This window comes from Methyloversatilis sp. NSM2, assembly GCF_038066675.1.
Lineage (GTDB): Bacteria > Pseudomonadota > Gammaproteobacteria > Burkholderiales > Rhodocyclaceae > Methyloversatilis > Methyloversatilis discipulorum_A.
This window is the reverse complement of record NZ_JBBUKV010000004.1, coordinates 558446-658128: the sequence shown is the minus strand read 5'-3', so window position 1 is coordinate 658128 and position 99683 is coordinate 558446. Positions and strand designations below refer to the sequence as shown.

The 99683-nt window shown below is 67.2% G+C and carries 94 protein-coding genes, 2 tRNA genes and 1 other RNA gene (1 of these 97 cut by a window edge); 38 read left to right on the top strand and 59 right to left on the bottom strand.

The annotated features are described in order from the left end of the window. Window positions 1-552: 552 nt before the first annotated feature. Window positions 553-1131, top strand: a complete 579-nt coding sequence (locus WJU27_RS10760) for an NAD(P)H-dependent oxidoreductase (protein WP_341422111.1) — start codon at window positions 553-555, stop codon at window positions 1129-1131. 6 nt (window positions 1132-1137) lie between these two features. On the opposite strand, the gene WJU27_RS10755 is transcribed toward WJU27_RS10760, so the two are convergent. Together WJU27_RS10755 and apaG are read right to left on the bottom strand one after the other, a co-directional pair. Next, a complete protein-coding gene (locus WJU27_RS10755) occupies window positions 1138-1728 on the bottom strand; it encodes a class I SAM-dependent methyltransferase (RefSeq protein WP_341422110.1) in 591 nt (196 codons plus the stop codon). A gap of 11 nt (window positions 1729-1739) precedes the next feature. Then, window positions 1740-2123: a Co2+/Mg2+ efflux protein ApaG gene (apaG, locus tag WJU27_RS10750; protein ID WP_020163699.1), complete on the bottom strand. Its 384-nt coding sequence runs from the start codon at window positions 2121-2123 to the stop codon at window positions 1740-1742. 101 nt (window positions 2124-2224) lie between these two features. On the opposite strand from apaG, the gene rpe reads away from it, so the two are divergent. The 6 genes from rpe to WJU27_RS10720 all read left to right on the top strand — a co-directional run bounded on the left by rpe (window position 2225) and on the right by WJU27_RS10720 (window position 10706). Then, the gene (rpe, locus tag WJU27_RS10745) at window positions 2225-2932 is read left to right on the top strand and encodes a ribulose-phosphate 3-epimerase (RefSeq protein ID WP_341422109.1); all 708 of its coding nucleotides are present in this window, start codon (window positions 2225-2227) and stop codon (window positions 2930-2932) included. A 2-nt stretch (window positions 2933-2934) separates the two neighbouring features. Then, the gene (locus tag WJU27_RS10740) at window positions 2935-3615 is read left to right on the top strand and encodes a phosphoglycolate phosphatase (protein ID WP_341422108.1); all 681 of its coding nucleotides are present in this window, start codon (window positions 2935-2937) and stop codon (window positions 3613-3615) included. 153 nt (window positions 3616-3768) lie between these two features. Then, window positions 3769-5241 (top strand): anthranilate synthase component I, encoded by a 1473-nt coding sequence (gene trpE / locus WJU27_RS10735; RefSeq protein WP_341422107.1) that lies wholly within the window; start codon window positions 3769-3771, stop codon window positions 5239-5241. 286 nt (window positions 5242-5527) lie between these two features. Then, window positions 5528-5905, top strand: coding sequence for a fluoride efflux transporter CrcB (crcB, locus tag WJU27_RS10730; RefSeq protein ID WP_020163703.1), 378 nt, complete (start codon window positions 5528-5530; stop codon window positions 5903-5905). A gap of 73 nt (window positions 5906-5978) precedes the next feature. Further along, window positions 5979-10109 carry an ATP-dependent RNA helicase HrpA gene (gene hrpA / locus WJU27_RS10725; protein WP_341422106.1) on the top strand — a complete coding sequence of 1377 codons (4131 nt, stop codon included), beginning with the start codon at window positions 5979-5981 and terminating at the stop codon, window positions 10107-10109. Window positions 10110-10280: 171 nt separating this feature from the next. Continuing rightward, window positions 10281-10706 carry a nuclear transport factor 2 family protein gene (locus WJU27_RS10720; protein ID WP_341422105.1) on the top strand — a complete coding sequence of 142 codons (426 nt, stop codon included), beginning with the start codon at window positions 10281-10283 and terminating at the stop codon, window positions 10704-10706. 12 nt (window positions 10707-10718) lie between these two features. Here the strand turns inward: WJU27_RS10720 and WJU27_RS10715 are convergent, their stop codons facing one another. From WJU27_RS10715 to WJU27_RS10700, 4 genes are all read right to left on the bottom strand, one after another. Then, entirely contained in the window at window positions 10719-11372 is a 654-nt protein-coding gene (locus WJU27_RS10715) for a BON domain-containing protein (RefSeq protein ID WP_341422114.1), read from the bottom strand. Further along, window positions 11372-11962, bottom strand: coding sequence for a phosphoheptose isomerase (locus tag WJU27_RS10710; RefSeq protein WP_020163706.1), 591 nt, complete (start codon window positions 11960-11962; stop codon window positions 11372-11374). The genes WJU27_RS10715 and WJU27_RS10710 overlap by 1 nt, the downstream gene beginning before the upstream one ends. A gap of 120 nt (window positions 11963-12082) precedes the next feature. Beyond that, window positions 12083-12454 carry an HIRAN domain-containing protein gene (locus WJU27_RS10705; protein ID WP_341422104.1) on the bottom strand — a complete coding sequence of 124 codons (372 nt, stop codon included), beginning with the start codon at window positions 12452-12454 and terminating at the stop codon, window positions 12083-12085. Continuing rightward, window positions 12438-12800 carry a YraN family protein gene (locus tag WJU27_RS10700; protein WP_341422103.1) on the bottom strand — a complete coding sequence of 121 codons (363 nt, stop codon included), beginning with the start codon at window positions 12798-12800 and terminating at the stop codon, window positions 12438-12440. The genes WJU27_RS10705 and WJU27_RS10700 overlap by 17 nt, the downstream gene beginning before the upstream one ends. Before the next feature lie 128 nt (window positions 12801-12928). Here WJU27_RS10700 and rsmI point away from each other — a divergent pair, with 128 nt between their 5' ends. From rsmI to WJU27_RS10680, 4 genes are all read left to right on the top strand, one after another. Continuing rightward, window positions 12929-13774: a 16S rRNA (cytidine(1402)-2'-O)-methyltransferase gene (gene rsmI / locus WJU27_RS10695; protein WP_341422102.1), complete on the top strand. Its 846-nt coding sequence runs from the start codon at window positions 12929-12931 to the stop codon at window positions 13772-13774. Between the two features lie 134 nt (window positions 13775-13908). Next, entirely contained in the window at window positions 13909-14952 is a 1044-nt protein-coding gene (gene pyrC, locus WJU27_RS10690; protein ID WP_341422101.1) for a dihydroorotase, read from the top strand. Between the two features lie 8 nt (window positions 14953-14960). Beyond that, complete coding sequence (locus WJU27_RS10685; protein WP_341422100.1) at window positions 14961-15392, top strand: hypothetical protein; 432 nt, start codon at window positions 14961-14963, stop codon at window positions 15390-15392. A 107-nt stretch (window positions 15393-15499) separates the two neighbouring features. Beyond that, window positions 15500-16168 carry a DUF3025 domain-containing protein gene (locus WJU27_RS10680; protein ID WP_341422099.1) on the top strand — a complete coding sequence of 223 codons (669 nt, stop codon included), beginning with the start codon at window positions 15500-15502 and terminating at the stop codon, window positions 16166-16168. 456 nt (window positions 16169-16624) lie between these two features. Here the strand turns inward: WJU27_RS10680 and WJU27_RS10675 are convergent, their stop codons facing one another. The 3 genes from WJU27_RS10675 to WJU27_RS10665 all read right to left on the bottom strand — a co-directional run bounded on the left by WJU27_RS10675 (window position 16625) and on the right by WJU27_RS10665 (window position 21733). Further along, complete coding sequence (locus tag WJU27_RS10675) at window positions 16625-17803, bottom strand: aminotransferase class I/II-fold pyridoxal phosphate-dependent enzyme (protein ID WP_341422098.1); 1179 nt, start codon at window positions 17801-17803, stop codon at window positions 16625-16627. Between the two features lie 89 nt (window positions 17804-17892). After that, window positions 17893-20631 (bottom strand): preprotein translocase subunit SecA, encoded by a 2739-nt coding sequence (gene secA / locus WJU27_RS10670; RefSeq protein ID WP_341422097.1) that lies wholly within the window; start codon window positions 20629-20631, stop codon window positions 17893-17895. A gap of 133 nt (window positions 20632-20764) precedes the next feature. Further along, window positions 20765-21733: a M23 family metallopeptidase gene (locus tag WJU27_RS10665; RefSeq protein ID WP_020163715.1), complete on the bottom strand. Its 969-nt coding sequence runs from the start codon at window positions 21731-21733 to the stop codon at window positions 20765-20767. A 21-nt stretch (window positions 21734-21754) separates the two neighbouring features. On the opposite strand from WJU27_RS10665, the gene WJU27_RS10660 reads away from it, so the two are divergent. Further along, window positions 21755-22195, top strand: a complete 441-nt coding sequence (locus WJU27_RS10660; protein ID WP_341422096.1) for a DciA family protein — start codon at window positions 21755-21757, stop codon at window positions 22193-22195. Here the strand turns inward: WJU27_RS10660 and WJU27_RS10655 are convergent. From WJU27_RS10655 to WJU27_RS10565, 19 genes are all read right to left on the bottom strand, one after another. Then, on the bottom strand, window positions 22185-22367 hold the full coding sequence (locus WJU27_RS10655) for a hypothetical protein (RefSeq protein WP_019919302.1): 183 nt from the start codon (window positions 22365-22367) through the stop codon (window positions 22185-22187). The genes WJU27_RS10660 and WJU27_RS10655 overlap by 11 nt on opposite strands. Before the next feature lie 7 nt (window positions 22368-22374). Continuing rightward, window positions 22375-23319 (bottom strand): UDP-3-O-acyl-N-acetylglucosamine deacetylase, encoded by a 945-nt coding sequence (lpxC, locus tag WJU27_RS10650; protein WP_304010602.1) that lies wholly within the window; start codon window positions 23317-23319, stop codon window positions 22375-22377. A 115-nt stretch (window positions 23320-23434) separates the two neighbouring features. Further along, window positions 23435-24598 carry a cell division protein FtsZ gene (gene ftsZ, locus WJU27_RS10645; RefSeq protein ID WP_019919300.1) on the bottom strand — a complete coding sequence of 388 codons (1164 nt, stop codon included), beginning with the start codon at window positions 24596-24598 and terminating at the stop codon, window positions 23435-23437. A gap of 150 nt (window positions 24599-24748) precedes the next feature. Beyond that, on the bottom strand, window positions 24749-25978 hold the full coding sequence (gene ftsA / locus WJU27_RS10640; protein WP_341422095.1) for a cell division protein FtsA: 1230 nt from the start codon (window positions 25976-25978) through the stop codon (window positions 24749-24751). Continuing rightward, a complete protein-coding gene (locus WJU27_RS10635) occupies window positions 25975-26775 on the bottom strand; it encodes a cell division protein FtsQ/DivIB (protein ID WP_341422094.1) in 801 nt (266 codons plus the stop codon). Before WJU27_RS10635 ends, ftsA begins: the two co-directional genes overlap by 4 nt. Then, complete coding sequence (locus tag WJU27_RS10630; protein WP_019919297.1) at window positions 26768-27694, bottom strand: D-alanine--D-alanine ligase; 927 nt, start codon at window positions 27692-27694, stop codon at window positions 26768-26770. Before WJU27_RS10630 ends, WJU27_RS10635 begins: the two co-directional genes overlap by 8 nt. After that, the gene (gene murC / locus WJU27_RS10625; RefSeq protein WP_020163719.1) at window positions 27691-29088 is read right to left on the bottom strand and encodes a UDP-N-acetylmuramate--L-alanine ligase; all 1398 of its coding nucleotides are present in this window, start codon (window positions 29086-29088) and stop codon (window positions 27691-27693) included. Before murC ends, WJU27_RS10630 begins: the two co-directional genes overlap by 4 nt. Further along, entirely contained in the window at window positions 29085-30158 is a 1074-nt protein-coding gene (gene murG / locus WJU27_RS10620) for an undecaprenyldiphospho-muramoylpentapeptide beta-N-acetylglucosaminyltransferase (RefSeq protein ID WP_341422093.1), read from the bottom strand. Before murG ends, murC begins: the two co-directional genes overlap by 4 nt. Then, window positions 30155-31315: a putative lipid II flippase FtsW gene (gene ftsW, locus WJU27_RS10615; protein ID WP_020163721.1), complete on the bottom strand. Its 1161-nt coding sequence runs from the start codon at window positions 31313-31315 to the stop codon at window positions 30155-30157. Before ftsW ends, murG begins: the two co-directional genes overlap by 4 nt. Next, a complete protein-coding gene (gene murD / locus WJU27_RS10610) occupies window positions 31312-32700 on the bottom strand; it encodes a UDP-N-acetylmuramoyl-L-alanine--D-glutamate ligase (protein WP_341422092.1) in 1389 nt (462 codons plus the stop codon). Before murD ends, ftsW begins: the two co-directional genes overlap by 4 nt. A gap of 151 nt (window positions 32701-32851) precedes the next feature. Beyond that, complete coding sequence (gene mraY, locus WJU27_RS10605; protein WP_341422091.1) at window positions 32852-33940, bottom strand: phospho-N-acetylmuramoyl-pentapeptide-transferase; 1089 nt, start codon at window positions 33938-33940, stop codon at window positions 32852-32854. Then, window positions 33930-35327, bottom strand: a complete 1398-nt coding sequence (locus WJU27_RS10600) for a UDP-N-acetylmuramoyl-tripeptide--D-alanyl-D-alanine ligase (RefSeq protein WP_341422090.1) — start codon at window positions 35325-35327, stop codon at window positions 33930-33932. Before WJU27_RS10600 ends, mraY begins: the two co-directional genes overlap by 11 nt. Continuing rightward, window positions 35324-36817 (bottom strand): UDP-N-acetylmuramoyl-L-alanyl-D-glutamate--2,6-diaminopimelate ligase, encoded by a 1494-nt coding sequence (locus WJU27_RS10595; protein ID WP_341422089.1) that lies wholly within the window; start codon window positions 36815-36817, stop codon window positions 35324-35326. The genes WJU27_RS10600 and WJU27_RS10595 overlap by 4 nt, the downstream gene beginning before the upstream one ends. Further along, on the bottom strand, window positions 36814-38580 hold the full coding sequence (locus WJU27_RS10590) for a peptidoglycan D,D-transpeptidase FtsI family protein (RefSeq protein ID WP_020163727.1): 1767 nt from the start codon (window positions 38578-38580) through the stop codon (window positions 36814-36816). The genes WJU27_RS10595 and WJU27_RS10590 overlap by 4 nt, the downstream gene beginning before the upstream one ends. After that, on the bottom strand, window positions 38577-38852 hold the full coding sequence (gene ftsL / locus WJU27_RS10585; protein WP_024300597.1) for a cell division protein FtsL: 276 nt from the start codon (window positions 38850-38852) through the stop codon (window positions 38577-38579). Before ftsL ends, WJU27_RS10590 begins: the two co-directional genes overlap by 4 nt. A 1-nt stretch (window position 38853) precedes the next feature. Beyond that, the gene (rsmH, locus tag WJU27_RS10580) at window positions 38854-39768 is read right to left on the bottom strand and encodes a 16S rRNA (cytosine(1402)-N(4))-methyltransferase RsmH (protein WP_020163729.1); all 915 of its coding nucleotides are present in this window, start codon (window positions 39766-39768) and stop codon (window positions 38854-38856) included. A 162-nt stretch (window positions 39769-39930) separates the two neighbouring features. Continuing rightward, window positions 39931-40383 carry a division/cell wall cluster transcriptional repressor MraZ gene (mraZ, locus tag WJU27_RS10575; RefSeq protein WP_019919286.1) on the bottom strand — a complete coding sequence of 151 codons (453 nt, stop codon included), beginning with the start codon at window positions 40381-40383 and terminating at the stop codon, window positions 39931-39933. 344 nt (window positions 40384-40727) lie between these two features. Continuing rightward, window positions 40728-41130, bottom strand: an RNA gene (gene rnpB, locus WJU27_RS10570) — RNase P RNA component class A. A gap of 42 nt (window positions 41131-41172) precedes the next feature. Next, window positions 41173-43671 carry a putative bifunctional diguanylate cyclase/phosphodiesterase gene (locus WJU27_RS10565; RefSeq protein WP_341422088.1) on the bottom strand — a complete coding sequence of 833 codons (2499 nt, stop codon included), beginning with the start codon at window positions 43669-43671 and terminating at the stop codon, window positions 41173-41175. 193 nt (window positions 43672-43864) lie between these two features. Here WJU27_RS10565 and WJU27_RS10560 point away from each other — a divergent pair, with 193 nt between their 5' ends. Continuing rightward, window positions 43865-46216, top strand: coding sequence for a PAS domain-containing sensor histidine kinase (locus WJU27_RS10560; RefSeq protein WP_341422087.1), 2352 nt, complete (start codon window positions 43865-43867; stop codon window positions 46214-46216). Here WJU27_RS10560 and WJU27_RS10555 read toward each other — a convergent pair. After that, entirely contained in the window at window positions 46140-47720 is a 1581-nt protein-coding gene (locus tag WJU27_RS10555) for an NAD(P)-binding protein (RefSeq protein ID WP_341422086.1), read from the bottom strand. The genes WJU27_RS10560 and WJU27_RS10555 overlap by 77 nt on opposite strands. Beyond that, window positions 47717-49297: a polyamine aminopropyltransferase gene (locus WJU27_RS10550; protein ID WP_341422085.1), complete on the bottom strand. Its 1581-nt coding sequence runs from the start codon at window positions 49295-49297 to the stop codon at window positions 47717-47719. Before WJU27_RS10550 ends, WJU27_RS10555 begins: the two co-directional genes overlap by 4 nt. Window positions 49298-49355: 58 nt before the next feature. Here WJU27_RS10550 and WJU27_RS10545 point away from each other — a divergent pair, with 58 nt between their 5' ends. The 6 genes from WJU27_RS10545 (at window position 49356) to WJU27_RS10520 (ending at window position 54614) form a co-directional block, all read left to right on the top strand. Then, window positions 49356-49757 (top strand): DUF350 domain-containing protein, encoded by a 402-nt coding sequence (locus tag WJU27_RS10545; RefSeq protein ID WP_341422084.1) that lies wholly within the window; start codon window positions 49356-49358, stop codon window positions 49755-49757. A gap of 143 nt (window positions 49758-49900) precedes the next feature. Beyond that, window positions 49901-50911: an SPFH domain-containing protein gene (locus WJU27_RS10540; RefSeq protein WP_020163735.1), complete on the top strand. Its 1011-nt coding sequence runs from the start codon at window positions 49901-49903 to the stop codon at window positions 50909-50911. 8 nt (window positions 50912-50919) lie between these two features. After that, the gene (locus WJU27_RS10535) at window positions 50920-52413 is read left to right on the top strand and encodes a DUF4178 domain-containing protein (RefSeq protein WP_341422083.1); all 1494 of its coding nucleotides are present in this window, start codon (window positions 50920-50922) and stop codon (window positions 52411-52413) included. Between the two features lie 2 nt (window positions 52414-52415). Continuing rightward, on the top strand, window positions 52416-52559 hold the full coding sequence (locus tag WJU27_RS10530) for a hypothetical protein (protein ID WP_341422082.1): 144 nt from the start codon (window positions 52416-52418) through the stop codon (window positions 52557-52559). Next, window positions 52556-52927, top strand: coding sequence for an adenosylmethionine decarboxylase (gene speD / locus WJU27_RS10525; RefSeq protein WP_341422081.1), 372 nt, complete (start codon window positions 52556-52558; stop codon window positions 52925-52927). Before WJU27_RS10530 ends, speD begins: the two co-directional genes overlap by 4 nt. A gap of 73 nt (window positions 52928-53000) precedes the next feature. Continuing rightward, entirely contained in the window at window positions 53001-54614 is a 1614-nt protein-coding gene (locus WJU27_RS10520) for an NAD(P)/FAD-dependent oxidoreductase (RefSeq protein ID WP_341422080.1), read from the top strand. 34 nt (window positions 54615-54648) lie between these two features. On the opposite strand, the gene WJU27_RS10515 is transcribed toward WJU27_RS10520, so the two are convergent. The 4 genes from WJU27_RS10515 to WJU27_RS10500 all read right to left on the bottom strand — a co-directional run bounded on the left by WJU27_RS10515 (window position 54649) and on the right by WJU27_RS10500 (window position 57280). Beyond that, window positions 54649-55611 carry a hydrolase gene (locus tag WJU27_RS10515; RefSeq protein ID WP_341422079.1) on the bottom strand — a complete coding sequence of 321 codons (963 nt, stop codon included), beginning with the start codon at window positions 55609-55611 and terminating at the stop codon, window positions 54649-54651. Between the two features lie 13 nt (window positions 55612-55624). After that, window positions 55625-56056, bottom strand: a complete 432-nt coding sequence (locus tag WJU27_RS10510) for a YybH family protein (protein WP_019919274.1) — start codon at window positions 56054-56056, stop codon at window positions 55625-55627. An 11-nt stretch (window positions 56057-56067) separates the two neighbouring features. Continuing rightward, a complete protein-coding gene (locus WJU27_RS10505) occupies window positions 56068-56280 on the bottom strand; it encodes a zinc-finger domain-containing protein (RefSeq protein ID WP_018228380.1) in 213 nt (70 codons plus the stop codon). A 79-nt stretch (window positions 56281-56359) separates the two neighbouring features. Beyond that, entirely contained in the window at window positions 56360-57280 is a 921-nt protein-coding gene (locus WJU27_RS10500; RefSeq protein WP_296809679.1) for a branched-chain amino acid transaminase, read from the bottom strand. 96 nt (window positions 57281-57376) lie between these two features. Between WJU27_RS10500 and WJU27_RS10495 the strand changes: the two genes are divergently transcribed. The 3 genes from WJU27_RS10495 to mnmA are packed head-to-tail and all read left to right on the top strand — an operon-like array spanning window position 57377 to window position 59521. Continuing rightward, window positions 57377-57832: an NUDIX hydrolase gene (locus tag WJU27_RS10495; RefSeq protein WP_020163740.1), complete on the top strand. Its 456-nt coding sequence runs from the start codon at window positions 57377-57379 to the stop codon at window positions 57830-57832. After that, a complete protein-coding gene (locus WJU27_RS10490) occupies window positions 57832-58386 on the top strand; it encodes a hypothetical protein (RefSeq protein ID WP_341422078.1) in 555 nt (184 codons plus the stop codon). Before WJU27_RS10495 ends, WJU27_RS10490 begins: the two co-directional genes overlap by 1 nt. Then, the gene (gene mnmA / locus WJU27_RS10485; RefSeq protein WP_296809683.1) at window positions 58379-59521 is read left to right on the top strand and encodes a tRNA 2-thiouridine(34) synthase MnmA; all 1143 of its coding nucleotides are present in this window, start codon (window positions 58379-58381) and stop codon (window positions 59519-59521) included. The genes WJU27_RS10490 and mnmA overlap by 8 nt, the downstream gene beginning before the upstream one ends. Window positions 59522-59568: 47 nt before the next feature. On the opposite strand, the gene WJU27_RS10480 is transcribed toward mnmA, so the two are convergent. Beyond that, entirely contained in the window at window positions 59569-60177 is a 609-nt protein-coding gene (locus WJU27_RS10480; RefSeq protein WP_029143567.1) for a glutathione S-transferase, read from the bottom strand. 150 nt (window positions 60178-60327) lie between these two features. Between WJU27_RS10480 and purB the strand changes: the two genes are divergently transcribed. Continuing rightward, the gene (gene purB, locus WJU27_RS10475; protein ID WP_341422077.1) at window positions 60328-61695 is read left to right on the top strand and encodes an adenylosuccinate lyase; all 1368 of its coding nucleotides are present in this window, start codon (window positions 60328-60330) and stop codon (window positions 61693-61695) included. Between the two features lie 20 nt (window positions 61696-61715). Next, a complete protein-coding gene (locus tag WJU27_RS10470) occupies window positions 61716-62036 on the top strand; it encodes a DUF2322 family protein (RefSeq protein ID WP_020163745.1) in 321 nt (106 codons plus the stop codon). A 67-nt stretch (window positions 62037-62103) separates the two neighbouring features. Here WJU27_RS10470 and secF read toward each other — a convergent pair whose 3' ends face one another. From secF to queA, 5 genes are all read right to left on the bottom strand, one after another. After that, entirely contained in the window at window positions 62104-63042 is a 939-nt protein-coding gene (secF, locus tag WJU27_RS10465) for a protein translocase subunit SecF (RefSeq protein ID WP_019919266.1), read from the bottom strand. Between the two features lie 27 nt (window positions 63043-63069). Further along, window positions 63070-64920 (bottom strand): protein translocase subunit SecD, encoded by a 1851-nt coding sequence (secD, locus tag WJU27_RS10460; RefSeq protein ID WP_296809689.1) that lies wholly within the window; start codon window positions 64918-64920, stop codon window positions 63070-63072. Window positions 64921-64983: 63 nt separating this feature from the next. Continuing rightward, on the bottom strand, window positions 64984-65310 hold the full coding sequence (gene yajC / locus WJU27_RS10455) for a preprotein translocase subunit YajC (RefSeq protein WP_019919264.1): 327 nt from the start codon (window positions 65308-65310) through the stop codon (window positions 64984-64986). A 102-nt stretch (window positions 65311-65412) separates the two neighbouring features. Further along, window positions 65413-66522 (bottom strand): tRNA guanosine(34) transglycosylase Tgt, encoded by a 1110-nt coding sequence (gene tgt, locus WJU27_RS10450; RefSeq protein WP_341422076.1) that lies wholly within the window; start codon window positions 66520-66522, stop codon window positions 65413-65415. After that, on the bottom strand, window positions 66512-67603 hold the full coding sequence (gene queA, locus WJU27_RS10445) for a tRNA preQ1(34) S-adenosylmethionine ribosyltransferase-isomerase QueA (RefSeq protein WP_341422075.1): 1092 nt from the start codon (window positions 67601-67603) through the stop codon (window positions 66512-66514). Before queA ends, tgt begins: the two co-directional genes overlap by 11 nt. Window positions 67604-67664: 61 nt before the next feature. Here queA and WJU27_RS10440 point away from each other — a divergent pair. The 8 genes from WJU27_RS10440 to WJU27_RS10405 all read left to right on the top strand — a co-directional run bounded on the left by WJU27_RS10440 (window position 67665) and on the right by WJU27_RS10405 (window position 74056). After that, a tRNA-Leu gene (locus WJU27_RS10440) sits at window positions 67665-67749 on the top strand. A 49-nt stretch (window positions 67750-67798) separates the two neighbouring features. Further along, entirely contained in the window at window positions 67799-68740 is a 942-nt protein-coding gene (locus tag WJU27_RS10435) for a bifunctional riboflavin kinase/FAD synthetase (RefSeq protein WP_341422074.1), read from the top strand. A gap of 15 nt (window positions 68741-68755) precedes the next feature. After that, the gene (gene ileS, locus WJU27_RS10430; RefSeq protein WP_341422073.1) at window positions 68756-71569 is read left to right on the top strand and encodes an isoleucine--tRNA ligase; all 2814 of its coding nucleotides are present in this window, start codon (window positions 68756-68758) and stop codon (window positions 71567-71569) included. 10 nt (window positions 71570-71579) lie between these two features. Continuing rightward, window positions 71580-72074 carry a signal peptidase II gene (gene lspA, locus WJU27_RS10425; protein ID WP_020163804.1) on the top strand — a complete coding sequence of 165 codons (495 nt, stop codon included), beginning with the start codon at window positions 71580-71582 and terminating at the stop codon, window positions 72072-72074. Then, the gene (locus WJU27_RS10420; RefSeq protein ID WP_020163805.1) at window positions 72071-72505 is read left to right on the top strand and encodes an FKBP-type peptidyl-prolyl cis-trans isomerase; all 435 of its coding nucleotides are present in this window, start codon (window positions 72071-72073) and stop codon (window positions 72503-72505) included. The genes lspA and WJU27_RS10420 overlap by 4 nt, the downstream gene beginning before the upstream one ends. 10 nt (window positions 72506-72515) lie before the next feature. Beyond that, a complete protein-coding gene (gene ispH / locus WJU27_RS10415; protein ID WP_020163806.1) occupies window positions 72516-73442 on the top strand; it encodes a 4-hydroxy-3-methylbut-2-enyl diphosphate reductase in 927 nt (308 codons plus the stop codon). A 43-nt stretch (window positions 73443-73485) separates the two neighbouring features. After that, window positions 73486-73902: a Fur family transcriptional regulator gene (locus WJU27_RS10410; RefSeq protein WP_296809698.1), complete on the top strand. Its 417-nt coding sequence runs from the start codon at window positions 73486-73488 to the stop codon at window positions 73900-73902. Window positions 73903-73980: 78 nt separating this feature from the next. Then, window positions 73981-74056: transfer RNA gene (locus WJU27_RS10405), tRNA-Thr, on the top strand. A gap of 130 nt (window positions 74057-74186) precedes the next feature. Here the strand turns inward: WJU27_RS10405 and WJU27_RS10400 are convergent. Further along, a complete protein-coding gene (locus WJU27_RS10400) occupies window positions 74187-74774 on the bottom strand; it encodes a hypothetical protein (protein WP_341422072.1) in 588 nt (195 codons plus the stop codon). Between the two features lie 256 nt (window positions 74775-75030). On the opposite strand from WJU27_RS10400, the gene pepN reads away from it, so the two are divergent. Next, window positions 75031-77679: an aminopeptidase N gene (pepN, locus tag WJU27_RS10395; RefSeq protein ID WP_341422071.1), complete on the top strand. Its 2649-nt coding sequence runs from the start codon at window positions 75031-75033 to the stop codon at window positions 77677-77679. 39 nt (window positions 77680-77718) lie between these two features. Here the strand turns inward: pepN and WJU27_RS10390 are convergent, their stop codons facing one another. From WJU27_RS10390 to pcnB, 11 genes are all read right to left on the bottom strand, one after another. Further along, window positions 77719-79848: a TonB-dependent siderophore receptor gene (locus WJU27_RS10390; RefSeq protein ID WP_341422070.1), complete on the bottom strand. Its 2130-nt coding sequence runs from the start codon at window positions 79846-79848 to the stop codon at window positions 77719-77721. Between the two features lie 54 nt (window positions 79849-79902). Beyond that, window positions 79903-81480 carry a PepSY-associated TM helix domain-containing protein gene (locus tag WJU27_RS10385; RefSeq protein ID WP_341422069.1) on the bottom strand — a complete coding sequence of 526 codons (1578 nt, stop codon included), beginning with the start codon at window positions 81478-81480 and terminating at the stop codon, window positions 79903-79905. Then, the gene (locus tag WJU27_RS10380) at window positions 81477-81737 is read right to left on the bottom strand and encodes a hypothetical protein (protein ID WP_020163811.1); all 261 of its coding nucleotides are present in this window, start codon (window positions 81735-81737) and stop codon (window positions 81477-81479) included. The genes WJU27_RS10385 and WJU27_RS10380 overlap by 4 nt, the downstream gene beginning before the upstream one ends. Beyond that, the gene (locus WJU27_RS10375; RefSeq protein ID WP_341422068.1) at window positions 81737-82003 is read right to left on the bottom strand and encodes a hypothetical protein; all 267 of its coding nucleotides are present in this window, start codon (window positions 82001-82003) and stop codon (window positions 81737-81739) included. Before WJU27_RS10375 ends, WJU27_RS10380 begins: the two co-directional genes overlap by 1 nt. Window positions 82004-82145: 142 nt before the next feature. Continuing rightward, entirely contained in the window at window positions 82146-83024 is an 879-nt protein-coding gene (locus WJU27_RS10370) for a LysR family transcriptional regulator (RefSeq protein ID WP_019919248.1), read from the bottom strand. Window positions 83025-83119: 95 nt separating this feature from the next. After that, the gene (panD, locus tag WJU27_RS10365) at window positions 83120-83503 is read right to left on the bottom strand and encodes an aspartate 1-decarboxylase (protein ID WP_019919247.1); all 384 of its coding nucleotides are present in this window, start codon (window positions 83501-83503) and stop codon (window positions 83120-83122) included. 105 nt (window positions 83504-83608) lie between these two features. Further along, window positions 83609-84448, bottom strand: coding sequence for a pantoate--beta-alanine ligase (gene panC / locus WJU27_RS10360; protein ID WP_341422067.1), 840 nt, complete (start codon window positions 84446-84448; stop codon window positions 83609-83611). A 17-nt stretch (window positions 84449-84465) separates the two neighbouring features. Then, a complete protein-coding gene (gene panB, locus WJU27_RS10355; protein WP_296809708.1) occupies window positions 84466-85302 on the bottom strand; it encodes a 3-methyl-2-oxobutanoate hydroxymethyltransferase in 837 nt (278 codons plus the stop codon). Beyond that, window positions 85299-85937 (bottom strand): deoxynucleoside kinase, encoded by a 639-nt coding sequence (locus WJU27_RS10350; protein WP_019919244.1) that lies wholly within the window; start codon window positions 85935-85937, stop codon window positions 85299-85301. Before WJU27_RS10350 ends, panB begins: the two co-directional genes overlap by 4 nt. A 37-nt stretch (window positions 85938-85974) precedes the next feature. Next, entirely contained in the window at window positions 85975-86325 is a 351-nt protein-coding gene (locus WJU27_RS10345; RefSeq protein ID WP_019919243.1) for a DMT family protein, read from the bottom strand. Further along, window positions 86325-87662: a polynucleotide adenylyltransferase PcnB gene (gene pcnB / locus WJU27_RS10340; protein ID WP_029143574.1), complete on the bottom strand. Its 1338-nt coding sequence runs from the start codon at window positions 87660-87662 to the stop codon at window positions 86325-86327. The genes WJU27_RS10345 and pcnB overlap by 1 nt, the downstream gene beginning before the upstream one ends. Before the next feature lie 130 nt (window positions 87663-87792). Here pcnB and WJU27_RS10335 point away from each other — a divergent pair, with 130 nt between their 5' ends. From WJU27_RS10335 to WJU27_RS10325, 3 genes are all read left to right on the top strand, one after another. Beyond that, window positions 87793-88161 carry a DUF2946 family protein gene (locus WJU27_RS10335; protein WP_020163816.1) on the top strand — a complete coding sequence of 123 codons (369 nt, stop codon included), beginning with the start codon at window positions 87793-87795 and terminating at the stop codon, window positions 88159-88161. A gap of 104 nt (window positions 88162-88265) precedes the next feature. Further along, window positions 88266-90380, top strand: coding sequence for a TonB-dependent receptor family protein (locus WJU27_RS10330; RefSeq protein ID WP_341422066.1), 2115 nt, complete (start codon window positions 88266-88268; stop codon window positions 90378-90380). A gap of 2 nt (window positions 90381-90382) precedes the next feature. Further along, entirely contained in the window at window positions 90383-90901 is a 519-nt protein-coding gene (locus WJU27_RS10325; protein ID WP_020163818.1) for a YcnI family copper-binding membrane protein, read from the top strand. A 36-nt stretch (window positions 90902-90937) separates the two neighbouring features. On the opposite strand, the gene WJU27_RS10320 is transcribed toward WJU27_RS10325, so the two are convergent. Both WJU27_RS10320 and WJU27_RS10315 read right to left on the bottom strand, forming a co-directional pair. Continuing rightward, window positions 90938-91471, bottom strand: a complete 534-nt coding sequence (locus WJU27_RS10320; protein ID WP_296809715.1) for a response regulator transcription factor — start codon at window positions 91469-91471, stop codon at window positions 90938-90940. After that, complete coding sequence (locus WJU27_RS10315) at window positions 91464-92762, bottom strand: sensor histidine kinase (RefSeq protein WP_341422065.1); 1299 nt, start codon at window positions 92760-92762, stop codon at window positions 91464-91466. The genes WJU27_RS10320 and WJU27_RS10315 overlap by 8 nt, the downstream gene beginning before the upstream one ends. Window positions 92763-92886: 124 nt before the next feature. On the opposite strand from WJU27_RS10315, the gene WJU27_RS10310 reads away from it, so the two are divergent. After that, window positions 92887-93402, top strand: coding sequence for a hypothetical protein (locus tag WJU27_RS10310; protein ID WP_341422064.1), 516 nt, complete (start codon window positions 92887-92889; stop codon window positions 93400-93402). A gap of 27 nt (window positions 93403-93429) precedes the next feature. Here the strand turns inward: WJU27_RS10310 and WJU27_RS10305 are convergent, their stop codons facing one another. The 5 genes from WJU27_RS10305 to WJU27_RS10285 all read right to left on the bottom strand — a co-directional run bounded on the left by WJU27_RS10305 (window position 93430) and on the right by WJU27_RS10285 (window position 98191). After that, the gene (locus WJU27_RS10305) at window positions 93430-95736 is read right to left on the bottom strand and encodes a TonB-dependent receptor (protein WP_341422063.1); all 2307 of its coding nucleotides are present in this window, start codon (window positions 95734-95736) and stop codon (window positions 93430-93432) included. Between the two features lie 81 nt (window positions 95737-95817). Then, complete coding sequence (locus tag WJU27_RS10300) at window positions 95818-96522, bottom strand: PEP-CTERM sorting domain-containing protein (protein WP_341422062.1); 705 nt, start codon at window positions 96520-96522, stop codon at window positions 95818-95820. A gap of 316 nt (window positions 96523-96838) precedes the next feature. Further along, window positions 96839-97354 (bottom strand): response regulator, encoded by a 516-nt coding sequence (locus WJU27_RS10295; protein WP_232415974.1) that lies wholly within the window; start codon window positions 97352-97354, stop codon window positions 96839-96841. Further along, complete coding sequence (locus tag WJU27_RS10290; RefSeq protein ID WP_019919231.1) at window positions 97351-97989, bottom strand: response regulator; 639 nt, start codon at window positions 97987-97989, stop codon at window positions 97351-97353. The genes WJU27_RS10295 and WJU27_RS10290 overlap by 4 nt, the downstream gene beginning before the upstream one ends. Before the next feature lie 40 nt (window positions 97990-98029). Then, window positions 98030-98191, bottom strand: coding sequence for a DUF1328 domain-containing protein (locus WJU27_RS10285; RefSeq protein ID WP_024300587.1), 162 nt, complete (start codon window positions 98189-98191; stop codon window positions 98030-98032). Window positions 98192-98313: 122 nt separating this feature from the next. Between WJU27_RS10285 and WJU27_RS10280 the strand changes: the two genes are divergently transcribed. Continuing rightward, window positions 98314-99683 carry the 5' portion of a sensor histidine kinase gene (locus WJU27_RS10280; RefSeq protein ID WP_020163827.1) on the top strand. The gene runs 88 nt beyond the window's last position, so only the first 1370 of its 1458 coding nucleotides appear in the window; it begins with the start codon at window positions 98314-98316; the stop codon falls past the right edge of the window.

Sequence of the window (99683 nt, the reverse complement as noted above, 5' to 3'; positions counted from 1 at the left end):
GCAATGATGCGCAAGCTCATCCACGTCGCCTTTGGCGTTCTCCGATCCGGCAAACCTTTCGACCCAACCGCTCACGGTGCTTGACTCGGATAACAGTATCTACAGAATCCCGACGCCAGCCACGGATCGGGCGCATTCCCTGTGGGAGTAGCCTTGGCCGCGACGCGGCTGTTGCCTGCCGCCGCCTTTGATCGAGGCTGCAATCGCGAGCAAGCTCGCTCCCACGGTCTTCGCTCCGAGGCGGAGCGAACGACCCGTTGGGAGGCAGCGATTGCTGCCGACAGGACCTCGAACTGGCGCCGCGCCCAACCCGCCGCCGCTGTCGGGGTCAGAAGACCCCTCCCACAGAAACCCAGCCCGGGCACCGGCCGAGGGTCTGGGCGCGTCCTCTGTGGGAGCGGCCTTGGCCGCGACGCGGCCGCGGTGTGCCGCTGGCTGTGTTCCACGCCCGTAGCGCACTCCTGCCGTTCGAAACGCGACCCTGATCCCGCTCAAGGGCCGAACGCTTTCGGCTGGTCATGATGAAGGTCTGTGCATCGCAGGAGCCCGGTCATGAGCCGCATCGTCGTCATCCAGGGTCACCCGGAATCCCGCCCCGGGCTATTGCGCGCGCTGGCCGACAGCTATGTCGCCGCGGCGCGTGAAGCGGGGCATGCGGTCAGCGTGATCGACGTCAGCCAGCTCGCCTTTCCGCTGCTGCGCTCGAAAGCCGAGTGGTCGGCGCCGGCCGAGGGCGACATCGCGCAGGCCCAGGCGCTGATCGCCGACGCCGAACATCTGGTGGTGTTCTTTCCGATCTGGCTGGGCACGTTGCCGGCGGTGCTGAAGGCCTTCTTCGAACAGGTGTTCCGCCCGGGTTTCGCGATCGGCGAAGGGCGCGGGCGCAATCCCTTCACGCGGCTGCTCACCGGACGTTCGGCGCGGCTGGTGGTAGCCATGGGCATGCCGGCCTGGCTGTTCCGCACCTTCTATCTGGCGCACGGCGTCATGAGCTTCAAGCACAACATCCTGCATTTCGTCGGCATCCAGCCGGTGCGCACTACGCTGATCGGCAGCGTAGACGCGATGGACGACGCCGGGCGGGCGCGCTGGCACGAACGCATGCGGCGTCTCGGCCGCACCGCTGCGTGAGCCGGCTCAGGTACGCAGCAGTCTCACCTGTCTGAACCAGCCGCCGAAGGCCGCCGGTTCGTCACTGACGATGCCGAAGGGCAGGCCGTCCAGTACGTCTTCGAGCACGACGTCGAGTCGGGTGGCGATGCGACCCGCCAGCGGCGACAGCAGCCGGCGCAGCGGGGCAGGGCGGCCGCGGCGCAGGAACTTGTCCAGCACCAGCGCCGCACCGCCGGGGCGCAGCACGCGCGCCGCTTCACGCAGGCAGGCGGCGCCGTCCGGCACCACGGCGACGATCAGATGCAGCACCACGCAGTCGAACTGTGCGTCGGCGAAGGGCAGGCGCATCGCGTCGCCGCGCACCGCCGCGTAGTTCAGGCCGGAGGCCCGCGGCAGGCTGCGCGCGAGCATGGCCGCGTTGAAGTCGATCGCGGTGTAACGGTGATCAGCGGGCAGGTGGGGCAGGTCCAGCCCGGTGCCGACACCGACCAGCAGCACGTCGGACGAGGTGCGCGGCAGGTGGGCCAGGCTGGCACGGCGAGCGCCGAGCGACGCGGCAGCGACCACCGTGTCGTAGAGGGGAGCGAGGCGGGTGTAGGACGAGGCGAGCGACATCGCCCCGTCGCTCAGTGCAGCACGCGCGGCATGGCCAGCGTGAATTCGGGAATGTCGGCTTCGAACTGCGTACCGTCCTCGGCCACCATCTGGTAGCTGCCGCGCATCGTGCCGACCGGGGTGTTCAGCGCGCAGCCGCTGGTGTACTCGAATTTCTCGCCGGCCTTGAGCAGCGGCTGCTGGCCGATTACACCGAGCCCGCGCACCTGCTGTTCGGCGTTGTGGGCGTCGCGGATGATCCAGTGCCGGCTGATCAGCTGCGCCGGCACGGTGCCGGTGTTGGTGATGCTGACCGTGTAGGCGAACACGAAGCGGCTGTCCTCGGGGTCGGACTGCTCTTCGACATAGCGTGCCTGCACGCTCACCGTCACTTCGTATTTTTTCGCTTCGGCCATGGCCCTTATTTAACCGAAGTCTGATGACGCGGCAAGCGCTGCGGCAGGAAGGCGCGGGCCCGACCCGATACAATCGCGGCTTCGACCTTCGGAGCCGTACCGTGAGCACCACCAATCTGGATTACCTGATCGCCCCCAGCATCCTGTCCGCCGACTTCGCCGCCCTCGGCCAGGAAGTGCGCAACGTCATCGCCTCGGGCGCCGACTGGATCCATTTCGACGTGATGGACAACCATTACGTGCCCAACCTGACCATCGGTCCGCTGGTGTGCCAGGCGCTGCGCCCGCACACCGAGGCGGTGATCGACGTGCACCTGATGGTGAAGCCGGTGGACCGCATCATTCCCGATTTCGCCAAGGCCGGCGCCAACGTGATCACCTTCCACCCGGAGGCGTCGGAGCACATCGACCGCACGCTGTCGCTGATCCGCGAGCACGGCTGCCAGGCCGGCCTGGTGTTCAACCCGGCCACGCCGCTGCAGTACCTCGACCACGTGATGGACCGCCTCGACGTCGTGCTGCTGATGTCGGTGAACCCGGGCTTCGGCGGCCAGAGCTTCATTCCGTCCTCGCTCGACAAGCTGCGCGCGGTGCGCGCCCGGCTCGACGAGTATGTGTCGCGTACCGGCCGCCACATCCGGCTGGAGATCGACGGTGGCGTCAAGATCGACAACATCGCCGAGATCGCGCGCGCGGGCGCCGACACCTTCGTCGCCGGCTCGGCCGTGTTCGGTGCCGGCAAGGACAGCGACCCGCACCGCTACGACAGCGTGATCGCCGCGCTGCGCAAGCAGCTGGACGCCGTCTGAGCATGACGCAGCGCTTCACGGTCGCCGCCATCACCTTCGACCTCGACGGCACGCTGCTCGACACCGTGCCCGATCTCGCCGCCGCTGCACAGGACATGGCGGCCGAACTGAGCGTCCCGCCACGCCGCGAGGACGAGGTACGGGTGTTCGTCGGCCGTGGCATTCCGAACCTGGTCGAACGCTGCCTCGGCGAGCGCGCGCAGGATGCGGCTTTTCTCGCGCGGGCGATCGAGGTGTTCAAGCGCTGCTACCGCGTGCGCAACGGCGAGCGTGCCGTGCCTTACGACGGCGCGCACGCAACGCTGGCGGCGCTGCAGGCGGCCGGCTTCCGGCTCGCCTGCGTCACCAACAAGGCGGTCGACTTCACGCTGCCGCTGCTCGAGCAGATGGACATGCGCCATTTCTTCGGCAGCGTGGTCGGCGGCGACACGCTGCCGCAGAAGAAGCCGGACCCGGCACCGCTCTTGCACGCCGTGCGCGAACTGGGCGTGGCGCCGTCGGCCGCGCTGCACGTCGGCGACTCGTACAACGACATCGACTGCGCGCGCAATGCTGGCATTCCGGTGCTGGGCGTGCCCTGGGGCTACAGCGAAGGGCGCGTGCTGGACGCAAAAGATTGCGATGGGCTACTATCTTCGCTCCCCGATCTGCTCTCGCGGGTCGCACTTCCGACCGAACACTGAATGGACAGCCTGACTTTCAAGGAGACACCCGCCCGCAGCTGCGCGCCCGCGCCCCTGCACGGGTACCTGTGGCGAGCCGCCTGAGTCCGCTCCTGGTCAGGCGCGCGCGGTGACACCGCGGCGTCGTTCAAAACCCCGCTCTCCGGTCTGTCCATGAATCAAGATCAATTCGAGGCGCTTGCACGCGCCGGCTACAACCGCATTCCCGTCACGCGCCAGGCACTGGCCGATCTCGACACCCCGCTGTCCGCCTATCTGAAACTGGCCGACGTACCGTATTCCTATCTGCTGGAATCGGTGCAGGGCGGCGAGCGCTGGGGCCGTTACTCGATACTCGGCCTGCCGGCGCAGACGCGCATCGTCGTGCGCCGCGACCGGATCGAGGTGCTGCGCGACGACGCCGTGATCGAGCGGACGGAAAGCAGCGACCCGCTGGCCTTCGTTCAGGCCTTCCTCGGCCGCTACCGCGTGCCCGACCTGCCGGGCCTGCCGCGCTTTTCCGGCGGTCTGGTCGGCTACTTCGGTTACGACGTCGTGCGCTACGTCGAGCACCGGCTCGCCGCCGGCTGGGACAAGGCCGACCCGCTGGGCGTGCCGGACATCCATCTGCTGCTGTCGGACGAACTGGCGGTGTTCGACAACCTGTCCGGCCGGCTCACCTTCATCGTCTATGCCGACCCGGAAAAGCCGGACGCGCTGGTCAATGCGCATCTGCGCCTCGACGCGCTGACCGCGCGCCTGCGTTCGCCGCTGCGCGAGCCCGACACCCCGCGCGGCGAATCGGTGGCCGCTGAATCCGGCTTCGGCCATGACGCCTACTGCGCCGCGGTGGAGAAGGCGAAGCGCTACATCTTCGACGGCGACATCATGCAGGTGGTGCCGTCGCAGCGCATGAGCAAGCCGCTGGCGACGACGCCGATGGCGGTGTATCGCGCGCTGCGTGCGCTGAATCCGTCGCCCTACATGTATTTCTTCAATCTGGGCGACACGCACATCGTCGGCGCCAGCCCGGAAATCCTCGCCCGCCTCGAAGGCGACAAGGTGACGGTGCGTCCGATCGCCGGCACCCGCAAGCGCGGCGCCACGCCTGAGGAGGACCGCGCGCTGGCCGAGGATCTGCTGTCGGACGAGAAGGAACGCGCCGAGCACATCATGCTGGTCGACCTCGGTCGCAACGACCTCGGCCGCGTCGCCGCCACCGGTACGGTCGAGGTGACCGACCGCATGGTGGTCGAGAAGTACTCGCACGTGATGCACATCGTCAGCAATGTCGAAGGCGTGCTGAAGCCGGGCCTGACCGCGATGGACGTGCTGCGCGCCACCTTCCCGGCTGGCACCGTCAGCGGTGCGCCCAAGGTGCGGGCGATGGAAATCATCGACGAGCTGGAACCGGTCAAGCGCGGCATCTATTCCGGCGCAGTCGGCTACCTCGGGTTCAATGGCGGCATGGACGTCGCGATCGCGCTGCGCACCGCGGTGATCAAGGACGGCGTGCTGCACGCCCAGGCCGGTGGTGGCGTGGTGATGGATTCGACGCCCGAAGGCGAATGGCAGGAAACGCTGAACAAGGCACGCGCCGTGCTGCGAGCGGCAGAACTGGCCGAAGCGGGGCTGACGCCCGGCTGAGTCCGGACCAGAACCGCCGCCCGCGGTTTTGTTGGAGCGAGCTTGCTCGCGATGCGGCTGTTGTCGGCCGCCGGCTTCGATCGATGCGGCAATCGCGAGCAAGTTCGCTCCCACCGGGAATGCACCCGACCCGCAGCCGGCGCCGGGGTTCTGTGGGAGGGGTCTCCTGACCCCGACTGCGGCGGATATCGAAGCCTGCGGGCAGCAGAGGCCGCTCCCACAGGAGGCGAGCCGATGCCCGGTCTGCCCCTACAATTCAGGCCTCGAACACATCCGGTAGTGCGACATGCAGAACTTCATTGCCGTCGGTGGCGGCGCTGCGCTGGGTGCATGGATGCGCTGGGGTCTTTCGCTGGCGCTGAACCCGCTGTTCGCAGGCTTCCCGCTCGGTACGCTGGTGGCCAACCTGATTGGCGGCCTGCTGATGGGGGTGGCGCTGGCGGTGCTGCAGGCCATGCCCGAGTTGCCGGCCCATCTGCGCCTGCTCGTGACCACCGGATTCCTCGGCGGCCTGACCACCTTCTCCAGCTTTTCCGGCGAGGTGTTTGCGCTGTTCGAGCGCGGCCACACCGGCTGGGCGCTGGTTGCGGTGGCGGCTCATGTGCTCGGTTCGCTGGCGATGACCGCGCTGGGCTGGTGGGGCTGGCAGCTGCTGCGCGGCTGAGCGGTTCGCGCAGGCGCCGTCTTTCGCGGACAATGGCGCCCTTTCTGCGCGACGCAGACCGCAGCCCGATCCGATGAAAGTGCAGCACCCCGATCTGAATTCCCTGCTCGAACAGTGCATGAGCCGCGACGCGGCGGCGATTTCGCGCGCGCTGCGCGAACTGCCGCCGGCGATGCGCGCGCCGGACAAGTGGCCGGCGAAGATCGCTGAACGCGTAGCGGCGTCGCAGGCCCGGGTGGCTGCGCGTCGCGCATCGGCGCCCAAGGTCGAGTATCCGGAAGAGCTGCCGGTGTCGGCGCGGCGCGACGAGATCGCGGCGGCGCTGGCGGCGCATCAGGTGGTCATCGTGTGCGGCGAGACCGGCTCCGGCAAGACGACGCAGCTGCCCAAGCTGTGTCTGGAACTGGGCCGTGGCGCACGCGGGCTGATCGGCCACACGCAGCCGCGCCGCATCGCCGCGCGCGCCACCGCCGACCGTGTGGCGAAGGAACTGAACGTGCCGCTCGGCCGCGAGGTCGGCTTCGCCATCCGCTTCACCGACCGCACGTCGGAAGACAGCCGCATCAAGCTGATGACCGACGGCATCCTGCTCGCCGAAACGCAGCGTGACCGCTGGCTGGCCGCCTACGACACGCTCATCATCGACGAGGCGCACGAGCGCAGCCTGAACATCGATTTCTTGCTCGGCTACCTGCGCCAGCTGCTGCCGCGCCGTCCGGACCTGAAGGTGATCGTCACCTCGGCCACGCTGGACGCCGAGCGCTTCGCCAACCACTTCGCGCAAAACGGCAAGCCGGCGCCGGTGATCGAGGTCAGCGGCCGGCTCTACCCGATCGAGATGCGCTGGCGGCCGTTCGATGCCAACAAGGAACGCGACCTCTACGACGCGGTAGCCGACGCGGTCGACGAGGCCTTCTCGTGCGGACCGGGCGACGTGCTGGTATTCATGCCGGGCGAGCGGGAAATCCGCGAGTGCGCGGAAACGCTGCGCAAGCACCATACGCGTCTGCCCGGCGTGAAGCCGGACATCCTGACGCTGTTCGCGCGCCAGTCGGCGCAGGAACAGTCGCGCGTGTTCCAGGGCTCGAACGGCCGGCGCGTCATCCTCTCGACCAACGTCGCCGAAACGTCGCTGACGGTGCCCGGCATCCGCTACGTGGTCGATACCGGTCTGGCGCGCGTCAAGCGCTACAGCTACCGCAACAAGGTCGAGCAGCTGCAGGTCGAGCCGATCGCGCAGTCAGCCGCGAAACAGCGCGCCGGTCGCTGCGGCCGGGTGTCCAGCGGCGTCTGCTTCCGCCTCTACGACGAGGACGACTTCAAGCAGCGCACCGCGCACACCGACCCGGAAATCCTGCGTTCGTCGCTGGCCGGCGTCATCCTGCGCATGAAGTCGCTCGGCCTGACCGACGTCGAGGAGTTCCCCTTCATCGACCGCCCGGCGCCGCGCGCGATCGCCGACGGCTACCAGCTGCTGCAGGAACTGGGCGCGGTGGACGAGGAACGCACGCTGACCACGCTGGGGCGCGAACTGGCCAGGCTGCCGCTGGACCCGCGCGTCGCGCGCATGATCCTGGCGGCGCGCAACCGCGGCGCGCTGAAGGAAGTGCTCATCATCACCGCCGGCCTGTCGGTGCAGGACCCGCGCGACCGCCCGGAGGAGCGTGCCGGCACGGCCGACCAGGCGCACGCGAAGTTCGCCGACGAGCGCAGCGAATTCCTGTGGTACCTGAAGGCCTGGGCGGCTTTCGACGAAGTGTGGCATCACCAGTCGCAGGCCAAGCAGCGCGAGTGGTGCAGGGTGAACTTCCTGAACTGGCTGCGCATGCGTGAGTGGCGCGACGTGCATACCCAGCTGCACACGCTGTGTGCCGAGCACGAGTGGCCCGAGAACGAACAGCCGGCCGCCTTCGATGCGCTGCACCGCGCGCTGCTGACCGGCCTGCTCGGCAACCTCGGCCTGCGCATCGAGGATGCGCGCGCCGGCGAGCCGCCCTACCTTGGCGCGCGCGGCATCAAGTTCTGGCCGCACCCCGGTTCAGCGCTGGCGAAGAAGGGCGGCAAGTGGATCATGTGCGCCGAACTGGTCGAGACGACGCGGCTGTTTGCGCGCTGCATCGCGCGCATCGAACCGGAGTGGGTGGAAGAGGTGGGCGCGCACCTGATCCGCCGTTCGACCTACGAGCCCCACTGGTCGAAAAGCCGTGGCGAGACGGTGGCCTGGGAGCGCGGGGTCATCCACGGCATCACGCTGTACGCCAAGCGCGCCGTGCAGTACGGCAAGACCGACCCGGTGCTGGCCCGCCAGCTGCTGATCCGCGAGGCACTGGTCAATGGTGACGTCAGCGACGTCGCGCTGAAGCAGATGAAATTCCTGCAGCACAACCTTGACCTGATCGCGCAGATCGAGCGACTGGAGGAGAAGCAGCGCCGGCAGGACCTGCTGGTCGACGAATCGCTGATCGAGGCCTTCTACGATTCCATCGTGCCGGCCGACGTGATCGACCTGCGCGGCTTCGAGCGCTGGCGCCGCGACGCCGAGCGCGACAACCCGAAGCTGCTGCACCTGACACGCGAACAGCTGATGCGGCACGAGGCGGCCGGCGTCAGCAGCGAACGTTTCCCGGCGAAGATGGATCTGCTCGGCCAGCGCCTGAAGCTCGAATACCGGCACGAGCCGAATGCGGCCGACGATGGCGTCACGCTGACCGTGCCGCTGACGCTGCTGAACCAGATTCCGGCGGCGCGGCTGGACTGGCTGGTGCCCGGCCTGATCGAGGAAAAGGTGGTGCAGCTCGCGAAGACCATTCCGCCCAAGCTGCGTCACCGCATCCAGCCGATCAGCGGCTTCGTCGCCGACTTCCTCGCCCAGCAGCACGACCAGTCGGAGCCGCTGGTGAAGGTGCTGGCGCGCGCGATCGAGGTGTACGTGAGCCTCAAGCTGCCGCCGGACGCGATCCGCGCCGAGAATCTGCCGGCGCACCTGATCATGAATATCCGCGTGATCGACGAGCACGGTCGCGTGCTCGGTCAGTCACGCAATCTGGCCGAGCTGCGCACGCGGCTGAAGGACGAGGTGGCGCGCCGCTTCGAGCAGGCGCGCATTGCGCTGCCGACTGCGTCGTCATCCGCGGCGCCGGTCGTGCCACCTCCGAAAGACCTTGCGCCTGCGCAGCTGCCCGCCGCCGACAGCAAGGCAGCCAGCGCGCGCGGCAGCATGGCCGACGCACTGGCCGCGCTCGGCGCGCGCGACGCTGTCGCGAAAGCGCCGGTGCCGCCGCCGGCCGCGAAGAAGGGTCGCGCCGAGCCTGCACCGCAGGTGGCCGCGGCCGCTCAGGCGGCGGGCGAGGGCCGCTACACGAGCTGGGCCTTCGGCGAACTGCCCGAGCTGATGGAGGTCGAGGTTGCCGGCCGCATGGTGATCGGCTTTCCGGCGCTGCAGGACGATGGCGACGCGGTCAGCGTGCGCGTGTTCGATACGCCGGAAGCGGCGCACGAGGTGCACCGCCGCGGCCTGCGCCGGCTGTTCGCGCTGGAACTGCGCGACCAGGTCAAGTTCATCGAGAAAAGCCTGCCCGGCCTGCGCGACATGGCGATGCAGTTCATGAACCTGGGCAGCGAAGCCGAACTGCGCGCGCAGCTGGTCGCCGCCACGCTGGAACGCTGCTGCATGATGGAACCGTGGCCGCAGGACGCTGACGCCTTCGCCATGCGGCGCGACGAAGCGCGCCCGCGCATATCGCTGGTGGCGCAGGAAATCGGCCGGCTGGCCGGCGCCGTGCTGACCGAATATGCGGCGCTGAACAAGAAGCTGATCGCGCTGAAGGCGCACCCCGACGCCGGCGCCGACATGCGCGCCCAGCTCGACGCGCTGGTCGGCAAGCACTTCATCGAGCGCACGCCTTTCGAGCGGCTGACCCACTATCCGCGCTACCTGAAGGCGATCGCGCTGCGCATCGACAAGCTGCGCGCTGACCCGGCGCGCGACGCGCGCGCGATGGCCGACTGGACCTCGCTCGCCACGCTGTGGGAGCGCGAGCGCATCGCCCGGGCGCGGGCGGGCGTCAGCGATCCCTTTCTCGATGAGTTCCGCTGGCTGCTCGAAGAGCTGCGGGTGAACCTGTTCGCGCAGGAACTGCGCACGCCGGTGCCGGTCTCGGTCAAGCGGCTGCAGAAGATCTGGGAATCGCGCTCGCACGGGTAAGTCTGCGACGCTTGTGCAGGTGGGCGGCTTCGATCCAGGCTGCTGTCGCGAGCAAGCTCGCTCCCGCGAAACCCCCGGCTCGGGCAGCGGGTTCGGCCTTTTGTGGGAGCGAGCTCGCTCGCGATTCGACCGTTGATCACCCGCCAGCGGCAGAAAAATGGAGATGTCCGAATGCCCGTCGATGACCGCCTGCGCACCTTGATCTCGGCTTTCGAGACGCTGACACCTGCCACCGTCGACACGCTCGCCGCGCTCTACGCTGACGACGCGCACTTCCGCGATCCGTTCAATGACGTGCGCGGTCGCTCCGCGGTGGCGCGCATCTTCAGCCACATGTTCGAACAGGTCGCGGCGCCGCGCTTCGAGGTGCACTCGGCGATGAGCGAGGGTGACGCGGCGTGGCTCGAATGGACCATGCACTTCGTCATGCGCGGTCGTGCGCAGGCCATCGTCGGCGCGACCCGGCTGCGCTTCGACGCGCAGGGCCGGGTGGCCGAACACCGCGACTACTGGGATGCGGCGCAGGAACTGTACGAGAAGCTGCCGCTGATCGGCAGCGTGCTGCGCGCCATCCGGCGACGTCTCGCCGCCGGTTAGGGCAGCGGGATCTTACTGCTTCGGGCTGTTGTTGCCGCCGGCTGCGTCGAGGCGCCGCGCTTCTTCCGGGCTGACGATTTCGAAGATCGCCACCACCTTGCGCACGCCAGAGGTCGAGGCGGCGACTTCCTTTGCGGCCTTGGCTTCGGTTTCGGTCAGCAGGCCCATCAGATAGACCTTGCTCATTTCGGTCACCACCTTGACGTGGTTGGCCTTGACCCGCTGCGAATCGAGGATGCGCGCCTTCACCTTGGAGGTGATCAGCGCGTCGTTCGAGCGCTGGGTCAGCGAGGACACGCCAGCGATCTCGGTTTCGTTGCTGACACCGCGCACGTTCGGCACCTCGCCGACGATGGCGGCGGCTTCGGCGCGCGTGGCTTCGTCGGTGACCTGGCCGGTCAGCAGCACGTTGCGGTTGTAGCTGGTGACACTGACATTGGCGCGGCTGCCGAGCTTTTCGCGCAGGCGATTGCTGGCGCGCAGTTCGATGCCTTCGTCTTCGACCTGGGTACCGCTGGTGCGGCGGTCAAGCGCCGACATGACGGCCGTGCCGGCACCGGCAGCGACCACCGGGAAGCAGCCCTGCAATACGGGCACCGAAACGCCGATCAGGGCGGCCAGCAGCAGCGGGCGGGTGAAGGAAACGGTCTTGCGGGTTTTTGTCATCATTCGGTTCCTAGAAGCATGCAGTCGATGCCGTCGCACAGGCAGTGCAGGGTGAGCAGGTGAACTTCCTGTATGCGTGCCGTGCGTTCGGCCGGCACACAGATGTGGATGTCGCGATCGGTCAGCAGTTCCGCGATGCGCCCACCGCCGCGACCGGTCAGCGCGACCACGCGCATTTCGCGCTCATGCGCGGCGTCGATCGCGGCGATCACGTTGGCGGAGTTGCCGGAGGTCGATATCGCCAGCAGCACGTCCTGCGGCTGACCGAGTGCGCGCACCTGCTTGGCGAACACCTGCTCGAAGCTGTAGTCGTTGGCGATGGCGGTCAGGATGGAGCTGTCGACGGTCAGCGCGATGGCGGCCAGTTCGGGGCGCTCGCGTTCGTAGCGGCCGACCAGTTCGGCGGCGAAGTGCTGGGCGTCGGCCGCCGATCCGCCGTTGCCGCAGGCGAGTATCTTGCCGGTGGCCATCAGGCTTTCCACCATCAGTTCGACCGCGTCGGCAATCGGCGCGGCGAGAACTTCGGTGGACGAGAGCTTGGTTTGCGCGCTGTCGATGAAGTGCTCGGAAATGCGTGAAACCAGATTCATGAGAGCTCGCAGCGTTGGATGTGGCCAGAGTGTACCAAGATCGGCCCGGCAGGCCGTCTTTGTGAAGCCTTCTTGCAGTCCGATACCTGCGCTTGCAATTCAGTCGGGGCGCGAAGGCCCTCATCGACCCAGTTCGACCCAGACGTCGACGCGCAGCCGCCTCCACGGATCGGGGTCGGGCATCAGGGCGCCGATGCGCGCGCTGAGCCGGGCGCCGGCGTCCATTTCGTCGGCCGCCTCGAAATTGGCGGCGCGCGGCAGGTAGCCGATCATGATGCCGCGCCACAGCACGCGCACGGCGCGGGTGTCGTGCCGGTTGACCGGCTCCCGCTCGAGCGTCAGCGCGTCGCCCACCGTGAGCTGCGGCCATACCTCGGCCAGACGGTGGTATTGCGCGCCGGCCAGCGGCGAGCGCTGTGCCAGCAGGCGCAGGCCGTCGGCCTGTGCGCCGACGCAGACGAGTGCAAGCAGGGCGCTACAGACCGAACGCATCGCGTATCCAGTCGATGCTGCCGGCGTCGAGCGCGGACAGCGCGACCACGTCGAAGCGGGCAGGACGGGCCTGTGCGCGGCGCCCCTGTTCGGCCAGCCAGTGCTGTGCGGCGCGGATCAGCCGCCCCTGCTTGACCGGGCCGACGCTGGCCGCGGCGCCGCCGAAGCGGCCGTCGCGCCGCATGCGCACTTCGACGAACACCAGCGTGTCGCCGTGCTCGCACACCAGGTCGAGTTCGCCATCGCGCCAGCGCAGATTTCGGCCAAGCACGCGCAGGCCTTTCGATTCGAGAAAGCGGGCCGCGAGTTGTTCCGCGGCGGCGCCGTGCTGCGCCCGCGTGCTCATGGATGCTTGTGGCGACCGGCAGCGACGCTCAGAATGGCGGGCCGCCTGCACTCCGCCGCCCGATGGACACGCCCGATCTTCCTGTTTCCACCCACGACGACACCCCATCCGAATTCAGGACATCGGCATTGTATGTCGTCGGCACACCCATCGGTCATCTGGGCGAACTCTCTGCGCGCGCCATTGGCGCCTTGCGTGCGGCCGACCTGATCGCCTGCGAGGACACGCGGGAGACCTCGCGTCTGGCGCGTCACCTCGGCCTGCGGGCACAGTTGATCGCGGTGCATGAGCACAACGAACGCAGTGGCGCCGAGCGACTGATCGCGGCGCTCGGCGACGGCAAGCGCGTGGCCCTGGTGTCGGACGCCGGCACGCCGGCGGTGTCCGATCCGGGCGCGCGTGTCGTGCGCGCGGTGCAGGAGGCCGGTTTCCGCGTGGTGCCGATCAGCGGGCCGAGTGCGGCCGTGGTGGCGCTGTCGGCCAGCGGACTGCTCGATGCGCAGTTCCGCTTCGTCGGCTTCCTGCCGGTCAAGTCGGCGGCGCGCCGCAGGATGCTGGAATCGCTGCGTGACCAGGACTGCGCGCTGGTGTTCTACGAGGCGCCGCATCGCATCGTCGAATGCGTGGCCGACATCGCAGCGGTGATGCAGCCGGCGCGTGAACTGGTGATCGCGCGCGAGCTGACCAAGCTGTTCGAACAGATCGTGCGCCTGCCGGTGTCCGAAGCGCCGGCCTGGCTGGCGGCCGACGCCAACCACCAGCGCGGTGAATTCGTGCTGCTGCTGTCCGGCGCACAGCCGGAAGAGGGGCTGGATGCCGCCGCGCAGCGCACGCTGGACATCCTGCTCGAAGAATTGCCGCCCAGCCGCGCCGTGAAGGTGGCGCAGGCCATCACCGGGGCGCCGCGCAAGCTGCTGTATGACTACGCGATGGCACACGGCGTCGATGCGCCGCAGGACGACGAAGCCGACTGATCCACCGGCGGGCGTGTCCGATCCGTGCCGCCCACAGGTCGCGGTTGGGCCGGTGGGCGACTATGCGGGATAATCGTGCGCTAAACCCCGCCGGCGTGGCGCCGGCAGGGATCGCTGACTGGATTGGAACGCTCTTGAATCGACTGACCCTTACCCGACCCGACGACTGGCACCTGCATCTGCGCGACGGCGCAGCTCTGACGGCGGTGCTGCCGGACACGGCGCGCCGCTTTGCGCGCGCCATCGTGATGCCAAACCTGCGCCCCCCGGTGACCACCGTGGCGCTGGCCGGCGCCTACCGCGAGCGCATCCTGGCCGCGCACGCAGCCACGCCGGGCCTGCCGCCGTTCGAGCCGCTGATGACGCTCTACCTGACCGACAACACTTCGCCCGACGAGATCGACCGCGCCTGTGACAGCGGCTTCGTCAAGGCGGTGAAGCTCTATCCGGCTGGCGCCACCACCAATTCCGATTCCGGCGTGACCGACGTGGCGCGCTGCGACGCCGCGCTGGCGCGCATGGCCGAGCGCGGCCTGCCCTTGCTGATCCACGGCGAAGTGACCGACGGCGACGTCGATGTGTTCGACCGCGAGGCGGTGTTCATCGAGCGTGTGCTGCGCCCGCTGCTGGCGAGGCATCCGGCGCTGCGCGTGGTGTTCGAGCACATCACGACGAAGGACGCGGCGGAATTCGTCGCCGCGGCTGGCGACAACATCGCAGCCACCGTCACTGCGCATCACCTGCTGATGAACCGCAACGCCATCTTCGCCGGTGGCGTGCGACCGCATCATTACTGCCTGCCGGTGCTGAAGCGCGAGGTCCATCGCGAGGCGCTGGTGGCCGCAGTCACCTCCGGCAACCGTCGCTTCTTCCTCGGCACCGATTCGGCGCCGCACGCCAAGGGCGCCAAGGAGGCGGCCTGCGGCTGTGCCGGCTGCTACACCTCGCACGCCGGCATCGAGCTGTACGCCGAAGCCTTCGATGCGGCTGGCGCGCTCGACCGGCTGGAAGCCTTCGCCAGCTTCAACGGTCCGGACTGGTACGGCCTGCCGCGCAATACGTCGCAGATCACGCTGGTCCGAGAGTCGTGGGAGGTCAAGGCCAGCCAGGAATTTGCCGATGGTGATGTACTGGTGCCGCTGCGCGCAGGTGAGCGCGTGGCCTGGCGAATCGAGTGAACCCATCCATGACACGACACCTGCGCCTTCTGCTGCTGCCGCTTGCGGGCCTGCTGGCCGGCTGCGAGATCGACAACGCGGCCTTCATGATCGAGGGCAAGGAACACGCCCTGATCATCAACCGCGAGAAGCCGTATTTCTGGAGCGACCAGTACGAACTGGCCGTGATCGTGTCGCGCATGCCCACCTGCCAGCGCCGCTTCGACATGAAGCCGGCGCGGCTCAATACCGCCGTCGTCACCGTGTTCGACGGCGGCGAGCCCAACCGCTACATCCTTCGTCAGGGTTCCAGCCGCTGGTATGCGGTGAACACCACCGACTGCGTGTTCTCGGTGATCGACAAGCCGGCGACCGAACCGCCGGCCATCGGCACCTTCCGCAAGAAGGACGAGCAGTTCACTTTCGTGCCGGTCAAGGCCGGAGCGGCAGGCGCCTCCTGAGCGCGACGCTGGCCGACCGCGTCGGCGACGGGCCGCTGCACGCGGGCATTCGTCCCCTGCTGGCGCGACTGCCCGGCGCCACGCCTCCACCGGCTGCAGAACTGGACGTGCTCGCCGCCGAGGTGGGGCGTCCGGTAACCCACCGCGGCCTGCCCATCTCCTTCGTTGCGGACGCGGCTGCGGAAGGCGGCTACGAAGCCCGCATCGCTGCCACCGGCCGTGTCGCCACCCGCGATGCAAACTGGCACGACCTGTTCAACGCGCTGGTCTGGCTGCGCTACCCGCGCATCAAGGCGGCGATGAATGCGCGCCACTGCATCGAGATCGAGAACCGGCCCGGCGGCGATCGCGGCCCGGTGCGCGACGCGCTGACCCAGTTCGACGAGGACGGGCTGGTGCTGGTGACGGACGACGCGGCGCTGATCGACGCGCTGTGTTCGCATCGCTGGCGCGAGGCGCTGTTCGAGCGGCGCCGGTCGGTCGAACGGGCGGCGCTGCACGTGATCGGCCACGCCCTGATGGAAAAGGCACTGGCGCCGCACTTCGGTCTGTGTGCGAAAGCACTCTACCTGCATGCAGAGGAAGTGCCGTCGGGCCACGAGGCGCTCGACAGCTGGCTGGCCGGCCGTATCACCGGTGGGCGTTGGCCGATTTCGCCGCGCGACCTGAAACCCTTGCCGGTGCTCGGCCTGCCCGGCGTGACTTCGGCGAATACCGATCCCGCCTACTTCGACGACACCCGCCAGTTCAGACCGCTGCCGGCGAAGCGACGGTAGCTCGATAGACGGTTGCTGCCTTCATCGCGAGCAAGCTCGCTCCCACGGGAAACTCCGCTCTGACGGCGGAGGGGACGTGCTTCTCGTGGGAGCGGCCTTGGCCGCGACGCGGCGTTGGCAAGTCGCAAGCTTCGTTACAGGCCGCAATCGCGAGCAAGCTCGCTCCCACTGTCTTCGGCACAGGACCGGGCGAGGGATCATTATGGGAGGCCGCCTTTGCTGCCGACAGCACCTCGAGCCGGCGCTGGGCACTTGTCACCGCTGCTGTCGGGGTCAGAAGACCCCTCCCACAAGAACCCCCTCGCTGGCAACGGTTCGGGCGCATTCCCTGTGGGAGCGGCCTTGGCCGCGACGCGGCCCGTATAAGCCGCGGCCCTCGTTACAGGCCGCAATCGCGAGCAAGCTCGCTCCCACAAAACCTCGCGGGCTCCAATTCCCGCCGCTAGCGCTGCGCCGTCACCGCCGCAGATCGGCGACGAATCTGCCCAGGCGTGACAGCCCTTCCGTCAGGTCGTCGGTGGAGGCGGCGCAGGACAGGCGGACGTGGCGTTCCGGGTCGAGTTCGCTGAAGTCGCGTCCGGGTGTCAGCGCAACGTGAGCCTCCTGCAGCGCGCGCTGGCAGAAGGTCCACGCATCCAGCCCGGTGTGGCGCACGTCGAACCAGGCGTAGAAGGCGCCGTCCGGCGGCACGTCGACCGGCAGGCCGATGCCGGCCAGGCCCGCGATCACCTGTGCGCGGCGCCGTGCGAATTCACTGCGGCGCGCCTCGCAGACGGCGATCGACTCCGGCGTGAAGCAGGCCAGCGCGGCGAACTGCGCGGGCGTAGGCGGGCAGATGTAGAAGTTCTGCGCCAGCCGTTCGACCACCGGCACCATCGCCTCCGGAACCACGCACCAGCCGAGGCGCCAGCCGGTCATGCCGAAGTACTTGGAAAAGCTGTTGATGACGAAGGCGTCCGGATCGCTGGCGAGCACGGACTGCGCCGGTCGCCCCTGCGCATCGGCGTCCTGCAGGTTCAGATAGATTTCGTCGATGATGCGCCAGGCATCGTGGCGGCGCGCCCAGTCGCAGATCGCCGCGAGCTCGGCCGGCGGCACCGCGGTGCCGGTCGGATTCGACGGTGTGGCCAGCATGAGCCCGCGAGTGGTGTCGCTCCAGTTCGCTTGCACGGTTGCCGCATCGAGCTGGTAGCGCGTGGCGGCGGTCGTCGGAACGAGTTTCACGCGTGCGCCGAAGCTGCCGAGAAACTGCCGGTTGCAAGGGTAGGACGGGTCGCCGACGATCACCTCGTCGCCCGGATCGACCAGCGCCGCGGTGACCAGCAGCAGTGCGGCGGAGGCGCCGGCGGTGACGACGATGCGCGAGGCGGGGATGTCGAGGCCGTGCATCTGCCGGTAGAAGCCGGCGATGGCCTGTCGCAGTTCGGGCAGGCCAAGCGCCGCCGTGTAGGGCATCGGGCGGCCGTCCATCAGGTCGCGCATCGCGCGGATGACCCCCGGTGGCGCGCCGAAGTCGGGTTCGCCGATGTTCAGCTTGATCACGCGATGGCCCTGCGCTTCGAGTGCAGCAGCCTGCTTGCCGATCTCCATCGCGAAGAAAGGCGATATCGACTGAGCGCGTTGCGATGCTTTCATGCGACCGATCATCTCCACATGTAGTGCCTGTCTGTCGCAGCAAAGAAAAAGGCGGCCCGCGGGCCGCCTCCTTCATTGCCCGGCCGGGCTCAGGCGAGGCGGCCGTGGCACTGCTTGTACTTCTTGCCCGAGCCGCAGGGGCAGGGGTCGTTGCGACCGACCTTGGGGCCGGCGGCAGCCGGCTGCGCCGGCGCGTTGTTGCCGGCCGGTGGCGCCAGCGGGTCCACACCTTCGCCGGCCATCGACGGGTCGAAGTCGGCGTGGGTGAAACGCATGTTGTCGAGCGGCGGCGGTGTCGGTTCGCTTTCCTCGATCTGTTCGGGCGAGCGGATTTCGACGTTCATCAGCACGCGGGTGACTTCGCCGCGCACCTGATCGAGCAGGCTTTCGAACAGTTCGAAGGCTTCGCGCTTGTACTCCTGCTTCGGGTTCTTCTGCGCATAGCCGCGCAGGTGGATGCCCTGGCGCAGGTGGTCGAGCGCGGCGAGGTGTTCGCGCCAGTGGCTGTCCAGACTCTGCAGCATCACGTTGCGTTCGAACTGGCTGAAGGAATCGCCACCGACCAGTGCGACCTTGACCGCGTACTGCTCGTCCGAAAGGTCCTGCGCGCGCTTGAGCAGATCTTCGTCGGCGAGGTTGGGCTCGGCCGACAGCCATTCCGCGAACGGCGTATCGATGCGGAACTCGGACAGGAAGGCGGCCTGGGCACCGGCCAGATCCCACTGTTCCTCGACGCTCTCGGTTGGCACGTACTGGCGGAAGGTGTCTTCGAGCACGCTGTGGCGCATCGCGGTGATGGTTTCCGAAATGTTCTCGGCTTCGAGCAGCGCGTTGCGCTGTTCGTAAATCACCTTGCGCTGGTCGTTCGATACGTCGTCGTATTCGAGCAGCTGCTTGCGGATGTCGAAGTTGCGCTGTTCGACCTTGCGCTGCGCCGATTCGAGCGAGCGATTCACCATCGCGTGCTCGATCGCCTCGCCCTCCGGCATCTTCAGCCGCAGCATGATGGCGTTCAGTCGTTCGCCACCAAAGATGCGCATCAGCGGATCTTCCAGCGACAGGTAGAAGCGCGACGAGCCCGGATCGCCCTGGCGGCCGGAGCGACCGCGCAGCTGGTTGTCGATGCGGCGCGATTCGTGGCGTTCGGTACCGATGATGTGCAGGCCACCGGCAGCGATCACCTGTTCGTGCAGGGACTGCCATTCGCTGCGCAGCTTCTCGACGCGCGCGGCACGATCGGCATCGCCCATGCTCTGGTCCTGCTCCAGCGCCTGCACCTGCTTCTCGACATTGCCGCCGAGCACGATGTCGGTACCGCGACCGGCCATATTGGTGGCGATCGTGATCACGCCCGGCCGGCCGGCCTGGGCGACGATTTCCGCCTCGCGCTCGTGCTGCTTGGCGTTCAGCACCTGGTGCGGCAGCTTTTCCTTGTTCAGAAGACCGGACAGCAGCTCCGAGCTTTCGATCGAGGTGGTACCGACCAGCACCGGCTGACCGCGCTCGTGGCAGTCCTTGATGTCGGCGATTACCGCCGCGTATTTTTCCTTGGCCGTGCGATACACCAGGTCGTTCATGTCCTTGCGGATCATCGGCCGGTGGGTCGGGATCACGACGGTTTCCAGGCCGTAGATCTGGTGGAATTCGTAGGCTTCGGTATCGGCGGTACCGGTCATGCCGGCCAGCTTGCCGTACATGCGGAAGTAGTTCTGGAAGGTGATCGAGGCCAGCGTCTGGTTCTCGGCCTGGATCTGCACGCCTTCCTTCGCTTCGACCGCCTGGTGCAGACCGTCGGACCAGCGGCGGCCCGGCATCAGGCGACCGGTGAATTCGTCGACGATGATGATTTCGCCGTTCTGAACCACGTACTGCTGGTCGCGGAAATACAGGTTGTGCGCGCGCAGGCTGGCGTAGAGGAAGTGCACCAGCGTGATGTTGGCCGGCTCGTACAGGCTGCGGCCGGCTTCGAGCAGGCCGTGCTGGACCAGGATATCTTCCGCGTGTTCGTGACCGGCTTCGGTCAGCAGCACGGTATGCGCCTTCTCGTCGACCCAGTAGTCGCCCGGGCCGTCCTCGACCTCGCAGCGGGTGAGCAGCGGTGCGACCGCGTTGAGCTTCACATAGAGGTCGGTGTGATCGTCGGCCTGACCGGAAATGATCAGCGGCGTGCGCGCCTCGTCGATCAGGATGGAGTCCACCTCGTCGACGATGGCGAAGTTCAGGCCGCGCTGCACGCGCTCGCCCTGCGAATACACCATGTTGTCGCGCAGGTAGTCGAAGCCGAATTCGTTGTTCGTGCCGTAGGTGATGTCCGAGGCGTAGGCGGCCTGCTTCAGGTCGTGCGGCATGCGCGACAGGTTCACGCCGGTCGTCATGCCGAGGAAGCCGTAGAGCCTGCCCATCTGTTCGGCATCGCGGCTGGCGAGGTAGTCGTTCACCGTCACCACATGCACGCCCTTGCCGGACAGCGCATTCAGATAGACCGGCAGGGTCGCGGTCAGCGTCTTGCCTTCGCCGGTGCGCATTTCGGCGATCTTGCCCGAATGCAGCATGATGCCGCCGACCAGCTGCACGTCGAAATGGCGCATGCCGTGCACCCGCTTGCTCGCCTCGCGCACCACGGCGAAGGCTTCGGGCAGCAGGTCGTCGAGGGTTTGCCCGTCGGCCAGACGCTGCCGGAACTCGGCGGTCTTACCGGTGAGGGCTTCGTCACTCAATCCGGACAGTTCGGATTCCAGTGCGTTGATGCGGGCGATGACCGGACGGTATTTCTTCAGCAGGCGATCGTTGCGGCTGCCGAACAGCTTGGTGAACAGGGATGCAATCATCGAAGACAGAAGCCCGGCGCGGGCAAACCGATGTCGGAAAAGACGGCGATTCTAGCATGTGCCCGTTGGCAGCCCCGTGACGGCAGGGGCGCCGGGCCGGCGCTGCGGGAGGCTTGCCCGACGTGGCCCGCCTTCAGTGCGGGTGGGCGTCGACGGATGCCTGCCGCGCATTTGCGGGCAGCGCCTTGCGCGCCAGTTCGAGGAAACGGTTGGGGTTCTGCGCGACGTCCTTGACGCGCACTTCGAAGTGCAGGTGCGGGCCGGTCGAGCGACCGGTGCTGCCGACCTCGGCGATCTTCTGACCCCGCCGTACCAGGGTGCCGGGCGTGACCAGAAGCTTGCTGGCGTGCGCGTAGCGGGTGACCAGATCACGTCCGTGATCGATCTCGACCATATTGCCGTACTGCGGATGGAAACTGGCCGTGGTCACGACGCCCGCTGCCGCAGCGATGATGGGCGTGCCGACCTCGGCGACGAAGTCGACGCCCTCGTGCATCGCACGCGAGCCGTTGAACGGGTCGATACGCCAGCCGAAACCGGAGGCGTTCCAGGTGCCGCCGTTGACCGGCAGAGTGGATGGCACCAGAGACAGCGTGGCCTGATCGAGCAGCAGTTCCGATTCGATCACGCCGAGGTAGTCGTCCTGCTGCGCCAGCAGATCGGAGAAGTGCTTCATCTGCGCTTCGAGTTCGTCCGCCGACAGCGTGTTCTCGTTGATCAGCGGGCCACCGCGACCGGGCGGTGCACTGTTCACGACGGGTTCGGGTGCCTTGACGCCCGCGAGCTTGGCCAGCCGGGTACCCAGCGTGTCGAGCTGTATCAGCTGGGCCTGCATCTGACCGAGCTTGACCGCCATCGTGTTCAGATTCTCGCGCACGAACTGTTCGCTGCGCTGGATTTCCTCGTTGCGCGCTGCGGTGATCAGTTCGTCGATCACCGGCAGTCGCCACTCGCTGGCGTGCTTCAGCGTGATGAACGAGAACGCCGAGGCGAGCATGAAAACGAGTACCGTGAAGGCGAACAGTGCGCCTGCGAGGTGCCACGGCCGGATGGTGATGGCCTTGGCGGTTGTCAGGCGGTCGGAAACCAGAATAATCTGCACATCCGCTCCCTAAGTCTTCTTATGTCTGCCCGTCGCCTGCACGACCATCTCAATGCACAGGACTCGCTGGCAAATCTGGCGTCGCACGTCAGACAGATCGCCCGCGTGCAGAGAGCCTACGAAAAATTCCTGCCAACCGAACTGACGCAGGTCAGTCGGGTGCTGAACGTGAAGCAGGGTGTCGTGGTGGTCAGCGCTTCGTCTGGCGCTGTTGCCCACCGGCTGAAGCAGTTGCTGCCCAGCGCAAGGCTGGCACTGCAGGAAAGTTGCGGCGAGGTTACCGAAGTCAGGGTGAAGGTGCAAGCATTTGATCCGCCTCGGATTACTGCGCCCGTCGCACCCAGGCCGGTCAGCGAATCGGCGCGTCGGGAACTGCTTTCCGGGGCCGCGGCGCTCGACCCGTCGAGCGCGCTGCGCAGCGCGCTGGAGCTGCTGGTCGCGCGCGCCAAGCCTAAAGGATGATCACGCGTTCCAGCAGGAACAGCGCGAGGATGCCCAGCGTCGCGATGACCGCGTAGCGGAGCAGCGTCCAGGCGAAATTCAGATAACGCGGGTCACGCGTCAGCACATAGCCGAGAAACGATGCGCCGACGGTGATGATCAGCAGGATGCCGATCAGGCGCAGGATGAGCACGTGCCGCTCAGGCGAAGGCGGGTGCCGAGCCGGCGTCGTCGACCAGCGGACGGTACTGGTTCGATACCGCGGACGGCGTTTGTGCCGGCTGGTCGAAGCTCGCCCACTCCCAGGCACCCTCCTGCGCCAGCAGCGCATGCAGCAGCGCGTTGTTCAGTGCGTGGCCGGACTTGTGCGCGCTGAAGGCGGCAAGCAGCGGGTGGCCGAGAATGTACAGGTCGCCGATGGCGTCCAGTACCTTGTGTTTCACGAACTCATCGGCGTAGCGCAGACCGTCGCTGTTGAGCACGCGGTACTCGTCCATCACGATCGCGTTCTCCAGGCTGCCGCCCTGGGCGAGACCGTTCTGTCGCAGGTATTCGACTTCGTGCATGAAGCCGAAGGTGCGCGCACGGGCGACGTCGTCGATGTAGGACTGATGGGCGAAATCGACCTTGACCTGGGTGCCGGTACGCTCGATCGCCGGGTGTCGGAACTCGATCGAGAATTCCAGGCTGAAACCTTCGTACGGGTCGAGACGCGCCCACTTGTCGCCGTCCTTCACCTCGACCGTCTGCAGCACGCGGACGAACTTCTTCGCCGCTGCCTGCTCGACGATGCCGGCCTGCTGGATCAGGTAGACGAAGGTGGAGGCCGAGCCATCCATGATGGGCAGTTCGGGCGCGTCGACATCGACGAACACGTTGTCGACGCCGAGACCGGCAAGCGCCGACATCAGGTGCTCGACCGTCGAGATCGTGGCGCCTTCACGGCCGATGCAGGAGGCCAGGCGCGTGTCGCCGACGGCGTGCGCGTCGGCACGCAGTTCGACCGGCGGCGTCAGGTCGACGCGGCGGAACACGACACCGGTATCCGCTGGAGCGGGGCGCAGCTCAAGATTGACCTTGAGGCCGGAATGCAGGCCGACGCCGGTGGCGCGGACGATGGAACGGAGGGTACGTTGCCGGATCATGGCAGACAGGACGACTGAAAGCGAAAGTTCAAGTTTACCTCACCTCCGCGTCACACCCCTGTAACAGGGCGTATCCGTCCGGCCGGGCGGCCGGACGGGTACAGCACGACCGGTATCAGTCCGCCTGCTTGCGCAGGAAGGCCGGAATATCGAGCGTTTCGACGCCGTTGGCGCGCATGGCCTCGACCGCACTCGATGCGGTGCGGCCACCGCGGCCGCGCATCACGGCCGGGATGTCGAGGTGCGAGTAGTCGGTGCCCATCGCGGCGGCCGGCATGGCGACGTCGTCGGTACCGGTACGGATGATGGTCATCGGCGGCTTGCTGCTCATCGCGCGCGGGGCGCCGAGGCCGGTGGCGACCACGGTCACGCGCAGGCGGTCTTCCATCGAGTCGTCGAACACCGTGCCGAAGATGACGTGGGCGCCTTCTGCGGCGAAGGCACGCACCGTTTCCATCGCGTCCTTCACTTCCTTCATCTTCAGCGAGCGGCTGGCGGTGATGTTGACCAGCACGCCACGCGCGCCGGACAGTTCGACACCTTCCAGCAGCGGGCTGGCGACAGCCTGTTCGGCAGCGATGCGTGCGCGGTCCATGCCGGCGGCTTCGGCCGAGCCCATCATCGCGCGGCCCATTTCACCCATCACCGTGCGCACGTCCTGGAAGTCGACGTTCACCAGGCCCGGGATGTTGATGATTTCGGCGATGCCGCCGACGGCGTTGCGCAGCACGTTGTCGGCGGCCTTGAAACCGTCTTCCAGGCTGGCGTCCTCGCCGAGCACTTCCATCAGTTTCTCGTTCAGGACGACGATGAGGGAGTCGACGTGGCGGGCGAGTTCGTCGATGCCGGATTCAGCGGCGCGCATCCGGTTTTCGTAATCGAAAGGCTTGGTGACGACGGCGACGGTCAGGATGCCCATCTCCTTCGCTACTTCCGCGACGATGGGGGCAGCGCCGGTGCCGGTGCCGCCGCCCATGCCGGCGGTGATGAACACCATCTCGGCACCGCGCAGCTGGTCGGCGATGTGTTCGCGGTATTCCTCGGCGGCGGTGCGGCCGACTTCAGGCTTGGCGCCGGCGCCGCGGCCGTTCTTGCCGAGCTGGATCTTGACCGGGGCGAGGTTGCGGGTGAGTGCCATGCCGTCGGTGTTGGCGGCGATGAATTCGACGCCGTTCACACCTTCACGGATCATGTGATCAACCGCGTTGCCGCCGGCTCCACCAACGCCGATCACCTTGATCACCGCACCCACCGGTTCCTTGTCGAGAATCTCGAACATATCCGCCCTCCTGTTTTCCACGAACGCCTCCGAGCCTGAAGGCTCTTATGGCTACAAAACGCGCGCCACCACTAGATTTAGTGATTGCGCGCAAGTATACGACTAAACTTAGTGCAACGCATGCCGTAGATGCCGTTTGCGTCCCGAATTTCAGAAATTTCTTTCGAACCAGGAGCGCATGTTGGCCAGCACCTGACGGACGTTCCTCGTTTCGCGCGCAACCTGTCCGCGACGACGCTGCGCAGCGCCTTCCATCACCAGTCCGATCGCCGCCGCGTAGCGCGGATGGCGCACCACGTCGGCGAGGTTGCCGCTGCACTCCGGCACGCCGATGCGCGACGGCAGGTGGAACACGTCCTCGGCCAGATCCGCCATGCCGCGCATGGTTGCGCTGCCGCCGGTCAGCACCACGCCGGACGACAGCAGTTCCTCATAGCCGCTGCGTCGCAGCTCGGCCTGCACCAGCTCGAACAGCTCCGACACGCGCGGCTCGATCACGTCGGCCAGTGCCTGACGCGACATGCGGCGCGGGCCGCGGTCGCCGATGCCCGGCACTTCGATCATGTCCTCGGCGTCGGCCAGTGCCGACATCGCCACGCCGTAGCGCAGCTTGATGTCTTCCGCTTCGGCGGTCGGCGTGCGCAGGGCCATCGCGATATCGTTGGTGATCTGGTCGCCGGCGATCGGGATGACCGCCGTGTGGCGGATCGCACCCTGGGTGAAGATGGCGATGTCGGTGGTGCCGCCGCCGATGTCGATCAGGCAGACGCCCAGATCCTTTTCGTCTTCCGACAGCGTGGCCTGGCTGGAGGCCAGCGGCTGCAGCACGAGGTCCACCACTTCGAGGCCGCAGCGGCGCACGCACTTGATGATGTTCTGCGCCGCCGACACGGCGCCGGTCACGATGTGCACACGCACTTCGAGCCGCTTGCCGCTCATGCCGATCGGCTCGCGCACGCCGTCCTGCCCGTCGATGATGAATTCCTGGGTCAGCGTGTGCAGGATTTCCTGATCGGCCGGAATGGGCATCGCGCGCGCGGTTTCGACCACGCGTTCGAGGTCGAGCCGGGTGACTTCCTTGTCCTTGATGGCGACCACGCCATTGGAGTTGAAGCTGCGGATGTGGCTGCCGGCGATCCCGGTGAAGACTTCGCGCACCTTGCAGTCGGCCATCAGCTCGACTTCCTGGATCACGCGCGAAATCGAATCGACGGTGGCTTCGATGTTGACCACGACACCCTTCTTCAGGCCCTGCGCTTCCTGGGTCGCGAGGCCGAGGATGTCGAGTCGCCCGTCGCTGCCGAGTTGTGCGACGACGGCCGAAATTTTCGACGTGCCGATGTCGAGGCCGACGATGAGGTCCTTGCTGTCTCTTGTCATGGTCTGTCCTGGTGTTCAGTGCTGCTCATTCGTATTGCGTAGCCGTTCGGGTAGCGCAGATCGGCGTAGATCACTTTCTGCGCGCCGCGGCGCAGGATTTCTGGCTGGGTATTGACGTAGCGCGCGAGCCGTTCGGTGATCGGCGACTTCTCCTCCTCGCGGCCGAGTTCGAGCCGCGTTCCGTCGTCGAGCTGCAACTGCCAGGCCTGGCGGCGCGTCAGCACGAGCTTGTTGATCTGCCGCTCCATCGGCGCCAGCAGATCGCTCCATTCAAGGTGGCGGGCCAGCATGCTGGCCGAGTCCTCGTCCGGCCCGATGAACAGCGGCAGCGCGGCTTCGTGTTCGGCCACGAACAGTTCGCCCTGGGCATTGACCATGCGTGCCGGTACGTTCGGCGGCACCCACCAGCGAGCGACCGCAACGTGCTCCTCGATGTCGATCTCCAGCGAACCGGGCCACACCCGGCGCACCGTGGCGTGGCGCACCCAGGGCAGGCTTTCGAACACGGTGCGTGCGCGCTCGATGTCGGTGGTGAGAAAGCTGCCGGTGACGGCGCGCCGCGCGGCGTCCTCGATCTGCGCGGCACTCACGTTGGCCGGTGCGCGCGTCAGCGTCACCGACTGCAGCGGCAGCACCGGCATGCGGGTGACCATGATCACCAGCGCATAGCCGATCGCCGCACTCGCCAGCAGCAGGATCACATCGGCGATCATCGTCAGCGCGCGCGGGCTGTCCCACAGGCCGCCGTCATCGCGGCGCTGCGTGGCCTTGTTGCGCGCTGAGGGCTTTTTAGCCAAGGCGGGCCGACTCCAGGATGCGCAGGCACAGTTCGCCGAACTCGATGCCGACCGCACGTGCGGCCATCGGCACCAAGGAGTGCGAAGTCATGCCCGGAGAGGTGTTGATTTCGAGCAGCCAGGGGCGGCCGTCCTCGCCCAGCATCAGGTCGGCGCGGCCCCAGCCGCGGCAGTCGATCAGCCGCGCAGCGCGCATCACCAGATCCTGGATCTCCTGTTCGAGGTCGGCGTCCAGCCCGCTCGGGCAGTGGTACTTCACGTCGTCGGTGAAGTACTTGTTCTGGTAGTCGTAGTTGCCCTGCGGCGCTTCGATACGGATCAGCGGCAGTGCCATGTCGCCGAGGAAGGGCGCGGTCAGCTCGCGGCCGCTGATGAACTGTTCTGCCAGCACCAGCGGATCGCAGCGCGCGGCCTTTTCGTAGGCGCCTTCCAGATCCTCGATGCGGGTGACCTTGGTGGCGCCGACGCTGGAGCCTTCACGCGCGGGCTTCACGAACAGCGGCAGACCGAGCTCGTTCGCCACGGCACGGAAGTCGCTGCCGGCGTGCAGCAGCTTGTAGCGCGGCGTCGGCAGGCCGGCCGACAGCCACACCATCTTCGTGCGCCACTTGTCCATGCCGATGGCAGAGGCCATCACGCCGCTGCCGGTATAGGGAATGCCGAGGCACTCGAGTGCGCCCTGTATCGTGCCGTCCTCGCCACCGCGGCCGTGCAGCGCGATGAAGGCGCGGTCGAAGCCGTCGCGCTTCAGTTCCCACAGGTCGCGCTCGGCCGGATCGAAGGCGTGGGCGTCCACGCCCTGTTCCTGCAGCGCGGCCAGCACCGCACTGCCCGACATGATGGAGATTTCGCGTTCGGCGGAGCTGCCGCCGAACAGCACGGCGACCTTGCCCAGTGCGGCGGTGTCGTGGGTACTCATTTCTGGATGTCCTGTGCGAATTTGGTGGGCAGTTGCCCGATGGAGCCCGCGCCCATGCCGAGCACGACGTCGCCGTCGCGTACCGTGTCGAGCAGGGTCTGCGGCAACTCGTTGATGTCTTCGACGAATACCGGTTCGACCTTGCCGGCGACGCGCAGCGCGCGCGCCAGCGCCCGGCCGTCGGCGGCGACGATGGGCGCTTCGCCGGCGGCATAGACTTCGGTCAGCACCACCGCGTCGGCGCCCGACAGCACGCGCACGAAGTCTTCGAAGCAGTCGCGGGTGCGCGTGTAGCGGTGCGGCTGGAAGGCCAGCACGATGCGCCGGCCGGGGTAGGCGCCGCGCGCCGCTTCGAGCGTGGCGGCCATTTCGACCGGGTGATGGCCGTAGTCGTCGACCAGCGTGAAGCTGCCGCCGGCCGGCAGCGCGATTTCGCCGTGCCGGGTGAAACGGCGGCCGACGCCCTTGAATTCGCCGAGCGCGCGGACGATGGCGTCGTCCGACACGCCGACCTCGTTGGCCACGGCGATCGCGGCCAGCGCGTTGCGAACGTTGTGCAGGCCGGGCAGGTTCAGCTCGACCGGAATGCGGGTGGTCGTGCCATTGACGCGTACTGCGTCGAAGATCATCCGGGTGCCATCGGCCCGCACGTTCTCGGCGCGCACCTGGGCATTCGGGTCGAGGCCGTAGCGGATGATCTGCTTCGGCACCTGCGGAATGATGTCGCGCACGTTCGCATCGTCGGCGCACAGCACCGCGACGCCGTAGAAGGGCAGCCGGTTCAGGAAGTCGACGAAGGCCTGCTTTAGTTTCGAGAAGTCGTGGCCATAGGTGTCCATGTGGTCGGCGTCGATATTCGTCACGACCGACACGACCGGCGACAGGAACAGGAATGAGGCGTCCGACTCGTCGGCTTCGGCCACCAGGAACTCGCCGGTGCCCAGGCGCGCATTGGCACCGGCCGAATTGAGCCGGCCGCCGATCACGAAGGTCGGGTCCAGTCCGCCTTCGGCCAGGCAGCTGGCAATCAGCGAGGTGGTGGTGGTCTTGCCGTGGGTGCCGGCGACCGCTACACCCTGCTTGATGCGCATCAGTTCGGCCAGCATCTGCGCACGCGGCACGATGGGAATCTGCCGCTCGCGTGCGCGTACGACTTCGGGGTTGTCGGCGCTGACCGCAGTCGAGGTGACCACTGCGTCGGCACCGGCGATGTTGTCGGCGGCGTGACCCTGCACCACGCGGGCGCCCAGCGCGGCGAGGCGGCGGGTGACCGCGTTGTCGGCGATGTCCGAACCGCTGACCACGTAACCCTGGTTCAGCAGGACTTCGGCGATCCCGCTCATGCCGGATCCGCCGATACCGATGAAATGGATGTGGCTGATCTTGTGTTTCATTTCTGTTGTCCTTGCGCGAGTGCTGCGCAGATGTCGGCCACCTGGGCGGTCGCGCCGGGGCGGGCGAGGGCGCGTGCGCGCTGCGCCATGTCGAGCAGGCGGGCGCGGTCGAGCGAACGGATGAAGGTGGCCAGCGAGCCGGCATTCAGCGCCGTCTGCGGCATCAGTTCAGCCGCTCCGGCGTCGGAGAGAAAGCGCGCGTTGCCGGTCTGGTGGTCATCGACCGCGTGCGGCAGCGGCACCAGCACCGAGGCGACGCCGGCCGCCGCCAGTTCGGCGACAGTGAGCGCGCCGGCGCGGCAGATGACCAGGTCGGCCTGCGCGTAGGCGCCGGCCATGTCCTGGATGAAGGGCTGCAGCGTGCCGCGGACGCCTGCCGCAGCGTAGGCTGCCTCGAGCGCCGGCATATTGCGTTCGCCTGCCTGGTGGATCACCTGCGGGCGCTCGGTTTCGGGAATCTGCGCCAGTGCCTGCGGCACCGTGTCGTTCAGCACCTGGGCGCCCAGACTGCCGCCGACCACCAGGATGTTCAGCGGACCGCTGCGACCGGCGAAGCGCTCGGCCGGTGACGGCAGCGCGGCGATGTCGGCGCGCACCGGATTGCCGGTCCACTCGGCTTTCGGCAGTGCATCCGGAAAGCCGCCGAGCACGCGGTCGGCGACGCCGGCCAGCACGCGGTTGGCCAGTCCGGCGACCGAATTCTGTTCGTGCAGCACCAGCGGAATGCCGCGCAGTGCGGCCATCATGCCGCCGGGGAAGGTGACGTAGCCGCCGAGGCCGAGCACCACCTGCGGCTTCACGCGGCCGAGCACGCCGAGCGCCTGCCAGAAGCCGCGCAGCAGATTGAGCGGCAGCATGAGCTTGCGCAGCAGGCCCTTGCCGCGCAGCGCGGTGAAGCGGATGCTCTGCAGTTCGTAACCGCGCGGCGGCACGATGCGCGCTTCCATGCCATCTGCGTTGCCCAGCCAGACGATGCGCCAGCCGCGCGCGCGCAGTTCGTCGGCCACCGCGAGGCCCGGGTAGATGTGGCCGCCGGTGCCGCCCGCCATGATCAGCGCGGTGCCGCTCATCGACGGTTCTCCCAGTCGATGCGCAGCAGGATGGCCAGCGCGACGCAATTGACCAGGATGCCCGAGCCGCCGTAACTCATCAGCGGCAGCGTCAGCCCCTTGGTCGGCAGGATGCCCACGTTCACACCCATGTTGATGAAGGCCTGCACGCCGAACCAGATGCCGACGCCCTGGGCGACCAGCCCGGCGTAGGCGCGTTCGAGCAGCAGGGCGCGCCGGCCGATGGCGAAGGCACGGTGCACCACCAGCGCGAACAGGCCGATCACGGTTGCCACGCCGACCAGCCCCAGTTCCTCGCCGATCACGGCCAGCAGGAAGTCGGTGTGCGCTTCGGGCAGGTAGAGCAGCTTCTCGACGCTGCCGCCGAGGCCGACGCCGAACCACTCGCCACGGCCAAAGGCGATCAGCGAGTGCGTGAGCTGGTAGCCCTTGCCCAGCGGGTCGTTGTTGAACGGATCGAGAAAGGCGATGAAGCGGCCCCAGCGCAGTTCGTTGAAGCGGATGATCAGCGCGAAGCCGACCAGCGCCACCACGCCCAGCGAGAAGAACAGCTTGCCGTTGATGCCGCCGAGGAAGAGCATGCCGAAGGCGATCAGCACGATGACGACGAAGGCGCCGTAGTCGGGTTCGGCCACCAGCAGCGCGCCGACCAGCAGGATGACCAGGGTCATCGGCACGAAAGCGCGACGGAAGGAATGCATCTCGGGCAGCCGGCGCACGATGTAGCTGGCGGCGTAGAGCACGGTGAACAGCTTTACCAGTTCGGACGGCTGCAGGTTCACCGGGCCGAGATTGATCCAGCGGCGCGAGTTGTTCACGACGCTGCCGATGCCCGGGATCATCACCAGCACCAGCAGCACGATGCCGCCGAGGAAGAGCCACATCGACCACGCCTGCCAGGTGCGGATCGGCACCTGAAAGGCCATCAGCGCCGCGACGCCGCCGATCGCGAGGAACACCGCTTGGCGGATCAGGAAGAACTCCTGCTTGTTGCCGGTGAAGCGACTGCTGTCGGCAACGGCGATCGACGCCGAGTACACCATGACGAGGCCGATCAGCAGCAGGGCGACCGCCGGCCACAGCAGCCAGGGGTCGAGTTCGGCCGGTTTCGGCGACTCGCCGAAGCGCGACGAATCAAGTCGCATGCTGCCGCTCATGAGCGCGCTCCTTCGGCCGCGATGCGACGCGCTTCGGTGATGAACACCTCGGCGCGGTGTGCGTAGTTGCGGAACATGTCGAGGCTGGCGCAGGCCGGCGACAGCAGCACCGCGTCGCCCGTCTGCGCGGCGGCGAAGGCGGCGCGGGTGGCTTCTTCCAGCGTGGCGAAGCTGCGGTGAGAGACGCCGTGGGCGGCGAGCACTTCGGCGATGGCTGGCGCGTCACGGCCGATCAGCGCGCAGAAGCGCGCGTGGCGTGCGCATACCGGGCCCAGCGGGGCGAAGTCCTGTCCCTTGCCGTCGCCGCCGAGGATGATGGCCAGCGGTCGGCCGAGACCTTCGATGGCCGCCACCGTGGCGCCGACATTGGTGCCCTTGGAGTCGTCGATGAAGCGCACGCCGCCAGCGTCCAGCACGGTTTCGACGCGGTGCGGCAGGCCGGTGAAGTCACGCAGTGCGCCGACGCAGCGGTCCAGCGGCAGGCCGATCGCCTCGCACAGGGCGAGCGCGGCGAGCGCGTTGTGTGCGTTGTGGCGGCCGGCCAGCTTCATGTCGTCAAGTGCCAGCAGCGGCTCTGCACCGCGCATCAGCCAGACGCCGTCGCGCTCGGCGAGGCCGTAGTCGCCGGCGGCCGGTGCACCGTCGCCGAATGCGATGACGCGCGCGCTGGCGCGGCGCATCGCCGCCACCCATGGGTCGTCGCGGTTCAGCACCTGCACCGTGTGCGCGCCGAAGATGCGTGCCTTCTCGGCCGCGTAGGCAGGCATGCCGCCCGGGTGACGGTCGAGGTGGTCCTGCGTCACGTTGAGTACGGTGGCTGCGTCGGCGTCCAGCGTGTCGGTCGTTTCGAGCTGGAAGCTCGACAGTTCGAGTACCCACGCGTCGGGCACCGTGCCGGCGTCGAGCACGCGCATCAAAGCGTCGAGTGCGGCCGGCGAAATATTTCCGGCCACCTCGGTGACCAGGCCGCAGGCGCGGCACAGCGCGCCGGTCAGCGTCGTGGTCGTGGTCTTGCCGTTGGTGCCGGTGATGGCGATCACCTTCGTGCGTTCGCGCCAGCCGAGGTCGCGCAGCGCGCGCGCGAACAGTTCAATTTCGCCGACCACTTCGATGCCGCGGCGTTTCGCCTCCTGTACGAGAGGTTCGTGCGGCGCCAGACCGGGCGACAGCGCGAGCAGCGCGATGCCGTCGAGCAGGCTGTGGTCGAACTGGCCGCAGCGCAGTTCAGCCGCCGGAATGTCGCGTGCCAGCGCCTCGACCCCGGGCGGCGCGGCACGGCTGTCGGCCACACGCAGCTCGGCGCCCTGGCGGGCGCACCAGCGTGCCATGGCCAGGCCGGATTCACCGAGGCCGAGGACGAGGACGTGGGTGCCGAGGAGACTCACTTCCGCGCCTCCATCGCGTCGCCCGCCGGGCCGCCCCAAGGGCGAGCGCAGCCCCCTCGGGGGGCAGCGAACGAAGTGAGCGTGGGGGCCGTCATTTCCAGGCCGGATTCACCGAGGCCGAGGACGAGGACGTGGGTTCCGAGAAGGCTCATCAGCGCAGCTTCAGGGTGGAGAGGCCGAACAGAACCAGCATCAGCGTGATGATCCAGAAACGCACGACCACCTGCGTTTCCTTCCAGCCGCCCAGTTCGTAGTGGTGGTGCAGCGGCGCCATGCGGAAGATGCGCTTGCCGCCGGACCACTTGAAGTAGAGCACCTGGATCATCACCGACAGCGTTTCGGCAACGAACAGGCCGCCCATGATGAAGAGCACGATTTCCTGACGCACGATCACCGCCACGGTGCCGAGCGCGGCGCCCAGCGCCAGCGCGCCGACGTCGCCCATGAACACTTCGGCCGGGTAGGCGTTGAACCACAGGAAGCCGAGACCGGCGCCGCACAGCGCGCCGCAGAAGATGGCCAGCTCACCGGCGCCGGGAATGAAGGGCACGCCCAGATAGCGCGAGAACACCGCGTTGCCGGCGACGTAGGCGAAGATCGCGAGCGCGCCGCTCACCATCACGGCCGGCATCGTGGCGAGGCCGTCGAGGCCGTCGGTCAGGTTCACTGCGTGGCTGGTGCCGACGATGACGAAGTAGGTGAGCACCATGAAGCCGATGGCGCCGAGCGGGTAGGCCACGGTCTTGAAGAAGGGCACGATCAGTTCGAGCTGGGCCGGTACCTGGGCGGTCAGACCGAGGTACACCGCCGCCCCGGCGGCGAACACCGAGGACCAGAAGAACTTGGGCTTGGCCGGCAGGCCCTTCGGGTTGCGATGCACCACCTTGCGCCAGTCGTCCACCCAGCCCACGGCGCCGAAGCCCAGCGTGACGACCAGCACCACCCAGACGTAGCGGTTCGACAGGTCGGCCCACAGCAGCGTGGTGACACCGAGCGCGATCAGGATCAGGGCGCCGCCCATGGTCGGCGTGCCGGCCTTGATCAGATGCGATTTCGGTCCGTCGTCACGCACCGCCTGGCCGATCTTGTACTCGGTCAGCTTGCGGATGAGCATCGGGCCGAACATCCAGCAGATGGCCAGCGAGCTCATCATCGCCAGCACGGCGCGCAGCGTGATGTAGTTGAAAACGTTGAATGCGCGGATGTCCTGCGCCAGCCAGCGGGCAAGTTCAAGAAGCATGGTTGTCCTGTCCGGTGTGTGCGAGCAGCGCCTCGGCGACGCGTTCCATGCGCATGAAGCGCGAACCCTTCACCAGCACCGTGGTGCGGGCGTCGAGCTGCGGACGCAGCGCGTCGGCGATCGAGGCGTGATCAGCGTAGTGGAGGGCGCCGGTGCCGAAGGCGGCGACGGCGTGCGTGGAGGCTTCACCGAGCGCGTGCAGCGCGTCGATGCCGCGTTCGCGCGCATAGGCGCCTGCTTCGCGGTGGAATTCGGGGCCCTGGTCTCCGACCTCGCCCATGTCGCCGAGCACCAGGATGCGCCGGCCTGATGCGGAGGCGAGTACGTCGATGGCGGCGCGCACGGAATCGGGGTTGGCGTTGTAACTGTCGTCGATCACCGTGCTGCCGGCCAGTCCGACGCGTACCTGCTGGCGGCCCTTGACGCCTTCGAAGCGGTTCAGCGCCCACACCACGGCGGCCATGTCGGCACCCGCAGCCAGCGCGGCAGTTGCGGCGCACAGCGCGTTGCGTGCGTTGTGCAGGCCGGGCACGCGCAGCACGATGCGGGCGGTGCCGAAGGCGCCGCGCAGGTCGAGACGGTAGCCCAGGCCTTCCGGCGTGGCGGTGGCGAACACTTCGGCGGCGTGGTCGAGACCAAAGCGCAGCACGCGCCGTGCCGCGTTGCGGCCGCACCAGTAGCCGGCGAAATCGTCGTCGGCATTGACCACGGCGATGCCGTCCGCACCGAGTGCATCGAACACGTCGCCGTTCTCGCGTGCGACTTCGGCCACGCTGTTCATGAATTCGAGGTGTTCGCGCTGTGCGTTGTTCACCAGCGCGACGGTCGGCCTCGCCATGCCTGCCAGCCACGCGATCTCGCCGGGATGGTTCATGCCCATCTCGATCACCGCCATGCGGTGCGTCGCGCGCAGGCCGAACAGCATCAGCGGCACGCCGATGTCGTTGTTCAGATTGCCGCGCGTGGCCAGTACCGCGACATCCGGATTCCAGCCCACGCTGACCGCGTGCGCACGCAGGATGGCGGCGATCATTTCCTTCACCGTCGTCTTGCCGTTGCTGCCGGTAACGCCGATCAGCGGCAGCGTGAAGCGGTTGCGCCAGGCGCGGGCGATGTCGCCCAGTGCGGTGCGGGTATCGGCGACACGGATCAGCGTGCCCGTGGTGTGCGCGCAGTCGGCGGCGATCACCGCGGCGGCGGCACCGGCTGTCTGCACGTCGGCGATGAAGTCATGCGCGTCGAAGCGTTCGCCGCGCAGCGCGACGAACAGGTCACCGGCCTTCACCGCGCGGCTGTCGGTCGAGAAACCGGCGATGTCGACGTTGGGCCCGCTCAGCGTGCCGCCGCAGGCGGCAGCGACGTCGGAGGCCTTCCACAGCGCGTTCATTGCACGCCTCCGCGGGCGGCGAGGGCGGCAGCGGCCTGGTCGGCGTCGGACCAGGGCGTGCGCACGCCCATGCGTTCCTGATAGTGCTCGTGTCCCTTGCCGGCGATCAGCACGACGTCGCGTGCGTCGGCGGTGCTGATGGCGGCGCGTATCGCGAGCGCGCGATCGACCTCGCGCAGCACGTCGGCACAGGCCGGCAGCCCGGCAGCGATGTCGTCGAGGATGGCGTCCGGGTTTTCGCTGCGCGGATTGTCCGAGGTGATCCAGGTGCGGGCAGCGTGTTCGTAGGCGACGGCGCCCATCAGCGGCCGCTTGCCTGGATCGCGGTCGCCGCCGCAGCCGAACACGCACAGCAGTCTGCCGCGCCGTGCTTCGGCCACCGGCTGCAGCGCGCGCAGAGCCTGCTCCAGTGCGTCCGGCGTGTGTGCGTAGTCGACCACGACCAGCGGCTCGCCATGGCCGCCGAGCCGCTGCATGCGGCCGGGCGGCGGCAGCAGCTGCCCGGCGACGCGTGCGGCATCGGCCAGCGATACGCCGGCATGCAGCAGGCTGCCGGTGACGGCGAGCAGATTCTGGATGTTGAAGCGACCGACCAGGGCGGCGTCGACATGCGCCCGCTCGTTGCCGCGCTCGATGTCGAAGCGCAGGCCGTGCGCCAGATCGGCGTTGTGGGCGCGCAGTCCGCGCACGCCGGGCGGAAGCTCGGCGTCGAGCGCGCAGCCGGTGACCGGCAGCCGCGCGGCGACTTCGCCGGCCAGCGAGCGGCCGAAAGCGTCGTCGGTATTGATCACCCCGGCACACAGGCCGGGGTGGGAAAACAGGGTGGCCTTCGCGGCCGCGTAATGCTGCATGTCCGGGTGATAGTCGAGGTGGTCGCGGGTCAGGTTGGTGAACACCGCGGTGTGGATCCGGACGCCGTCGATGCGTCCCTGGTCGAGGCCGATCGACGACACTTCCATCGCGCATGCGCTGGCGCCCGCGGCACGCAGGTCGGCCAGGGTCTGATGCACGCTGACCACGTCCGGCGTGGTGTTGACCGATTCCGACAGCTGGCCGGGCAGACCGCTGCCCAGCGTGCCGATGACGCCGCAGCGGGTGCCGAGCAGATCCATGGCCTGGGCGACCCACTGGCTGACCGAGGTCTTGCCGTTGGTGCCGGTGACGCCGATCACGTGAAGCGCGGAGGAGGGGCGGTCGAGCAGATCGTCGGCGAGCGCGCCGGCGTGACTGCGCAGCGAATCGACCTCTATCACCGGCACTGCGGCGGCTGTCGGCGCACCGCCCGCTTCGCACAGCACCGCGCAGGCACCGCGCTCGATGGCGGCGTCGATGAAGCGACGGCCGTCGGTGCGTTGGCCGGGCAGGGCGAAGAAGAGGTCGCCCGCCTGCACCTGACGCGAATCGGCGCGCAGCGCGCGCGGCACGACGCCGCGGCGCGACAGCGTGTCGCGCACGCGGGCGATGATGGCGGAAGCGCTGACGGTGCTCACCAGCCCTCCTTGCCGGTGGCGCTGTTGCGCGCCATCTGCAGCACGGGCACCGGCGCGTCCGGCGGTACGCCGGTCGCGCGCAGCGTTGCGTTCATGATGTCGGAGAACACCGGGGCGGCGACCTGACCGCCGTAGTGCATGCCGTTGGACGGTTCGTCGATCATCACCGCAACGATGTAGCGCGGGTCGGACACCGGCGCGAAGCCGACGAAGGACGCGATGTACTTGTTTGCGTAGCTGCCGCCTTCGAGCTTGTGTGCGGTACCGGTCTTGCCAGCGACGCGATAGCCCGGAATCTGTGCCTTCGGCGCCGTGCCGCCGGCGCCGGCGGCCATTTCGAGCATGCGCCGCACTTCGCGCGCGGTCTGTGCCGAGAACACCTGCAGGCCGTTGATCGGCGGCGTGTCGACGCGGGTCAGCGACAGCGGGATCAGGTCGCCGTCGCGGGCGAATACGAGATAGGAGCGCGCCATCTGCATCAGCGTGACCGACATGCCGTGGCCGTACGACATCGTGGCCTGCTCGACCGGCTTCCAGCTGCTTGCCGGGCGCAGGCGGCCACCGGCTTCGCCGGGGAAACCGAGGCGCAGCGGCGAGCCGAAGCCGAGCTGATCGTAGGTCTGCCACATCTCGGACGGTTTGAAGGTGCCGGCGATCTTGGCCACGCCGATGTTCGACGACTTCTGGATCACCTCGGCCAGACTGAGCGTGCCGTGCGGGTGTGCGTCGCCGATCGAGTGACGGCCGAACGTGAGCTTGCCGGCGCAATCGACTGGCGTGTCGAAGGTGTAGCGGCCGCTTTCCAGCGCCATCGCGGCGATGAAGGGCTTGATCGTCGAACCCGGTTCGTAGGTGTCGGTGAAGGCGCGGTTGCGCAGCGGCGGGCCGGACAGCTGCTCGCGGTTATTCGGGTTGTAGGTCGGCCAGTTGGCCAGCGCCAGCACCTCGCCGGTGCGCGAATCGACCACCACCGCGCTGCCCGCGCGTGCCTTGTGTTCGCTGACCGCCTGCTTGAGCCGGCTGTGCACCAGGAACTGCAGACGGGTATCGATGGCCAACCGCACGTCGCCGCCGTCGCGCGGCGGCGCCAGCACTTCGACGTCCTCGACCACGTTGCGGCGGGCGTCGGTGATCACGCGTCGCGAACCGACCTTGCCGGTGAGCGGACGGTTCATCGCCAGTTCGATGCCTTCGAGACCGTTGTCGTCCATGCCGGTGAAGCCGACCACGTGCGCGCTGACCTCGCCGTGCGGGTAGTAGCGGCGGTATTCGGGTTCCGAGCGGATGCCCGGCAGCTTCAGTGCCAGCACCTGTTTCGCGACGTCCGGCGGCACCTGCCGCTTCAGGTAGCTGCGCCCCCGGTTTTCCGGAATCTTGCGCGCGACCTCGCGGTGATCCATGCCGAGCAGATCCGCCAGCTGGCGGATCTGCGCCGGCGTGAGCTTCTCGGCGCCGATGTCGCGCGGGTTGGCCTTGGCATCGGTACGCGTCGGGCGCGATTCGGCGACGATGGCCGACACCTGGGTGCTCATTGCCAGCACCTGCTCGTTGCGGTCGAGCACGCGGCCGCGCGAAGCCGGTGTAGGCAGTACGCGCGAGAAGCGTTCCTCGCCCTTGCGCTGATAGAACTCGTCGTTGACCACCTGCAGCCAGAAGGCGCGGGCAACCAGACCGCCGAACAGCGCCATCATGACCACCAGCATCAGGCGGGCGCGCCAGGCGGGCAGCAGTTCGGCGAGCAGCGGGTTGTGGGCGAACTTCATTGTCCGGCCTCGGATGGGTCGATGACGATGACGCGATCGCGTTCGGGCGCGCGCATCTTGAGCTTGGATTCGGCCAGACCGGCGATGCGCGCGTGCGCCGCCAGCGAGCCCTGTTCGATCTGCAGCTGGCCCCACTCGGTTTCGAGCACCCGCATGCGGGTGAGCTCGCGCTCGAGTTCGGTGTGCAGCGCGCGCGAGCGGTGCTGTGACGACACCAGCGCGATGGCGCTGATGACCAGCGTGGCGATCAGTACGAAGTTCAGGCGCAGCACGTCAGGCCACCTTCTCGGCCACGCGCAGCGTGGCGCTGCGCGCGCGCGGATTGCGCGCGACTTCGTCGTTGCCGGCGCGGAAGCGGCCGATCAGTTTCATCGTCGGCTTCGGCAGCTGGTCGGCGCGCAGCGGCAGGTTGCGGGGCGGCTGCGGCGGCGAGGCCTGGTCGGCCATGTAGCGCTTGACGATGCGGTCTTCCAGCGAGTGGAAGGAAATCACCGCCAGCCGGCCGCCCGGTCTGAGCGCGGCCAGCGCCTGCGGCAGCACTAGCGAAAGCTCTTCAAGCTCCTGATTGATGAAAATCCGTAGAGCTTGAAAGCTGCGCGTCGCCGGATGCTGGCCCGCCTCGCGCGTGCGGACAGCGGCCGCCACGATCTGGGCAAGCTGGTATGTGGTGTCGACAGGCCGCTCGCTCCGAGCAGCAACAATCGCCTTTGCAATCGCTGAAGCAAACCGTTCTTCGCCATAGTCCCTGATGACCTCCCTGATGTCTGCTTCGTCGGCGCGGGCGAGCCACTGCGCCACTGTTTCGCCCCGGCTGGTGTCCATGCGCATGTCCAGCGGTGCGTCCTGCCTGAAACTCATGCCGCGCGCCGCTTCGTCGAGCTGCGGTGACGACACGCCGATGTCGAGCAGCACGCCATCCACGCCGTGCACGCCCAGTTGTTCGAGTACTGCACCCATTTCCGCGAAGCGCGCGTGCACCAGCGTGAAGCGCGGGTCGGTAATGGCCTGACCGGCGGCGATGGCCGACGGATCGCGATCGAGCGCGATCAGCCGGCCACCCGGACCCAGGCGCGCGAGCAGCGCGCGGCTGTGCCCGCCGCGACCGAAAGTGCCATCGACGTAGACGCCATCGGGACGCACCGCCAGTGCGTCGAGCGCCTCGGCGAGCAGTACGGGGATATGTTCCATCTCAACCCCGCCCGAACTTCTGCGAGGAAGGAAGCGCCGACCCCTCGGAGGGCAGCGAACGGAGTGAGCGTGGGGGCACGACCGCCGCCCGCCGGGCCGTCCCAAGGGCGAGCGCAGCCCCCTCGGGGGGCAGCGAACGAAGTGAGCGTGGGGGCAACATTCTCAGAGCCTGAAGGAACTGATGACTTCAGACGGCAGGGGCACTGCGCCTTCGCGGGCGTCGCGCGCAGCCGCCTCGGCGTTCCAGCGGCCTTCATCCCACAGTTCGAAGCGGTTGCCGCGGCCGACCAGCATCACGCCCTTGGTCAGGCCGGCGCGTTCGCGCAGGTCGGCGCCGAGCAGCAGGCGGCCGGCGCGATCGATGGACTCGTCGCGCGCATTGGCGGTGAAGCTGAGCTTGAAGTCGTTGCTGGCCTGATCGAGGTCGGGCAGCTGGTCGAGGCGGGCGAGCAGGGCCTCGAATTCGGGTAGCGGATAGAGAAGGATGTGCTCGCGGGTGCGCGCCGTCATCACCACCTCGCCCTCGCACATGTCCATCAGCTTCTTGCGCGGACGAGCGGGGATGACGATGCGGTGCTTGTCATCCATGGTGAGGCGGGTCGTCCCGTAGAACATGCGCGTGCCCGTGTAAGCCCGTCAGCAGCGACGGGCTGGAGTGGCGGTCAGAGTCGTCTTTCCCACAATCACTCCACTTCTTATCCAATATTGCTCCACTTTAGCCATCAAGCTGCGGGTGGTCAATAGCTGGAATGCGCCAAATCTATTTCTGCAACAAGGACTTAGCGGTAATATTCCACAAAGTTGCGAAATAAAAACCCTTTGTTTTTAATGGGATAGAAAATGAAGTGAATGTGCGGTGTGAGCAAATGCCCGCGCCATGCCGCTTCGTGGGGCGAAGTGGACGAAAGTGGGGCGGGTGTGCAACCGAGTGGGGGAAATGCGGGGACGGACCCGGCAGGAGTGGAAGTCCGCCTGTAAGCCGGGTTCTGTTGTGCGCGAACGCACCGGCAACCATTCATCTGGGCGACGTGTTACCACGCCGCTCGAGCAGCCTACCCGGAAGCGACGCGAGCCGCGTCATGGCTTCCCTATTTGGCCTTGCCCCGGATGGGGTTTTGCATGCCGTGCACGTTGCCGCACACGCGGTGGGCTCTTACCCGGCGTTGCCGCCCGCCCGAAGGCGCACCATTTCAACCTTGCCTGTGCCTTGCGGCCATCGGCGGTATGTTTTCTGTTCCACTTTCCGTCGCCTTGGGCCGCGCTTTCACGCGGCTTGCTGCGCCCGGCCGTTAGCCGGCATCCTGCTCTGCGGGGCCCGGACTTTCCTCCGCGCTTGCGCGCCGCGGTTGCCCGGCGGACTTCCGGCGCGGATTCTACCGCACTGCAACCTGCAGTCCCGGGCGATCAGGCGTTTGCCGGCTCGGCCGCGGTCTTGTGCAACGTAACGAAGGTGTCGGCGTCCACCGCCGCGCTGAACAGGAAGCCCTGGAATTCGTCACAGCCCTGCTGCAGCAGGAAGTCGCGCTGTGCCGTGGTTTCGACGCCCTCCGCCACCACTGACCGCTGCAGACTGTGTGCCAGCGCGACGATGGCGCGGGCGATCGAGCAGGCGTCCGCTTCGTCGGGCAGATCGGCAACGAAGGCACGGTCAATCTTGATGCAGTCGATCGGAAAGCGCTTCAGGTAGGCGAGCGACGAGTGGCCGGTGCCGAAATCGTCGATGGCAATGCGCACGCCAAGCGCGTTGAGTGCGTGCAGCAGCTTGACCGAACGCTCGGGGTGATCCATCAGCAGGCTTTCGGTGATTTCCAGTTCCAGCGCGTCAGCGGCCATGCCGCTGTGTTCGAGCACACGGCCGACCTGGTCGGCAAAGCCGCGATCGGCCAGCTGACGGGCCGATACATTGACCGACACGCTGATCGGCGGCAGCCCGGCCTGACGCCACGCGGCGTTCTGGCGGCAGGCGGTTTCGAGCACCCACAGGCCGATCTGCACGATGAGGCCGGTTTCCTCCGCAATGCCTACGAACTGGCCGGGCGGCAGCAGGCCGCGCTGCGGGTGCTGCCAGCGCAGCAGCGCCTCGCAGCCGACGATACGTGCCGCGCCGCCTGCCACGCGCACCCGCGGCTGGTAATGCACGACCAGTTCGCCGCGTTCCAGTGCCTGGCGCAGATCCGCCTCCAGCGCCAGCTGCTGCGACGAGCGCCGGCTCATGTATACGGAGTAGAACTCGTACTGGTTCTTACCCTTTTCCTTGGCGCGATACATCGCGAGATCGGCGTTCTTGCGCAGGGTCTGCACGTCCTGACCGTCGCTCGGGTACTGACTGATGCCGACGCTGGCGGTCACTGAGTAGTCGCGCTCGTCGATGGCGATCGGACGACCGATCTGTTCGAGCACCTTCTGCGCAACGGCGGCGGCCTCGCTGTTGGCTTCGATGCCTTCGATCAGCACGACGAACTCGTCGCCGCCGAGGCGGGCGACGATGTCGGTGTCGCGCAGCGAGGCGCGCAGGCGCTGCGCCACCTCGACCAGCACCAGATCGCCGGCGTCGTGCCCCAGCGTGTCGTTGATGATCTTGAAGCGGTCGAGGTCGATGAACATCAGGGCGAGCCGAGTGTCCAGCGCGTGTGCGGCGACCAGCGCGCGCTGCAGTTCGATCTGGAACAGGGTGCGGTTGGGCAGGCCGGTCAGCTCGTCGTAATGGGCGAGCTGGCGGACGCGCTCTTCCGCGTCGCGGCGTTTGGATACGTCCATCACCGTGCCGTCGATGATGACCACCTCGCCGCTGGCGTCGCTGACCGGATTGCCGCGCTCATGTATCCAGCGCTGACCGCGGCCCGGGACCTGGATGCGGTACTCGGCCTCATACGGCCGGCCCTCGCTGCGCGCCGCCTTCCATGCCGCTTCGATGCGACCGCGATCGGCATCGGCGATGCGGTCAAGATAGTCGCCCCACGCGGGCATCCAGCCGCCGTCCTCGCCTCCCAGCATGCGCCGCGCCTGGTCCGACCACTCGGTCTGCCCACGATCGACGCGGTGCGACCAGCTGCCCACTTCAGCGAGGCGCTGAGCCTCGCGCAGGCTGGCTTCGCTCGTTCGCAGATCGAGTTCGACCTGCTGCGACTCACGCAGCATGCGACGCGTCAGCATCACGCCGACGACCAGCGACAGGCTGCTGGCCACCAGCATGGCAACATTCAGGCCGCGGTGTATGCGGCGCGAAATGTCGCCGAGCGTCCATGAGAAGCGGACGGCCACTGACTCCAGATCGTCATCGAGCTGGCGCACGCGCATCGTCAGCACCGTGCGCTCGTCGGCCGTCAGGCCGCCGCCGCTGATCTGGCCGTGGGCCACGCGCGCCACGGTGTCGATCTCGCCGATCAGCCGGTCGCCTTCGGTCCACAGATCGATTGCCTCGCGCATCGGTGGCGCCCAGCGGAACCAGACGAACAGGCGGATCAGGCTGGGCACGTCGCCCGCGTCGTTGCCGCCATCGAGGAAGCCTTCGGCTGCGGCGGCGCGGTCAGGGTCCGGTCGGTCGAGCGCTTCGCGTGCCCGGCGGTCACCGAGCGTGACGCCGATGTTGCGGCGGTAGTCGGCGTAGTCGGCCTGGTCGCCCGAGGCGACGTAATCGAGCAGGTGCATCACCGCCGCCTTCTGCCCCTTGCTCCACAGGCTCTCGCCGCTGACATAGGCGCGGGCGCCGGACATGATTTCCATGCTCAGCGCGGCCAGCGCCAGCAGCAACAGCACGATGGCGATCAACGGCCACAGCAGGAACAGGCGATTACCCGGCGACAGGCTGCGCGCATTCGCATCCATGCGGTGGCGGACGCGTCTGTCGTTCGGGATCTGTTTGGGCTGCGGGGTGTCGGCGGACGGCAAATGCGCCTCCTGCATGTCCTGATGCTGATGGGCAGTCTAGCGCGCTGGCGCTTCGGCGCGCATCGTGCATGGCGATTTCATGCGCCGGACCCGGCTGCAGTCCGTGATGCCTTTCACATCGTCCTGCCGTTCCGGCCAAGGCTCAAGATTCGCCGGTCGGCGGCCGTTCAATACAGGTCGCCCGAACCCCGCTGACCTTACCGTGCCGATGAACTCGCTGTTCCATGTCGGTCGCCATATCGCCCGCCACTGGCTGGCCTACCTGCTGCTCGCACTGACAGCCGGACTGCTGGCGGCCGATTTGTCGCATCTTTTCGGCGCCGCGGTACAAGCGCGCTCGGCGGGGTCCGGCGTCGCGCTGACGCTGGTGCCGACCCTGATCGCCTGCGTCGCGCTATGGGCGGCCGGGACGAGGCTGGACGCCACACGGCGCGAACTCGATCACCTGCACGGCGTGCTCGAACGCGCGCAGACGCTTGGGCGCACCGGCACCTGGGAACACGAGGCAGGGGCTTTCGACTGGTCGCCACGGGCGCTCGCCATTCTTGGGCTGGACGCGACCCGCGTGCGCGGCTTCGACGATCTGCTCGGCCATGTTGCCGTCGAGGACAGGGGGCAGCTTGAGCGGGCCTGGCGCGCCGCCTTGGCGGGCGCGCGTCACCGGACCGAGGTCTGTCTGACCGACGGCCGGGGCGAAGTGCGCCGCGTACTGTTCGAGGGCCGTCTGGAGTCGGGACAGGAGGGCGACGCGCCTCGTCTGGCCGGCATCGTCCAGGACATGAGCGAGCCGTACCGGATGCAGGGCGAGTTGCGACGCGCGATGCGCTACCAGCGGGCGCTGCTCGACAATTTCCCCTTCATGGTGTGGCTGAAGGACCGCGATCTGCGCTTCCTCGCCGTCAACCGGCCGCTGGCCGAGGCTGGCGGGCTGACCCACCCGGACGATGCGCGCGGCCTCGACGACGACGATCTGTGGCCGACTGAGCAGGCGACCGCCTATCGCGTGGAGGACATGGAGGTGCTGCAGCGCCGGACACAGAAGTATTCGGAGTCCATCATCGACAGCGGCGATCGACGCCAGTGGTTCGAGGCATGGACGGCGCCAGTGCTGGACGAGGACGGCGGCTTGCTGGGCACGGTCGGTTACGCGCGCGACATCAGCGAGCGCAAGCGCGTCGAAGCTGCACTGGCGCGCAGCCGCGACCAGTTCGCGATGCTTGGCAGGCTGCAGGCGCGCTTCATCGCCGGCGAGCCGGCGGACGCGGTGTTCGCCGGCATGCTCGACATCCTGTGCGAGCTGTCCGGCTGCGACGACGGCTTTCTCGGCGAAATCGCCCGCGACGCGAACGGCACGGCGCACATCGGCCTGCTGGCCTGCCGCGAGACCGACTGGCTCAGCGAGCGCGCCGACCTGATCGAAGGCGTGCTGAAGGCGGGTGGCCGCAGCTGCGTGTCCGGCAGCATCGTCGCCGCCGGTGCCGACTCGGCTGCCGGGCGCGGGCTGCTCTGCATCGCCGTAACCCGTGGCGAACTGCTGACCGGCCTGATCGGTCTGGCGGCGAGCGATGGTCGGATCGACGACGACCGTCTGGCCAGCGTGCAGGGCGCGGCGAGCACCTTCGGGCTCATTCTCGAAGCCGGTTTGCGCGAACGGGCGCGTCAGCATGCCGAAGCCGAACTGATGCGCCACCGCGACCGGCTGACCGAGCTGGTCGAGATGCAGCTTAAGGACAGCGCTGCCGCGCAGCGCACGGCCGAACTGGCAAATGGTGCGAAGAGCGCCTTCCTCGCCGGCGTGTCGCACGAACTGCGCACGCCGATACACGCCATTCTGGGCTTCGCCCGCATCGCGCTGCGCGACCGCCCTCCGTTGTGCGACGTCACTCGCCACCGCTTCGGAGTGATCCGCGAAAACGGCGAGCGACTGCTGGCTCAGGTCGACGAACTGCTCGACCTGTCGCGCCTGGGTGCCGGCACGCTGTGCCTTCAGCGCAGCCTGTTCGCGCCGCGCGAGCTGCTTGACGAGGCCTTGCGTGCCTGTGCCGGCCGACAGCAGATCAACGTGACGCCGCACGTCGGCGGCGACGGCATGATGATCGACGCCGACCCGGTGCGGCTGCAGCAGGCTCTGCGTACCTTGCTCGAACACGCGATCCGCCGCTCGTCGGCGGGCAGCCCGGTCGGCGTGCTCCTGTCGCCCACGTCGCGTGACGGACACAGCGGCGTCACGGTCAGTGTGCGCAGCAAGGGACTGCGCATGACGGAAGCGGAGCTGGACAGCCTGTTCGATCCGTTCGGTCCTGCCGCGACGCAGCGTCCGCCAGGCGGTGGAACCGGCGCCGGCCTTGCGATCTGCCGCGAAATCGTCAGCCTGCACGGCGGCCGGGTGGAGGCCCGCGCGGCGGATGCGACCGACGCGGCCGAAACCTCTCTCCAGATCGATGTCTGGCTGCCGGCCGTCTCGTGCGACGAGGTGGAGCGCCTCAGTGGCGGCCGAGCAGCGTCCGTGCGGCCTGATCTCCCCACCACGCCGCCTCTTCGAACAGCGACAGACCGCTGACATCCGCGTGGGCGTGCAGCACGCGCCCGCCGCGGTCACGCAGCGCGCGCGCCGGCGCGTCGATGAAGCCCGGTTGCGGTATCGCCATCGCGTGCGCGCGCAGCACCAGTTCGACCGCCCGGATGCGCCGACGCCAGCGGGCGTCGTAGGCGAGGTCGAGGTCGGCGAGAGCGAGGTCCAGCAGTGCCGCGCCGTCAGCCGAAGCCAGCCAGCGGCGTGCCTCGGCCGCGTCTGTCCAGCCCGACTGGTAAGCAGTGAATACGGTTGCCGGTGGCCGAGCGACACGGGTGAGCTGGTGGGTAGCGACCACGTAACCGAGGCCGCGACCTTCGTGCACTACGTTGTCCCAGGCCAGGTCGACGCCAGGTCGCTCGTGTGGAAAGCCATCGAGCAGCACGTTGGCGACCAGCCAGGGCGCGGTTGGCGGCAGCGCTTCGCGTGGCAGGCTGGCGGTCAGTTCGGGGTCGATCCGGTGGGCGACGTGCAGCGGCATCGCGCAGATCGCGTGCCCGGCCTGCAACAGCACGCTGCGTCCGTCAGGCGCGAGTACCGTGATGTTCACCGCGCTGCGACCGCCGCGCAGCTGGACGGCGTGTCCGGCCACAGTCCGCGTGTTGCCGAGTCGCGCGCGCAGGCCGGCGGTCAATGCCGACAAGCCTTGCGGCCACGTCAGTACCGTGCCGGCTTCCGCGTTGCGGGCTTCGCCGCGCCGGCTGCAGAAGTAGTGCAGGCCGGCCCAGGCCGAGATCGCGCCGGCCGGCGCACCGTAGTCGTCGCGCATCGCGTAGTCGATGTAGCGGCGCAGCGCCGGGTGGCGATGCGACTGCGCGTCGAGCCAGGATGCGAAGCTGACGCGGTCGAGCGCACGCAGTGCGACGTCTCGCGAACAGGCGGCCAGCGGCACGGTGAAGGCGAACAGGCCGTCGGCGCCGCGGCGCGCAGCCCAGTCGCGCATCGCCGCCTCGAAGCGGTCGGCTGCGGCGACGTCGTCCGCCGTCGAGCGCGGCAGCAGGCCTTCGTGCCAGAGGCCGCCCGCGAACGTGCGTTCGGCGGCCGGATGGACCAGAGCCTGTTCGTCGTACTCGGGCGCGGCGGCGCCCGGGGCGCCGCACAGCACGCCGAGATCGGCCAGCATGTCGCGCACGTGAGTCGCCTCGCGGCCGGGCAGCGGCAGGTAGTGCGCACCGCGCGGGCAGGCGATGCCGCCGAGCGCGCCCGCGGCCGCATTGCCGTCGGGCTCCGGACCGTCGACCAGCACCACGTCGCGCTGCCCTTCGCGCGCCAGTCGCCAGGCGGCGGTCAGCCCGGCAACGCCGGAACCGAGAATGGCGACCGCGCAGCGCAGTTCGCCGGATGGCGTTGGCAGCGCGGCCGTGTCGCGCAGAGCGTGGCCCTCGCGCATGCCCGGCCGCAGCACGCTGATCGCGGGCGGCGTGCGCACATCGCCGCAGGCGGCGAACAGCGGCAGACTGGCAGCCGCGGTCAGGAAGCTGCGTCGCTTCATCGCATCTGCCGCGACCAGTCTTCTTCGAAGTAATGCACCAGCATCTGCGTGTTCAGCCGGTTCGGCTCGACCGCCGGCGCGCGCATGTCGGGCGGGAAGTCGAACATTTGCGCCAGCGTGGGTGCGTCGAGATGGCGCAGTCCGGCCGGCAGGGCGAGCGGTGGCCGGTAGCCTGCGTCGCGGCCGGCGATGATGAAGCCCCAGTCGCCGAAGCTGGGCACGCTGGCGTGATAGGGCGCGGTGTGCAGGCCGGCCTCGCGCAAGGTGGCGTCCACGCACCAGTAGGCGCGCGGCGCGTACCAGGGCGAGGTGGACTGCACGACGATCAGTCCGCCGGGTGCCAGATGGCGCGTCATCAGGCGGTAGATCGGTACCGCGTACAGCTTGCCCAGCGCGTAGTGCGACGGGTCAGGGAAGTCGGCGACGATGAGGTCCCAGCCGGGACCGGGCGCGGTCTCCAGCCACTGTGCGGCGTCGGCGTTGACGGTGCTCACGCGCGCGTCGCGCAGTGCGTAGGCATTCAGCGCGGCCAGATCGTCGGTGTCGCGGAACAGGCGGGTCATCGCCGGGTCGAGTTCGACCAGCATCACCTGCTCGACCTGTGGGTACTTCAGCACTTCGCGCACCGCCAGACCGTCGCCGCCGCCCAGCACCAGCACGCGCTTCGCGTGTGGCAGCGCGGCCAGTGCCGGGTGCACCAGCGCTTCGTGGTAGCGGTGCTCGTCGCGGGTGGAGAACTGCAGGTTGCCGTTCAGGTAGAGCCGGGTGTCGTCCTGCCAGCGGGTGAGCACGATGCGCTGGAAGGGCGTGGTTTCCTGATGAACGATGACGTCGCCGTAGAGGCCGGCCTCGGCCGCATCGGTCAGCTTCTGCGCCCAGGCCAGTGCGCCAAGCAGCACCGCCAGCACCAGCCAGCCGCGCAGCATCAGTGCGCGCGCCTGTGGCAGTTCGGCGCGGTAGCGGTGGGTCACCCACAGCCCGATGCCGGCGTTGAGCAGGCCGAATACCACCGCCGTGCGCGCCAGTCCGAGCAGCGGTGCGAACACCAGCGGGAACAGCAGTGACACCGCCAGCGCACCGAGATAATCGAAGGTGAGCACCTTGCTCACCAGTGCCTCGAAAGCCTGCTTGCGCTGGTGCAGCAGGCGCATCACCAGAGGGATTTCCATGCCCACCAGCACGCCGATCAGCAGCACGATGGCGTAAAGCGACACGCGGAAGGGGCTGCCGGCCCAGGCATAGATCAGGAACAGCGCGCAGGCCGACAGGCCGCCGAGCAGGCCCACCATCAGTTCGATGTCGATGAAGCGGGCCAGCACGACCTTTTCGTCCACATACTTCGACAGGTGGGAGCCGATGCCCATGGCGAACAGGTAGGCGCCGATGATGGTCGAGAAACGCAGCACCGATTCGCCCAGCAGATAGCTGGCCAGCGCACCGGCAATCAGTTCATAGGCCAGTCCGCATGAGGCGACGACGAAAACCGCGACGATGAGCCCGGGGTGGTGTGAGCCAGCGTCCGTGCCGGGTGTCGCGGTGCCATGCAGATCGGGTTCAGGGCGGGATTGCGGCGGCATGGGGCAGCGGCTAGAGTGCGTGCGCACAGACCACGGAGAAGGTTGGAGACGCGCAATCATGCCGCAACTGCCGGTCGATCAGTTCTACCTCTATCTGAAGCACCTGCTGTCCGGGCTGATCATGGTCGGCTTGTTCGCAGCCGTCTATGTGCGCTTCACGCCCTTCCACGAAATGCCGCTGATCCGCCGCGGCTGCACCGCTGCCGCGCTGTCGCTGGCCGGCGCCATCCTTGGCTTCTCGCTGACCGTCGCGTCCAGCATCCTGCACAACGACCACTACCTGATGTTCGTCGCCTGGGGCACGCTGGCGGCGGTGGTGCAGGTGGCGGCCTATCTGCTGATCGAGCGCAGCCTGCCGGAAATGAAGGCGGCAATCGAAGCGAACAATATGGCGATGGGTGCGCTGATGGGCACGGTGTCGCTGGTGGTCGGCGTGATCAATGCCGCCTGTCTTTCCTGAGATGAAGGCCCCCACGCTCACTGCGTTCGCTGCCCCCCGAGGGGGCTGCGCTCGCCCTTGGGGGCGGCCCTGCGGGCGGCGCGGGCCCCGTTCAGGCGTCGTTGTAAGGTGACGAACAGTGGAACAACTGAGAGGAGTCGACGATGGGTATCGGTGATTTCATCAAGAAGCAGTTCATCGACGTACTGCAGTGGAACGAGGACGGCGATGGGGTGCTGGCCTGGCGCTACCCGATGCAGGACTTCGAAATCCAGTACGGCGCGAAGCTGACGGTGCGCGAGTCGCAGATGGCGGTGTTCGTCAATGAAGGCAAGGTGGCCGACGTGTTCGGACCCGGCCTGCACACGCTGAACACGAATACGCTGCCCATCCTCACCTACCTGCAGAACTGGGACAAGCTGTTCCAGTCGCCCTTCAAGAGCGACGTCTACTTCTTCAGCACCCGCCTGCAGCTCGGCCGCAAATGGGGCACGCCGCAGCCGGTCACGGTGCGCGACAAGGATTTCGGCATGGTGCGGCTGCGCGCCTTCGGCATGTACTCGTACAAGCTGGCCGACCCGAAGAAGTTCTTCACCGAAATAAGCGGCACGCGCGACACCTACACGGTCGACGACCTCGAAATGCAGCTGCGCAATCTGGTCGTGTCGACGATGAGCAGCACCCTCGGCAATTCCGCTGCGCCCTTCCTCGACATGGCGGCCAATCTGGGCGTGATGTCGGACGCGGTGAAGGCGGCGATGACGCCGGTGTTCGAGCGCTACGGCGTGGCGATCGACAATTTCGCGGTCGAGAGCATCTCGCTGCCGGAAGAACTGCAGAAGGCACTCGACACCCGGATTTCGATGGGCATGGTCGGCAATATGGCCACCTACACCCAGTATCAGACCGCCAACGCGATTCCGCTGGCCGCGCAGAACGAGGGCGGGCTGGCCGGCATCGGCGCGAGCCTCGGTGCCGGCCTCACGATGGGGCAGGTGATGACCGAGGCGATGCGCAACGCACAGGCCGGTGCGCCGGCCGCACCCGCGGCAGCGACCGATGCGCCCGAGGTCCGTCTGGGCAAGCTGAAGTCCTTGCTCGACGGTGGGCTCATCACGCAGGCCGACTATGACACGGCCAAGGCCGAAGTGATCAAGCAGATCACCGGCGGCTGACCCTCCGCATGGCGATGTATCAGGTGGCCTGCCCCGGCTGCGGGGCACCGGTCGAGTTCCGTTCGGCCGCTTCGCGCATGGCAGTGTGCGGCTATTGCCGCACCACGCTGCTGCGCGACGCCGACGCGGTGCGCGACATCGGCAAGCAGGCGGCGCTGATCGAAGACCACTCGCCGGTGCAGATCATGACCAGCGGCCAGTACGCCGGTCAGGGTTTCACCGTGGTCGGCCGCATCCAGCTGCGCTACGAGCACGGCGTGTGGAACGAGTGGTATCTGCTGTTCGACGACGGCAGCAGTGGCTGGCTGGGCGATTTCGCCGGTCAGTTCGTCATTGCGCGGCCGGACGGCGATGCGGTGGGGCCACCGCTGTTCGACAAGGTCGAGCCGGGCAACCGCTGGTCGCACGGGGGCACCTTCTGGCATGCGTCCGACATCCGCAAGGCGGAGTGCGTCGCGGCCGAGGGCGAGCTGCCGTTTCCGGTCGATGCGCGCTGGGTGGCGCGGGTGATCGACTACCGCCATCGCGACGAATTCCTGACGCTGGACTATTCCGATCTGCCGCCCGTCTGCTACCGCGGGCGTGCCGTGTCGCTGGCCGGTCTGTACGCCCAGCGTCTGCGGGATGTGGACGCCGTCGCGGCGCGCGCAGGGCGGCTGCAGGGCGGTGTGGCCACGCTCATTTGCCCGGCCTGTGGCGCGCCGGCCGCGGTGGTGCCCGGTGCTACCCAGCACCTCACCTGTCCGTCCTGCCGGTCGCAGATTTCGCTGGCGGCCGGTCAGGCCGAAGTGATCAGCCGTCAGGCGGCGGACGAACGCGCAGTTAGCGCCACCCTGCAGGCGGGCGAAACGCTGACCATCGAAGGTCTGGCCTGGCGGGTGATGGGCTGGCTGCGCTGCGGCGTGCCGGCCGACGCGTCTGAACCCGAGTGGTTCGAATACCTGCTGTACGCGCCGCAGGCCGGATTCTCCTGGCTGGTTGAAACCCGCCAGGGCTGGCAGCGCGCCCGCGTACTGAACGCCTGGCCCGAGAGCTTCACCGCCACCGCGGCGACGCTGGGCGGCAAGGCCTTTGTGCGTCGCTACCTCTATGTGGCGGAAGTACGTCAGGTGGTGGGTGCCTTTCCGTGGCGGGGGCGTGCCGGCGACCGCACGGAGATCGGTGAATACGTGCAGGGCGACCGGGTGCTCAATCTGGAGCGCAGTCAGCACGAGATGGGCTGGTCGCTGGCCGAACCGGTGTCGCTGGATCAGGTTGCCAGCTGGGCGGGCCGCAGGCTGGCGTCCATCGCACCGGCGCCCGCCGGCCCGAACACGGAAAAGCCGATGCTGCTCGATGCGGCGGGCAAGGCCACGCTGAAGCCGCTTGCCTGGACCTTCACCGGCCTGATCGGCCTGCTGAACCTGCGCTACATCCTGCCCTTCAACTTCGATGCGCTGGTGGTGACCGGCATTGCGCTCTATCTGCTGTGGCTGCCGCTGACCGTGAAGGAATTCGACTGACCATGCGGGTGTTCTACGGCATCTACGCGCTCGTGCTGCTGCTGATCAGCCTGGCCATCAATGCAGACGACGACGGTGGCGGTCGTTCGCGCTCGTACTCGTCCAGCTCCGGATCGGGTTCGTCCTGGGGCTCGGGGCATAAATGAGCGTGCCGCCGATAGGCCTGCACGTGCTGCTCGACCTGTATGGCGTCGAGCCGGCCCGGCTTGAGGATTGCACGCGGATCGAAGCCGTGTTGAGCGAGGCGGCCCGCGTTGCCGGCGCCCGTGTGCTCGGCGCGCGCTTTCACCCATTTGGCCCCGGTCAGGGCGTGACCGGCGTGCTGCTGCTGGCCGAGTCGCACATCAGCATCCACACCTGGCCGGAACACGGCTACGCCGCGGTGGACGTGTTCATGTGCGGCGAAGCCGAGGCGATGACCGCCGCCACGCTGATCGGCGAACGCCTGCGCGCCGGGCGCATCGATGTGCGCGAGTGCGCGCGCGGCCTGAGCGGCGAAAGGCATGCTGGTTAATGCGCGCCGTTTCCGGTCTGCACCGGCGAGCGGGTAAACTGCCGGGCTGGCTTATAGACAAGGCCCTGCCTCGATGCTCAGACTGACCGAAATAAAACTCCCGCTCGATCACCCGGAAGAAGCGCTGCGCGCCGCCGTGCTGGAAAGGCTGCGCATCGCCGATGCCGATCTGCTGTCCGTTCATGTGTTCCGCCGCGGCTACGACGCCCGCCGTCGCTCGGCCATCCACCTGATCTACACGCTGGACGTCGAACTGCGCGACGAGGCGGCGGTGCTGAGGGCGCAGAAGCCGTCACCGCACCTGCAGCCGACGCCGGACACGCGATACCGGTTCGTTACCCACGCGCCCGACGGCCTGAGCCGCCGGCCGGTGGTGATCGGCATGGGGCCGTGCGGCATCCTCGCCGCGCTGTTGCTGGCGCAGATGGGATTCCGCCCCATCGTGCTGGAGCGGGGCAAGGCGGTGCGCGAGCGCACCCAGGACACCTGGGGCCTGTGGCGCAAGCGGGTGCTCAATCCGGAGTCGAACGTGCAGTTCGGCGAGGGCGGCGCCGGTACCTTTTCCGACGGCAAGCTCTACAGCCAGATCAAGGACCCGAAGCATTACGGTCGCAAGGTGCTGACCGAATTCGTCAAGGCCGGCGCGCCGGACGAAATCCTCTACGTGAGCAAGCCGCATATCGGCACCTTCCGCCTGGTCGGCATGGTCGAGAAGATGCGCGCCGAGATCGAGTCGCTGGGGGGCGAAATCCGCTTCCAGGCGCGGGTGGAAGACATCGTCATCGAGGACGGCGCAGTACGCGGTGTCAAGCTGGCCGACGGCAGTGAGATCGCCACCGACCACGTGGTGCTGGCCATCGGCCACAGCGCGCGCGACACCTTTGCCATGCTTTACGAGAAGGGTGTCTACGTCGAGGCCAAGCCGTTTTCGGTGGGCTTCCGCATCGAGCATCCGCAGAGCCTGATCGATCGCGCGCGCTTCGGCGACTTCGCCGGTCATCCGGTACTGGGCGCGGCCGACTACAAGCTGGTGCATCACGCGAAGAACGGCCGCTCGGTCTACAGCTTCTGCATGTGTCCGGGCGGCACCGTGGTCGCTGCAACGTCGGAAGAGGGTCGCGTGGTCACCAACGGCATGAGCCAGTATTCGCGCAACGAACGCAATGCCAACGCCGGCATCGTGGTCGGCATTTCGCCCGAGCAGGACTACCCCGGTCATCCGCTGGCCGGCATCGACCTCCAGCGTTCGCTGGAATCCCGTGCTTTCGAACTGGGTGGCGGCGACTACAGCGCGCCCGGGCAACTGGTCGGCGATTTCGTCGCCGGCCGGCCATCGAAGGCGCTGGGCGCCGTCGAGCCGAGCTACAAGCCGGGGGTCACGCTGGGTAGCCTCGCTACCGCTCTGCCCGAGTATGCGATCACCGCGATGCGCGAGGCCTTGCCGGCTTTCGACCGGCAGATCAAGGGTTTCGCGATGCATGATGCAGTGCTGACCGGTGTCGAGACGAGGACCTCGTCGCCGATCCGCATCAAGCGTGATCCGGTCAGCTACCAGAGCCTGAATACGCGTGGCCTCTATCCGGCGGGCGAGGGGGCGGGCTACGCTGGCGGCATCCTGTCGGCGGCCGTCGATGGCATCGAGGTGGCCGAGGCGGTCGCGTTGAGCATGGTTGCGGGTGCCGCCTGACGGCGGTTCCGCTCATTCGCCCGGACGATCGGGATCAGGCGCCAGTATCGAAGAAGTGCAGCACGCGCTGCGGCAGCCAGTCGAGCCGGCCCTTCGGCGCGCCGCTGACGTAGCCGACGTGGCCGCCCTGCGCGGTGTATTCCGGTCGCACGTCGGACGACAGCAGATCGGGTGTAGCGAGCGACCAGGCGGGCACCATCGGATCGTTCAGCGCCTGCAGCAGCAGCAGCGGCGTGCGCACCGCCTTCAGCAGCGGGCGTGATGCACAGCGCGTCCAGTAGTCGTCGGCGTCACGGAAACCGTGGATCTGCGAGGTGACCGCGTCGTCGAAGGCGCGGATCGAGTTGCAGGCGGCGATGGCCGCCTCGTCCAGCAGGCCGGGGAAACGCTGCGCCTTGAGCAGCGCGCGCGGTTTCATCGTGCGCAGGAAGTATTGCGTGTAGACGCGGTTGAAGCCCTCGTCCAGCGCGCGGCCGGCGGCGCCCAGGTCGACCGGTGCGCAGACCGAGGCGGCGGCGGTAAGCCACTTCGACGCCGCCTGCCCCTGTTCTCCCAGCCATTTGCACAGCACGTTGCCGCCCAGCGACACGCCGACGGCGTAAACCGGTCGGCCTTCGTTGCGCGGTACGACACGCGGCAGCAGCCAGTCGAGTTCGGCGCTGTCGCCCGAGTGGTAGGCGCGCAGCAGCCGGTTCGGCTCACCCGAGCAGCCGCGCGCGTGGACGACTGCGCCGTTCCAGCCGCGCGCGGCCAGCGCATGCATCAGCGCCTTCGCGTAATGACTGCCGGAACTGCCTTCGAGCCCGTGAAACAGAAGCACCAGCGGCTGGGCGGCCTGCCGCGGCAGCCAGTCGACATCGACGAAATCGCCGTCCGGCGTGTCGAGGCGTTCGCGTACGAGCGTCGGCGTGGCCTGCGGGATGAAGCGCGGCCAGATGGTCTGTGCGTGGCCGCCGGGCAGCCACGATGCCGGACGGAAGGGCGGCGGGGCGGTCACGCCGGGCGCGGTGTCAGTGAAGAATCTTCGGCGCGTCGCCGACGTCGTGCGCGGCCGGCAGCGGCGATGCGTGGTGCAGCACCATATGCCAGCCGAGCGGCCCGCGTGCGTAGACGTTGGTCACCGCCAGCAGTGGCCGCGGCTGGCGCTCGCCCGCCACGGTGACCGTTTCCTGCACGCTGTGGATGGCCTGCAGCGCGCCCTGGATGACCAGCGCATTGCCGATGCGCACATCAGCGTGCGCGGCGGCGAAGCTGCGCCGCCATGCTTCGCGCACAGCCTCGTAGCCGCTGGCGCGCTGGCAACCGGCGAGGATGCACACGATGTCGTCCTCGTCGGCCCACACGGCCATCATGCCTTCGATGTCACCGCGGTTGCGCGCGTCGTAGAAGGCGGTTTCCGCCTCCTGGGCCGACGCGAAGAAGGTCTTGCGCTGGACTTCCATCCGCGCGCCGCTCAGTGGCCGGCGATCGCCGGACCGTGGTAGCTGTAGCGGGTACCGCAGTATGGACAGGCGGCCTGCCCGGTCTTGGTCACGTCGAGGAAGACGCGCGGGTGGCGCGCCCACAGCGGCGCACCGGGGAGCGGGCAATGCAGCGGAAGGTCGTTCGCGCTGACTTCGATTTCGCGTGCGTGGTCGCGGCTGGAATCGTTACCGGCTTGGGTCATTTCAATGTGCTCCGGGCAGGGAGAGGGCGCGCAGGCGCCGCGGAACGGGAAAGGTGCGCGGCAAGGGCCGCGCACCGGTTCAGATCCTGGTGAGCCAGCGATGGTATTCCGGCGCGCGGCCGTTTACCACGTCGAAGAAGCGGGCCTGGATCTTCTCGGTGACCGGGCCGCGGGTGCCGGCACCGATGATGCGGCCGTCCAGTTCGCGGATCGGCGTCACCTCGGCGGCGGTGCCGGTGAAGAAGGCTTCGTCCGCGGTGTAGATGTCGTCGCGGGTCAGGCGCTTGGACACGACCTGGTAGCCCAGTTCGGCGGCGATCTCGATCACCGACGCACGCGTGATGCCGACCAGTGCCGATGCGATTTCCGGTTCGTAGATCTTGTTGTCCTTGATCACGAACAGGTTCTCGCCCGCGCCTTCGGCGACGAAACCATCGACGTCAAGCAGCAGCGCTTCGTCGTAGCCGTGTTCGGTCGCTTCCATATTGGCGAGGATGGAGTTCGCGTAGGTGCCGGAATACTTGGCGCGGCACATCGACACATTGACGTGATGGCGCGAGTAGGACGAGGTCTTCACGCGGATGCCGCGCTTCAGGCCGTCCTCGCCAAGGTAGGCGCCCCAGGGCCAGGCGGCGATCGACACGTGCACCGATGCGCCGCGGGTCGAAATGCCCATCTTTTCCGAGCCGAAGAAGGCGATCGGGCGGATGTAGCAGGATTCCAGCTTGTTGGCGCGCACCACTTCGAGCTGCGCTTCCATCAACTCTTCGCGGCTGTACGGCATCTTCATCATGTAGATGTGCGCCGAATTGAACAGCCGGTCGGTGTGTTCCTTGAGACGGAAGATGGCGGTGCCGATTTCCGTGTTGTAGGCGCGTACGCCCTCGAAGACCGCCAGACCGTAGTGCAGCGAGTGCGTCAGTACGTGCGTGGTGGCCTCGCGCCAGGGCACCATCTTGCCGTCGTACCAGATAAAACCGTCGCGGTCGGCCATCGACATGGGAAACACTCCAGAGATTGCGGTAAACCAACGATTTTAGCCGAAGCAGGCCGTTCGGCGGCGGTCCTGGCGTGCCCGCCGCGTTAAAATCGCCGCATGAGCGAACGCATCTGGAAACCCAACGTCACGGTGGCCGCGCTGATGGAAGACCGCGGCCGCTTCCTGATGGTGGAAGAGCACACCTCCGGCGGACTCATGCTGAACCAGCCCGCCGGTCATCTCGAAGAGGGCGAATCGCTGGTCGAGGCCTGTGCCCGCGAGGCCATGGAAGAGACGGCCCACCCCTTCGAGCCGCGCGAACTGGTCGGCGTGTACCAGTGGCGGCGACCGGACGGCGAAGTGACCTATCTGAGATTCGCCTTTGCCGGCGACGCCGGAGAGCAGATCGCCGGGCGCGCGCTGGACGACGGCATCGTCCGCGCGATCTGGATGACGCCGGCCGAAATCGAAGCCAGTCGCGCCCGGCACCGCAGTCCGCTGGTGTGGGCCTGCGTGCAGGACTGGCTGGCCGGCGTCCGTTTGCCGCTGACGGTCGTGCGGCATTTTTCCTGATGCGTCGTGCCGCTTGCCTGCTGACGCTGCTGCTGAGCGTGACGGCCGCACGCGCGGATCACGCGACCGCCCTCGACGTCTGCTTCAACTACAGCTGCCTGACGACGCAGACCGTGCTCTACAGTGAGGCGCACATCAGTTCGCTGCGCAATGAACTGCAGCTGGCGAACGATGCGGCGGAAGAGCGTCTGCGGCTGCAGGATGCCATCGCCCGCATGTACCGCTGGGCGGGCGAACAGACGCCCATTCACGTCGACCGCGCAGGCGATTTCCTCGACGACGGCGCCTACGGGCGCATGGACTGCATCGATCATGCGCACACCACGGAGCGCATGCTGGAAGCGCTGCAGGCGGCTGGCGCGCTGCGCTTCCACCGCGCAGCCGGCATCGAGCGGCGACGCAGCTGGCTCATCATGCAGCACTTCAGCGCGACAATTGAACAGAACGACGGTGGTGGCCGCTGGGCGGTCGACACCTGGTTTCGCGACCACGCCGAGCCGGCGGTCGTGATGGACATCGAAACATGGAAGGATGGGGGTTACCCGGATGAATGAGGCACTGGCGGGTATCGCACCCGGAAATGGCGAAACCGTCGTCGTCGGCATGTCCGGCGGCGTCGATTCGTCGGTCTCGGCGCTGCTGCTGAAGCAGGCCGGCTACAAGGTGGTCGGCCTGTTCATGAAGAACTGGGAAGACGACGACACCGACGAATACTGTTCGACGCGGCAGGACCTGATCGATGCCGTATCGGCGGCCGACGTGATCGGCATGGACCTCGAAGTCGTCAATTTCTCGGCCGAGTACAAGGACCGCGTGTTTGCCAGCTTCCTGCGCGAGTACCAGGCGGGCCGCACGCCGAATCCTGACGTGCTGTGCAACGCAGAGATCAAGTTCACCGCCTTTCTCGACCACGCGATGCAACTGGGTGCGACCCGCATCGCCACCGGCCACTATGCGCAGGTCAGGGAGTTCGACGGCAGCTTTCAGCTGCTGAAGGGCGAGGACGGTACCAAGGACCAGAGCTATTTCCTGCACCGGCTGAACCAGGCGCAGCTGTCGCGCACGATGTTCCCGGTTGGCCACCTGTACAAGCGTGACGTGCGTCGCATCGCAGCCGACGCCGGGTTGGCGAACGCGGCGAAGAAAGATTCCACCGGCATCTGTTTCGTCGGCGAGCGGCCGTTCCGCGAGTTCCTGCAGCGCTATCTGCCGGTCACGCCGGGCGAGATCCGTGACCTGGACAGCGAGCGCGTGCTCGGCCGGCACGATGGGCTGATGTATCACACGATAGGCCAGCGCAAGGGCCTGGGCATTGGCGGCCTGAAGGGCATGGCGGACGACGCCGGCGAGCACGAAGCCTGGTATTCGGCGCGCAAGGACATGGAGAAGAACGTGCTCTACGTCGTGCGTGGCCATGACCACCCGGCCCTGCTGTCGGGCAGCCTGGTGGCGAGCGATCTGTCGTGGGTGTCGGGACGCCCGCCGCACACGCACTGGGTGTATGCGGCGAAGACGCGCTACCGCCAGCCGGACGCGCCGTGCAGCATCGACGCGGTGGATGCCGAGCGCTGCGAAATCGTGTTCGCCGAGCCCCAGTGGGCGGTGACGCCGGGGCAGAGCGTCGTCGTCTACGAGAGCAAGGTGTGCCTCGGCGGCGGCATCATCACCGGGGCGACGCCGGCGGCCTGAGCGCCGCCTTCGAGGTCCGGCGGCGCGGTGCGCCGGACCGTTGTCGCTTACTCGTGCGGCACCGTGTCGGCCAGCGAGGGGCGCTGCATCAGTTTTTCCTGCAGGCGGGCGAGATTGGGATGGGCGGCGCGCCAGTCCAGCTCGGGCATGCGGAAATCGAGGTAACCGAGTGCGCAACCGACCGCGATGTCGGCCAGCGAGATGCCGTTGCCGTGGCACCAGGCTCCGTCGCCGAGGTCTTCCGCCAGGGCGACCAGCGCGCGATCGATCTTGACGCGGTGGCGGGCGATCCAGCCCGCGCTGCGTTCGTCGTCCGGACGGCGGCGCTCAAGCACGATGGTCACTGCGGCGTCGGTCATGCCGTCGGCCAGCGCCTCCCAGCGCTTGACCAGCGCGCGTTCGCGCGCGGTCGACGGCAGCAGCTTGTTGTTCGGCGCCACACCGTCGAGGTATTCGACGATCACGCGCGAATCGAACAGGCGGGTGTCGTCATCGAGCAGCAGCACCGGAATCTTGCCCAGCGGGTTCAGATCGGGCACGCCGCTGTTGTCCACCCAGGGCGAGTCGATCACGAATTCGCAATCGATCTTCTTTTCGGCGAGCACGACGCGCGTCTTGCGCACGTAGGGGCTGGTGAGGGAACCGACGAGTTTCATGGACAGCACCGTTTGACGACGTCGGAATTATAGCGTCCCGCTTACGGTGGCCACGCCGGAGCCACCGTAAGCACATGATAAAATTCGTGCTGCGTTGCACGACGCGTGTGCGTCGGGCAATTCCTTTCCCTTCTTTCCGCAGGTTTCCTCATGAGTGCCCACACCCTTTCCGCGCTGTCGCCGCTGGACGGCCGCTACGCTGCCAAGCTCGACCCGCTGCGCGGCCATTTCAGCGAGTACGGCCTGATCCGCAATCGCGTCCGCGTCGAGATCGCCTGGCTGCGCGCGCTGGCCGCCAGCCCGCAGATCGCCGAGGTGAAGGCTTTCTCGCAGGCCACGCTGGACGAGCTCGATACGGTCATTCGCGACTTCGGTGTCGATGACGCTGCCGCGATCAAGACCATCGAGGCGCGCACCAATCACGACGTGAAGGCGATGGAGTACTGGCTGAAGGAACGCCTGGCGAAGAACGCCGAAGTGACCGGCGTGTCCGAATTCATCCACTTCGCCTGTACCTCGGAAGACATCAACAACGTGTCGCACGCACTGATGCTGAACGAGGCGCGCACCGAGGTGCTGCTGCCTGCACTCGACGCAGTGATCGAGCGTCTGCGCGGCATGGCGCACGAACTGGCCGACGTTCCGATGCTGTCGCGTACGCACGGCCAGCCGGCCAGCCCGACCACGCTGGGCAAGGAAATGGCCAATATCGCCGCGCGCCTGATGCGCGCCCGCGCGCGCGTCGCCGCGGTCAGCCTGACGGCCAAGTTCAATGGCGCGGTCGGCAACTACAACGCCCACCTGTCTGCCTACCCGGATGTCGATTGGCCGCAGTTCAACCGCGAATTCATCGAATCCTTCGGCCTTGAGTTCAACCCCTACACGATCCAGATCGAGCCGCACGACGCGATGGCCGAACTGTTCGACGCGATGGGCCGTGCCAACACCATCCTGCTCGACGCCGCACGCGATTTCTGGATGTACATCTCGCTCGGCTACTTCAAGCAGAAGCTGAAGGAGGGCGAGATCGGCAGTTCCACCATGCCGCACAAGGTGAACCCGATCGACTTCGAGAACGCCGAAGGCAATCTGGGCCTGGCCAACGCAGTGCTGCGCCACCTGTCGGAAAAGCTGCCGGTGTCGCGCATGCAGCGTGACCTGACCGACTCGACCGTGCTGCGCAATATGGGCGTGGCCTTTGGCTACAGCGTGCTGGCGCTGGATTCGCTGTCGCGCGGTCTGGGCAAGCTGCTGGCCGAACCGGCCGCGCTGGCAGCTGACCTCGACGCCTGCTGGGAAGTACTGGCCGAGCCGGTGCAGACGGTGATGCGCCGCTACGGCATCCCCAATCCGTACGAACAGCTGAAGGAACTGACGCGCGGCCGCGGCATCACGCGCGAAGGCCTGCAGGCCTTCATCGCCAAGCTCGATCTGCCGCAGGCCGAGCGCGACCGTCTGCTGGCGATGACGCCGGCGAGCTATATCGGCGACGCGGCCCGTCTGGCCCGCGCCATCTGATCGATTGCGGAGAGACGAAGATGAGTTTTGCGGAAACCCTGAAGACGCTGCCCGGCGTGTCGCATCTGTCGGCGCTGCAGCTTCTGGACGCGGCCGGTGAAGTGGTCGCCACCATCGAGAACAAGCCGGGCCAGGCTGGCTCGCTGGCGGTCTACAACCACCTCGCGCAGCTGCACGGTGCCATCACGCCGGATGCGGCGAAGCAGGCGCTGGACATCTACGCCGAGCACACCGTCGATGCCAGGGCCAACCCGGGCAAGCACCCGAACATAGACCGCCTGATCGCGCTGATCGAGAACGGCCAGACCCTGCGCGTGAAGCAGGTGTTCGCCCAGCCCTGATAGGAACGGGCAGACAAAAAGAAACCCGGCCGCGGCCGGGTTTCTTTTTTGGGTGCAGGGTCTGTGCTCAGACCACCGCTTCCTGCTTCTGCTTGACCGGTTTGGCCAGCTGCTCGCGCTTGACGCCCAGCCACATGACCAGCGGGCTGGCGACCAGCACCGACGAGTAGATGCCGAAGCAGATGCCGATGGTCAGCGCGACTGCGAAGTAGTGCAGCGCCTCGCCACCGAACAGCAGCATCGACAGCACCATCATCTGCGTCGAACCGTGGGTGATGATGGTGCGCGAGATCGTGCTGGTGATCGCGTGGTCCAGCACTTCCGGCACGCTCATCGTGCGCTTGCGTGCATTGCGGAACACTTCGCGCACGCGGTCGAACACCACCACCGATTCATTCACCGAATAGCCCAGTACGGCCAGCACCGCAGCCAGCACCGGCAGCGAGAATTCCCACTGGAAGGCGGCGAAGAAGCCGAGGATGATGACCACGTCGTGCAGGTTGGCGATGATGGCCGACACCGCGAAGCGCCACTCGAAGCGCATCGCCAGGTAGATCATGATGCCGATGATCACCAGCATCAGCGCCAGCGAACCGTCGGCGGCCAGTTCCTTGCCGACCTGCGGGCCGACGTACTCGACGCGGCGCAGTTCGGGCTTCGCGCCTTCACCGGCCGACAGTGTGGCCATCACCTGCTGGCTCACCTTGGCCGAGTCGCTGTCCTTGACCAGCGGCAGACGGATCAGCACGTCGCGTGCGGTGCCGAAGTTCTGCACCTGCGGGTCACTGAAGCCGCTGTCGGTCAATGACTTGCGCACCGCGTTCAGATCGGCCGCCTCGCTGTAGGCGACTTCCATCAGCGTGCCGCCGGTGAACTCAACCGACAGGTGCAGGCCGCGCGTGGCGAGGAAGAACACCGCGAGCAGGAAGGTCACCAGCGAAATGACGTTGAACACCAGCGCATGGCGCATGAAGGGGATGTCGCGCCGGATACGGAAGAATTCCATGGCTGTTCAGCTTTCCTTGTATGCGGTTCAGGCGCCTGCGCCCGGTTTCCAGACGGTGCCGATCGACAGCTTCTCGAGCTTGCGGGCACGGCCATAGACCATGTTCACCATCGCGCGCGATACCACCACGGCACTGAACATCGAGGTCAGGATGCCCAGGCAATGCACGACGGCGAAGCCGCGCACCGGGCCTGAGCCGAAGATGAGCAGCGCAAGGCCGGCAATCATGGTGGTGACGTTGGAGTCGAGAATGGTCGCCCAGGCGCGCTCGTAGCCGGCGGTGATCGCCGCCTGCGGGCTGACACCGAGGCGCAGTTCCTCGCGGATGCGCTCGTTGATCAGCACGTTGGCGTCGATCGCCATGCCCAGCGTCAGCGCGATGGCGGCAATGCCGGGCAGTGTCAGCGTGGCCTGCAGCAGCGACAGCAGCGCGATCAGGAACAGCAGGTTGGCGGCCAGCGCGGCGGACGAGATGAAGCCGAACACCATGTAGTAGCCGATCATGAACACAGCGATCGCGAGGAAGCCCCACATCGTCGAGTTGAAGCCCTTCTCGATGTTCTCGGCGCCGAGCGAGGGGCCGATCACGCGTTCCTCGATGATGTCCATCGGCGCAGCCAGCGCGCCCGAGCGGATCAGGATGGCCAGCGTATTTGTCTCCTGCGGGCTGAACTGGCCGGTGATCTGGAAGCGGTCGCCGAACTCGCCCTGAATGGTCGCCACCGAGATCGCCTCGCCGCGGCCCTTCTCGAACAGCAGGATGGCCATCATCTTCTTCAGGTTCTCGCGGGTCACCGTGCGCATGATGCGGCCGCCGGTCGAATCGAGCTTCACGGCGACGGCCGGGCGATTGGCGTCGTCGAACGAGGACTGCGCGGTTTCGAAGCGCTCGCCGGTCAGGATGACCTGCTTCTTCACCGGCACCTGGGTCACGATGCCGTTGCGCGCGCGCTCGGGATAGACCTCAAGGCCGTCCATATTCCCGCTGAGCATCGCCTCCTGGTCGACCAGGCGAACCTCCAGCGTAGCGGTGCGGCCGATCAGGTCCTTGGCCTTGGCCACGTCCTGCACACCGGGCAGCTGGACGACGATGCGGTCCGCGCCCTGCTGCTGGATGATGGGTTCGGCCACGCCCAGTTCGTTCACGCGCTTCTGCAGCGTCAGGATGTTCTGCTTGATCGCCGACTCGCGGATGTCCTTCTCGGCGATTTCCTTCATGCGGCCGGTCAGCACGAAGTCGCCGCCGGATTCGCTGGTGGTCCAGGCCATGTCGGGCAGCACGCTCTCGACCGTGCCGCGCGCGGCGTCGCGGCCGGCGGCGTCGCGGAAACGCAGCGCGAGCGTGTCGCCTTCGCGGTTGATGCCGCCATGACGGATGTTCTTCTCGCGCAGCTGGGTGCGCAGGTCGGACGCCATCGAATCGACACGCTTGGTCAGCGCGCCCTTCATGTCGACCTGAAGCAGGAAGTGCACGCCGCCGCGCAGATCGAGGCCGAGGTACATCGGCAGCGCACCGAAGGAGCGCAGCCAGGTCGGCGATTTCGACAGCAGGTTCAGCGCCACGACGTAGCGGGCGTCATTGGCGTCCGGGTTCAGCGCCTTTTCGAGCACGTCGCGTGTCTTCAGCTGGGTGTCGGTATCGGCCAGGCGCACGCGTACGCCGCTGTTGTCCAGTGTCAGGCCGGTGTGGGCGATGGACGCCTGCTTCAGCGTGTTCTCGACCTGCGACATCAGTTCTGCGTCGATGGTGACGCCGGTGCGCGCCGTCGACACCTGCACGGCCGGGGCTTCGCCGTAGAAGTTGGGCAGCGTGTAGATCAGCCCGAGCAGCAGCGCCACGATCACCAGCGCGTTTTTCCAGAGCGGGTAGCGGTTCATTGCGAGGCGGGAATCAGGAGGGGAAATGCCGGTGGCGCTCGCCACCGGCCGGGCCGGAATGGCTTACAGCGCCTTCAGCGTGCCCTTGGGCAGCACGGTCGATACAGCCTGACGCTGCACCGCGACTTCGACGTTCGGTGCCAGTTCGACGGTGATGAAGTTGTCGCTCACCTTGACGATGCGGCCGGCGACGCCACCCTGGGTGACGACCTCGTCGCCCTTGGCCAGCGCTTCGACCATGGACTTGTGTTCCTTGGCGCGCTTCATCTGCGGGCGGATCATCAGGAACCACAGCACGACGAACATCAGGACGATGGGCAGCAGGCCCATGATGCCGCCGGTGGGATCGGCGGCGCCAGCGGCTTGCGCGTAGGCGGGGGAAATGAGCACGGTGGTCTCCGGTTGGACTTATTGGAAAGCTCGCGAGTATATCAGTCGCGTCCTACATGCCCGGATGGGCAGGATTTGCTCACATATCGGCCATTGCGCGGGTCAGACACCGCGCATGCGTTCGGCCAGAAAGGAAGCTGACCACTGAGCGTATCGGCCGGCTTCGATCGCTTCACGCGCTTCGCGCGTGAACTGCTGGTAGAAGTGCAGGTTGTGCAGCGTGTTCAGGCGCGCGCCCAGCATTTCGTTGCAGCGGTGCAGGTGGTGCAGGTAGGCACGTGTGTAGTGCGTGCAGGTGTGGCACTCGCAGGAGGCGTCGAGCGGCGCGGTGTCGTCCTTGTAGCGCGCGTTCTTCAGCTTGATGTCGCCGTAGCGGGTGAACAGCCAGCCGTTGCGCGCGTTGCGGGTCGGCATGACGCAGTCGAACATGTCGATACCGTAGCCGATCGCATGCACGATGTCCTCCGGCGTGCCGACGCCCATCAGATAGTGCGGCGCATCCTGCGGCAGCCGGGGCGCCGTGTGCGCGAGGATGCGCTGCATGTCCTCCTTCGGCTCGCCGACCGACAGGCCGCCGATGGCGTAGCCGTCGAAACCGATGTCCTTCAGTCCGGCGAGTGACTCGTCGCGCAGGTCTTCATGCATGCCGCCCTGCACGATGGCGAACAGCGCATTCGTGTTGCCCAGCGTGTCGTGCGCGTCGCGCGAGCGCTGTGCCCAGCGCAGGCTGAGCCGCATCGACTCGGCCGCCGTCGCGTGATCGGCCGGGTAGGGCGTGCACTCGTCGAAAATCATCACTACGTCGGAATTCAGATCGTGCTGGATGCGCATCGACTCCTCCGGCGTCAGCATCAGCTTGTCGCCGTTGATCGGGCTGGCAAAGCGCACGCCTTCTTCGGTGATCTTGCGCAGCGCGCCGAGCGAGAACACCTGGAAACCGCCGGAGTCGGTCAGGATGGGCCGGTCCCAGCCCATGAAGCGGTGCAGGCCGCCGTGCTTGCGGATGATGTCAGTGCCCGGTCGCAGCCACAGGTGGAAGGTGTTGCCGAGCACGATGCGCGCGCCCATGTCCCGCAATTCGGCCGGGTCCATGCCCTTGACGGTGCCGTAAGTGCCGACCGGCATGAAGACGGGCGTGTCGACAGTGCCATGCGCCAGCGTGACGCGGCCGCGGCGGGCGAGACCATCGGTGGCGAGCAGTTCAAACTTCATCGGAATCCTTCATGCGCGCCGGAATGAACATGGCGTCGCCGTAGCTGAAAAAGCGGTAGCGCTGCGCCACCGCGTGCGCGTAGGCCGCGAAGATGCGGCGTCGGCCGGCCAGCGCAGAGACCAGCATCAGCAGCGTCGACTTCGGCAGGTGGAAATTGGTGAGCAGGCCGTCGATCACGCGGAAGTCGTAGCCGGGCGTGATGAACAGCCGGGTGTCGCCGCTGCAGGCGACCAGCGGGCCGTCGCCGCAGGCGGCCGCCGCAGATTCCAGGCAGCGCAGGCTGGTGGTGCCGACGGCGACCACTCGCCCGCCGGCTGCCCGGGTGTCGGCGATGGCCTGCGCGGTGTCGGCCGACAGCTGGAAGCGTTCGCTGTGCATCCGGTGCTCGGCCAGGTTTTCGACACGCACCGGCTGGAAGGTGCCGGCGCCCACGTGCAGCGTCACCCGCGCGATGCGCACGCCGCGCGCGGCGACCGCGGCCAGCAGCGCCTCGTCGAAATGCAGGCCGGCGGTGGGTGCGGCGACCGAGCCGGTTTCGCGCGCGAACACGGTCTGGTAGCGCTCTTCGTCGGCTTCCGCCGCCGCGCGGTCGATGTAGGGCGGCAGCGGCAGGCGGCCGTGGCGCTCCAGCAGATCGAGCAGCGGTGCGTCGGCCGGACCGCGCAGCACGAAGAACTCGCCATCGCGTCCCAGCACCTCCAGGTCGAAGGCGTTCTCCATGCGCAACCGGCTGCCGGGTCTGGGCGTCTTGCTGGCGCGTACCTGGGCCAGCGCCTCGTGCTCGCCGGTCAGCCGCTCGATCAATACCTCGACCTGACCCCCGCTGTCCTTCTGTCCGTACAGGCGGGCGTGCATCACCCGTGTGTCGTTGAACACCAGCAGATCGCCGGGGTCGAGCCATTGCGGCAGGTCGCGGATGCTGGCGTCGGTCGGCGCGTCGCGGCCGACGACCAGCAGGCGGCTGGCGCTGCGTTCGGGCAGTGGCGCCTGCGCGATCAGTTCGTCGGGCAGGTCGTAATCGAAGTCGGAGAGCTTGAGCACGGCGTCGGACGGGGCGGAGAAGCGCGAAAAACCGCGCATTGTACCGCCCGGCGACTTGCCGGACGGCGTCGGTCGCCCGCATAATCCGGCCCTCTTCCCTGCCGGGATGGCGGAATCGGTAGACGCAGCGGATTCAAAATCCGCCGCCGCAAGGTGTGGGGGTTCGAGTCCCCCTCCCGGCACCACGACGTGCACAGGTATACTTGCGCGTTTTTCACGCGCATCCCTCTTTTCGTGCAGGTCTTCCGCGCAATCCCGTCCGTCGCAGACACCCCGGTCGCGCTGACCATCGGCAATTTCGATGGCGTGCACCTCGGCCACCAGACATTGCTCGCGCAACTGGCTGAGAAGGCGCGCGCGCTCGGCGTGCCGGCCGCGGTGATGACCTTCGAGCCGCACCCGCGCGAGTTCTTCATGCACGAGCGGCGGCCGACGCGGCTCACCAGCCTGCGCGAAAAGCTCGAGCTCTTCCGCCGGGCAGGCGTCGATCGCGTCTATGTGTGCCGCTTCAACGCGCGCTTCGCCGCGCTCGGTGCGCAGGCCTTCATCGACGAACTGCTGGTGCGCGGACTGGCCGTGCGCCACCTCATCATCGGCGACGATTTTCGCTTCGGTCGCGGCCGCGAAGGCGATTTCGAACGACTGCGCGCGGCCGGCGAACTGCATGGCTTCTCGGTGGCGAGCATGGAGACCGTCGAGATCGGTGGCGAGCGCGCTTCCAGTTCCGCCGTGCGCGAAGCGCTGGAGCAGGGCGATCTGGCGCGTGCCGAACGCCTGCTCGGCCGCCCGTACGCGATCAGCGGTCGCGTCGAGCACGGACAGAAGATCGGTCGCCAGCTCGGCTTCCCGACCGCCAACATCCAGCTCAAGCACCGTTCGCTGCCGCTGTCCGGCATCTATGCGGCGACCGTCACCGGTGGCGGGCTGCTGAATGCGCCGGGCGCAGCCAGCGTGGGCGTGCGTCCGACGATTGCCGACGGATTGCGGCCGACCTGCGAGGTCTATGTGCTGGACCGCGAGGTCGACCTGTACGACCAGCACGTGTCCGTGCGCTTCTGCCACAAGCTGCGCGACGAAGCGCGCTACGAAGGCCTGGAGGCGCTGCGCGAAGCGATCGCGCAGGACGTGGCGAACACCCGCAGGTGGTTCGCCGAAAATCCGATTTCCGAAGACTGAACCTGGCTGATCAAGATGGCTGATTACCGCACGACGCTGAACCTGCCCGACACCGCCTTCCCGATGCGCGGCGACCTGCCCAAGCGCGAACCCGGCTGGGTTCAGCAGTGGCAGCAGACCCAGCTCTACAAGCGCATCCGCGAAAAGGCCGCCGGCCGTCCGAAGTTCGTGCTGCACGACGGCCCGCCGTATGCGAACGGCGACATCCACCTCGGCCACGCGGTGAACAAGATCCTGAAGGACATCATCGTCCGCTCGAAGACGCTGGCAGGTTTCGACGCGCCTTACGTGCCGGGCTGGGACTGCCACGGTCTGCCGATCGAGCACCAGATCGAGAAGAAACACGGCAAGAATCTGCCGGCCTCCGAGGTGCGCAAGCTGTGCCGCGCCTTCGCCGGTGAGCAGGTGGAGATCCAGAAGAAGGGTTTCATCCGCCTTGGCGTGCTGGCCGACTGGGACCGCCCCTACCGCACGATGGATTTCGGCAACGAGGCGGGCGAAATCCGCGCACTGGCCGAAATGGTGAAGAAGGGCTGGGTGTATCGCGGCCTGAAGCCGGTGAACTGGTGTTTCGACTGCGGATCGGCGCTGGCCGAAGCCGAAGTCGAGTACCAGGACAAGGGCAGCCCGGCGGTCGACGTCGGCTTCCCGATCAGCGAGCGCGAGCGCGGCCGTCTGGCCGCCGCATTCGGTCTGGCCGAACTGCCGGCGGGCAGCGTGCATGCGGTGATCTGGACCACCACGCCGTGGACCATTCCTGCCAACCAGGCGCTGAACATGCACCCGGAGCATGTGTATGCGCTGGTGCAGACCGACGCCGGCTGTCTGGTGCTGGCCGAGGCGCTGGTCGAACAGAGCCTGAAGCGCTTCGGCCGCGAAGGCCGCGTGCTGGCCACCGCAACCGGCGACAAGCTGGAGCGCATCGCCTTCCATCATCCGCTGTACGAGCGCGAGTCGCCGGTCTTCCTGGCCGACTACGTAGGCATCGACGCCGGTACCGGCATCGTGCATTGCGCGCCGGCCTATGGCGTGGATGACTTCAACTCCTGCATGAAGAACGGCCTGACCGTGGCCGACGTGCTGAACCCGGTGCAGAGCAACGGCGTGTATGCCGAATCGCTGCCTTTCTTCGGCGGCCTGCACATCTGGAAGGCAAACCCGGTCATCGTGGACAAGCTGGCCGAGGTCGGCGCGCTGTTCTCGCACGAAAAGATCCAGCACAGCTACATGCACTGCTGGCGCCACAAGACGCCGCTGATCTACCGCGCTACCGCGCAGTGGTTCGTCGGCATGGACCTGAAGCCCGAGGGCGGCCCCAGCCTGCGCGAATCGGCGCTGGCCGCGATCGAGAACACCGACTTCTACCCGGACTGGGGCAAGGCGCGGCTGGCAGCAATGATCGCCAATCGGCCGGACTGGTGCATTTCGCGCCAGCGCAACTGGGGCGTGCCGATTCCGTTCTTCATCCACCGCGAAAGCGGCGAACTGCATCCGCGCACGGTCGAACTGATGGAAGCGGTGGCGCAGCGCGTGGACGCCGAAGGCATCGACGCCTGGTTCAACCTCGACGCCGCCGAACTGCTGGGTGCCGACGCGGCGCAGTACGAGAAGATCAGCGACACGCTGGACGTCTGGTTCGATTCCGGCGCCACCCATTGGCACGTGCTGCGCGGCTCGCACGCCGATCTGGCGCGCACCGACGGCGGCCCGGTGGCCGACCTCTACCTTGAAGGTTCGGATCAGCACCGCGGCTGGTTCCACTCGTCGCTGCTGACCGGTTGCGCGATCGACGGCCAGGCGCCGTACAAGGCGCTGCTGACGCACGGCTTCACGGTCGATGCGCAGGGCCGCAAGATGTCGAAGTCGCTCGGCAACGGCATCGAGCCGCAGGAGGTGGGCAACAAGCTGGGCATTGAAATCCTGCGCCTGTGGCTGGCCTCGACCGACTATTCGGGCGAGCTGTCGATTTCGAAGGAAATTCTCGACCGCGTGGTCGAAACCTACCGCCGGCTGCGCAACACGGTGCGCTTCCTGCTCGCCAACATCGCCGACTTCGACGCGCAGGCCGACATGCTGCCGGCGGACCAGTGGCTCACCATCGACCGATATGCGCTGGCGCTGACCCGCGACCTGCAGGCGCGCGTGACCGCCGACTACGACCAGTACGAATTCCACCGCGTGGTGCAGGCGCTGCAGCACTTCGCTTCGGAAGACCTCGGCGCCTTCTACCTCGACGTGCTGAAGGACCGGCTCTACACCACCGCACCCGGCTCGCACGCCCGCCGTTCGGCGCAGTCGGCGCTGTGGCACGTTACGCACACCCTGGTGCGGCTGATGGCGCCGGTGCTGTCTTTCACCGCCGAGGAAATCTGGACCGTACTCGGCGACAAGTCGGCCGACAGCGTCATGCTGACCACCTGGCACGAACTGCCGGAACAGGCGGACGAAGCCGCACTGATGGCGCGCTGGACACGCATCCGCACCTTGCGCGCCGAATCGGCCCGCGTGCTGGAAACGCTGCGCTCGGAAGGCGGCATCGGTTCGTCGCTGCAGGCCGAAGTCGAGGTGCGCGCTGCCGGCGAACTGCACGACGACCTCGCGTCGCTGGGTGACGATCTGCGCTTCGTGCTGATCACCTCGGCCGCGACGCTGAAGAAGGTGGCGAGCGAGGCGGAGCAGGGCGTCACGGCGACGCCGAGCGCACACGCCAAGTGCGCCCGCTGCTGGCACTACCGCGCAGATGTCGGCAGCAATGCCGAACATCCGGAACTGTGCGGCCGTTGCGATGCCAATCTGCACGGTGCGGGCGAAGCCCGCGAACACGCCTGAACGGAAGCCGATGAACGCACGCCTTGCCGGCTGGCTCGCCCTGTCCGCCTTCGTGGTCGGGGTGGACCAGCTCACCAAATACCTGATCACGCAGTGGCTGAGCTATGGCCAGAGCTGGTCGGTCACCTGGTTCTTCGATCTGGTGCTGGTGTACAACCCGGGTGCCGCCTTCAGCTTCCTGGCCGACCATGACGGCTGGCAGCGCTGGTTCTTCATCGTACTGACGTCCACAGTGTCGATCTGGCTGATCATGCTGATGCGCAAGCACGTCGCCGAAGTGGTGTTGCCGCTCGGTCTGGCACTGATACTGGGCGGCGCGATCGGCAACCTGATCGACCGCGTCGTGCTCGGCGCCGTGGTCGACTTCCTGTATTTTCATGCCGGGAGCCGAGGCTTCCCGGCCTTCAATGTGGCTGACTCGGCCATCACAGCGGGCGTGGTGCTGATGCTGGCAGACCAGTTCGGTCTGTCGGACCGCTTCGCCCGCGCGGAGAAACAAGCATGAACGACACCGTCAAACCCGACAGCCTGGTCACGCTGCACTTCCGCGTCGCGCTGCCGGAAGGTGGTCAGGCGCTGATCAGCACCTTCGAATCGACGCCGGCCACGCTGCAGCTGGGAGGCGGCGAGCTGGCGCCGGCGCTCGAAGCGCGTCTTGCCGGGCTGGAAGTGGGCAGCCACCATGTGTTCGAGCTGGCGCCGGGCGAGGTATTCGGCGAGCACAAGGCCGATCTGGTCGAGCGTTTTGCGCGTCGCGACATCCCGGCCGACATCGAACTGGACGTGCATTCGGTGATCGAATTCACCGATAACGACGGCAACAAGTTTCCCGGGCTGGTGCGCGAACTGGACGAGCAGTCCGCGCTGATCGATTTCAACCACCCGTTGGCGGGCCGCGCCGTGCGTTTCGAGGTGGAGGTGATCGGTGTCTCCTGAGGGCGAGAACATGGACGTGCTGCTGGCCAATCCGCGCGGCTTCTGTGCCGGCGTGGAGCGCGCGATCGCCATCGTCGAGCGCGCGCTGGAGCAGTACGGGGCGCCAATCTACGTGCGCCACGAAGTCGTGCATAACAAGTTCGTCGTCGACAGCCTGCGCGCCAAGGGCGCCATCTTCATCGACGATCTGACGCTGGTACCGGAGGGCGCCACGCTTATCTTCAGCGCGCACGGTGTACCGCAGGCCGTACGTCACGATGCGTCGTCGCGTGGCCTGCGCGTGTTCGATGCGACCTGTCCGCTGGTGACCAAGGTGCACGTCGAAGTGGCCAAGATGCGCGACGCCGGCCGCGAGATCGTCATGATCGGCCACAAGGGGCACCCGGAAGTCGAGGGCACCATGGGGCAGTCGGAGGGCGGCATGTATCTGGTCGAAACCGTGGCCGACGTGCAGTCACTTCAAGTGACCGACCCGGACAAGCTGGCCTACGTGACGCAGACCACGCTGTCGGTCGATGACGCGCAGATCATCGTCGACGCGCTGCGCGCCCGCTTTCCGACCATCGTCGGTCCGAAGCGTGACGACATCTGCTACGCGACGCAGAACCGTCAGGATGCGGTCAAGTTCATGGCGCCACGCAGCGATCTGGTGCTGGTGGTGGGTTCGCCCAACAGTTCCAATTCCAACCGCCTGCGCGAAGTGGCAGAGCAGTTCGGCGTACCGGCGCACCTGATCGACAACGCCAACCAGATTGATCCCGCGTGGCTGGCAGGACGCAAGCGCATCGGCGTCACCGCCGGGGCGTCGGCACCCGAAGTGCTGGTGGATGCGGTGATCGCCCGGTTGCGCGAACTGGGTGCGGCATCGGTCAGGACGCTGGATGGCACGCCGGAGAACGTGAATTTTCCGCTGCCGAAGGAACTGGCTCAGCCGTGATCGGGCTTTGCGTGACGGCACTCCGTTTCATATACTCGAAACCATGAAATCTCCGCTCAACCGCGAACAGACCATTGATCTGCTGCGCGCTCACGACATCAACCTGACGCAGCCGCGCATCGACATCGCCTGCGTGCTGTTCTCGCGCATGGAGCATCTGTCGGCCGACCAGATACTGGCCATGGTCAACGAGACTTCCCCGTCCGCGTCGAAGGCGACCGTCTACAACACGCTCAAGGTGTTGCGTGAGGCCGGGCTGATCCGCGAGGTGATCGTTGATCCGACCAAGGTGTTCTTCGATCCGAACACCGAACCGCATCATCACCTGTACGACGTCGTGACCGGCTGCCTGACCGATATTCCGAACAGCACCTTGCGCATCGAGGGCATGCCGCAATTGCCGCCGGGCATGGTGGCCGACGGTGTAGACATCGTCGTGCGCGTGCGTCCGGGCGTCTGAGTGCGGCGAAATTACCGCTTTCTGCGCTACCTGAATTGATTTTGAGCCCTTCAGCGGCTATCATGCGCGCTCTTTATTGCCGCTGTAGCTCAGTCGGTAGAGCAGCGCATTCGTAATGCGAAGGTCACCAGTTCGATTCCGGTCAGCGGCACCAGTGAAATGAAACAGAAAAGCCAGTTCTTGCGAACTGGCTTTTTTGTTTTGTGCGGCTGGATTCCATGAAAAAACAAGGGGTTGCGGCCTCGCGGCGGCAACCCCTTCGATTTGATCAGCGCGATGTGCGCTCAGCCATTCACCTGCAGGCTGTCGCCAGCGACTTCTTCACTCAGCGCCAGTGGGACACTGAGACTGCGCAGCGCGGCGGTGACGTGGTGCATCGGTGCGATTTCGTGACGGAACAGGTAGGCGAGCACCTTGCCGTTGCTCCAGGTGTCGGGCAGCGCGATGCGCACGGTGTGCGCTGCGCTGGCGTCCAGTGCCGTATGCACGAGCCAGGCGCCGATCTGTTCGCGCAGCAGGAAACGGGTCTTCAGCGGGCTGGTGGCGAGCGACATGCCCGGTGCTTCGGACAGGCGGATGGCCAGGGCGCGTGCCAGCGGGATCCAGTCGGATTCGACCTGCTGGCCGTGGCAGGCGGCGAGAGCGGCGTGTTCCCGCTTCAGGAACTCACACAGCAGCGCTGCCAGTTCGCCAGCCGTCCAGTTGCGCAGGCCCGGAGCAGCCGGGGCTGCATCGTGCGCGGACGTGCTGTCATGATGCGCGGCATTCGCCGAGAAGCGCGGCCAGCTCGCCCGCGTACGGGCCGGGGACAGTTCTTCGCCTGCGCCTTGTTGGCGCGCGACGATGCCCCCTTCGTTCAGACTTGCACCCATGGCATACCTTTTGAGTTGTTGATTCGATGGTAATGCTGCGATGTGTCATTCTTTGGAACTTAGGTCACCCGGACTAAGGGTTTACCCGGATACTACTTTTCCTCCGATCTCCGCTTCCTCGACCTCCGTCACACCACGCGCGCTTGACACGATGCGCCGCAAACGGCCGTGGGGCTTGATGCAGACCGAGGGAATCCCGCAACCCGGAACTTGTCCGAACCTGCACCTCTGGTGTTATCGACACGGAAGTTAACAAATGAAGAACTCTTTTTCGCGCGCCATCCACCTTCGTGATTACGTCGCTCCCGCCTGGTGGGTGGACGAGGTCGAACTCGACGTAACCCTCGTCGACGACGGTACGGCCCTGGTTGCTGCCGTCATGATGTTGCGCCGCAACGAATCGGTGCCACGCGCACCGCTGCAGCTCGACGGGGAGGCGCTTGAACTGCTGCAGCTCAGCGTCGATGGACGCGCGCTGCCCGCGCCGGCCTCCTTCGTGCGCGAAGGCAGACTCGAACTGGCCGATCTTCCCGACCGTTGCCGTGTCGCGACGCAGGTGCGCATCAAACCGGACGAGAACACCACGCTGTCCGGCTTCTACCGCTCGAAGGACGGCTACTTCACGCAGTGCGAGGCGGAAGGCTTCCGTCGCATCACCTGGTTCCCGGACCGTCCGGACGTCATGTCACGCTACACCGTGACGCTGCACGCCGACAGGGCGCGCTTCCCAGACCTGCTGGCCAACGGCAACCTGGTCGCGAGCGGCGACGAGGAGGGTGGTCGCCACTGGGCGCGCTGGGTCGATCCCTTCCCCAAGCCCTGCTACCTGTTCGCCATGGTCGCGGCGAAGCTCGACCGCCTCGACGACAGCTATACGACGGCATCCGGCCGCAAGGTCGATCTGGCGATCTATGTCGAGCCGGGCAAGCTGGACCAGTGCGATTTCGCGATGCATGCACTGAAGAAGTCGATGCGCTGGGACGAACAGCGTTTTGGCCTGGAGCTCGACCTCGACCGCTACATGATCGTCGCCGTCGGCGACTTCAATATGGGGGCGATGGAGAACAAGGGCCTCAACATCTTCAATACCAAGTACGTGCTCGCGCGGCCGGACATCGCCACCGACGTCGATTACATGAACATCGACCGCGTGGTTGCGCACGAGTATTTCCATAACTGGACAGGCAACCGCGTCACCTGCCGCGACTGGTTCCAGCTGTCATTGAAGGAAGGCCTGACCGTTTTCCGTGACCAGGAATACGGGTCGGATGAATACTCGCGCCCGGTACAGCGCATCCAGGAAGTGCGCGGGCTTCGCGCGGCGCAGTTCCCGGAGGACGCCGGGCCGATGGCGCACCCGATACGACCCGCCAGCTACGAGGAAATCAACAACTTCTATACCGCCACCGTCTATGAGAAGGGGGCCGAGGTGGTGCGGATGATCCACACGCTGCTCGGCGAGGATGGTTTTCGTCGCGGCATGGATCTGTATTTCGAGCGGCACGACGGACAGGCAGTGACCTGCGATGACTTCGTGTCGGCGATGCAGGACGCATCAGGCGTCGATCTGACCCAGTTCCGCCGCTGGTACGAACAGGCCGGTACGCCGCGGCTGAAGGCCGAAGCCGCCTTCGATGCCACCAGCGGACGATGGACGCTGACGCTGACCCAGTCGAACCCGGAAACCGCCTACGAGAAACGTCTGGCTGAGGAGGGGCTGCAGTTCGCTCGCGGCCCGCTGCACATTCCGGTGGCGCTGGGTCTGCTGAGTGCGGATGGACGCGAAATCCTGCCGACCACGGTGCTGTCACTGACCGAGGCGACGCAGACCTTCGAGTTCGATCTGTCGTCGCATGCGCTCGCGTCGGCGCCGCTGCCGTCGCTGCTGCGCAATTTCTCGGCACCGGTGGCGCTCGATTTCGATTACGGCGATGTCGGGCTGGCGACCTTGATGGCGCACGACAGTGACGAATTCAACCGCTGGGAGGCCGGCCAGCGGCTGGCGACGCGGTTGATGCTGGCCGGTGTGGCGCAGGTGCAAGCCCGCAGTGAGCCCACGGTGCCCGATCTGTTCGTCGATGCCTTCGCTGCGGTGCTGGCACAGGCGGACGCCGATCCGGCCTTTGCTGCCGAGGCGCTCACGCTGCCATCCGAAGCCTGGCTGGGCGACCAGATGGCGGTGATCGACCCGGACGCAATCCACCGCGTGCGCACGTTTTTCAGGCGCACGCTGGCCGAGCGGCTGCGGCCGCAGTTCGAGGCGTTGCTGGCGCGTCATGTCGTGTCGGGCGCCTACGCACCGGAACCGGCGGCGATGGGCCGGCGCGCACTGCGCAACCTCGCGCTCGGCTACCTGATGACGCTGGACGACAGTGCGCTGCAGCTGCGCGCGCTGGCGCAGTTCCGCGACGCCGACAACATGACCGACCAGTTCGCCGCGTTCTCGCTGCTGGCGCACAGCGAAACACCGCTGCGCGAAGTGGCGCTGAACGAGTTCTATGCACGCTGGAAGGACGAGGCGCTGGTGGTGGACAAGTGGCTGGCGGTGCAGGCGACCTCGCCGCTGCCGGACGCCCGCGCCCGCGTGCGCGAGCTGATGGCGCACGAGGCCTTCGACCTGAAGAACCCGAACAAGGTGTATGCGCTGGTGCGCACCTTCTGCGCCGCCAATCCGCTGCACTTCCACGCCGCCGACGGCTCCGGCTACGCCTACGCCGCCGGCGTCATCCGCGAACTGGACCCGGTGAATCCGCAGGTCGCGTCGCGGGTGGCCCGGGCTTTCGACCGCTGGCGTCGCTTCGATGACGGCCGTCAGGCCCACGCACGCAAGGCGCTGGAGAGCATCCGCGACCTGCAGGGGCTGTCGGCCGACGTGGCCGAGGTGGTGGGTCGGGCGCTGGCCTGACACCGTGCTGCGGCCCGGCCGGGCCGCAGCCGCCGCGGATCAGAAGCGATAGGTGGCCGAAGCGCGCACCGTACGCAGCGTGCCGAGGAAGCAGTCACCGCGTGACAGGCAGGTTGTGTAGTACTCGCGGTCGGCGATGTTGTCGACGTTGAGCGCATAGCGCCACTGGCCTGTCCGGTAGGCGAGCAATGCGTCCATCAGCGTGATCGAAGGCGTACGCAGGCTGTCGGTGCCGTCCCAGCTGGCGCCGATGTAGCGTACGCCGCCGCCCACCTCGAACTGACCGGGCAGCTCGAAGGCGGTGAAGCGCTTCACCGCCCAGGCGCTCGCCATGTGTTCCGGAATGCTGGCGAGACGCTTGCCGAGATCCGCCGCGTTGCTCTGGGTGATCTCGCTGTCGGTGTAGGTGTAGGTCGCGATCAGATCGACGCCGCCTGCGAGGCTGGCCTGCGCTTCCGCCTCGACGCCACGTATCGTCGCCTCGCCGACCTGGATGCGGTTCAGCGCGTTGTTCGGGTCGGCGGTCAGGCGGTTCTTCTCCTTCAGCTCGTAGGCGGCCAGCGTCAGGAACAGGAGGCTGCCCGGCGGCTGGTACTTCACGCCGACTTCCCACTGTTCGCCTTCGAGCGGCTTGTAGGCCTCGTTGTAGAAGTTGAAGCCGGCGCTCGGGTTGAACGATTCCGAATAGCTCACGTAGGGCGCCCAGCCGTTGTCGAACAGGTGCAGCAGGCCGGCACGCCAGGTGGTGGCGTGCGTGTCAATGCGCGCCGACGCCGCGTCGAGATCGTTGTTCTGGCGCGCCCAGTCGCGGCGTGCGCCTATGGTGGCGATCCAGCGGCGGTCTATCTTCAGCTGCTCCTGCAGGTAGAAGCCGCTCTGGTAGAGCTGGGTGTCCGGCTGCCGCGCCAGCGCGGGCACCGTGTAGTTGCCATAGACCGGCGCATAGACGTCGATCGCCGGCGCGTTGCCGCGACCCATTACCGAGCTGGTGAGCACGCGCTGGAAGTCGAAGCCGAACAGCACCGTATGCTCGAACGGTCCGTGCGAGAAGTTCGCCTGCAGTTGCGTGTCGGCGGTGAGCGCCTCGACCTCGGGCTTGGACACGTAGATCGTGCGGTTCAGCGTACGGCCGTCCGGGTTCAGTACGGGGGCTGGGCCGAAGCGGCTGTAGACCGACTGGTAGGTGACTTGGCTGTCGGAATGGCGCACGTTCTGACGCAATGTCAGCGCGTCGTTGAAGCGGTGCTCGAAGCGGTAGCCGAAGGCCTGCTGCTCGCCGATGTAGCGGTCGAATCCCGGTTCGCTGATATTGGTGCGGAACGGAATGCGGCCGTTCGGCGCCGGCAGCACGGTGCCCTGGTGCGGGAAGAAGAACTGCGTCGTGTTCGTGTGGTCGCGCTGCAGATTGGCCCACACCGTCAGTTCGGTATCGGTGCTCGGGCGCCAGGTCAGCGAGGGCATGAACACCATGCGGTCGTCCTGTGTGTGGTCGACCTGGGTCTCCGCATCCTGGCCGACCGCCACCAGCCGGTACAGCCACTTGCCTTCGCTGTCGAGCGGGCCGGTCGAATCGACGGCCAGACGCTTCAGGCCGTTGTTGCCGACGACCGCCTGCACTTCGTGCTGGGCCTCCGCCAGCGGGCGCTTCGACACCAGGTTTACGGTGCCGCCGAAACTGCCCTGGCCGTACATGATGGAGGAGGGGCCGCGCAGCACCTCGACCCGCTCCAGCGTGTAGACGTCCGGACGGATGTTGTTGTAGCTGCCGAACAGCATGCGCAGGCCGTCCTGGTACTGGGTGAAGCTGGCGCCGCGCAGTTGCGCCCAGTCGCCGCGATTGTCCAGTCCATAGGGTTCAGCACGAGCGCCGGCGGTGTAGCGCAGCGCGTCCTGCACCGACACCACCGACTGCGCTTCCAGCCGGTCGCGCGTGATGACCGAGATCGACTGAGCGGTTTCGACCAGCGGCGTGTCGGTCTTGGTGGCCGAGGCGCTGCGCTTTGCGACGTAGCCGCGGACCGGGCCGTCGGCCTTTTCGGTGGCGCGCGCGTCCTCGACCTTGACGGCCGGCAGGGTGGGTACGTCGGCGGCGTGGGCGCCGTGCGTCCAGGCCAGCAGCGCGAGACTGACCGGCCCCAGGCGCATCGCTGCGCGGGGAACTCGTTTCATGGCTTCTCCGGAATCTTGAATCGAATGGCCGGCGACAGCGCGCCGGCGCGGTTTTCAAATGGCCTGGCGCATTGGCTGGGTTCCATCGGTGGGGGCGGCCCAGACGCTGTTCGGATCACCGTCCAGGGCACGTTTTCGTGTCAGCGCGGCGAGCCAGACATAGCCGGCCGCCATCAGCAGCGCGCACAGGTCGATGCCGAGCAGCACCCAGTCGCCGAGCAGGGCGCTGCGCAGCAGATGGTCACCGGTCAGCGCGCCGTGACTGAGCGGAATCGCGGCCGTCAATGCCCCGGTCAAGAGCAGCAGTTCGAACGCTGCGCGCGAGGGCGGGCGCGCGAAGGACCACGCCAGCGCGGCGAAGAACACGCCGAAGCAGGCACTCTTCTCGATCAGTTCGCGGTCGGCTCCCGGCATTGCGGCCGCGATCTGGGTGGCGACGAAGGCTGCGGACACCGCAGCGCAGCAGCCGACGCAGACGCCTATCGTTGCCTGCGCCATGCGCACCAGATGCGTCGGTTGAGCGACCTGCTGGCGCTTGCGCCTTGCCTCTATCCACAGCAGATTGCCGCTGAAGAACAGGAAGGCGCCGGCCAGACCGAGCAGGCCGTACAGACCTTGCACGATGGCGCCGCCATAGCTGCCGAAGTGCAGCGCGTAGAGGCCGGCGTAGGCAGCATGATTGGCATCGTTGCGGCCTCCGGTCTGCACGTTCAGTACGCGGGCGGTAGCCGCTTCGAGCGCCACGCCGCCGGATACTGCCAGCGCACGCGGGCTGGTGCCCCTCACCTCGACCTGAGCGGCGCGGTCGCCGTACTGGTAGTAGCGCAGCCACTTCGGCTCGAATTCAGGCGCGGCCGCGCGCGCGGCCGTGACCAGCGCTGCAGGCGACTGCATCGGCGACGCCTCGCCCGATGCATCTGCACCGGTGGACACTCGCGTCGCACGCCGGATCTCGAGCGGCAGTTCGCCGCCGAACACCGGCACGTTCATCAGCGCGATCAGCACTGCCGACAGGCACAGCAGCGCACCGCTGATCGCGAACACGATGTGGAAAGGCAGGCTGCAGACACCGATCGCGTTGTGCGCGTCCTGCCAGAAGCGCTTCAGGTTGCGGCCCGGACGCAGTGCGAACAGGTCGCGCAGCAGCAGTGGCAGGTGGATGAGCACGCCCGACACCAGTGCCACGCCGTACATCATCGATACGATGCCCATCACATAGATGCCGGCGACCGGCAGCCCGAGCGAGAAATGCAGGCTGTTGATCAGATCCGCCAGGCCCGAATGCGGCGCTTCGTCTTCCAGTCCGGCGGCGACGCGCAGCGGCGCGTGCGTCCATTCGCCGTCCTCCTTCCAGTAGGCGACCGGCGACGGCGCGCTGGGCGACGGCAGTTGTACGAAGAAGTCGGCGGCCGCCTGCGGATGCTTGCGCACCATGCCGTCGATCAGGGCGGGCAGTTCGTCCGTCGTGACCGCCTGCGCGGTATGGCGGTGCTCCGGACTCTGCCAGTGGTGCAGGTCCTCATGGAACACCGTGATGGCGCCGCAGTAGAAGGCGACGAACAGCGCGAAGCCGGCGATCAGGCCGGTCCACGTGTGCAGGGCGGAGAAATGTCGGAGGGTGGATGACTTCACAGCGCGCCTCCAAGTCGTACGATGGTCAGCAGACCTGCGGCCGCGATGTTCAGGGACAGCATGCGCAGCCAGGCACTGCGGGTGTCGGCGAACAGCACGGCGGCGCAGGCGATGGCGGTCCACAGCGGGAAGAACAGTTGCAGCGACGGCACCAGTACGTCCTGCCAACGCCCGGGCCAACCCCAGGCGATCAGCCCGGTCAGTGCGGCGGCGAGCGGAATGCCGAGCAGCGCGCCGGCGGCAAAACGACCCCACATCACGATGGCTCCCGTGCGGACTGTCCGGGCAGCAGCGCCCAGGGCAGCGTGGCGAGCATCAGCATCCAGGCGACCAGTCCGGCACAGGGGCCGGCGACCGGGCCGAGCACCTCGGCCCATGCCCACAGCGACAGTGCACCGGGCACGATGCAGGCGGCAAGTCGCCAGGACAGAGGAGGGCGGCGGTGCAGCAGCACCTGCCGCGGGCTGCAGATGTAACAGGCGACGGCACACAGCGCGCACGTCAACATGGCGAGAATAATCATGATTGCGGACCAGCCACTCGATTGCTTGGCCCGGAATTAGACACCATGTAACTGCGTATGTGAACAGGAATGATTCGTATTAATAGCCTTGGCTGAAGAAGGGTGTTCGGCGCGCAGGCGTTCTCCGCGCGCGCTTACTCGTTCAGTCGGTCGCGATCATCGCCTCGAAGGCCAGCGCGGCCGGGCTGAGCGGGCGGCGCGGCAGGCGCAGGCGGTAGAGTTGGCGCGTCAGTTGCACACCGGGCAGCGTCAGTGTGGCGACCTTGCCGAGCGCGATCTGGTCGGCCGAGCTGACGCGCGGCACCATCGACACGCCGCCGCCGGCGGCGACGGTCTGGATGACCGCCTCGGTACTGCCGGCTTCTATCGTGCGAGCAGGCACGATGCCCAGCTTGTCCAGCCAGCGGTTCATTACTTCGCGGGTGCCGGAGCCGTGCTCGCGCACCACCCAGGTGACGGCGCTCAGGTCGGCGGCGCTGACCGTGCCGGCCTTGGCCAGCGCGCTGTCGGGCGGCGCGACGATGAGCAGGGTTTCGTCGCGCCAAGGGCGGGATTCGATCCGCTCGTCCTCGACCGGGCCCTCGACCAGCGCGATGTCGACTTCGCAGGCGAGCAGCCGGTCAGCCACCGTCTGCGTGTTGGCGCTGGTCAGGCTCAACGTGATGCCCGGATGCGCCTGGGCGAAATCGGCGACGTAGCCCGGCAGCCAGTAACCGGCCACCGTCATGCTGGCGCCGATGCGCAGTCGACCGCGCTCCAGGTTGGAATAGGCCTGCAGCGCTTCGAGCGCGGCGCGCTCCATCGCGAAGATGCCGCCTGCGTACTCGAACAGTACCTGACCCGCCTCGGTCAGCGACACGATGCGCGCGCCGCGCTCGATCAGCACCACGTCGAGCTGGTCTTCCAGTTCGCGCAGCGCCTTCGATACGGCGGGCTGGCTGATGCCAAGGTGCTCGGCGGCGCGCGAGAAGCTCGCGTGTTCGCCGACGGTATGGAAGATGCGGAGCAGGTGCAGGTTCATCGCGGTGTTCGGGTGCGGGGAGGCCGCATTGTTTCACATCGGGCCAAATGAAAAGGCCCGCGCGGGGCGGGCCTTGATGACGGGCAGGGCGGCGATCAGCCGGCCATCTGCACCGGAATGTGACCACGCTGGTTCACGATGTTGTTCTTGCCATCGACGTACACCAGCTTGGGCTCGTAGCGGGCCAGTTCCAGTTCGGTGTATTGGGCGTAGCAGGCGATGATGAGCAGGTCGCCAGCGGCAGCCTTGCGCGCGGCGGCGCCATTGACCGAAATGATGCCGGATCCGCGCTCGGCGCTGATCGCGTAGGTCGAGAAGCGCTCGCCGTTGGTCACGTTGTAGATGTCGATCGCCTGATACTCGCGGATGTCCGCGGCGTCGAGCAGATTCTGGTCGATCGCACAGGAGCCCTCGTAGTGCAGCTCGGAATGCGTCGTCGTGACCCGGTGAAGCTTGGACTGAAGCATGGTGCGTTGCATATGGGCGCTCCTTCGATATCGCGCTGTTCAGACAACACGCGCACGCAAAGGCGTGCGCGACAGTGCGCTACTGGAACGCCACCGGCTTGAGCGCATCGTGGCGACCTACACTTCCAGATTGTCGATCAGGCGCGTCGTCCCGAGCAGGGCGGCGGCCACGATCACCAGACTGGATTCGTGAGCGGCCGGCGATTGTAAGTCGGCTTGTCGTCGCACCGCAATATATTGTGGAGACCAGCCACGGGCCTGGAGAAATGCCATGGCGTCGGCCTCGATCCGCGTGTAGTCACGGTTTCCGGCGCGCAATGCGTCGCGTGCGGCCACCAGAGCCTGATACAGCTGCACTGCCTGCGATCTTTCGGTCGCCGACAGGTAGCCGTTGCGCGAAGACAGCGCCAGACCGTCGTCGGCCCGCAGTGTTTCACCACCGACGATGGCGATTGGCAGTGCCATCTGCTGCACCAGCTGGCGGATCACCATCAGCTGCTGATAGTCCTTCTTGCCGAACAGGGCCACCTGCGGCTGCACGATGTTGAACAGCTTGGCCACCACGGTCGCCACGCCGGTGAAGAAACCGGGCCGGAAAGCGCCTTCGAGGATGTCGGCCAGCACCGGGTCCGGCACTACGCGCATCGTCTGTGGCTGCGGGTAGAGCTCGCTCTCCGACGGTGCGAACACGTGCGCCACCCCCGCCTCCTGCATGCGCGCGCAGTCGGCTTCCATCGTGCGCGGGTAGCGGTCGAAGTCCTCGTTCGGGCCGAACTGAAGCCGGTTTACGAACACGCTGGCCACCACCACGTCGGCGTGGTCGCGGCCCTGGCGCATCAGCGAGGCGTGGCCCTCGTGCAGATTGCCCATGGTGGGCACGAAGGCGATACGCGCGCCACGTGCGCGTTCTGCATCGAGCGCGGCGCGCAGGCCGGCGATGGTCGAGTGAATCTGCATCGGGGAGGCTCGCTGGATCAGTAGCAGTGTTCGGGGCCGGGGAAGCTGCGGTCCTTTACCGCGGCGACGTAACGGCTCAGTGCGTCATGCACGTCGTCGGCGCCCGGCATGAAGTTGCGCACGAAGCGCGGGCGGCGGCCCGGGAACAGGCCGAGCACATCGTGCAGCACCAGTACCTGGCCGCTGCAGTCGACGCCGGCACCGATGCCTATCGTGATCAGCTGCGTGCTCGTGGTCACTTCGGCGGCAAGGCGGGCCGGCACCATTTCGAGCACCATCATCGTCGCGCCCGCCTGTTCCAGTTCCTTTGCGTCCTGCAGCAGGCGGGCGGCAGCGGCGTCGGTCACACCCTGGGCGCGGTAGCCACCGAGCTGATGCACCGACTGCGGCGTCAGGCCGAGGTGGGCGCATACCGGCACGCCGCGCTCGACCAGGAAGCGCACGGTGTCGGCCATGTGGGCGCCGCCTTCGAGCTTCACCATCTGCGCGCCGGCGGTCATCAGCTGCACCGACGAGCGCATCGCCTGTTCGCGCGTCTCCTGATAGCTGCCGAAGGGCAGGTCGGTGATCAGGAAAGCACGGCCACCGACGTTGGCGAGGCCACGGGCGACGCAGCCGGTGTGATAGGCCATGTCGTTCAGCGTGACCGGCAGCGTCGTGTCGTGACCCTGCAGCACGTTGCCGAGCGAGTCGCCGACCAGCAGCACTTCGGCGCCGGCGGCATCGCACACGGCGGCGAAGGTCGAGTCGTAGCAGGTGAGCATGGCGATCGGCTCGGCGTTCGCACGCATGCGCAGCAGGGTGTTCAGCGTGACCGGGCGGCGCGCCGGGTCGGTGTCGCGCATATAGGTCATGAGGCGTATCCGAAAAATTCGCGGAAGGAGCGCATCTGGCCGAGCCGCTCGACCAGCAGCGCGAAGTCGTCGTCGCTGTCGACCGGGTTCAGTTCCTCGGCATTGACGATGAACAGCGGGCTGGCGTCGTACTGGTAGAAGAAGCGCGCATAGCGCTCGACCACGCGGGCAAGATAGCTTTCGCTGATGCGCCGTTCGGCGTCGAGGCCGCGCCTGCGCACGCGCTCGGCCAGCGTGTCGGCGTCGGCCTGCAGGTAGATCACCAGGTCCGGCGCCGGTGCCTGCAGTTTCAGCGAGGCGTAGATCTGCCGGTACAGCGCGTACTCGTCGTCGGTCAGGTTCATCGACGCGAACAGCGGGTCCTTGTCGATCAGGAAGTCGGCCACCAGACGGCCGGAGAACAGGTCGTCCTGCATCACCTCGCGCAGCTGTTCCATGCGCTGGAACAGGAAGAACAGCTGGGTCTGCAGCGCGTAGCGCTCCATGTTCTGGTAGAAGCGGCCGAGGAAGGGATTCTCTTCCGGCTTCTCGAACAGCGTCGGCGCCTGCAGGTGGTCCGCCAGCCGCCGGGCCAGCGAGGTCTTGCCCACACCTATGGGCCCTTCGACGACGATGTAGCGTGCCTTGTCCAGCATCGATGGGGAATTCCGGTCGGGGAAGCGGATCGGGAGATCAGCGGAAGATGAAATACACCGCGCCCAGCATACACAGCGCGGCCCACAGATAGTCAAGCTTGAGCGGTTCGTTCATGTAGAACACGGCGAAGGGCACGAATACGCTCAGCGTGATCACCTCCTGCATGATCTTGAGCTGGCCGAGTGACAGCTGCGTGTGGCCGATGCGGTTGGCCGGCACCTGCAGCAGGTACTCGAACAGTGCAATGCCCCAGGAGAACAGCGCGGCGTACCACCACGGGCGGTGGTTCAGGTCGCGCAGGTGGGCGTACCAGGCGAAGGTCATGAACACGTTCGACGCGACGAGCAGGCCGGCCGCCTGCGTCCACGCCGGCAACTGCGGCAGCATCACTCGGCCGCGGCCGCGCCGGCCGTCGGTTTGCGCCGCGGGCGGCGGCGTTTCTTCGGCGCTTCTTCCGGGCGCAGCATCGATTCGCGCGTCGGGCCGTCGGCGGCAGCGAAGTCGGTCCACCAGTCGGCCAGTTCCTGTTCGACCTCTCCGCTGCCCGCCCGCAGCAGCAGGAAGTCGTAGGCGGCGCGGAAGCGCGGCAGTTCGAGCAGGCGGTAGGGGCGCTTGCCGGCCCGCTGTTCGAAGCGTGGCTGCAGCAGCCAGATGTCCTTAATGTCGGTGGCGATGCGCCGCGTGATGGCGAGCTTCTCCGCCTGCTGGTCGAGCACTGCGCTCATCGCCTCGAACATCGCCGGAATCGACGGTTCGCCCGCCTGCTTGCGCTTCTCCCAGTCGGCCAGCACTTCGTGCCAGAGCAGCGTGGCGAACAGGAAGCCCGGCGATATCGATTTGCCTTCGCGCACGCGCTCGTCGGTGCGCTCCAGCGACAGCATGACGAAGCGCTCGCCCATCGGCTGTTCGAGGATGACGTCGAGCAGCGGCAGCAGGCCGTGGTGCAGGCCGTCCTCGCGCAGCTGGCGCACGCAGCGCACCGCGTGGCCGCTGGTCAGCAGCTTCAGCATTTCGTCGAACAGGCGGGCCGGCGGCACGTTTTCGAGCAGGCTGGCCATCGACCGTATCGGCTCGCGCGCGTCGGGGTCGATCACCAGACCGAGCTTGGCCGCCAGGCGCACCGCGCGCAGCATGCGCACCGGGTCTTCGCGGTAGCGGCGCGGCGCGTCGCCGATCATGCGCAGCGTCTTCTGCTTCAGATCGGCCACGCCGTGGTGGAAGTCGACGACGGTTTCGGTGGCCGGGTCGTAGTACAGCGCGTTGACCGTGAAGTCGCGGCGCGCGGCATCCTCTTCCATCGTGCCGAACACGTTGTCGTGCAGGATGCGGCCATGTTCGTCGGTCACCGCGTCGGAGTCGCCGCGGAAGGTGGTCACCTCGATGGTGTCGCGGCCGAACATGACATGCACGATCTTGAAGCGGCGGCCGATCATGCGTGCGCGGCGGAACACCGCGGTCACCTGTTCCGGCGTGGCGCTGGTGGCGACGTCGAAGTCCTTGGGTTCGATGCCGGCGATCAGGTCGCGCACCGCGCCGCCAACCACATAGGCCTGGTAGCCCTCGGCCTGCAGCGAATCGCACACCTTGCGCGCCGCCGGCAGCAGCTGTTCGCGCGCGATGCCGTGCTGTGCGCGCGGAATATGGACAGGGCCGCTGCTCGCGGCCTGCGTACGGGCGTTGTCTTCGGGGCGACGGAATATCCGGCGCAGCAACTTTCGGATCATCAGTAAGGGGACTTTCTGGCGTGACTCGGACCAGGGCGCGGCAGCGCCGGACGCGACATGTTAACGCATGCAGCGTGCGCCGGCCGCCTGTGTTGCACGGCAGGGCGCTCGCGGGCTACCATCCGCGCCCATGTCGCCCGCCCGCCCCCGTTTCCGCCTCGCCCTGATGCTCGCGCTGTTCGCAGTGTGCGCGCAGGCGCTGCTGCCCACGCTGATGCGCTGGCAGCAGTCGGCCGATCCGACCGGCATGGCGCAGATCTGTACCGCTTTCGGCATCGGATCGGCATCGGCCGCGGAACAGGGTGACGACGAAGGCGGCAAGGTCGGTCATTGCCCCTGGTGCGTCGCGCAATCGCTGCCGGTGCTGCCGACGCAAGCGGCGCATGCAGTGTTCGCGCTGCATGCCGAGCGGCAGGCGCCGCCGCCGGCGCTCTCTGCTGCCGTCACCGCCGCCACGCTGCTGGCGCCTTCCCCACGCGCTCCGCCTGCGCTCGCCTGATTCCCTCGCCTTCGTCCGCGTAACGGCCTGAGCGCCGTCGCGCGTTCCGTGTCGCCGTCCTGCGCCCGCGCGCGGCGCGACGCACTCCATTCGAAAGTACCGTCATGTTTCCGTCGTCCCATGCGACCGCGCCTGTGCGCGCGCGTCTCAAACGCATTCCGCTCGCCCTCGCCGCGCTGGCGGCCGCACCGGCTGTCTTCGCCGACAGCGCGCTGCAGTTGCCCGCCGTGCGCGTCGAGGCACGACGCATCGACACCGCTACGCTGCCCGGCATCGACGAAGCGCGCGCCGCGCTGGCGCTGACGCCGGGCGGCGCCGCCGTGATCGACGCCGCCAGCTTCCGCGACGCCCGTGTATCCACATTGCAGGACGCGCTCGGCTACAGCGCTGGCGTATTCGTGCAGCCGCGCTTCGGCTCCGAGGAATCGCGGCTGTCGATCCGCGGTTCCGGACTGCAGCGTACCTTCCACCTGCGCGGCATCAAGCTGATGCAGGACGGCGTGCCGATCAATCTGGCCGACGGCGGTGGCGATTTCCAGGTGCTGGAGCCGCTGGCCACGCGCTACATCGAAGTGTGGCGCGGCGCCAATGCACTGCAGTACGGATCGAGCACGCTGGGCGGGGCGATCAACTACGTGTCGCCGACCGGCCACGATGCGCCGGCACTGACGGTGCGCGCCGAGACCGGCGCCTTCGGCTACCTGCGCAGCCAGGTGGCTGGCGGCTTCGCGGCCGGGCGCGTCGACGGCTATTTCAGCGCGACCAGCTTCGCCCAGGACGGCTTCCGCGATCACGCCAGGCAGGACACGCAGCGCCTGGTCGGCAATATCGGCGTGCTGCTCGCGCCGTCGCTGGAGACGCGCTTCTTCGTGCAGGCCGCGCAGAGCGACTCGGAACTGCCGGGCAACCTGACGCGCCAGCAACTGCGTGACAATCCGCGCCAGGCGGCCGCCGGCAATGTTACCGGCAACCAGAAGCGCGACATCGATCTGTGGCGTGTGTCCAATCGCACCGTCTGGCAGGCGGCCGACGGTCTGCGTTTCGAGCTGTCGGCCTACTACGCCGACAAGGACCTGTTCCACCCGATCTTCCAGGTGCTCGACCAGCGCAGCAAGGACTTCGGTGCCGAACTGCGCATGGTGTCCGACGGCACGCTGGCCGGCCGGCCGAACCGCCTGGTCGCCGGCCTGGCGAGCTCGCGTGGCGACACCGACGACGACCGCTGGACAAACATCGGCGGCACGCGCGGCGCCCGCACCAACAAGCTCGACACGTCGGCACGCAATGTCGAGGCCTATGTCGAGGATCAGTTCACCTTCGTTCCAGGCTGGACCGCGGTAGTCGGAACGCAGTACACCAATGCGCGGCGACGCAGCCGCGACCTGTGCTTCACCGGCGGCCCGCTGGTCTGTGGCGGTGCCGACGAGAGCTTCAGCCGCTCCTACGAAGGCTGGAGTCCGAAGTTCGGCATCCGTCACAATCTGTCGCCGGCGGTGCAGCTGTTCGGCAACGTGTCGCGCAGTTTCGAGCCGCCGTCCTTCGGCGAGCTGACCGGCGGCGCCGCGGTGATCGATTCCTTGCGCGCGCAGCGTGCGACCACGTGGGAAGTGGGCGGCCGCGGCAGCTTCGGCTGGGGCGCGGTCGATCTGGCGCTCTACCGCGCAAAGGTGACCGACGAGCTGCTGGCCTACTCGCTGAACCTCGGTGGCACGCCGGTCAACACCACACTGAATGTGCCGCGCACGCTGCATCGTGGTATCGAGTTCGCCGCCAACGGCCAGTTCGGCGGCGGCTTCGAGTGGCGTCAGGCATTGCTCTACAACGACTTCCGCTTCGACGGCGACGCGCTGTTCGGCGACAACCGCCTGCCCGGCGTGCCGCGCACGCTGTTCCGCGGCGAACTGGGCTACCGCTTCTCGGCAGCGCCGGGCGGTCCGCTGAAGATCGCGGCCAGCGCCGAATGGTCGCCGCAGCGCTATGCGGTCGATATGGCGAATACCGAGTTCGCCGACGACTACGCCATCTTCGGCCTGCGCCTGCAGCAGCAGGTCGGCCGCCAGCTGTCGTGGTTCATCGAAGGACGCAACCTCGGTGACCGCCGCTACGCCGCGACCACGAATGTGGTGCGCGATTTCAGCGCGCTGGCCGCCGCCGCGCGCAACGTCTACCTGCCGGGGGACGGCCGTGCCGTCTATGCCGGCATCGAATGGAGGATGTAAGCATGAAGATCAGGATCTGCGCACTGGCGCTGCTGGCCGCACCCATCGTCGCCAGCGCACACGTCGTGCTCGAACAGCAGGTCGCGACGGCCGGCAGCTACTACAAGGGTGTGTTCCGCGTCGGCCACGGCTGCGAAGGTTCGGCCACCGTAGCACTGACGGTGACGCTGCCTGAACCGATGGCCAGCGTGAAACCGATGGTGAAGCCGGGCTGGACGGTCAGCACGCGCAGCGAGAAGCTGGCGCAGCCGCTGATGAATCACGGCAAGCCGGTCACCGAGGCCGTGGTCGAAGTGAGCTGGCGCGGCGGCCCGCTGGCCGACGCACACTACGACGAGTTCGCGCTGATGATGAAGCTGCCCGACGCGGCGGGACGGCGCTGGTTCAAGGTGATGCAGGTGTGCGAACAGGGCGTGAACGACTGGTCGCAGATTCCCGCCGAGGGGCAGACCACGCGCGATCTGAAGATGCCGGCTGCGGCGCTCGACATCCAGCCCGCCGCCGGTCACGTCCATCACTGATGTGCAGGCGGAAGGGCCGACGCGCGGCCCTTCGCGTCAGGCCTTGACCGGGCGCTTCAGCAGCTTGCGCTGCAGCGTCCGGCGATGCATTTTCAATGCGCGTGCGGTGGCGGAAATGTTGCCGTCGTGTTCCTTCAGCACGCGCTGGATGTGCTCCCACTCGAGGCGTCCGACCGACAGCGGCTCGGCATCGAGCATGTCATCGGCAGGTGCGCTGACCACGCAGTCGAAGGCCGACAGGATGGCGTCGACCTCGACCGGCTTGGCCAGATACTGGAAGGCGCCCAGCTTGATCGCATCGACCGCGGTGGCGATGCTCGCGTAACCGGTGAGCACGACGATGCGCAGTTCGGGGAGTGCATCGAGCAGCGGCCGGACGAGGGACAGGCCGGACGTGCCATTCAGGTTCAGGTCGAGCACGACGCGGGCGGGTTTTTGCCGCGCGGCCACGGCAAGCGCAGTGGCGGGGTCGGTACACCCGTGGGCGTCCAGCCCGCGCCGGCGCAGTGCATTCACCAGCACTGCGTTGAACGTTTCGTCATCGTCGATGACCAGTATCGATTCAGACATGAAGGCCTATGCGTGCGAGAGGCAGCCGGATCGTCGCCCGCGCGCCACCGGTCCGGGGGTTGTCCAATTCGAGCGTGCCGCCCATGCGCTCCAGGCTGGCGGTGGTCAGCAACAGGCCGATGCCGCTGCCCTGGGCGGCGTCACCGAAGGTTTGGCGTCCGGCCTTGCGCAGCACGTCGTCGGAGAAGCCCGGTCCGCAGTCGCGCACCTCGATGCGCACTTCCTCGGCATTCCAGTCGAGTGCCAGGTCGACCGGCGCGCCGGCGCGCAGCGCGTTGTCGAGTACGCTGACCACACCCTGGCCCAGCGTGGGCTCGATCACGATGAGCGGCGGCTCGCCGCTGCCCAGCAGCGTGAAGGTGGTGTCGCATTCACCGCGCAGGCTGCGCCATGCGGCGTGCAGGCCTTCCAGCCAGGCGTCGCAGCGCATCGACTCGGCGCCCTCGCTGCGCTGGTCGCCGGCCTGCTCGGTCAGGCGCGTGATGATGCGCTTGCAGTAGGCGATCTGTTCGCGCATCAGTTTCATGTCGGCCGCTGCGGTCGTATCCGCCGGCGTGTCGCGCTCCATCTCGCCGACCAGCACGGCCAGCGTGGCCAGCGGCGAACCGAGCTCGTGTGCGGCGCCCGCCGCCAGCGCGCCAAGTGCCAGCACGCGTTCGTCGCGATAGGTCTGTTCGCGCGCGCGCGCCAGTTCCGCGTCACGTCGACGCAGTGCATCGGTTGTGCGCATGACGAACCAGGCCAGCATGGCGGCCGACACGACGAAGGTGAGCCACATGCCGGACAGGTGCAGCGTCGTCGCGCGCCGGGCATCGCCCAGCTCGAGCGGGATGAACTGCACCATCAGCAGCGAATAGAGCAGGATGGCCAGTGCGGCGATCGTCAGTACCGCGCCGCGCGACAGCAGCAGTGCTGACAGCACCACCGGAAGCAGCAGCATGAACACCAGCGGATTGGTGGCGCCGCCGCTGAAATAGAGCAGCGAGGCGAAGGCGAGCAGGTCGATGCACAGCTGCAGCAGACAGCCGGTGGCATCCGGTGCACCGGCGCTGCGGTGCAACTGCCAGTGCATGAGACCGTTCCACAGGCCCACCGCGGCGAGAATGGCCAACATCGGCTGTTGCGGCAGCGGCAGGTCGAGCAGTCCGGGGGCGATGGCCAGCAGCAACAGCAGTGCGCCCAGCGCCCACCAGCGCGCCCTGATCAACCCTGGAAGCAGCCGGTCGTGCGGCCGCGCCGGCGTTTGCGCGGGCAGCGGTGCGGATGGCAAGGCAGTGCTGTGCGGGGGCATGCGTTCAGTCTATGGATTCGCTGCGGGTGCTTCAATCGATCTGCGTGCGTGTGCCGCCCGCGCTGACGGCGCCTGGTGCACACTCACCGCTTTCGACATGCCACGCTTCTGGACCGCATACAGCATGAAGCCCGCCCTGATTCGAAAGTCGTTGCCGCATGTGCTGATTGTGGCGCTGCTGATCGGCATCGTGATCGTCGGCAGCAGGCGCGACTTCATGGAGGACGCCGTGCCGCGCATGCTCGCGTCGCCGCCCTGCCGGCTGGATAGCGGCCCCTGCCGCGTGGCGCTCGACCGAGGAGGCTGGCTGGAGCTGACGGTGACGCCGCGCCCGGTTCCGGCCGGTACGCCTTTCGTCGCGTCGCTGGCGCTCAGCGATGTGGATGTCCGCCAGGTCGAGCTCGAGTTCGAGGGCGCCGACATGAATATGGGGCTGTTCAGGCAGGTGCTGGCGCCACGGCCGACCGGCGGCTTCGAGGCGAGCGTCACCCTGCCGATCTGCGCCACCGGCGCGATGCGCTGGCGGGCCCGCCTGGTTGTGCGCGCCGCCGGCGAAACGCTGATCGCGCCCTTCGACCTCATCACCGGCCATCTGCCCGCCGAGGGATCTGCGCGCGGCGATGCGCGACAACCCTCGTAACGACCCGGATCTCGCCGCCGCCCGACATTACTGAAAGCTCAGGTTGAGCGCGACATTGAGTGATCGCGCCCGACCGGGAACCGACATGCCCCAGGGGATGCCAGCGGTGGTCATCGAATTGCCCTGGCCGAGATAGGCGCCGCCCAGCGGCAGCAGGTAGAACCTGTTCAGCGCGTTCTCCAGCGCGAGGTCGAGGCGGCCGTTCTTCCACGCGAAGCTGCTGCGCAGGTTGAGCAGCGTATAGCCCGGGGTCTGCACCTCGTTCCTGACACGCGACACCTCGTCCTTGGCTGAAACCGAATGCACTTCGAGGGTGTTCGTCCACTGCTGCGAACGATGTTCCAGCGCGATCTTCGCGTGCAGCGGCATGATGTGATAGAGCTTGTCGCCGCTGCTGAGATTGCGGCCGTCTACGTAGCTCGCCATGCCGTTCAGATAGAGCTTGCCGATATCCGCATGCTGTGCGATCAGTGTCGAACCGGACACGTCGATGCCCTGCAGCATCGCCCGCTGATTCACGTACTGCAGGATGACGTAGCGGTCGTCGGCGTTGCTGTTGAGCGCATTGCACTGGGCGCTGAGCCCGCGCGGGCAGCGCTGCGCGTCGATGTAGTCGTCGACATAGGTGGCGTGGCCGGAAAGCTTGAAGTCCCAACGTTCCTTGCCTTCGTCGTGCCAGTGCGCGCTCGCACTCGCGGTGTAGGCCACTTCGGGCTTCAGGTCAGGGTTGCCGAGGTAGGCGTTGCCGTCGCCGACGAAGTTGTTCATCAGGGCGGCCATCGGAAAGCTGGACCACGGGTAAAGCTCGTACAGGCTGGGCGAGCGTGTCTTGCGCGCGATGCCGGCCTCGTAGTTCTGCCGTGCATCGGGCGTGTAACGCACAAGCGCGGTCAGGTCGAGATGGGTGTCGTTCCGGCTGCGATCGCGCTGGTTGAAGCGGGCGGCGTCGGCCGCATAGACATTGCTGTAGCCCTGCACGCTGTCCGCGTCCGCATGCACGAGACCGCCGCGGATGCCGAGCAGACTGAGCCAGGCAGCGTTCCAGCTGGTCTCCAGTTCGGAGAACACGCCGATGCGGTCGCGCTTGCCGTTGCGGATGTTCTGGAAATCGTCGCAGCACATGGCGCCTGGCGCGAGGCCGATCGGCGGCCACCAGTCGTCGAGCCGGTACTGCTGGAAGTCGGTACCGACGCGCAGCAGATGTTCAGGGCTCATCGGAATGCTGGCCTTCAGCAGGCCGCCCAGCGTGCTCGCGTCCGACTTCATCGGCATGAACATGCCGAAGAAGCGGTCCTGATTCAGATCCATGTGGTGCGCCACGGTCTGCCGGAACAGGCGCGCTTCGAGTTCGCCCCAGGCGTGCTGTCCGAGGTAGCGCAGGTTGAGGGTCCGGTTCACGTTCGACGGCGTGTTCTCCGCAATGACGTAGTTGCCAGGGTTCGCGGGATCCGGCCGGCTGAAGATCATGTCCATGCGCTGATTCGGAAAGCCCTGGTAGTCGAGCTTCTGTTCGCTGAAGGTCAGGTGAAGGACGCTGCTCGACGACCACGCGAGGCCCAGCCCGATCTCTCTGTTCTTCGATCCGCGATAGCCGCTCGATGCGACCTCGCGCTCCGCGACCGGGCGCTGACCGAGCTGCTTCCAGAAGCCTTCCTTCTTGAAATCACCCGCCGCCCGGTAGTTGTGGGACTCGCTGGCGGATTCGCTGTAGCGCACGTTCAGCTGTGTGCTGGCAATCGACAGGTCCACGCTGTGGCCGCGGGCGTTGCCATTGCTGCGGAAGAAGGTGCCGACCTTCGCTTCGGTCAGCGCTTCGCTGTCGGACGCGGCGAATTTCGGCCGTGCGGACCTGATCTGTATCGCGCCGCCTATGCTGTCGCCGCCCTCGCTGACCGGCGTGATGCCGGCGTAGACGGCCACCGTCTCGACCTTGCTCGGGTCTATCAGCGACAGCGCCGGATTCATGTGGTTGGGGCAGGCGGACATCAAATCCATGCCATCGACGGTGATCTTCAGACGCTCGTCGGCCAGGCCGCGGATCGACGGCAGGCTGGAAATGCCGCCCGCGCCGTAGGTCGACACGCCCGGAATGCCCTCCAGCAGCCGTGCCGTGTCGCTGCTGGTCGCGCGCAGCGCATTCAGCGCCGAGGAGGGCAGCGTCGTCACGCCGACTGGACTTTCGTCGCGCGCACTTTCGACCCGGATGGGGGCAAGCGGCGTCGGCGTTGACACGGCTTCGGACTGAGCGATGGCGCCGATCGGAAGCAGCGCGGGGCAGGAGCCCAACAGCAGGATCGCGAGGCGCGAATGCGGTCGCTGACGGGAAGAAGTCATGTGTGGGAGAAATGGCAGAAGGGCGGCGAGGTGGGGACCTCGCCGCCTTCCGGGTGGCCGCAGTGTCGGTCGACGACCTCGTCAGATCGTCCGGCGACGACGGGCGATGGCGCCGATCACGGTCAGGCCGGCCAGCATCAGGCCCCAGGTTTCGGGTTCCGGCACTGCGGCGGTAATGGTCTGCGAAAGCGGGTATCCACTCATCGTGCCCTCGGCGCCGTATCCGGCCACGCTGGTGCCGGTCATGCACACGGCACCCATCATGCCGCCGGCGGCGCAGTCGGCGTAGGCCAGCTTGTCGATCTGGGCCTGGGTCAGTGCAGCGAGCGGATCATCGGGAATGAAGATGAGTGCGTAGGCATTGCCCGGATTGGTGCGGGTGGCGGGAAAGCCGTAGTGGACGCCGCCGGCCGCGATACCCGACGCCGGCGACCAACCGTTGCCACCGGCGCCGGTCCAGAAGGTGTTGGTGCTGGCGTTCCTGAACGCGGCGGCGAAGGTGCCGCCGAGCGCCGCGTCGTACCACGACACCAGCTGATGATTGAGCGACAGCCAGGTCATTCCGCCGCCCATCATGCCGGTCATCGACTCGCTCAACTGACCTTGCAGATTCGTGACCGTGCGCGTCGCGGCGTCGTAGTCGAAGCTGCCGGTGAAAATGGTGTTGTTCGGCTGCGTGTCGGGTTCGTACCACGTGGTGACCACGTCGTAGCTGCTTGCGGCGTGGGCGACGGTCATGCCGGCCGACAGCGCGAGCGCGACGCCGAAATTCAGAAAGCGGTTCATGCTTCTCGTCCTCGTAGATGTCTGCAGTCGAAGCGAATGCAGGCGGATTTCAGGCGACGAGGGTCACTCAGGCATCGCAACGCGGACCTCGCGAGGTCACGCGCGTCGCCTCAGCTACGCAACGTCCGGGACGGGATTGTGCTGCATCGAAACCGCGGAATTTCAGGGTGCGACACTATGCCGCAGCGCTCCCGTCGCAACGGGATGGGGATGACTTCCGCATGAAATGAGAGGTGCGGAGATGCTCGACGGGCTGCGTAAGAAGTCCTTCGCAGCGACCATCGTCAATCTGTTGGGGAGGGCGCGCGAAGAGCGCTCAGCGCAGGCCTTCGAGCAGTTCGGCGACGCGTTCGAATTCGCTCGACTTGTCGAGGAAGTGATGAGCGCCCAACGCCAGACTGCGCGCGCGCATCGCCGCGGTGTTGCTGTTGGTCAGCACGATGGCGAGAAGGTCGGGGTGATTCAGCTTCAGGTGCTGCAGCACGCCGAAGCCGCTGCCTTCGCGCAACTGCAGGTCGACCACCACCGCGTCGAAGCGGCCGACACGCAAGGCGGTCAGCGCGTCGGCTTCAGTATCGACCTCGCCACAGACGACGACGCCCTCGCTGTCCTCGAGCAATGACACCAGGTGCTTGCGGATCAGCAGCGAGTCCTCGACCAGCAGCACGCGCAGCGGGCGTGAGCGGGCGAGCGGAGGAGTGGCGGACGACGGATGCGGTTGCACGGCTCTGTGCGCTTCGTAGTCGGTGGAGCGATAGGGATTGGATTGCGTGCCAAGTATCTCACCGCCTTGCGGCGCCGGATGTAGGTGCGAGCCGACAGACGTACTCATTCGATCAAACCATTCTTCAGCGCGTAGTAGGTCAGTTCCGCATTGCTCTTCAGGTTCAGCTTGGTGAGCAGACGGCTGCGGTAGGTGCTGACGCTCTTCACGCTGATGAACAGTTCGTCGGCAATTTCGGTGACCGACTTGCCGGTCGCCAGCTTGTGCAGCACCTGGAACTCGCGTTCCGACAGCTGCTGGTGGGCCGGGGCGTCGGCGTCGCCGCTGAGGCGCTGCGTCAGCAGGTCGGCGACGGTGTCGCTGACGTAGCGGCGGCCGCGCAGAACGGTGCGGATGGCGGTCAGGATGTCGTCGACGTCGGCATCCTTGCGGATATAGCCGTTGGCACCGGCGCGCAGCATGTTCAGCGCGTACTGTTCTTCGGCGTAGGCACTGATGATGAGCACCGGCAGATCGGCGCGGTGCGTGCGCAGCAGTCGCAGCGTGTCCATGCCGTCGCGGTCGGGCATCGAAATGTCGAGCAGCAGAACGTCGAAGTCCTGCTGGCGCAGCAGGGTGAGCGTTTCGGCACTGGTCGACGCTTCGGCGCCGACTTCGAGGTCGGCCTCGGCATTGATCAGCTGGCGCAGGCCGTTGCGCACGATCTGGTGGTCGTCAGCGAGAAGTACGCGTTTCTTTTGCATGATGGCGTGGTCGTCGTGGAAGCTGAGCGGATTATCCGCCTCAGCGCTTGAACAGTCCCACCACGAAGGAGGCGATTGTCAGCGCGAGGAAAACGAAGAACAGGATCTTGGCGATGCCGGCCGCGCTTGCGGCGAGGCCGCCGAAGCCGAACAATGCCGCGATCAGCGCAACGATGAAGAAGATAAGGGCATAGTGAAGCATGACAGCCTCCTTGATGAACAGGAACAGGGCCGGCACGGGCGGCGATGCCAGCGTGCGTGATCGAATCCTAGGCGGGGCGGCCAATGCGGGCTGTCGTCCGCGCCATGGCGGGGGCGTCGGACATGTCTGACGCGGAACGCTCTGTGAAGGCGGCGGCGCGGCATCGCGCCATCGTCGAAGGGTTGTCGCGCGCGGCGCGCAAAGCCGGTTCGGCGACCGACGGCGCGGAACGTCTGACCGACAGCGTGCTGATGCGGCTTGCGCGCTTCCGCTGGGGGGCGTTGCTGGTGGTGCTGATCGGAGTGGCTTTCGCCGCGGTGTCCGAAACCACCTTCCAGGGCATGCAGCGCGAACGCGAGGAGATCGACGCTTCGCGCCTGTCGCTGGCGGCGCTGAACAATCTGGTCTACGACAATGCGCAGGCGACGGCTACCGAGGCCCGTTACACCGAGGAGCCGTCGCCCGATCATCTTGCGCAGCATCTGGCTACGGTGCAGCGTCTCGCCGAGGCGGGCACCCACGTGCTCGGCTGGGCGGCGCGCCGGGGCATAGACGAGGAGCGCGTCGCCGTCGTCAAGCGCCTGACCGCGGCGGAATCCGAGGAGCTGAAGCGGCTTCGGGCGCTGCCGCAGAACGCGAGCCCGGTCGAAGTGATGGACGCCTTCCTGCCGCCGGTGGTCGACCAGAACGAACTGCGCGAAGCGCTCGAACCGCTGGTGCGTACCGAGCGCGCCTATCTGGAGGAGCAGATGACGCTGCTGGGCGAGGAAATCGAACGCCAGCGCGCGGCGGCCATCGTCGTCATCGCCATCGGCGTGCTGATGCTCATCCTGCTGTTGCGTGCCTATGCGATGCGCAGCCAGGCCGAAGCGCAGATCGCCGACCGCCTGCGGGCGGCGCGCGACGAGCTCGACGCGCTGGTGCGGGTGCGTACCGAAGAGCTGTCGGAACTGGCCAGCCACCTGCAGACCGAAGCCGAGCGGCAGAAATCGGCGCTGGCGCGCGAACTGCACGACGAGCTCGGTTCGATATTGACCGCCAGCCGGATGGAGGCTTCGATGCTGCTGCGCCGGGCGCGCAAGCAGGACAGTCCGGACGTCGAGTCGCTGTCGCGCGTCTGCGAAATCCTGGAGCAGGGCGTGCAGATCAAGCGGCGTGTGATCGAAGGGCTGGTGCCGACCGTGCTGACCCATCTGGGTCTGTTGCCTGCGCTCGAATCGCTGGCCGAGGAGACGCGGGCGTCGGCGCCGTTCGCGGTCGACCTGGTACTGCCGGAGGCGCTGGAGCTGGATCGGGACAGGGCGATCGCGATCTACCGCGTCGCGCAGGAAGCGCTGACGAACATCAGGAAGCACGCGCAGGCGACCGAAGTGCGCATCGCATTGACGGTCGAGGGGCCGACCGTCAGGCTGGAAATCCGCGACAACGGTGTCGGCATCGCCGCCGGTGCGCGCGGCAAGACCGGTTCGCATGGCCTGCTCGGCATGAAGTA

Coding starts and splice junctions, on each gene's coding strand:
- WJU27_RS10710 (WP_020163706.1), bottom strand. CDS start 11,962: ATGAATCTGGTTTCACGCATTTCCGAGCACTTCATCGACAGCGCGCAA.
- secA (WP_341422097.1), bottom strand. CDS start 20,631: ATGATTGCATCCCTGTTCACCAAGCTGTTCGGCAGCCGCAACGATCGC.
- WJU27_RS10505 (WP_018228380.1), bottom strand. CDS start 56,280: ATGACCCAAGCCGGTAACGATTCCAGCCGCGACCACGCACGCGAAATC.
- WJU27_RS10310 (WP_341422064.1), top strand. CDS start 92,887: ATGAAGCCCGCCCTGATTCGAAAGTCGTTGCCGCATGTGCTGATTGTG.
- WJU27_RS10740 (WP_341422108.1), top strand. CDS start 2,935: ATGACGCAGCGCTTCACGGTCGCCGCCATCACCTTCGACCTCGACGGC.
- WJU27_RS10420 (WP_020163805.1), top strand. CDS start 72,071: ATGAACGACACCGTCAAACCCGACAGCCTGGTCACGCTGCACTTCCGC.
- trpE (WP_341422107.1), top strand. CDS start 3,769: ATGAATCAAGATCAATTCGAGGCGCTTGCACGCGCCGGCTACAACCGC.
- WJU27_RS10335 (WP_020163816.1), top strand. CDS start 87,793: ATGTCGCCCGCCCGCCCCCGTTTCCGCCTCGCCCTGATGCTCGCGCTG.
- ftsW (WP_020163721.1), bottom strand. CDS start 31,315: ATGAGCGGCAGCATGCGACTTGATTCGTCGCGCTTCGGCGAGTCGCCG.
- WJU27_RS10295 (WP_232415974.1), bottom strand. CDS start 97,354: ATGAGTACGTCTGTCGGCTCGCACCTACATCCGGCGCCGCAAGGCGGT.
- ftsA (WP_341422095.1), bottom strand. CDS start 25,978: ATGACAAGAGACAGCAAGGACCTCATCGTCGGCCTCGACATCGGCACG.
- rsmH (WP_020163729.1), bottom strand. CDS start 39,768: ATGGAACATATCCCCGTACTGCTCGCCGAGGCGCTCGACGCACTGGCG.
- queA (WP_341422075.1), bottom strand. CDS start 67,603: ATGCGCGGTTTTTCGCGCTTCTCCGCCCCGTCCGACGCCGTGCTCAAG.
- WJU27_RS10550 (WP_341422085.1), bottom strand. CDS start 49,297: ATGCCGCCGCAATCCCGCCCTGAACCCGATCTGCATGGCACCGCGACA.
- WJU27_RS10545 (WP_341422084.1), top strand. CDS start 49,356: ATGCCGCAACTGCCGGTCGATCAGTTCTACCTCTATCTGAAGCACCTG.
- WJU27_RS10315 (WP_341422065.1), bottom strand. CDS start 92,762: ATGCCCCCGCACAGCACTGCCTTGCCATCCGCACCGCTGCCCGCGCAA.
- WJU27_RS10345 (WP_019919243.1), bottom strand. CDS start 86,325: ATGCTGCCGCAGTTGCCGGCGTGGACGCAGGCGGCCGGCCTGCTCGTC.
- WJU27_RS10320 (WP_296809715.1), bottom strand. CDS start 91,471: ATGTCTGAATCGATACTGGTCATCGACGATGACGAAACGTTCAACGCA.
- WJU27_RS10285 (WP_024300587.1), bottom strand. CDS start 98,191: ATGCTTCACTATGCCCTTATCTTCTTCATCGTTGCGCTGATCGCGGCA.
- speD (WP_341422081.1), top strand. CDS start 52,556: ATGAGCGTGCCGCCGATAGGCCTGCACGTGCTGCTCGACCTGTATGGC.
- WJU27_RS10375 (WP_341422068.1), bottom strand. CDS start 82,003: ATGATTATTCTCGCCATGTTGACGTGCGCGCTGTGTGCCGTCGCCTGT.
- WJU27_RS10290 (WP_019919231.1), bottom strand. CDS start 97,989: ATGCAAAAGAAACGCGTACTTCTCGCTGACGACCACCAGATCGTGCGC.
- ftsZ (WP_019919300.1), bottom strand. CDS start 24,598: ATGTTCGAGATTCTCGACAAGGAACCGGTGGGTGCGGTGATCAAGGTG.
- WJU27_RS10500 (WP_296809679.1), bottom strand. CDS start 57,280: ATGTCGATGGCCGACCGCGACGGTTTTATCTGGTACGACGGCAAGATG.
- pcnB (WP_029143574.1), bottom strand. CDS start 87,662: ATGATCCGAAAGTTGCTGCGCCGGATATTCCGTCGCCCCGAAGACAAC.
- lspA (WP_020163804.1), top strand. CDS start 71,580: ATGAACGCACGCCTTGCCGGCTGGCTCGCCCTGTCCGCCTTCGTGGTC.
- ileS (WP_341422073.1), top strand. CDS start 68,756: ATGGCTGATTACCGCACGACGCTGAACCTGCCCGACACCGCCTTCCCG.
- WJU27_RS10560 (WP_341422087.1), top strand. CDS start 43,865: ATGAACTCGCTGTTCCATGTCGGTCGCCATATCGCCCGCCACTGGCTG.
- WJU27_RS10530 (WP_341422082.1), top strand. CDS start 52,416: ATGCGGGTGTTCTACGGCATCTACGCGCTCGTGCTGCTGCTGATCAGC.
- WJU27_RS10535 (WP_341422083.1), top strand. CDS start 50,920: ATGGCGATGTATCAGGTGGCCTGCCCCGGCTGCGGGGCACCGGTCGAG.
- WJU27_RS10600 (WP_341422090.1), bottom strand. CDS start 35,327: ATGAACGCGCTGTGGAAGGCCTCCGACGTCGCTGCCGCCTGCGGCGGC.
- panD (WP_019919247.1), bottom strand. CDS start 83,503: ATGCAACGCACCATGCTTCAGTCCAAGCTTCACCGGGTCACGACGACG.
- WJU27_RS10390 (WP_341422070.1), bottom strand. CDS start 79,848: ATGAAACGAGTTCCCCGCGCAGCGATGCGCCTGGGGCCGGTCAGTCTC.
- WJU27_RS10480 (WP_029143567.1), bottom strand. CDS start 60,177: ATGAAACTCGTCGGTTCCCTCACCAGCCCCTACGTGCGCAAGACGCGC.
- pepN (WP_341422071.1), top strand. CDS start 75,031: ATGAAGAACTCTTTTTCGCGCGCCATCCACCTTCGTGATTACGTCGCT.
- mraZ (WP_019919286.1), bottom strand. CDS start 40,383: ATGTTCTACGGGACGACCCGCCTCACCATGGATGACAAGCACCGCATC.
- WJU27_RS10540 (WP_020163735.1), top strand. CDS start 49,901: ATGGGTATCGGTGATTTCATCAAGAAGCAGTTCATCGACGTACTGCAG.
- WJU27_RS10630 (WP_019919297.1), bottom strand. CDS start 27,694: ATGAGTACCCACGACACCGCCGCACTGGGCAAGGTCGCCGTGCTGTTC.
- WJU27_RS10495 (WP_020163740.1), top strand. CDS start 57,377: ATGAGCGAACGCATCTGGAAACCCAACGTCACGGTGGCCGCGCTGATG.
- WJU27_RS10715 (WP_341422114.1), bottom strand. CDS start 11,372: ATGACAAAAACCCGCAAGACCGTTTCCTTCACCCGCCCGCTGCTGCTG.
- WJU27_RS10660 (WP_341422096.1), top strand. CDS start 21,755: ATGTCTGCCCGTCGCCTGCACGACCATCTCAATGCACAGGACTCGCTG.
- WJU27_RS10700 (WP_341422103.1), bottom strand. CDS start 12,800: ATGAGCACGCGGGCGCAGCACGGCGCCGCCGCGGAACAACTCGCGGCC.
- WJU27_RS10350 (WP_019919244.1), bottom strand. CDS start 85,937: ATGCTGGACAAGGCACGCTACATCGTCGTCGAAGGGCCCATAGGTGTG.
- WJU27_RS10590 (WP_020163727.1), bottom strand. CDS start 38,580: ATGAAGTTCGCCCACAACCCGCTGCTCGCCGAACTGCTGCCCGCCTGG.
- WJU27_RS10470 (WP_020163745.1), top strand. CDS start 61,716: ATGAGTTTTGCGGAAACCCTGAAGACGCTGCCCGGCGTGTCGCATCTG.
- secF (WP_019919266.1), bottom strand. CDS start 63,042: ATGGAATTCTTCCGTATCCGGCGCGACATCCCCTTCATGCGCCATGCG.
- WJU27_RS10305 (WP_341422063.1), bottom strand. CDS start 95,736: ATGACTTCTTCCCGTCAGCGACCGCATTCGCGCCTCGCGATCCTGCTG.
- WJU27_RS10555 (WP_341422086.1), bottom strand. CDS start 47,720: ATGAAGCGACGCAGCTTCCTGACCGCGGCTGCCAGTCTGCCGCTGTTC.
- WJU27_RS10300 (WP_341422062.1), bottom strand. CDS start 96,522: ATGAACCGCTTTCTGAATTTCGGCGTCGCGCTCGCGCTGTCGGCCGGC.
- purB (WP_341422077.1), top strand. CDS start 60,328: ATGAGTGCCCACACCCTTTCCGCGCTGTCGCCGCTGGACGGCCGCTAC.
- WJU27_RS10755 (WP_341422110.1), bottom strand. CDS start 1,728: ATGTCGCTCGCCTCGTCCTACACCCGCCTCGCTCCCCTCTACGACACG.
- panC (WP_341422067.1), bottom strand. CDS start 84,448: ATGCAGATTCACTCGACCATCGCCGGCCTGCGCGCCGCGCTCGATGCA.
- WJU27_RS10720 (WP_341422105.1), top strand. CDS start 10,281: ATGCCCGTCGATGACCGCCTGCGCACCTTGATCTCGGCTTTCGAGACG.
- WJU27_RS10510 (WP_019919274.1), bottom strand. CDS start 56,056: ATGGAAGTCCAGCGCAAGACCTTCTTCGCGTCGGCCCAGGAGGCGGAA.
- WJU27_RS10675 (WP_341422098.1), bottom strand. CDS start 17,803: ATGAAAGCATCGCAACGCGCTCAGTCGATATCGCCTTTCTTCGCGATG.
- WJU27_RS10565 (WP_341422088.1), bottom strand. CDS start 43,671: ATGCAGGAGGCGCATTTGCCGTCCGCCGACACCCCGCAGCCCAAACAG.
- hrpA (WP_341422106.1), top strand. CDS start 5,979: ATGAAAGTGCAGCACCCCGATCTGAATTCCCTGCTCGAACAGTGCATG.
- crcB (WP_020163703.1), top strand. CDS start 5,528: ATGCAGAACTTCATTGCCGTCGGTGGCGGCGCTGCGCTGGGTGCATGG.
- apaG (WP_020163699.1), bottom strand. CDS start 2,123: ATGGCCGAAGCGAAAAAATACGAAGTGACGGTGAGCGTGCAGGCACGC.
- WJU27_RS10410 (WP_296809698.1), top strand. CDS start 73,486: ATGAAATCTCCGCTCAACCGCGAACAGACCATTGATCTGCTGCGCGCT.
- panB (WP_296809708.1), bottom strand. CDS start 85,302: ATGACCTATATGCGCGACACCGACCCGGCGCGCCGCCCGGTCACGCTG.
- WJU27_RS10705 (WP_341422104.1), bottom strand. CDS start 12,454: ATGCGTTCGGTCTGTAGCGCCCTGCTTGCACTCGTCTGCGTCGGCGCA.
- WJU27_RS10490 (WP_341422078.1), top strand. CDS start 57,832: ATGCGTCGTGCCGCTTGCCTGCTGACGCTGCTGCTGAGCGTGACGGCC.
- WJU27_RS10400 (WP_341422072.1), bottom strand. CDS start 74,774: ATGGGTGCAAGTCTGAACGAAGGGGGCATCGTCGCGCGCCAACAAGGC.
- WJU27_RS10685 (WP_341422100.1), top strand. CDS start 14,961: ATGACACGACACCTGCGCCTTCTGCTGCTGCCGCTTGCGGGCCTGCTG.
- murC (WP_020163719.1), bottom strand. CDS start 29,088: ATGAAACACAAGATCAGCCACATCCATTTCATCGGTATCGGCGGATCC.
- WJU27_RS10325 (WP_020163818.1), top strand. CDS start 90,383: ATGAAGATCAGGATCTGCGCACTGGCGCTGCTGGCCGCACCCATCGTC.
- mnmA (WP_296809683.1), top strand. CDS start 58,379: ATGAATGAGGCACTGGCGGGTATCGCACCCGGAAATGGCGAAACCGTC.
- lpxC (WP_304010602.1), bottom strand. CDS start 23,319: ATGATCCGGCAACGTACCCTCCGTTCCATCGTCCGCGCCACCGGCGTC.
- WJU27_RS10520 (WP_341422080.1), top strand. CDS start 53,001: ATGCTCAGACTGACCGAAATAAAACTCCCGCTCGATCACCCGGAAGAA.
- WJU27_RS10380 (WP_020163811.1), bottom strand. CDS start 81,737: ATGTGGGGTCGTTTTGCCGCCGGCGCGCTGCTCGGCATTCCGCTCGCC.
- WJU27_RS10370 (WP_019919248.1), bottom strand. CDS start 83,024: ATGAACCTGCACCTGCTCCGCATCTTCCATACCGTCGGCGAACACGCG.
- ispH (WP_020163806.1), top strand. CDS start 72,516: ATGGACGTGCTGCTGGCCAATCCGCGCGGCTTCTGTGCCGGCGTGGAG.
- WJU27_RS10330 (WP_341422066.1), top strand. CDS start 88,266: ATGTTTCCGTCGTCCCATGCGACCGCGCCTGTGCGCGCGCGTCTCAAA.
- mraY (WP_341422091.1), bottom strand. CDS start 33,940: ATGCTTCTTGAACTTGCCCGCTGGCTGGCGCAGGACATCCGCGCATTC.
- tgt (WP_341422076.1), bottom strand. CDS start 66,522: ATGAAGTTTGAACTGCTCGCCACCGATGGTCTCGCCCGCCGCGGCCGC.
- secD (WP_296809689.1), bottom strand. CDS start 64,920: ATGAACCGCTACCCGCTCTGGAAAAACGCGCTGGTGATCGTGGCGCTG.
- WJU27_RS10760 (WP_341422111.1), top strand. CDS start 553: ATGAGCCGCATCGTCGTCATCCAGGGTCACCCGGAATCCCGCCCCGGG.
- murG (WP_341422093.1), bottom strand. CDS start 30,158: ATGAGCGGCACCGCGCTGATCATGGCGGGCGGCACCGGCGGCCACATC.